This is a genomic window from Pengzhenrongella frigida (assembly GCF_004168625.1).
Classification (GTDB): Bacteria; Actinomycetota; Actinomycetes; order Actinomycetales; family Cellulomonadaceae; genus Pengzhenrongella; species Pengzhenrongella frigida.
The window spans coordinates 1-115343 of sequence record NZ_SDWW01000007.1; the positions used below are offsets into that span (position 1 = coordinate 1).

The 115343-nt window shown below is 72.5% G+C and carries 101 protein-coding genes and 2 riboswitches (1 of these 103 running past the window's edge); of the genes, 59 read left to right on the forward strand and 42 right to left on the reverse strand.

The features are described from left to right. Together EUA98_RS04125 and EUA98_RS04130 are read right to left on the reverse strand one after the other, a co-directional pair. On the reverse strand, window positions 1-302 hold a 302-nt coding region (locus EUA98_RS04125; protein WP_207218966.1), incomplete at its 3' end, for a hypothetical protein. 301 nt (window positions 303-603) lie between these two features. Beyond that, on the reverse strand, window positions 604-1593 hold the full coding sequence (locus EUA98_RS04130) for an LLM class F420-dependent oxidoreductase (protein WP_130101407.1): 990 nt from the start codon (window positions 1591-1593) through the stop codon (window positions 604-606). A 77-nt stretch (window positions 1594-1670) separates the two neighbouring features. Here EUA98_RS04130 and EUA98_RS04135 point away from each other — a divergent pair, with 77 nt between their 5' ends. Genes EUA98_RS04135 through EUA98_RS04160 form a run of 6 tightly spaced genes read left to right on the forward strand, consistent with a single transcriptional unit; the run spans window position 1671 to window position 7290 of the window. Then, window positions 1671-3377: an NAD(P)H-hydrate dehydratase gene (locus EUA98_RS04135; RefSeq protein WP_434063474.1), complete on the forward strand. Its 1707-nt coding sequence runs from the start codon at window positions 1671-1673 to the stop codon at window positions 3375-3377. A 5-nt stretch (window positions 3378-3382) separates the two neighbouring features. Further along, the gene (gene alr, locus EUA98_RS04140; RefSeq protein ID WP_434063475.1) at window positions 3383-4561 is read left to right on the forward strand and encodes an alanine racemase; all 1179 of its coding nucleotides are present in this window, start codon (window positions 3383-3385) and stop codon (window positions 4559-4561) included. Further along, a complete protein-coding gene (gene tsaE, locus EUA98_RS04145) occupies window positions 4558-5100 on the forward strand; it encodes a tRNA (adenosine(37)-N6)-threonylcarbamoyltransferase complex ATPase subunit type 1 TsaE (protein WP_130101410.1) in 543 nt (180 codons plus the stop codon). The genes alr and tsaE overlap by 4 nt, the downstream gene beginning before the upstream one ends. A gap of 5 nt (window positions 5101-5105) precedes the next feature. Continuing rightward, entirely contained in the window at window positions 5106-5831 is a 726-nt protein-coding gene (gene tsaB / locus EUA98_RS04150) for a tRNA (adenosine(37)-N6)-threonylcarbamoyltransferase complex dimerization subunit type 1 TsaB (RefSeq protein WP_130101411.1), read from the forward strand. Next, entirely contained in the window at window positions 5828-6442 is a 615-nt protein-coding gene (rimI, locus tag EUA98_RS04155) for a ribosomal protein S18-alanine N-acetyltransferase (protein WP_130101412.1), read from the forward strand. Before tsaB ends, rimI begins: the two co-directional genes overlap by 4 nt. Further along, window positions 6439-7290 (forward strand): sulfurtransferase, encoded by an 852-nt coding sequence (locus EUA98_RS04160; RefSeq protein WP_130101413.1) that lies wholly within the window; start codon window positions 6439-6441, stop codon window positions 7288-7290. The genes rimI and EUA98_RS04160 overlap by 4 nt, the downstream gene beginning before the upstream one ends. Window positions 7291-7317: 27 nt before the next feature. On the opposite strand, the gene EUA98_RS04165 is transcribed toward EUA98_RS04160, so the two are convergent. Beyond that, window positions 7318-7956, reverse strand: a complete 639-nt coding sequence (locus tag EUA98_RS04165) for a malonic semialdehyde reductase (protein WP_130101414.1) — start codon at window positions 7954-7956, stop codon at window positions 7318-7320. Window positions 7957-8055: 99 nt separating this feature from the next. Between EUA98_RS04165 and tsaD the strand changes: the two genes are divergently transcribed. Further along, window positions 8056-9099 carry a tRNA (adenosine(37)-N6)-threonylcarbamoyltransferase complex transferase subunit TsaD gene (tsaD, locus tag EUA98_RS04170; RefSeq protein ID WP_130101415.1) on the forward strand — a complete coding sequence of 348 codons (1044 nt, stop codon included), beginning with the start codon at window positions 8056-8058 and terminating at the stop codon, window positions 9097-9099. A 13-nt stretch (window positions 9100-9112) separates the two neighbouring features. Here the strand turns inward: tsaD and EUA98_RS04175 are convergent, their stop codons facing one another. Further along, the gene (locus EUA98_RS04175; protein WP_130101416.1) at window positions 9113-10249 is read right to left on the reverse strand and encodes a glutamate--cysteine ligase; all 1137 of its coding nucleotides are present in this window, start codon (window positions 10247-10249) and stop codon (window positions 9113-9115) included. Next, complete coding sequence (locus EUA98_RS04180) at window positions 10246-11433, reverse strand: THUMP-like domain-containing protein (protein WP_130101417.1); 1188 nt, start codon at window positions 11431-11433, stop codon at window positions 10246-10248. The genes EUA98_RS04175 and EUA98_RS04180 overlap by 4 nt, the downstream gene beginning before the upstream one ends. Before the next feature lie 211 nt (window positions 11434-11644). Here EUA98_RS04180 and groES point away from each other — a divergent pair, with 211 nt between their 5' ends. Next, the gene (gene groES / locus EUA98_RS04185) at window positions 11645-11941 is read left to right on the forward strand and encodes a co-chaperone GroES (protein WP_130101418.1); all 297 of its coding nucleotides are present in this window, start codon (window positions 11645-11647) and stop codon (window positions 11939-11941) included. A 77-nt stretch (window positions 11942-12018) separates the two neighbouring features. Here groES and EUA98_RS04190 read toward each other — a convergent pair whose 3' ends face one another. Further along, window positions 12019-12309 (reverse strand): WhiB family transcriptional regulator, encoded by a 291-nt coding sequence (locus tag EUA98_RS04190; RefSeq protein ID WP_130101419.1) that lies wholly within the window; start codon window positions 12307-12309, stop codon window positions 12019-12021. A 251-nt stretch (window positions 12310-12560) separates the two neighbouring features. On the opposite strand from EUA98_RS04190, the gene EUA98_RS04195 reads away from it, so the two are divergent. From EUA98_RS04195 to guaB, 3 genes are all read left to right on the forward strand, one after another. Then, on the forward strand, window positions 12561-13511 hold the full coding sequence (locus tag EUA98_RS04195) for a MerR family transcriptional regulator (RefSeq protein ID WP_130101420.1): 951 nt from the start codon (window positions 12561-12563) through the stop codon (window positions 13509-13511). A 195-nt stretch (window positions 13512-13706) separates the two neighbouring features. Next, window positions 13707-14360 (forward strand): LuxR C-terminal-related transcriptional regulator, encoded by a 654-nt coding sequence (locus tag EUA98_RS04200; protein WP_130101421.1) that lies wholly within the window; start codon window positions 13707-13709, stop codon window positions 14358-14360. Between the two features lie 39 nt (window positions 14361-14399). After that, window positions 14400-15929, forward strand: a complete 1530-nt coding sequence (guaB, locus tag EUA98_RS04205; RefSeq protein ID WP_130101422.1) for an IMP dehydrogenase — start codon at window positions 14400-14402, stop codon at window positions 15927-15929. Window positions 15930-15953: 24 nt separating this feature from the next. Here the strand turns inward: guaB and EUA98_RS04210 are convergent, their stop codons facing one another. Further along, on the reverse strand, window positions 15954-16694 hold the full coding sequence (locus EUA98_RS04210) for an exonuclease domain-containing protein (RefSeq protein ID WP_130101423.1): 741 nt from the start codon (window positions 16692-16694) through the stop codon (window positions 15954-15956). 164 nt (window positions 16695-16858) lie between these two features. On the opposite strand from EUA98_RS04210, the gene EUA98_RS04215 reads away from it, so the two are divergent. After that, window positions 16859-17983, forward strand: a complete 1125-nt coding sequence (locus EUA98_RS04215) for a GuaB3 family IMP dehydrogenase-related protein (protein ID WP_130101424.1) — start codon at window positions 16859-16861, stop codon at window positions 17981-17983. Window positions 17984-18038: 55 nt separating this feature from the next. Continuing rightward, window positions 18039-19718, forward strand: a complete 1680-nt coding sequence (locus EUA98_RS04220) for a succinic semialdehyde dehydrogenase (protein ID WP_130101425.1) — start codon at window positions 18039-18041, stop codon at window positions 19716-19718. Window positions 19719-19905: 187 nt separating this feature from the next. Here EUA98_RS04220 and EUA98_RS04225 read toward each other — a convergent pair whose 3' ends face one another. Genes EUA98_RS04225 through EUA98_RS04235 form a run of 3 tightly spaced genes read right to left on the reverse strand, consistent with a single transcriptional unit; the run spans window position 19906 to window position 25750 of the window. Beyond that, on the reverse strand, window positions 19906-21099 hold the full coding sequence (locus tag EUA98_RS04225; protein ID WP_130101426.1) for an acetate/propionate family kinase: 1194 nt from the start codon (window positions 21097-21099) through the stop codon (window positions 19906-19908). Continuing rightward, the gene (gene pta / locus EUA98_RS04230; protein ID WP_130101427.1) at window positions 21096-23249 is read right to left on the reverse strand and encodes a phosphate acetyltransferase; all 2154 of its coding nucleotides are present in this window, start codon (window positions 23247-23249) and stop codon (window positions 21096-21098) included. Before pta ends, EUA98_RS04225 begins: the two co-directional genes overlap by 4 nt. After that, window positions 23246-25750, reverse strand: a complete 2505-nt coding sequence (locus EUA98_RS04235; protein ID WP_130101428.1) for a phosphoketolase family protein — start codon at window positions 25748-25750, stop codon at window positions 23246-23248. Before EUA98_RS04235 ends, pta begins: the two co-directional genes overlap by 4 nt. 228 nt (window positions 25751-25978) lie before the next feature. Between EUA98_RS04235 and EUA98_RS04240 the strand changes: the two genes are divergently transcribed. Further along, the gene (locus EUA98_RS04240) at window positions 25979-26848 is read left to right on the forward strand and encodes an SURF1 family protein (protein WP_242511266.1); all 870 of its coding nucleotides are present in this window, start codon (window positions 25979-25981) and stop codon (window positions 26846-26848) included. 27 nt (window positions 26849-26875) lie between these two features. Here the strand turns inward: EUA98_RS04240 and arfB are convergent, their stop codons facing one another. Then, complete coding sequence (gene arfB, locus EUA98_RS04245; protein ID WP_130101429.1) at window positions 26876-27304, reverse strand: alternative ribosome rescue aminoacyl-tRNA hydrolase ArfB; 429 nt, start codon at window positions 27302-27304, stop codon at window positions 26876-26878. 123 nt (window positions 27305-27427) lie between these two features. Between arfB and EUA98_RS04250 the strand changes: the two genes are divergently transcribed. Then, window positions 27428-28483 (forward strand): NAD-dependent epimerase/dehydratase family protein, encoded by a 1056-nt coding sequence (locus EUA98_RS04250; RefSeq protein WP_130101430.1) that lies wholly within the window; start codon window positions 27428-27430, stop codon window positions 28481-28483. Between the two features lie 27 nt (window positions 28484-28510). Here the strand turns inward: EUA98_RS04250 and EUA98_RS04255 are convergent, their stop codons facing one another. Both EUA98_RS04255 and EUA98_RS04260 read right to left on the reverse strand, forming a co-directional pair. Further along, entirely contained in the window at window positions 28511-30244 is a 1734-nt protein-coding gene (locus EUA98_RS04255) for an ABC transporter ATP-binding protein (protein WP_130101431.1), read from the reverse strand. After that, complete coding sequence (locus EUA98_RS04260; protein WP_130101432.1) at window positions 30225-32039, reverse strand: ABC transporter transmembrane domain-containing protein; 1815 nt, start codon at window positions 32037-32039, stop codon at window positions 30225-30227. Before EUA98_RS04260 ends, EUA98_RS04255 begins: the two co-directional genes overlap by 20 nt. 74 nt (window positions 32040-32113) lie before the next feature. Here EUA98_RS04260 and EUA98_RS04265 point away from each other — a divergent pair, with 74 nt between their 5' ends. The 5 genes from EUA98_RS04265 (at window position 32114) to EUA98_RS04285 (ending at window position 36925) form a co-directional block, all read left to right on the forward strand. After that, a complete protein-coding gene (locus EUA98_RS04265; RefSeq protein WP_130101433.1) occupies window positions 32114-32503 on the forward strand; it encodes a DUF3817 domain-containing protein in 390 nt (129 codons plus the stop codon). After that, window positions 32500-34083 (forward strand): glutamine-hydrolyzing GMP synthase, encoded by a 1584-nt coding sequence (gene guaA, locus EUA98_RS04270; RefSeq protein ID WP_130101434.1) that lies wholly within the window; start codon window positions 32500-32502, stop codon window positions 34081-34083. The genes EUA98_RS04265 and guaA overlap by 4 nt, the downstream gene beginning before the upstream one ends. Window positions 34084-34088: 5 nt before the next feature. Further along, on the forward strand, window positions 34089-35015 hold the full coding sequence (locus tag EUA98_RS04275; RefSeq protein WP_130101510.1) for a Ppx/GppA family phosphatase: 927 nt from the start codon (window positions 34089-34091) through the stop codon (window positions 35013-35015). A gap of 43 nt (window positions 35016-35058) precedes the next feature. Next, window positions 35059-36189, forward strand: a complete 1131-nt coding sequence (locus EUA98_RS04280) for a glycosyltransferase family 4 protein (RefSeq protein WP_130101435.1) — start codon at window positions 35059-35061, stop codon at window positions 36187-36189. Between the two features lie 178 nt (window positions 36190-36367). Continuing rightward, a complete protein-coding gene (locus EUA98_RS04285; RefSeq protein WP_130101436.1) occupies window positions 36368-36925 on the forward strand; it encodes an aromatic ring-opening dioxygenase LigA in 558 nt (185 codons plus the stop codon). A 202-nt stretch (window positions 36926-37127) separates the two neighbouring features. On the opposite strand, the gene EUA98_RS19675 is transcribed toward EUA98_RS04285, so the two are convergent. Continuing rightward, entirely contained in the window at window positions 37128-37628 is a 501-nt protein-coding gene (locus tag EUA98_RS19675) for a hypothetical protein (RefSeq protein WP_165372714.1), read from the reverse strand. Beyond that, window positions 37625-39214 (reverse strand): PspC domain-containing protein, encoded by a 1590-nt coding sequence (locus EUA98_RS04295; protein WP_130101437.1) that lies wholly within the window; start codon window positions 39212-39214, stop codon window positions 37625-37627. Before EUA98_RS04295 ends, EUA98_RS19675 begins: the two co-directional genes overlap by 4 nt. Window positions 39215-39348: 134 nt before the next feature. Between EUA98_RS04295 and EUA98_RS04300 the strand changes: the two genes are divergently transcribed. Genes EUA98_RS04300 through EUA98_RS04310 form a run of 3 tightly spaced genes read left to right on the forward strand, consistent with a single transcriptional unit; the run spans window position 39349 to window position 42844 of the window. Next, window positions 39349-40692: an ATP-binding protein gene (locus EUA98_RS04300; protein WP_130101438.1), complete on the forward strand. Its 1344-nt coding sequence runs from the start codon at window positions 39349-39351 to the stop codon at window positions 40690-40692. Continuing rightward, on the forward strand, window positions 40689-41366 hold the full coding sequence (locus EUA98_RS04305; RefSeq protein ID WP_130101439.1) for a LuxR C-terminal-related transcriptional regulator: 678 nt from the start codon (window positions 40689-40691) through the stop codon (window positions 41364-41366). The genes EUA98_RS04300 and EUA98_RS04305 overlap by 4 nt, the downstream gene beginning before the upstream one ends. Further along, window positions 41363-42844: an outer membrane protein assembly factor BamB family protein gene (locus tag EUA98_RS04310; RefSeq protein WP_130101440.1), complete on the forward strand. Its 1482-nt coding sequence runs from the start codon at window positions 41363-41365 to the stop codon at window positions 42842-42844. Before EUA98_RS04305 ends, EUA98_RS04310 begins: the two co-directional genes overlap by 4 nt. A 16-nt stretch (window positions 42845-42860) precedes the next feature. Here EUA98_RS04310 and EUA98_RS04315 read toward each other — a convergent pair whose 3' ends face one another. The 10 genes from EUA98_RS04315 to EUA98_RS04360 all read right to left on the reverse strand — a co-directional run bounded on the left by EUA98_RS04315 (window position 42861) and on the right by EUA98_RS04360 (window position 52425). Further along, window positions 42861-43247: a hypothetical protein gene (locus EUA98_RS04315; protein ID WP_130101441.1), complete on the reverse strand. Its 387-nt coding sequence runs from the start codon at window positions 43245-43247 to the stop codon at window positions 42861-42863. Between the two features lie 74 nt (window positions 43248-43321). Further along, window positions 43322-43657, reverse strand: coding sequence for a ferredoxin (fdxA, locus tag EUA98_RS04320; protein ID WP_130101442.1), 336 nt, complete (start codon window positions 43655-43657; stop codon window positions 43322-43324). Between the two features lie 32 nt (window positions 43658-43689). After that, the gene (gene cobA, locus EUA98_RS04325) at window positions 43690-45024 is read right to left on the reverse strand and encodes a uroporphyrinogen-III C-methyltransferase (protein ID WP_242511267.1); all 1335 of its coding nucleotides are present in this window, start codon (window positions 45022-45024) and stop codon (window positions 43690-43692) included. Continuing rightward, entirely contained in the window at window positions 45021-45932 is a 912-nt protein-coding gene (locus EUA98_RS04330) for an ABC transporter permease (RefSeq protein ID WP_130101443.1), read from the reverse strand. The genes cobA and EUA98_RS04330 overlap by 4 nt, the downstream gene beginning before the upstream one ends. Beyond that, window positions 45922-46710: an ABC transporter ATP-binding protein gene (locus EUA98_RS04335; RefSeq protein WP_130101444.1), complete on the reverse strand. Its 789-nt coding sequence runs from the start codon at window positions 46708-46710 to the stop codon at window positions 45922-45924. Before EUA98_RS04335 ends, EUA98_RS04330 begins: the two co-directional genes overlap by 11 nt. Before the next feature lie 2 nt (window positions 46711-46712). Continuing rightward, the gene (locus EUA98_RS04340; protein ID WP_130101445.1) at window positions 46713-47774 is read right to left on the reverse strand and encodes an ABC transporter substrate-binding protein; all 1062 of its coding nucleotides are present in this window, start codon (window positions 47772-47774) and stop codon (window positions 46713-46715) included. Window positions 47775-47808: 34 nt separating this feature from the next. After that, on the reverse strand, window positions 47809-49116 hold the full coding sequence (locus tag EUA98_RS04345; protein ID WP_130101446.1) for a sulfate adenylyltransferase subunit 1: 1308 nt from the start codon (window positions 49114-49116) through the stop codon (window positions 47809-47811). Then, complete coding sequence (gene cysD, locus EUA98_RS04350) at window positions 49116-50036, reverse strand: sulfate adenylyltransferase subunit CysD (RefSeq protein ID WP_242511268.1); 921 nt, start codon at window positions 50034-50036, stop codon at window positions 49116-49118. The genes EUA98_RS04345 and cysD overlap by 1 nt, the downstream gene beginning before the upstream one ends. Further along, on the reverse strand, window positions 50033-50734 hold the full coding sequence (locus tag EUA98_RS04355) for a phosphoadenylyl-sulfate reductase (protein WP_207218967.1): 702 nt from the start codon (window positions 50732-50734) through the stop codon (window positions 50033-50035). The genes cysD and EUA98_RS04355 overlap by 4 nt, the downstream gene beginning before the upstream one ends. Continuing rightward, complete coding sequence (locus EUA98_RS04360) at window positions 50731-52425, reverse strand: nitrite/sulfite reductase (protein WP_130101448.1); 1695 nt, start codon at window positions 52423-52425, stop codon at window positions 50731-50733. The genes EUA98_RS04355 and EUA98_RS04360 overlap by 4 nt, the downstream gene beginning before the upstream one ends. 350 nt (window positions 52426-52775) lie before the next feature. On the opposite strand from EUA98_RS04360, the gene EUA98_RS04365 reads away from it, so the two are divergent. From EUA98_RS04365 to EUA98_RS04380, 4 genes are all read left to right on the forward strand, one after another. After that, the gene (locus tag EUA98_RS04365) at window positions 52776-53123 is read left to right on the forward strand and encodes a hypothetical protein (RefSeq protein WP_130101449.1); all 348 of its coding nucleotides are present in this window, start codon (window positions 52776-52778) and stop codon (window positions 53121-53123) included. A 94-nt stretch (window positions 53124-53217) separates the two neighbouring features. Then, on the forward strand, window positions 53218-53700 hold the full coding sequence (locus tag EUA98_RS04370; RefSeq protein WP_130101450.1) for a DUF456 domain-containing protein: 483 nt from the start codon (window positions 53218-53220) through the stop codon (window positions 53698-53700). Between the two features lie 80 nt (window positions 53701-53780). After that, window positions 53781-54395 (forward strand): hypothetical protein, encoded by a 615-nt coding sequence (locus EUA98_RS04375; protein ID WP_130101451.1) that lies wholly within the window; start codon window positions 53781-53783, stop codon window positions 54393-54395. Next, window positions 54392-54976 (forward strand): OmpA family protein, encoded by a 585-nt coding sequence (locus EUA98_RS04380; protein WP_130101452.1) that lies wholly within the window; start codon window positions 54392-54394, stop codon window positions 54974-54976. The genes EUA98_RS04375 and EUA98_RS04380 overlap by 4 nt, the downstream gene beginning before the upstream one ends. A gap of 188 nt (window positions 54977-55164) precedes the next feature. On the opposite strand, the gene EUA98_RS20185 is transcribed toward EUA98_RS04380, so the two are convergent. Beyond that, a complete protein-coding gene (locus EUA98_RS20185) occupies window positions 55165-56664 on the reverse strand; it encodes an HNH endonuclease signature motif containing protein (protein ID WP_165372715.1) in 1500 nt (499 codons plus the stop codon). Between the two features lie 429 nt (window positions 56665-57093). Between EUA98_RS20185 and EUA98_RS04390 the strand changes: the two genes are divergently transcribed. After that, entirely contained in the window at window positions 57094-57654 is a 561-nt protein-coding gene (locus EUA98_RS04390; RefSeq protein WP_130101454.1) for a hypothetical protein, read from the forward strand. 74 nt (window positions 57655-57728) lie between these two features. Here EUA98_RS04390 and EUA98_RS04395 read toward each other — a convergent pair whose 3' ends face one another. Then, the gene (locus tag EUA98_RS04395) at window positions 57729-58298 is read right to left on the reverse strand and encodes a hypothetical protein (RefSeq protein WP_130101455.1); all 570 of its coding nucleotides are present in this window, start codon (window positions 58296-58298) and stop codon (window positions 57729-57731) included. A 263-nt stretch (window positions 58299-58561) separates the two neighbouring features. Here EUA98_RS04395 and pcrA point away from each other — a divergent pair, with 263 nt between their 5' ends. Further along, window positions 58562-61144 (forward strand): DNA helicase PcrA, encoded by a 2583-nt coding sequence (pcrA, locus tag EUA98_RS04400; protein ID WP_207218968.1) that lies wholly within the window; start codon window positions 58562-58564, stop codon window positions 61142-61144. Here pcrA and EUA98_RS04405 read toward each other — a convergent pair. Continuing rightward, a complete protein-coding gene (locus EUA98_RS04405; protein WP_130101456.1) occupies window positions 61120-61518 on the reverse strand; it encodes a DUF192 domain-containing protein in 399 nt (132 codons plus the stop codon). The two genes, pcrA and EUA98_RS04405, sit on opposite strands and share 25 nt — an antisense overlap. 189 nt (window positions 61519-61707) lie before the next feature. Between EUA98_RS04405 and EUA98_RS04410 the strand changes: the two genes are divergently transcribed. The 18 genes from EUA98_RS04410 (at window position 61708) to EUA98_RS04495 (ending at window position 79327) form a co-directional block, all read left to right on the forward strand. Beyond that, entirely contained in the window at window positions 61708-62517 is an 810-nt protein-coding gene (locus tag EUA98_RS04410; protein ID WP_130101457.1) for a hypothetical protein, read from the forward strand. Window positions 62518-62537: 20 nt separating this feature from the next. Continuing rightward, window positions 62538-63224: a Flp pilus assembly protein CpaB gene (gene cpaB, locus EUA98_RS04415; protein ID WP_207218969.1), complete on the forward strand. Its 687-nt coding sequence runs from the start codon at window positions 62538-62540 to the stop codon at window positions 63222-63224. Beyond that, window positions 63221-64771 carry a response regulator gene (locus EUA98_RS04420; RefSeq protein WP_130101459.1) on the forward strand — a complete coding sequence of 517 codons (1551 nt, stop codon included), beginning with the start codon at window positions 63221-63223 and terminating at the stop codon, window positions 64769-64771. The genes cpaB and EUA98_RS04420 overlap by 4 nt, the downstream gene beginning before the upstream one ends. Next, the gene (locus EUA98_RS04425) at window positions 64768-65124 is read left to right on the forward strand and encodes a TadE/TadG family type IV pilus assembly protein (RefSeq protein ID WP_130101460.1); all 357 of its coding nucleotides are present in this window, start codon (window positions 64768-64770) and stop codon (window positions 65122-65124) included. The genes EUA98_RS04420 and EUA98_RS04425 overlap by 4 nt, the downstream gene beginning before the upstream one ends. 7 nt (window positions 65125-65131) lie before the next feature. Further along, window positions 65132-66433: a TadA family conjugal transfer-associated ATPase gene (locus EUA98_RS04430; RefSeq protein ID WP_130101461.1), complete on the forward strand. Its 1302-nt coding sequence runs from the start codon at window positions 65132-65134 to the stop codon at window positions 66431-66433. Continuing rightward, window positions 66430-67353, forward strand: a complete 924-nt coding sequence (locus EUA98_RS04435) for a type II secretion system F family protein (protein WP_130101462.1) — start codon at window positions 66430-66432, stop codon at window positions 67351-67353. The genes EUA98_RS04430 and EUA98_RS04435 overlap by 4 nt, the downstream gene beginning before the upstream one ends. Then, window positions 67350-68240 (forward strand): type II secretion system F family protein, encoded by an 891-nt coding sequence (locus EUA98_RS04440; protein WP_130101463.1) that lies wholly within the window; start codon window positions 67350-67352, stop codon window positions 68238-68240. The genes EUA98_RS04435 and EUA98_RS04440 overlap by 4 nt, the downstream gene beginning before the upstream one ends. Next, on the forward strand, window positions 68237-69514 hold the full coding sequence (locus EUA98_RS04445; protein ID WP_130101464.1) for a sensor histidine kinase: 1278 nt from the start codon (window positions 68237-68239) through the stop codon (window positions 69512-69514). Before EUA98_RS04440 ends, EUA98_RS04445 begins: the two co-directional genes overlap by 4 nt. Continuing rightward, complete coding sequence (locus EUA98_RS04450; RefSeq protein ID WP_130101465.1) at window positions 69511-70221, forward strand: response regulator transcription factor; 711 nt, start codon at window positions 69511-69513, stop codon at window positions 70219-70221. The genes EUA98_RS04445 and EUA98_RS04450 overlap by 4 nt, the downstream gene beginning before the upstream one ends. A gap of 45 nt (window positions 70222-70266) precedes the next feature. Further along, complete coding sequence (locus tag EUA98_RS04455; RefSeq protein ID WP_130101466.1) at window positions 70267-70494, forward strand: hypothetical protein; 228 nt, start codon at window positions 70267-70269, stop codon at window positions 70492-70494. Between the two features lie 65 nt (window positions 70495-70559). Continuing rightward, window positions 70560-72134 (forward strand): OmpA family protein, encoded by a 1575-nt coding sequence (locus EUA98_RS04460; RefSeq protein WP_165372716.1) that lies wholly within the window; start codon window positions 70560-70562, stop codon window positions 72132-72134. Next, on the forward strand, window positions 72131-72829 hold the full coding sequence (locus tag EUA98_RS04465) for a pilus assembly protein TadG-related protein (RefSeq protein WP_130101468.1): 699 nt from the start codon (window positions 72131-72133) through the stop codon (window positions 72827-72829). Before EUA98_RS04460 ends, EUA98_RS04465 begins: the two co-directional genes overlap by 4 nt. Before the next feature lie 44 nt (window positions 72830-72873). Next, a complete protein-coding gene (locus EUA98_RS04470) occupies window positions 72874-74655 on the forward strand; it encodes a hypothetical protein (RefSeq protein ID WP_130101469.1) in 1782 nt (593 codons plus the stop codon). Window positions 74656-74681: 26 nt separating this feature from the next. Next, on the forward strand, window positions 74682-75266 hold the full coding sequence (locus EUA98_RS04475) for a hypothetical protein (RefSeq protein ID WP_130101470.1): 585 nt from the start codon (window positions 74682-74684) through the stop codon (window positions 75264-75266). 8 nt (window positions 75267-75274) lie between these two features. Continuing rightward, entirely contained in the window at window positions 75275-75676 is a 402-nt protein-coding gene (locus EUA98_RS04480; RefSeq protein ID WP_130101471.1) for a hypothetical protein, read from the forward strand. A gap of 158 nt (window positions 75677-75834) precedes the next feature. Beyond that, complete coding sequence (sucC, locus tag EUA98_RS04485; protein WP_130101472.1) at window positions 75835-77001, forward strand: ADP-forming succinate--CoA ligase subunit beta; 1167 nt, start codon at window positions 75835-75837, stop codon at window positions 76999-77001. Window positions 77002-77036: 35 nt separating this feature from the next. Beyond that, window positions 77037-77933, forward strand: a complete 897-nt coding sequence (gene sucD / locus EUA98_RS04490; protein WP_130101473.1) for a succinate--CoA ligase subunit alpha — start codon at window positions 77037-77039, stop codon at window positions 77931-77933. A gap of 95 nt (window positions 77934-78028) precedes the next feature. Then, window positions 78029-79327 carry a cell division protein PerM gene (locus EUA98_RS04495; RefSeq protein ID WP_242511269.1) on the forward strand — a complete coding sequence of 433 codons (1299 nt, stop codon included), beginning with the start codon at window positions 78029-78031 and terminating at the stop codon, window positions 79325-79327. Between the two features lie 52 nt (window positions 79328-79379). On the opposite strand, the gene EUA98_RS04500 is transcribed toward EUA98_RS04495, so the two are convergent. Further along, on the reverse strand, window positions 79380-79931 hold the full coding sequence (locus tag EUA98_RS04500) for a hypothetical protein (protein WP_130101474.1): 552 nt from the start codon (window positions 79929-79931) through the stop codon (window positions 79380-79382). A 106-nt stretch (window positions 79932-80037) separates the two neighbouring features. Between EUA98_RS04500 and purN the strand changes: the two genes are divergently transcribed. Together purN and purH are read left to right on the forward strand one after the other, a co-directional pair. After that, entirely contained in the window at window positions 80038-80688 is a 651-nt protein-coding gene (gene purN / locus EUA98_RS04505) for a phosphoribosylglycinamide formyltransferase (protein ID WP_130101475.1), read from the forward strand. 11 nt (window positions 80689-80699) lie between these two features. After that, a riboswitch (ZMP/ZTP riboswitch) is annotated at window positions 80700-80795 on the forward strand. Window positions 80796-80843: 48 nt separating this feature from the next. Further along, window positions 80844-82451 (forward strand): bifunctional phosphoribosylaminoimidazolecarboxamide formyltransferase/IMP cyclohydrolase, encoded by a 1608-nt coding sequence (gene purH, locus EUA98_RS04510; RefSeq protein ID WP_130101476.1) that lies wholly within the window; start codon window positions 80844-80846, stop codon window positions 82449-82451. 103 nt (window positions 82452-82554) lie between these two features. Here the strand turns inward: purH and EUA98_RS04515 are convergent, their stop codons facing one another. Beyond that, the gene (locus EUA98_RS04515) at window positions 82555-83934 is read right to left on the reverse strand and encodes an FAD-dependent oxidoreductase (protein ID WP_130101477.1); all 1380 of its coding nucleotides are present in this window, start codon (window positions 83932-83934) and stop codon (window positions 82555-82557) included. Window positions 83935-83968: 34 nt separating this feature from the next. On the opposite strand from EUA98_RS04515, the gene EUA98_RS04520 reads away from it, so the two are divergent. After that, window positions 83969-84310, forward strand: coding sequence for a DUF3017 domain-containing protein (locus EUA98_RS04520; protein ID WP_130101478.1), 342 nt, complete (start codon window positions 83969-83971; stop codon window positions 84308-84310). Window positions 84311-84371: 61 nt separating this feature from the next. Here the strand turns inward: EUA98_RS04520 and EUA98_RS04525 are convergent, their stop codons facing one another. Beyond that, window positions 84372-85316 (reverse strand): aquaporin, encoded by a 945-nt coding sequence (locus tag EUA98_RS04525; protein WP_242511270.1) that lies wholly within the window; start codon window positions 85314-85316, stop codon window positions 84372-84374. Window positions 85317-85526: 210 nt separating this feature from the next. Between EUA98_RS04525 and EUA98_RS04530 the strand changes: the two genes are divergently transcribed. From EUA98_RS04530 to pulA, 4 genes are all read left to right on the forward strand, one after another. Beyond that, a complete protein-coding gene (locus EUA98_RS04530; protein ID WP_130101480.1) occupies window positions 85527-86744 on the forward strand; it encodes an NADP-dependent isocitrate dehydrogenase in 1218 nt (405 codons plus the stop codon). A gap of 49 nt (window positions 86745-86793) precedes the next feature. After that, window positions 86794-87786, forward strand: a complete 993-nt coding sequence (locus EUA98_RS04535) for a malate dehydrogenase (RefSeq protein ID WP_130101481.1) — start codon at window positions 86794-86796, stop codon at window positions 87784-87786. A 181-nt stretch (window positions 87787-87967) separates the two neighbouring features. Beyond that, a complete protein-coding gene (locus EUA98_RS04540; RefSeq protein ID WP_130101482.1) occupies window positions 87968-88234 on the forward strand; it encodes a DUF167 domain-containing protein in 267 nt (88 codons plus the stop codon). A 137-nt stretch (window positions 88235-88371) separates the two neighbouring features. Beyond that, window positions 88372-94161: a pullulanase-type alpha-1,6-glucosidase gene (gene pulA, locus EUA98_RS04545; protein ID WP_130101483.1), complete on the forward strand. Its 5790-nt coding sequence runs from the start codon at window positions 88372-88374 to the stop codon at window positions 94159-94161. 53 nt (window positions 94162-94214) lie between these two features. Here pulA and EUA98_RS04550 read toward each other — a convergent pair whose 3' ends face one another. The 5 genes from EUA98_RS04550 to purU form a co-directional block, all read right to left on the reverse strand. Beyond that, window positions 94215-95102: a carbohydrate ABC transporter permease gene (locus EUA98_RS04550; protein WP_434063478.1), complete on the reverse strand. Its 888-nt coding sequence runs from the start codon at window positions 95100-95102 to the stop codon at window positions 94215-94217. Between the two features lie 5 nt (window positions 95103-95107). Further along, complete coding sequence (locus tag EUA98_RS04555; protein WP_130101485.1) at window positions 95108-96010, reverse strand: carbohydrate ABC transporter permease; 903 nt, start codon at window positions 96008-96010, stop codon at window positions 95108-95110. A gap of 107 nt (window positions 96011-96117) precedes the next feature. Then, complete coding sequence (locus EUA98_RS04560; RefSeq protein WP_130101486.1) at window positions 96118-97404, reverse strand: ABC transporter substrate-binding protein; 1287 nt, start codon at window positions 97402-97404, stop codon at window positions 96118-96120. 173 nt (window positions 97405-97577) lie between these two features. After that, on the reverse strand, window positions 97578-98744 hold the full coding sequence (locus EUA98_RS04565; RefSeq protein ID WP_130101487.1) for an ROK family transcriptional regulator: 1167 nt from the start codon (window positions 98742-98744) through the stop codon (window positions 97578-97580). Window positions 98745-98819: 75 nt separating this feature from the next. Further along, entirely contained in the window at window positions 98820-99662 is an 843-nt protein-coding gene (gene purU, locus EUA98_RS04570) for a formyltetrahydrofolate deformylase (protein ID WP_130101488.1), read from the reverse strand. A 101-nt stretch (window positions 99663-99763) separates the two neighbouring features. On the opposite strand from purU, the gene EUA98_RS04575 reads away from it, so the two are divergent. From EUA98_RS04575 to EUA98_RS04595, 5 genes are all read left to right on the forward strand, one after another. Continuing rightward, a complete protein-coding gene (locus tag EUA98_RS04575) occupies window positions 99764-100342 on the forward strand; it encodes a GNAT family N-acetyltransferase (protein WP_130101489.1) in 579 nt (192 codons plus the stop codon). 92 nt (window positions 100343-100434) lie between these two features. Then, window positions 100435-100522: riboswitch (ZMP/ZTP riboswitch) on the forward strand. Window positions 100523-100572: 50 nt separating this feature from the next. Further along, the gene (gene glyA, locus EUA98_RS04580; protein ID WP_130101490.1) at window positions 100573-101859 is read left to right on the forward strand and encodes a serine hydroxymethyltransferase; all 1287 of its coding nucleotides are present in this window, start codon (window positions 100573-100575) and stop codon (window positions 101857-101859) included. Beyond that, the gene (locus EUA98_RS04585) at window positions 101856-102779 is read left to right on the forward strand and encodes a bifunctional methylenetetrahydrofolate dehydrogenase/methenyltetrahydrofolate cyclohydrolase (RefSeq protein ID WP_130101491.1); all 924 of its coding nucleotides are present in this window, start codon (window positions 101856-101858) and stop codon (window positions 102777-102779) included. Before glyA ends, EUA98_RS04585 begins: the two co-directional genes overlap by 4 nt. Before the next feature lie 335 nt (window positions 102780-103114). Next, window positions 103115-108136 carry an ExeM/NucH family extracellular endonuclease gene (locus EUA98_RS04590; protein ID WP_130101492.1) on the forward strand — a complete coding sequence of 1674 codons (5022 nt, stop codon included), beginning with the start codon at window positions 103115-103117 and terminating at the stop codon, window positions 108134-108136. A gap of 112 nt (window positions 108137-108248) precedes the next feature. After that, window positions 108249-109046, forward strand: coding sequence for an exodeoxyribonuclease III (locus EUA98_RS04595; RefSeq protein ID WP_130101493.1), 798 nt, complete (start codon window positions 108249-108251; stop codon window positions 109044-109046). Window positions 109047-109060: 14 nt separating this feature from the next. On the opposite strand, the gene EUA98_RS04600 is transcribed toward EUA98_RS04595, so the two are convergent. The 6 genes from EUA98_RS04600 to EUA98_RS04625 all read right to left on the reverse strand — a co-directional run. Beyond that, window positions 109061-110260, reverse strand: coding sequence for an ABC transporter permease (locus EUA98_RS04600; RefSeq protein WP_130101494.1), 1200 nt, complete (start codon window positions 110258-110260; stop codon window positions 109061-109063). Continuing rightward, window positions 110257-111039, reverse strand: a complete 783-nt coding sequence (locus EUA98_RS04605; RefSeq protein ID WP_130101495.1) for an ABC transporter ATP-binding protein — start codon at window positions 111037-111039, stop codon at window positions 110257-110259. The genes EUA98_RS04600 and EUA98_RS04605 overlap by 4 nt, the downstream gene beginning before the upstream one ends. After that, window positions 111039-112076: a permuted SH3 domain-containing protein gene (locus EUA98_RS20025; RefSeq protein WP_207218970.1), complete on the reverse strand. Its 1038-nt coding sequence runs from the start codon at window positions 112074-112076 to the stop codon at window positions 111039-111041. The genes EUA98_RS04605 and EUA98_RS20025 overlap by 1 nt, the downstream gene beginning before the upstream one ends. Before the next feature lie 129 nt (window positions 112077-112205). Continuing rightward, on the reverse strand, window positions 112206-113441 hold the full coding sequence (galK, locus tag EUA98_RS04615) for a galactokinase (RefSeq protein ID WP_130101496.1): 1236 nt from the start codon (window positions 113439-113441) through the stop codon (window positions 112206-112208). Further along, on the reverse strand, window positions 113438-114625 hold the full coding sequence (galT, locus tag EUA98_RS04620) for a galactose-1-phosphate uridylyltransferase (protein ID WP_242511272.1): 1188 nt from the start codon (window positions 114623-114625) through the stop codon (window positions 113438-113440). Before galT ends, galK begins: the two co-directional genes overlap by 4 nt. Next, a protein-coding gene (locus EUA98_RS04625) for a DeoR/GlpR family DNA-binding transcription regulator (RefSeq protein ID WP_130101497.1) crosses the window boundary here: on the reverse strand, window positions 114622-115343 show its 3' portion. The gene runs 94 nt beyond the window's last position; 722 of the gene's 816 nt are visible here — the last part of the coding sequence; its start codon lies beyond the right edge, outside the window; the stop codon is at window positions 114622-114624. Before EUA98_RS04625 ends, galT begins: the two co-directional genes overlap by 4 nt.

Below are 115343 nucleotides of genomic sequence, written 5' to 3' on the forward strand. Positions count from 1 at the left end.
TCGGTGTCGATGGTGGGCAGCATCTGCACGGCCAGGGCGGTGAGGCGGTCGCCGAGGTCGAACAGGTCGTCGAACAGGGCCAGGGCCTGGTCGCCGTCCAGGTCGCGGGGGGCCACCCGGGTCAGGGCGTCGACCTGCGCGCGCAGCACCGCGACCCGCTCGGCCAGCGAGGGCACCCCGGCCACGTCGCCGCGCACGCGGCTACCCGCGCCATCGGCTGTCCCGCCCGCGACCGCGGGGGCGGTGTCGGCCGCGGCGTCGGCTGCGCGGTCGGCGCCGGGCGCGTTCTCGTCGTCGGTCAATGCCCTCACCCCGCCCCTGCGCTCGTCGGTCCGCGAATTGCGATACGACAAACCCTAACCGGGGCCACTGACATTCCCCGCGCCCGCTCAGAGTTATCCACAATCCGCAGATGAATGCGTCGCGCTGCCTGTGGAAAGCGCTTCAAGAATGCTGCCTGGGGTCGGGCGCTCGGTGCGCAACGAACCGGGAGCACCGGTCGCCGCATTGTTGCTGCGGCGGCCCGGTGCTCCCGGTTTCGGTGGTTCGGCGCTCTATGGCCCGGCGCCCGGGGAGGGTGCAGCGGCGCCGATCGTGCGGGTGTCAGCCCTTGAGCGCCGGGACGACCTCGCGTTCAAACAGCTCGATGCCGGAGCGGTCGTAGGCGGCGTCCGCGAAGTAGGTCACGGCGTAGGTCATCCCGAGCGCCTCCAGCTCCCGGAGGCGCTCGACGATCTGCTCCGGGGTGCCCACGAGCGGGCCGGTGCGGAAGTCCTCGACGACGCGGTCCGCCCGCTCCGGCACGACGGCGCGGTAGTGCGCGTCGATCCAGGCCAGCTTGTCGTCGACGTCGGCCTGGGTGGCGCCGATCACGACGTTGTAGTTCGCGGACCGGGTGATCGCCCCGAAGTCGCGCCCCAGGTCGCGGCAGTGCCCCTTGAGCACCTCGGACTTGTGCGCGAAACCCTCGAGGGAGCCATCGAAGTTCGTGTACGACGCGTGCTCGGCGGCGATGCGCAGGGTCTTCTTCTCCCCGCCGCCGGCGATCCACAGCGGGATGCCGCCGTCCTGCAGGGGCTGCGGGTAGCACCGGGCGCCGTCGACCTGGAAGTGCTCTCCCAGGAGCGTCGCGGTCCCCTTCTCCCACATCTGGCGCATGATCTGCACGCCCTCCGAGAGCGCGGCGAGCCTCTGCCCGGCGCCCGGGAAGCCGTAGCCGAACGCGCGCCACTCGTGCTCGTACCAGCCGGCGCCGATGCCCATCTCGACCCGACCGCCGGAGATGACGTCGACCGTGGCGGCCACCTTGGCGAGGTACGCCGGGTTGCGGTAGGCCATGCACGTGCACATCTGTCCGAGGCGCACCCGGTTGGTGGTCGCGGCGATCGCCGCCATCAGGGACCACGCCTCGTGCGTGGCCTCCTGCGTCGGTTCGGGGACGGTGTGGAAGTGGTCGTAGACCCAGACCGATTCCCACGCGTCGTTGGCGTCCGCGTGAGCGGCGACGGATTGCATCGCACCCCACTGGTCGCGAGGGTCGATGCCGGTGAGGTCGAGTCGCCAGCCTTGCGGGATGAAGAGTCCGAAGCGCATGGTGCGCAACTTACCCGCGCGGCCCGACCGCGAAGAACGCCGATGGGGTCATCGGCCGGCGCGGCATGATGAGCAGCGTGATCCTCGGATACCTCGCAGACCAGGTCCGTGCCGCGGAGCTGCCGCTGCTCGACGCCGAGCCGGACGATGCGCTCATGCAGCGCGCGGCTTTCGGGCTCGCCGTGCACGTGTCCCGCGCACTGCGCTCCCGGCGCGGCCGGGTGGGGGGCTCCGTGGTCGTCGCGTTGATCGGGCCCGGGAACAACGGCGGCGACGCGCTGTACGCCGGGGCGGAGCTCGCTCGCCGGGGTGTTGCGGTCCTCGCCGTCGCGTTCGCTCCGCGGGTGCATGCGCGCGGTCGAGCGGCGCTGCTCGCCGCGGGCGGGCGGGTCGTGACCGTGGCCGACGGCGACCTGGACGCCATCGGCCTGGACGCCATCAGCCCTGCGACCACCGGCCCCAAGACCACCGATGCCGGAACCGTCGCTGCGGTCCGGGGCTCGCGGATAGGGGTGGCCGAGGCCGTCGCGGCCGCCGGCGCCGCTGATGTCGTGCTCGACGGGTTGCTCGGCATCGGGGCGCGCGGCCCGCTGCGCGGCACAGCGGCCGAGGCCGTCCAGCTGCTCGGCGCGCTGGTCGCCGATGCCGATGCCGACGCCGACGGCAATGCCGACCCGCACCCGTCCGGACGCGGCCGGCGGCGACCGTTCGTCGTCGCGGTCGACACCCCGAGCGGGATCGGGGTGGACGACGGCGTGATCCCGGGTCCCGTGCTGCCGGCGGACCTCACGGTGACCTTCGGGGCCGCGAAGGCCGGGTTGCTGCTGCCACCGGTGAGCGGCGTCGTCGGGCGCCTCGAGATCGTCGACCTCGGCCTGGCGCTCCCGTCCGAGGAGCCGGCCTGTGCACGACTGGCGGTGGCCGACGTGGCGGCGCTCTGGCCCGTCCCGCAGCGCAACGCGCACAAGTACTCGCGCGGCGTCCTCGGTGTGGTCGCGGGGACACCCGCCTACCCGGGTGCGGCCGTGCTGACCGTGAGCGCAGCGGTGCGCGCCGGGGTCGGGATGGTGCGGTTCGCCGGGTCTCCCGGGGTGACCGCCGTCGTGCTCGCGGCCCGGCCGGAGGTGGTCGCGGGCCAGGGGCGGGTGCAGGCCTGGGTGCTGGGCCCCGGGCTCGACCCCGATGACCACGCCCAGGCGGCTCGGGCGCGAGACGCGCTGGCCCGGGCTCTGGCGACCGCCGTGCCCGCGGTGGTCGACGCCGGCGCGCTCACGGTGCTTCCGGACCTGCTCGCACCGTGGGTGGTCCTGACCCCGCACGCCGGCGAGCTCGCGCAACTGTTGGCCGAGCGGGGCGAGGCGGTCGAGCGGACCGCGATCGAGGCCGCGCCGCTGCACTGGGCCCGGCGGGCACATGAGCTGACCGGGGCGACGGTGCTGCTCAAGGGGGCCACGACCGTCGTCGTCGGGGTGGGGGGCGCCGTGTACGCGCAGGATTACGCCCCCGCCTGGCTCGCGACGGCGGGTGCGGGGGACGTGCTCGCAGGCCTGCTCGGGGCGATGCTCGCGGGCCGGGGCCAGGACGTCGTCGAGGAGCCGTCGCTCGCGGCCGCCCTCGCCGCGGCCGCCGCGCTCGTGCACGGGCTCGCGGCGCACCGCGCGCAACCGGGCGGACCCGTCAGCGCCCTCGCCGTCGCCGACGCCCTGCCCGCCACGATCGCCGCGATCCTGGCGCGCTCTGATCCGGCGCGCTCTGCGGCGCCCCGTGCCCGGGTGGTTGACTGACCGTCGTGAGCTCCTACCCCGCCCGTGCCGTCGTCGACCTCGGCGCGATCCGCGCCAACGTGCGCGCCCTCGCGGACCATGCGCCGACCGCCCAGGTGATGGCCGTCGTGAAGGCCGACGGCTACGGGCACGGCCTGGTCCCGGTCGCGCTGGCCGCCCTCGACGGGGGCGCCACCTGGCTCGGGGTCGCGCAGACCTCGGAGGCGCTCGCGCTGCGGGCCGCCGGGATCCGGACCCGGATCCTCACCTGGCTGTACTCGCCGTCCGCCCCGCTGCGCGAGCTGATCGAGGCCGACGTCGATCTCTCGGTGGCAGCCCCGTGGGCGCTCGCCGCGGTCGTCTCCGCCGCACGCGAGTGCGGGCGCACCGCGCGCATCCACCTCAAGGTCGACACCGGCCTGGGGCGCAACGGGATGCTCCCGCCGGTGTTCGCCGAGGTCCTCGACGACGCGCTCAAGGCCCAGGCCGAGGGTGCGGTCGCCGTCGTCGGGGTGTGGTCGCACTTCGCGTTCGCCGACGAGCCGGCGCATCCCACCGTCCTCGCTCAGGCGGTCGTCTTCGCCGAGGCCGTCGCTCTGGCGGAGGCACGGGGTGCCGACCTGGAGGTGCGCCACCTCGCGAACTCCGCCGCCACGCTCACCAACCCGGCGGTGCACTACGACCTCGTGCGACCGGGGATCGCGGTGTACGGACTGTCCCCGGTGCCGCAGGTGGGTGGACCGCAGGCGTACGGCCTGGTCCCGGCCATGACGCTCGAGGCAGAGCTCATCAGCGTCAAGGACGTCCCGGCCGGGCAGGGTGTCTCCTACGCGCACGCCTACACGACCTCGCACGCGACGACGCTCGGCGTCGTCCCGCTCGGGTACGCCGACGGGATCCCGCGGCACGCGTCCGGGTCGCTGCCGAACCGGCCCGGTGCACCTGTCCGCGTGGGCGGGCGCACGCTCGCGATCGCCGGGCGGGTCTGCATGGACCAGTTCGTCGTCGACCTCGGGCCCGGGGCGGTCGAGGTCGCGGGGGACCGGGTCGAGCTGTTCGGCACCGGCGCCGACGGCGGGCCGACCGCGCAGGACTGGGCGCAGGCCGCCGACACGATCAACTACGAGATCGTCACCCGGCTCGGCGCGCGCGTCCCCCGCGTGTACGTGGGGGAGCCGGCGACCACGCGCGGGGGCACGCGGTGAGCGACCTCGAGGTGCACGTCGAGCTCGCCGACGCCGACGCGACCCGGGACTACGGCCGAGCCCTGGCCGGACTGCTGCGCGCGGGTGACCTCGTGCTGCTGAGCGGTGCGCTCGGGGCGGGCAAGACCACGCTCACCCAGGGGATCGGCGCCGGCCTGGACGTGCGCGGACAGGTCGCGTCGCCCACGTTCATCATCGCGCGCGTGCACCCGTCGCTCGGGGCCGGCCCCGCGCTCGTGCATGTCGACGCGTACCGGCTCGGTTCGCTCGACGAGGTCGAGGCGCTCGACCTCGACACCAGCCTCGACGAGTCGGTGACCGTGGTCGAGTGGGGCGAGGGGCTGCTCGAGGGCCTCGCACCGGACCGGCTCGAGATCGACATCCAACGGCCGCACGGCGGGCTGGACCTCGGCGTGGATGATCTCGACCCCGCTGACCTCGACCCCGCTGACCTCGACCCCGCCGGTGGCGTGCGCACCGTCCGCGTCCGGGCACGGGGCCCGCGGTGGTCCGGGGTCCGGCTTCCGGTCGTAGGCTGACCGTCGTGCCTGTTCTCGCGCTCGACACGTCCGCCGCGGTCTCCGTCGCACTGATCGATGCGGAGGGTCGAACGCTGGCCACCCGCGTGGTCCACGAGGAGCGGCGGCACGCCGAGCAGCTCGCGCCGATGATCGCCGATGTCCTCGCCGCGACCGGGACCGATCGCACGGCGCTCACGGGGATCGTCGTCGGCACGGGGCCGGCCCCGTTCACGGGCCTGCGCGTCGGCCTCGTCTCCGCCCGCGCGCTCGGCCTCGCGCTCGACATCCCCGTGCACGGGGTCTGCGGGCTCGACGCCATCGCCGCCCAGGCCGCGATCGATCTTTCGCTCGCGGCCGGGACCGAGGTGCTCGTCGTCACCGATGCCCGACGACGCGAGGTCTACTGGGCGCGGTACCGCGTCGCGGGCGCAGCCCCCCAGAGCCTCCGCGTGGAGCTGGTCGCCGGACCCGGGGTGGCCAGCGCCGCCCAGGTCGCGGCCGACGGGCACGCCGACGGTGCGATCGTCGTCGGGCCGGGCGCCAGCCTGTACCCCGAGCAGCTGCCACCGGTCGACGGGGCCCCGACCGACCCCGACCCGGTCGTGCTCGCCCGGCTGGCGCTGGCCCGGGTCGCGCTCGGTGAGGACCTGCCCACCGAACCGCTCTACCTGCGTCGACCGGACGTCGTGGCGCCAGCGCCGCGCAAGCACGTCGTGACGCCCGCCGCGCGCAAGCGGGCCCTCGCATGAGGGGCCAGTCGCACGTCTCGGTCCTGCTCCGCCCGCTCATGGCAGCCGATCTGGTCACAGTCACCGCGCTCGAGGGCGACCTGTTCGGGCCGAGCGCGTGGTCTTCCGCGATGCTCGCCGAGGAGCTCGAGGGCCCGGGCCGCTGGTACCTCGCGGCGGACCTGCCGGCCGAGCCCTCCTCCCTCGCGGAGCGCCTGGTCGGGTACGCCGGGCTGTGGTTCGACGGCGACGACGCGCAGGTCATGACGATCGCCGTCTCGCAGGCGCACCAGAGCCGGGGGATCGGCGGCGCGCTCCTCGGGGCGCTGATCCGGCGGGCCAAGGACCTCGGTGCGCGCTCGATGCTGCTCGAGGTGCGCGTGGACAACGCGCCCGCGCTCGCGCTCTACGAGCGGTTCGGCTTCCAGCGGCTCGGCCTGCGGCGCGGGTACTACCAGCCGGAGAACATCGACGCCTGGACCATGCGGTTCGCCCTGCCCGGGCGCGAGCAGGCGCAGCCCGCCGTCGGCGCGTCGTTGCGCCAGGGCCGCAGCCTCACCGAGACCAGCCTCACCGAGACCAGCCTCACCGAGACCAGCGGTGCAGGCACGGACAGCGCCGGACGGTCGTGACGCGCAGTCCCCGCGACGACGTCCTGGTCGCGGCACCGGAGCTCGCCCGGCTGATCGCCGCCGGTGACCCGGTCGTGCTGCTCGACGTCCGGTGGGCCCTGGGCCGCACCGACGGCCGTGCCGAGCACGCCGCGGGGCACCTGCCGGGCGCCGTGTACGTCGACCTGGAGACCGAGCTCGCCGGTCCTCCGAGCCCGGCTGCGGGTCGCCATCCGCTCCCGTCGCTCGCGGTGCTGCAGGCGGCCGCCCGGCGGTGGGGCGTGCGGCGCGACACCGTCGTCGTGGCGTACGACGCGATCGGTGGCCTGTCCGCCGCGCGCGCCTGGTGGCTGCTGCGCTGGGGGGGCCTTCAGGACGTCCGGCTGCTCGACGGCGGGCTGGCCGCGTGGGTCCGGTCGGGCGGACCGGTGGTCACGGGCGACGTCGTGCCGGCGGCCGGCGACGTGACCCTCGTGGGTGGAGCGCTCGCGACCCTCAGCACGGCCCAAGCCGCGGCGCTCGCCGCCGACACCGGCGGGGTGCTGCTCGACGCGCGCGCCGCCGAGCGCTATCGCGGCGAGGTCGAGCCGATCGACCCGCGCGCGGGCCACATCCCCGGCGCGCTCAGCGCGCCCACGGGCGGCAACCTCGAGGGCACCGGCCGCTTCCTGCCCGACGCCGACCTCCGCGCCCGGTTCGCCGGCCTCGACGGGCTCCCGGTCGGCGTCTACTGCGGCTCCGGCGTCACCGCCGCGCACGAGGTGGCCGCGCTCGCGGCGATCGGCGTCACCGCCGCGCTGTTCCCGGGCTCGTGGTCGCAGTGGTCCGCGGACCCGGCCCGCGACGTCGCCGTCGGGCCGGATCCGTAACCGGACTCGGTGCTGCTGCCTGCAGCGTCAGAGCGTGCGGGCGACCTGCGAGAACTCCAGGCGCGGTGCGCGCGGGCGGACGGACTCGGGGCCCGCGGGCAGCCCGACGTTGATCACCAGCAGCGACTTCCAACCGCTGTCGGCGAGGAGGTCGGCGTCGATCCCGGCGGCGTCCATCCCGCCCATCGGGCCGGCGTGCAGGCCCGTGGCGCGCAGGGCGACGATGAGGTAGCCGACCTGGATGAGGGCCGAGCTGCGCGCCATGGCCTCGCGGCCCGCGGCGTCGCCGGCGAACATGTCACGCGCGTTCGGCAGGTGCGGCACGAGCACGCCGAGGTGCTCGTGGAAGTTCGTGTCGGCGGCCGCGACGATCGTGAGCGGCGCCGCGAGGACCCGCGCGCGGTTCCCCTCGGACATGTGCTCAGCCAGGCTCGCGCGCGCCTCGGGGGTGCGGACGAGCAGCAGGCGCAGCGGGAGGGTGTTCATCGCCGTCGGGCCCCAGCGCAACAGGTCGTAGGCCGCCTGGATCTGCTCGTCGGACACCGCGTCGTCCGTGAAGGTGCTCACGGTGTGCGCTTCGCGGAACAGCAGGTCGGCGACGTCGGGCCCCACGGCCAGCTCGCCGGGGTTGAAGTCGAGGTCGCTCAGAGCGGTGTCGGTGGTCATGCCTCGTTGAACCTTCACGCACCGGGTGCCGATACCCCGGGCGGCTGTGACCTCGCTCACCTGCCGGGACCCGCGCGCGGCCCGACTAACCTGGAGGGCATGTCCGCCCCCCTCGTCCTTGGCATCGAGACGTCCTGCGACGAGACCGGCGTCGCGCTGGTCCGGGGGAAGGACCTGCTGTTCGACGCCGTCGCGAGCTCGATGGACGAGCACGCCCGGTTCGGCGGGATCATCCCGGAGATCGCCTCGCGCGCACACCTCGAGGCGATGGTGCCCACGATCCGGCGCGCGCTCGAGGGCGCCGACGTCGACCTCGGTCAGGTCGACGCGATCGCCGTCACCGCGGGGCCGGGGCTGGTCGGGCCGCTCACGATCGGTGCGGCCGCCGCGAAGGCGCTCTCGATCGGCCTCGGGGTCCCGCTGTACGGCGTGAACCACGTGATCGGCCATGCCGCCGTCGACGAGCTGGTGCACGGGTCGTTCCCCGACCAGGTGATGGCGCTCGTGGTCTCGGGCGGGCACTCGTCGCTGCTGCTGGTCGACGACATCGTCACGGGCGTGACCGAGCTCGGCTCGACGCTCGACGACGCGGCGGGGGAGGCCTTCGACAAGGTCGGTCGCCTGCTCGGGCTGCCCTATCCCGGTGGTCCGCACATCGATCGGCTGGCTCGCGAGGGCGACCCGACCGCGATCCGGTTCCCGCGCGGTCTGACCGCCGCCAAGGACCAGGCCGAGCACGCCTACGACTTCTCGTTCTCGGGCCTCAAGACGGCCGTCGCGCGCTGGGTCGAGACCCGGACGGACGCCGGCCAAGAGATCCCGGTGGCCGACGTCGCCGCGTCGTTCGCGGCCGCTGTGGCCGACGTGCTCACGGCCAAGACCATCGCCGCGTGCCGGCGCCATGGGGTCAGCACGCTCGTGATCGGCGGTGGGTTCTCCGCCAACTCCCAGCTGCGCGACCTGGCCGCGGTGCGCTGCGCGGAGGCGGGCATCGAGCTGCGGATCCCGCCGATCCGGTTCTGCACCGACAACGGCGCCATGATCGCGGCTCTCGGGTCTGCGGCGCTCAGCCGCGGGGTCGCCCCGTCGCGGCTCGACCTGCCGGTCGACTCGTCCATGCCGTTGATCCGGGTGACGGTCTAGCCGGTCGGCACGCTCACAACGGCCGGCCGGCCCGCATCTCGGCCACCAGCGAGGCGACGACGGCGTCCAGCTCGCCCGCGTGGTGCCGCGCGACGGCCCGCTGACGTTGGTACGACGCGCCGCGCCGCAGGATGACCCGCACGGCGTCGAGCTCCGCGCTGCAACCCAGCCGCTCCGCGACCGGCTGCAGCTCGACGAGCAGCCGCGCGACCGCGTCCGTCACGAGCTCCTCGTTGCCGGCGGCGTCGAGGATGATGATGGCGTCCATCCCGTACCGCGCCGAGCGCCACTTGTTCTCCTGCACGAACCACGGCGGCATCGTGGGCAGCTCGCGGCCCTGGTCGAGCATCGTCGAGAAGTGCTCGACCAGGCAGTGCGTGACCGCAGCCAGGGCCGTGACCTCGGCGAGGTTCGAAGCGCCGTCGCAGATGCGCATCTCGAGCGTGCCGAACCGGGGCGCGGGACGCACGTCCCAGCGGACCTCGTCGAACCGGTCGATCACGCCGGTGTGCACCATGTCGGCGACGTAGCCCTCGAGCTGCTCCCAGCGCTCGAACTGGAACGGCAGACCCGCCGTCGGCAGCTGCTGGAACATCAGGGCGCGGTTCGACGCATAGCCGGTGTCCTTGCCGCCCCAGAACGGGCTCGACGCCGACAGCGACTGCAGGTGGGCGAAGTAGGTGAGCATCGCGCGCTGGATCGGCAGGACCTTGTCCCGGTCCTCGATGCCGACGTGGACGTGCACCCCGTAGATGAGCATCTGCCGGCCCCACCACTGGGTCCGGTCGATCAGGGTGGCGTAGCGCTGCTTGTCGGTGACCTTCTGCTGCGCCCACCGCGCGAACGGGTGCGTCCCGGCGCTCATCAGCTCGACGCGGAGCGGGTCGGTGATCGTGCGCACCTCGTCGATGGCGCGCTGGAGGTCGCGGCCGGCCTCGCCGACGGTCTCGCACACGCCCGAGACGACCTCGATCGTGTTGAGCAGGAGCTCCTGACGGATGTTCGGGTGCTCCCCGCCGTGCGCGGGCCGGGTGGCGTCGAGGATCGTCTGGGCGACCTGGCGCAGGTCACCCGAGTCCTTGTCCACGAGGGCGAGCTCCCACTCGAGGCCCACGCTCGACCGGCCCGAGTGCGCGAACGGGATCTTCATGCGAGTCGCTCCACGACGATGATGTGCTGGGCGCCGGCGATGCGCGTGAGCACGATGGTCGCCTCCTGGCTGCCGCGCAGGTCGAGCTGCTTGCGCAGCTGCTCGGGCAGCACGGCCGTCCCGCGCTTCTTGATCGTCAGCCGGCCCACGTCGCGCTCGCGCAGGTACGCGCGCAGGCGCTTGAGGCCGAACGGCAGGGTGTCGAGCACGCGGTAGCCCGTGGCCGCGTCGCTGGCGTGCAGGGTGTCAGACGTGACATACGCGATCGTGCTGTCCACGAGCCGGCCGGACACCTCGAGCGCGATCTGGGCGACCAGCCCGGCCCGGATGACGGCGCCGTCCGGCTCGTACAGGTAGGCGCCCACCGGGCCGACGTCGGGCGCCTCGCCCCCGAACTCGTCGCGCACGACCCGGGCGGACTGACCGCGCAGCACCAGGGCGGTCCGCCCCGGGCCGTCCGGGGCGAGCGGCCCGAACCACAGGCCGGCCTCGACGACGTCGCCGTCGACCGACACCCACTGGGTCTCCGCCTCGGGCGGCAGAGCGGTGTGCGGGACGCCCGGGCCGATCTTGACCCCGAGCGCGGGCACCCGCGCACGCAGCGCGAGCACGGCGTCGAGCGGCGGGGAGTACGCCCCCGGGTCGAACAGCCGCTTGCCCGACGACGCCCGGCGGGCGGGGTCGGCGTACAGCCCGTCGACGCCCTCCGCCTCGAAGTCGAGCGCGAGCCCGTCGGTGTGCCGGATGTCGGCCTCCGGGAAGTGGCGCAGGTTCACGGTCGCCAGCGCGGCGGTGAGCTCGTCGGTGTCGGCAGCGAGCACCGACAGCCCCACGCCGGCGAACGCCATCGAGTCGGCGCCGATGCCGCAGGTGAGGTCCGCCACCTTCGTGACGCCGGCCGCGACGTACCGGCGCGCGTGGTGCGCGGCCACGGTCAGCCGGGTCGCCTGCTCGAGGCCGGCCGGGGTGAACAGCATCCCGTCGGCGAACTGGTCGAACTTGGCGTGCGCCTTCGCGCGCAGGCGCGACTGGGTGAGGGCCGCGGCGGTGAGCTCAGGGTCGATCCCCTCCCGACGCAGACGGTCGGAGAGGGCCATCGCGTGGGTCTCGTCATACGGCGGCAGGGCATTGAGCAGGGCCCAACCGTCCTGGCTGAGCAGCTTGGCAAGACCCGCGGCATCCATGGCGCGATCCTGCCACGGGCAGCCCGACGCCGGGGGAAGGCTGGCACTCACCTTGACCGAGTGCTAATGGGTTCCTAGAGTGAGTGGTGGCACTCTCGATCTGAGGTTGCCATCGCACCGCCTACGTTCGGCCGGCTCCCGCGATGACGGGCGAACCTCTGACGGTGCGTCAACAGACATTCACATCTCACAAGCGAAGGGGAGGTCCGCAGTGTCGGTCTCCATCAAGCCGCTCGAGGACCGGATTGTCGTCAAGACGCTCGAGGCAGAGCAGACGACGGCCTCCGGCCTGGTCATCCCGGACAGCGCCAAGGAGAAGCCCCAGGAGGGCGAGGTCTTGGCAGTCGGTCCCGGCCGTGTCGACGACAACGGCAACCGCGTCCCCCTGGACGTAGCCGTCGGCGACAAGGTCATCTACAGCAAGTACGGCGGCACCGAGGTCAAGTACGACGGCGAGGAGTACCTCATCCTCTCCGCTCGCGACATCCTCGCGATCGTCGTCAAGTAGCACCTCTTCACGCGTTCGCCCCCGCCCCCGGTGAGAACCGGGGGCGGGGGCGTTCGTCGTTCGGGTCGTGCGCGGTCTCAGATCGCGCGTTTCACCGGATGGGCGAGGATCGCCGCGCGCTCGTCCTCCGAGAGTCCACCCCAGACGCCGTACGGCTCGCGGACCTTGAGGGACTGCTCGCGGCACTCCTTGATCACGGGGCAGGTCGCGCAGACCGCCTTGGCCGCCTCGGCCCGCCTTCGCCGTGCGGACCCGCGCTCACCCTCCGGGTGGAAGAACAACGTCTCCTCGACGTCGCGGCAGGCCCCTTCGAACTGCCATTCCCACAGGTCCAGCACCGGCCCCGGCAAACGGGAGATCTCAGTCACGGGGTCCTCCTCGACTCGGGTGCCGGCCGGCGTACGACGACTCCTGGCCGAGCACTCCTGCGTGCGTGGTGGTGAAGCAACGGGCGGTTACTGGTGCATCAAGACGCTACAACCGCTCCAAAAGTTGTTCAAGACCCTGATCGCCTTGGACATTTCATGACAAACGTACGCCGTGGTGCAACCAGCCCGCAGGCGCTTTCGATGCCATCCGCCCAGTGGCAGGCCCCTGCCCAGGTCAGGACAATCAAGAGATGAGCGCTGCTCAGTCCCGTCCGCAGGATCGAGGTGAAGCGCCAGCCCTCGCCGTGGCGGTGGTCGCGCGTCGGCTCGGCGTCGCCCCTGCCACCCTGCGGACCTGGGACCGGCGGTACGGGCTGGGTCCGACCGTGCACGTGGCGGGCTCCCACCGCCGCTACACCGCGGACGACGTCGCCCGCCTGGTGGTGATGCGCCGCCTCACCCTCGGGGGAGTCGCGCCCGCCGACGCGGCCCGGTCGGCCCTGGCGGGGGAGTCCGTGCCCGCAGCGGTCCCCGCAGCAGTCCCCGCAACGGCCGCGGTGCTGGCAGGACCCGTGATCACCTCGCCCACGATGCTCGTCCCCACGATGCTCATCGACGCAGCGCTGCACCAGGACGGACCGGCGTGCCGTCGGCTGCTCGCCGCGATGCTCGCCGACGTCGTCCCCTGGTGGACGGACCTGGTCGAGCCGGCTCGGGCCAGCCTGGCCGAGCGGACCGTCCTGGCCCGGGCCGGTGAGTATCCCGAGTGGGTGCTCGACTCCGCGGCGCTCGCGGTGCTCCGGGATCGGACCGCACCGGCCCGCGACCTGCTCGCCATCGGGCAGCGCCTCGTGCTGCTGCTCGGTGCGCCGCACGAACGCCGCCCGATCGTGCTGCACGCGCTCGCCTGCGCCCTCACCGATCGCGGCGTCGATGCCCGGGTGGTCACCGGACCGATGGAACCCCGCCGCGTGCTCGAGCTCGTCACGATGGCTCACCCGCGGGTCGTCGCCCTGCTCAGCGAGCTGCCCGCCCCGGATCTCTCCGTGGTGGCCGACCTCCACGCGGCCGACCCGGAGCTGCCGCTCGTCGTCGGCCTGACCGAGTGGCTGCCCGCACCCGCGCTCCCGGAGGGCCGCTCGGTGCACCGCGTCCACACTCTCCCCGGGGTGCTGAACGAGGTCCTCGCGGCCACCGGGTGACGGCCGCTCGCGGCCATCGGGTGACGGCGTGGTGGACTAGAGCAGGTTTGCCCTGATTCCTGCGCGAGCTGTACCGGTTCGCCGACGGTCGGACCTCAAGTTCGCGACGGGCGGGCCGATAGAGGTCTTCGACAGCATTGCCGCCGCCTGCGATCGCGCGCGGTGTCAGCGGTATGCGAGGGAAGGTGGGTTGTAGTGACGGGCATAGTTGTGTGCCACGGCTCACCGGTCGTGCGCGAGCGTCTGGTCTCGGCTGCACAGGGGATCACCGCGCTCGCACCGGCGCGCTTCGCTGCCTCGGGCGAGGAGCTCCTCGTCCTCGCGCGCCGCCAGCCGCCCACGATCGTGCTGCTCGACGCGCACCTGCCGGGCACCGGGCCGGTCGAGGCCATCCGTCGTCTGCGCCTGATGAACGTCGGTGCGGTCATCGTGATGCTCGCCCAGCCGGGGGACGAGATCGCGCTCGATCGTGCGATCACCCTCGGTGCCCGCGGGTTCCTCGCGCCCGACGTCGGCCGGGCCGAGCTCGCCGCCGTCGCCGCCCACGTGCTCTCGACCCCCCTGTCTCCGCAGGCGCTGGCGCGCACGGTCCGCGCGGACGTCCCCGGACCGAACGATCCCCTCCGTCGGGTCCTCACCGACGGCGTCGCGGTGCCCGAGCTCACCAAGCGGGAGCTCGAGGTCCTCTCGGGGATGAGCCACGGCCGGTCCAACGCGCAGATCGGTGCCGACCTGTACCTCTCCGAGGACACGGTGAAGACCCATGCGCGTCGGCTGTTCCGCAAGCTGAGTGCGTCCGACCGTGCCCAGGCCGTGGCGATCGGCCTGCGTCGGGGCCTGATTCTCTGACCCGGATCGCTCGTCATCGCATCGACGTAGAATCAGCCGATGACCGAGCTCGGCACTCCTGGATCCGCTGTTCCCCGCGACCCGTTCGGCCTCATCGGCCTGACCTATGACGACGTGCTGCTCCTGCCCGGGGAGAGCGACGTCGTCCCGTCCGAGGTGGACACCACCTCGCGGCTCACCCGCAAGATCTCGGTGGCCGTCCCGCTCTCCTCCGCGGCGATGGACACCGTCACCGAGGCGCGCATGGCGATCGCGATGGCCCGCCAGGGCGGTATCGGCGTGCTGCACCGCAACCTGTCGATCGAGGACCAGGCGCACCAGGTGGACCTGGTCAAGCGCTCCGAGTCCGGCATGATCACCGATCCGGTCACTGTGGGGCCGGATGCCTCGCTCGCCGAGCTTGACGCGCTGTGCAGCAAGTACCGCGTCTCCGGCCTGCCCGTGATCGACGAGAACCGCGTCCTGCTCGGCATCATCACGAACCGCGACCTGCGCTTCGTCCCGCAGTCGGACTTCGCCCACCGCCGCGTGCGCGAGGCCATGACCCCCATGCCGCTCATCACGGCACCGGTCGGCTGCTCGCGGGACGAGGCCGCCGCGCTGCTCGCCAAGCACAAGATCGAGAAGCTCCCGCTGGTCGACCCGGCCGGTCGGCTCTCGGGTCTGATCACGGTGAAGGACTTTGTCAAGACCGAGCAGTACCCCGACGCGACCAAGGACGACGAGGGTCGTTTGCGGGTGGCGGCCGGGGTCGGCTTCTTCGGCGACGCCTGGGAGCGCGCGATCGCGCTGGTCGACTCCGGGGTCGACATCATCGTGGTCGACACCGCGCACGGGCACGCCCAGGCGATGCTCGAGATGATCCACCGGCTCAAGACCGATCCCGCGGCGCGCGGCGTCGAGGTGATCGGCGGGAACGTCGCCACCCGGGCGGGCGCCCAGGCGCTCGTCGACGCGGGCGTCGACGGCGTCAAGGTGGGCGTGGGGCCCGGCTCGATCTGCACCACGCGCGTGGTCGCCGGCGTCGGCGTGCCGCAGATCACCGCGATCTACGAAGCGTCCAAGGCGACCAAACCGGCGGGCGTGCCGCTGATCGGCGACGGCGGGCTGCAGTACTCCGGCGACATCGCCAAGGCGCTCGTCGCCGGCGCCGACACCGTGATGCTCGGCTCGCTGCTCGCGGGTTGCGAGGAGAGCCCGGGCGACCTGGTGTTCGTGAACGGCAAGCAGTACAAGCACTACCGCGGCATGGGCTCGCTCGGAGCGATGGCGTCCCGGGGCCGGGTGTCGTACTCGAAGGACCGGTACTTCCAGGCCGACGTGGTCAGCGACGAGAAGATCGTGCCCGAGGGCATCGAGGGCCAGGTGCCCTTCCGGGGGCCGCTGCGCTTCGTGGCCCACCAGCTGGTCGGCGGCCTGCACCAGTCGATGTTCTACGTCGGCGCGCGGACCATCGCGGAGCTGCAGGAGCGCGGGCAGTTCATCCGCATCACGCCGGCCGGGCTCAAGGAGTCGCACCCGCACGACATCCAGATGACGATCGAGGCGCCGAACTACGCGAGCCGCTGAGGCCCGGTTCCCGCTGGCGCCCGGTCAGACCGGTTGGGCGACCGGCGGGGCGACCGGCGGTGCGGGGACGCGGACGGGCCACGTGAGCTCGGCTCCCGGACCGGTCAGCCCCTTGCGCGTGCGCCAGGCGTTGAACCCTTCCGCCCAGGCGCGGTGGGCGGTCACCTGGTAGGCGTGCAGCCGGGGCAGCTCGAGGGCGCCGAGGTGCGGGTAGCGGTCGACGATGGCGGCCAGCACGTCGAGCGTCGCGATGACGTCGACCTCGGCGGTGTGCAGCCGCCCGCCGTCGGCGATCTGGTACAGGCCGCACAGGTCGACGAGCTTGCGCTTGCCGGACCGGTACTGGTCTTCGGCGCGGTCCAGCACGAGCGGGTCGATCACGGGGACGACGTCGCCGCCGAGGCGCTCGGCCAGGGTCGCCAGCCCGTGGCGGCGCAGGTCGGCCGCGAGGATGCACAGGTCGAACGAGGCGTTGAAGGCCACCACCGGGATCCCGGCGGCGATCGACTCCGCGAGCACGACGGCGATCTCCTCGAGCGCGAGGGCGGCCGGTTCGCCGTGGGCGCGGGCCTGCTCGGTCGTGATGCCGTGGATGGCCGTGGCGCCCGCGGGGATGTCCACACCCGGGTCGATGAGCCAGGTCCGCACGTGCGTGCCGAACGCGTCCCGCCGGACGAGGGCGGCGGTGACGATCCGGTCGGAATCGACGTCGATCCCGGTCGTCTCGGTGTCGAAGCCGAGCAGCGGCCCGTCGATCCAGTTCATCGTGTTCTCCCTGCGGTTGGCTCGCAGCCTGCCACCGACCACCCACACGAGCCGCGACCGACGCGCACCGTTGCGCCCCGCGACCCACGCGCACCGTCGCGCTGGAGCGACCGCCTCGCGGCACCGGCGCCGAGCCCTCGTCGAACCCCCGGTAACCTGGGGGCGTGAGCAACGAGATCGAGATCGGTCGTGGCAAGCGCGGACGGCGCGCCTACTCCTTCGACGACGTCGCCGTGGTGCCCTCGCGGCGCACGCGCGATCCGGAGGACGTCTCGGTCGGGTGGCAGATCGACGCGTACCACTTCGACCTGCCGGTGATGGCCGCGCCCATGGACTCCGTGATGAGCCCGGCGACCGCGGTCGCCCTGGGTCACCTCGGTGGCCTCGGCGTGCTCGACCTCGAGGGCCTGTGGACGCGGTACGACGACCCCGAGCCGCTGCTCGCCGAGATCGCGCAGCTCGACGCCCAGCGCTCGATCGCCCGCATGCAGGAGCTGTACGCGGCGCCGATCCGGGCCGAGCTGATCACCCAGCGCCTCAAGGAGATCCGCGCCGCGGGCGTCACGGTCGCCGGCGCCCTGTCGCCGCAGCGCACCCAGGAGTTCTCCCAGACGGTGGTCGACGCCGGCGTCGACCTGTTCGTCATCCGTGGCACCACCGTCTCGGCCGAGCACGTCTCGAGCCGCGCCGAGCCGCTCAACCTCAAGCGCTTCATCTACCAGCTCGACGTGCCGGTCATCGTCGGCGGGGCCTCGACCTACACCGCCGCGCTGCACCTGATGCGCACCGGTGCGGCCGGGGTGCTCGTGGGCTTCGGCGGCGGCGCCGCGCACACGACCCGGGTCTCGCTCGGCATCCACGCGCCGATGGCGACCGCGGTGGCCGACGTCGCCGCCGCGCGCCGCGACTACCTCGACGAGTCCGGCGGCCGGTACGTGCACGTGATCGCCGACGGCGGCGTCGGGCGCTCCGGCGACCTGGTCAAGGCCGTCGCGTGCGGCGCCGACGCCGTGATGCTGGGGGCCGCCCTGGCGCGCGCCACCGAGGCACCGGGCCGCGGCTGGCACTGGGGCTCCGAGGCGCACCACCCCGAGCTCCCGCGCGGCGAGCGGGTCGAGGTCGGCTCTGCCGGCTCGCTCGAGGAGATCCTCTTCGGCCCGGGCCGCCAGGCCGACGGGACCCTCAACCTCATGGGCGCCCTCAAGCGGGCGCTCGCCACGACCGGCTACTCCGACGTCAAGGAGTTCCAGCGCGTCGAGGTCGTCGTCTCGCCCTACCAGCCGCACTGATCCGACCAGCCGCGCCAGCCCCACCGGGCGCACCCGCCGCACTAGCCTGGCGGGCATGGCATCCGACCCGCACGCGCACCAGCTGATCGATCCGGAGACCGACCCGCGGGCGACCTACATGCTCGAGCCCGACGACGTCCGCGGGCTCCTGGCCCGGATCGCGGTCTCGCCCGGGACCGGGACCGTGACGACGTTCGCGCCGTTCACGGGCGGACCGCTCGCCGCGGTGCCGCTCTCGACGCCCGACGACGTCGCGCGTGCGGCCGGCCTGGCCCGCGCGGCCCAGCGCCCGTGGGCCCTCACCCCGGTCGCCGAGCGTGCGGCGGTGCTGCTGCGCCTGCACGACCTCGTCCTGGCGAACCAGTCGGACGTGCTCGACCTGATCCAGCTCGAGTCCGGCAAGTCGCGGGCGGGGGCCTTCGAGGAGGTCGCCGACGTCGCGCTGATCGCGCGCCACTTCGGTCGGCGCGCCGTGGCCTACCTGGCTCCGCGCCGGGTCCCCGGTCTCGTGCCGTTGCTCACGGGGGTCACCGTGCTGCGGCACCCGGTCGGCGTCGTCGGCGTCATCTCGCCGTGGAACTACCCGCTCGCCCTGTCGCTCGGCGACGTGCTGCCGGCGCTGGTCGCGGGCAACGCCGTCCTGCTCAAGCCCGACACGCAGACGGCCCTGACGGCCCTGTGGGGCGTCGAGCAGCTCGAGGCCGCCGGGCTGCCGGCCGGCCTGCTCCAGGTCGTCGTCGGGAACGGGGCCGAGGTCGGGGCCGCGGTGGTGGACGCCGTCGACCACGTCTGCTTCACCGGGTCCACCGCGGTCGGGCGCGTCGTCGCGGCGCGTGCCGGCGGGCGCCTGATCGGCGCGAGCCTCGAGCTCGGCGGCAAGAACCCGATGTACGTGACCGAGGACGTGGACATCGACGTCGCGGCGGAGGGCGCGGCCCGGTCGTGCTTCGCCGGTGCGGGCCAGCTGTGCGTCTCGGTCGAGCGGCTGTACGTGCACGAGGACGTCGCCGACGAGTTCCTCGCGGCGTTCCTGCACCGCGTCCGCGCCCTGGCGCTGGGCGGCGACCTGGCCTACACCGCCGATGTCGGCTCGCTCACGACGATCGCGCAGCTGGCCAAGGTCACCGCGCACGTCGACGACGCGGTCGCGCGCGGCGCCCGGGTGCTCGCCGGCGGGGTGCGTCGTGCCGACCTGGGACCGCTGTTCTACGCGCCGACGGTGCTCGACGGGGTCCCCGCCGACGCCCTGGCGTACCGCGAGGAGACCTTCGGCCCGGTCGTGTCGGTCTACCGCGTGGCGTCCGACGACGAGGCGGTCGCCGCTATGAACGACACCGAGTACGGCCTGAACGCGAGCGTGTGGACACGGTCCGCGGCGCGCGGGCGGGCGATCGCCGCCCGCATCGAGTCGGGCACCGTGAACGTGAACGACGGCTACGCCGCGGCCTGGGGATCGATCGCCGCACCCCAAGGTGGCCGGAAGAGCTCGGGTCTGGGCGCCCGGCACGGCGCGGAGGGGATCGCGCAGGTCACCGACGCCCAGACGATCGCCGTGCAGCGCGGTGCGCACGGGCTGCGGGTCGGCCTGCCGGGGTGGCTCCCCGGCGGACCCTCAGGCGCCCGACGCAGTGTCGGCGCGATCGGCCTGGGGCGCCTCTACGAGCTCCCCGCCGCTCGGTGGACCGCGCTGTTCACCCGCGCCCTCCGCCTCCTGAAGTCCACAGGCCGGCCGTAGCCCCCACCCGCCCTCCCCACCCGCCCGCCCGGCAGAGTCCGCCGAGTGCGGTCGATCTGTCGCTCGGGAGGCCTCCGCAACACCCGAATGCCCGCACTCGGCGACTGGGCCACCGGGCCCGGACATGACCCAGCCCCGCGAGCTCTGGCGAGCTCGCGGGGCTGGGTGGTGGAGCTGGTGGTGAGGGTCAGGCCCGGACCACGTTCACCGACTCTCGGGCGATCTCGAGCTCTTCGTTGGTCGGGACCACGAAGACCGTGACCTCGGACGCATCCGTCGAGATGATCCTGGCGTCGTCGGAGCGGACCGCGTTGCGGACCGGGTCGATCTCGATGCCGAGACGCTCGAGGCCGGCCAGGGAGTTGAGCCGGACGATGTCGTCCTTCTCGCCGATCCCGGCCGTGAACACGATCGCGTCGACGTGCCCGAGCTGGGCGTAGTAGTTGCCGACGTAGCCCTTGATCCGGTGGTAGTAGACCGCGAGCGCCGTGACGGCGTCCTCGTTGCCCGCCTCGACCGCGCTGTGCACGTCGCGCATGTCCGAGAAGCCGGACAGCCCGAGCATCCCGGACGTGCGGTTGAGCATCGCGTCGAGCTCGTCGAGGCTCATGCCCGCGACGCGGCCCAGGTGGAGGATCAGCGCCGGGTCGAGGTCGCCCGAGCGGGTGCCCATCACGAGGCCCTCGAGCGGCGTGAGCCCCATCGAGGTCTCGACGGAGATCCCGCCGCGCACGGCCGTGGCCGACGCCCCGTTGCCGAGGTGCAGCACGATGACGTTGACCTCGCTCGGGTCCTTGCCGAGCAGCTCGGCCGTGGTCCGCGAGACGTACTGGTGCGACGTGCCGTGGTAGCCGTACCGGCGGATCGAGTGCGCCTTGGCGACCTCGCGGTCGATCGCGTACGTGTACGCGGCGGCCGGGAGGGTCGTGTGGAACGACGTGTCGAACACCGCGACGTGGGGCACCCCGGGGAAGGCGGCCCGGGCGGCCCGGATCCCGTCCAGGTTCGGCGGGTTGTGCAGCGGTGCGAGCGCGGACCACTCGTCGATGGCCTTCTCCACGTCGTCGTCGATCAGGGTGGGGCCCGTGAACTGGGTTCCACCCTGCACGACGCGGTGCCCGACGGCGGTCAGCTTCGAGGCGTCGAGCTGCGGGCCGTGGCTCGCGAACAGCTCGAGGATCGTCGCGAGGCCGGCCTCGTGGTTGGCGACCGGCTGCTCGAGCTTGGTGCGTCCGTCGAGGCCGTCGTGCTTGATCGAGCCCATCGGCTGACCGATGCGCTCGATGATGCCGCCGGCGAGCGCGTCGCCGGAGTCGGCGTCGACCAGCTGGTACTTGATCGACGAGGACCCCGAGTTGATGACGAGGACTAGCGAGCTCACGAGGTCTGCTCCAAGGTGTGCTGGGACTGCGCGCGGAGCGCCTGGGCCTGGATCGCCGTGAAGGCGACCGTGTTGACGATGTCCTGCACGTTCGCGCCTCGGGAGAGGTCGTTGACCGGCTTGCGCAGGCCCTGCAGGATCGGTCCGATCGCGATGGCGCCCGACGAGCGCTGCACGGCCTTGTAGGTGTTGTTCCCCGTGTTGAGGTCCGGGAAGATGAACACGGTGGCGCGGCCGGCGACCAGCGAGTCCGGCATCTTGGTCGCCGCCACGGAGGCGTCGACCGCGGCGTCGTACTGGATCGGACCCTCGATGATGAGGTCCGGGCGGCGCGAGCGGACGAGCTCGGTCGCGGTGCGGACCTTGTCGACGTCGGCCCCGCCGGCGGACTCGCCGGTCGAGTACGACAGCATCGCGATGCGCGGCTCGATGCCGAACTGCGCGGCGGTCTCGGCCGAGGAGATGGCGATGTCCGCCAGCTGCTCCGCGGTCGGGTCCGGGTTCACGGCGCAGTCGCCGTAGACCAGCACGCGGTCCGTCATGCACATGAGGAACACGCTCGACACGACCGAGACGCCCGGGATCGTCTTGATGATCTCGAACGACGGCTTGATGGTGTGCGCGGTGGTGTGCATCGCGCCCGACACCATGCCGTCGGCCAGCCCGAGGCCGACCATCATCGTGCCGAAGTACGACACCGACGCCACGATCTCGCGGGCCCGCTCGAGCGTCATGCCCTTGTGGGCGCGCAGCGCGGTGTACGCCTTGGCGAACTGCTCGTGCAGGGCGCCCGAGCGCGGGTCGATGATCTTCGCCTCGTCGATGTTGAGGCCGAGCTCGGTGGCGCGGGTACGGATCGCCACCTCGTCGCCGAGCAGGGTGAGGTCGGCGACCTGGCGCTGCAGCAGGCTGCTGGCGGCGCGCAGGATGCGGTCGTCCGCGCCCTCGGGCATCACGATGTGCCGACGGTCCGCACGCGCGCGGTCGAGCAGGTTGTACTCGAACATCAAGGGGGTGACGACCTCGGTGCGCGGGACGTCGAGCGCGTTGAGGAGGGCCGCGCCGTCGACGTGGTTCTCGAACAGCGCGAGGGCGGTGTCGATCTTGCGCTGGGAGTCGGCCGACAGCCGGCCACGCGTGAGCGCCGCGGCGCTCGCGGTCCGGAACGTGCCGAGGTCCGTGCGGATGATCGGCAGCCGCTGGCCGAGGCTCTCGACCAGGCGGGCCACCGACGCCGGCGGGTAGTAGCCGCCGTTGAGGATGATGCCCGCAAGGGACGGGAAGCCGTTCGCGGCGTGCGCCGTGAGCAGCCCGAGCAGGATGTCGTAGCGGTCGCCGGGGGTGATGACGACGGCGCCGTCGGACAGCCGGTCGAGCAGGTGCTCGAACGACATGGCCCCGACCTGGACGTCGAGGGTCTCGCGACTGAGCAGCTCCTCGTCGCCGATCACGAGGCGGCCTTCGACGGCGGTCATGAGGGCGCCGACGGTGGGCGCGAACAGGAACGGCTCCTCCGGGATCGTCCAGACCGGGGCCGGGCCGGACAGGGCCGCACGCACCCGGGCGAGGTCGGCGGTCGCGCAGCGGTTCGCGACGATCCCGATCACCTGGGCGTGGTGGGTCCGCATCTCACCGATCGCGACGCCGACCACCTGGCGGACCTCGTCGGGGCTGCGGCCGTCGCCGCTGACCACGAGCAGCACCGGGGCGCCGAGGTTGGCCGCGATCCGGGCGTTGTAGTACAGCTCGGTCGGACCGGCCACGTCGGTGTAGTCCGTGCCGACGACGACGACGACGTCGCAGTGCCGCGCGACCTCGTGGTACTTGGCCACGATGTCGGCGAGCGCCTGCTCGGGGTCTTCGTGGACCTGCTCGTAGGTGACGCCGACGCACAGCTCATAGGCCAGATCGACACCGTCGTGGGCGAGGAGGAGCTCCAGGACGTAGTCGCGAGCGTCGCCCGACCGGGCGACCGGACGGAACACCCCCACTCGCTGTGCCTTGCGTGTCAGGTGGTCGAGCACCCCGAGAGCCACCGTGGACTTGCCGGTGTCGCCCTCGGGGGACGTGATGTAGATGCTGCGGGCTGCGGCTGTGGCAGCGGGCGGGGCCGCAGCCTCGGGTTCCGCGAGATGTACTGATTCGGTCATTCGTTGTCTCCTCCTGTAGCAACCACCGAGGATCCGCGCGGGGGAGCGCCGATCCCGGTGGCCAAGTTCCCGGCGTCGGGCCATGCCCAATTGGCGATCGAGGGCATGTCCTCACCGTGTTCCCGGGTGTATTGGCGCGCTTCGAGGCGCGCATCCGCCATCCGCTGGCGCAGGCGCGCCGCACGGGAGCCAAGGTTCGGCACGCGGTCGATGACATCCATGACGAGGTGGAAGCGGTCCAGGTCGTTGAGCATGACCATGTCGAACGGCGTCGTCGTCGTCCCTTCCTCCTTGTACCCCCGCACGTGGATGTTGGCGTGGCCGTGCCGACGGTAGGTCAGGCGGTGGATGAGCCACGGGTAGCCGTGGTAGGCGAAGACGACCGGCTTGTCCCGAGTGAACAGGGCGTCGAAGTCGCGGTCGGACAGGCCGTGCGGGTGCTCGGCCTCGTCCTGCAGACGCATCAGGTCGAGCACGTTCACGACGCGCACCGTGAGGTCGGGCAGGTGCTGGCGCAGCAGGTCGGCGGCGGCGAGCGTCTCGAGCGTCGGGACGTCACCCGCGCAGCCGAGGACGACGTCGGGCTCCTCGCGGTACTTCTCGGTGCCGGCCCACTCCCAGATGCCCAGGCCGCGCGCGCAGTGCGCGACCGCCTGGTCCATGGTGAGGAAGTTCGGCGCCGGCTGCTTGCCGGCCACGACGACGTTGACGTAGTCCTTGCTGCGCAGGCAGTGGTCGTACGTCGCGAGGAGCGTGTTGGCGTCCGGCGGCAGGTAGACCCGGACGATCTCGGCCTTCTTGTTGATCACGTGGTCGATGAAGCCGGGGTCCTGGTGGCTGAAGCCGTTGTGGTCCTGGCGCCACACGTGGCTGGACAGCAGGTAGTTGAGCGACGCGATCGGGCGGCGCCACGGGATCTCGTGCGAGACCTTCAGCCACTTGGCGTGCTGGTTGAACATCGAGTCGACGATGTGGATGAACGCCTCGTAGCAGCTGAACATGCCGTGGCGCCCGGTGAGCAGGTAGCCCTCGAGCCACCCCTGGCACTGGTGCTCGGACAGCATCTCCATCACCCGGCCGGCGCGGGCGAGGTGCTCTCCCTCGTCGGTGGTGAGGTACTCGGCGTTCCACTGCTTGTCCGTGACCTCGTAGACGGACTGGAGCCGGTTGGACGCGGTCTCGTCGGGGCCGAAGATGCGGAAGTTCGTCGGGTTCAGCCGGATGACCTCGGTGAGCCACTGGCCGAGGACCTTGGTGGCCTCGGAGATCGACCCGCCCGGGACCGGGACCTCGACGGCGAAGTCGCGGAAGTCGGGCAGGCGCAGGTCGTGCAGCAGGAGCCCGCCGTTCGCGTGCGGGTTGTCGCTCATGCGCAGGTGGCCCACCGGGGCGGTGGCCTGCAGCTCGGCCACGAGGTGACCGGTCGCGTCGAAGAGCTCGTCGGCGCGGTAGGACTTGAGCCAGCCCTCCAGCACCTTGAGGTGCGCCTCGGTGTCGCGGGCGCTGGACAGCGGGACCTGGTGCGAGCGCCAGGAGTTCTCGACCTGCTTGCCGTCGATCACGGGCGGGCAGGTCCAGCCCTTGGGGGTCCGCATGATGATCATCGGCCACTTCGGCCGGGTCAGGTCGCCCGCGGCGGCCTTCGCCTTGATCTCGGCGATCTCGTCGAGCACGACGTCGAGCAGCTCGGCGAAGCGGCGGTGCACGGCCGCGTGGTCCTCGCCGTCGAACCCGCCGGTGAAGGCGTGCGGCTTGTGCCCGTAGCCGCGCATCAGGTCGAGCAGCTCGTCCTCGGGGATCCGGGCGAGCACGGTCGGGTTGGCGATCTTGTACCCGTTGAGGTGCAGGATCGGCAGCACGACGCCGTCCTGGGCCGGGTTGACGAACTTGTTCGAGTGCCAGCTGGTCGCCAGCGGCCCGGTCTCGGCCTCGCCGTCGCCGACGACGCACGCGACCAGCAGGTCGGGGTTGTCGAACGCCGCGCCGTAGGCGTGCGAGAGCGCGTATCCGAGCTCGCCACCCTCGTGGATCGAGCCGGGTGTCTCGGGGGCGACGTGGCTGGGGATCCCGCCGGGGAACGAGAACTGCTGGAACAGACGGTGCAGGCCCTCGTCGTCCTGGGTGATGTCCGTGTAGATCTCGGAGTACGTGCCGTCGAGGTACGCGTTGGCCACGAGGCCGGGTCCGCCGTGGCCGGGGCCGGTGATGTAGATCATGGGCTGCGAGCGCTCGACGATCGCGCGGTTGAGGTGCGCGTAGAGGAAGTTGAGGCCCGGGGTGGTGCCCCAGTGGCCCACCAGGCGCGGCTTGACGTCCTCGCGGCTCAGCGGGCGGCGCAGGAGCGGGTTGTCGAGGAGGTAGATCTGCCCGATCGACAGGTAGTTCGCCGCGCGCCACCAACCATCGACGAGCTCGAGGGTGGCATCACTGAGGGGTTCGGTGGGACGGGCTGACCACGGGGTGGCCGAACCGGGCGTCGCTGCGATCGTCTGCGTGTGCATGTAACCGTCTCCCGTGCTGACGTGCCCACCCGTGACGCGGGCGCGTCACCGGTCCGTCGGGCTCCAAGACAGCCTCAGCGCGAGCCCGGGTGCAGCCACAGGACTTTGGTCCTGCCATTGCCTGAGGCCGCCTATTCTCAGGCGTGCCCGTGGTGCAACCATATCGGTGGTGCGAGCCTGCGCCGTTCGGGGCGGTGCCGGATCGGCTGCGCCGGGTACCGTGCGGGGGTGTCCCCGCGCCAGTCCACGACCCTCGTGCGCGCTGCCCTGCGTCCCCGCATGCTCGTGGCGCTGGTGCTGCTGCTCGGCGCGGCGGCGGTGTGCGTGCGGCTGGGGGCCTGGCAGCTCGATCGAGCGGCGGTCCGGGGCGACGCCAACGACGCGGTCACCTCGCAGGAGGCGGCCGCGCCGGCCCCGATCGGCGACGTGCTGGCACCCCAGCAGTCGTTCCGCGGCGCGCTGGTCGGCCGCCGCGTCGAGGTCACCGGGACCTATGAGCCAGCTGGCCAGCTCCTCGTCGTCGACCGCGTGCACGACGGGCGCCTGGGCTACCTCGTCCTGACGCCGCTGCGCGTGGACGGGGCCGACGGCGGCGCCGGGTGGGCCGGTGCGGACCCGGTGCTCCCGGTCGTGCGGGGCTGGGTGGCGGATCCCGCCGCCGCGGGCGACCTGCTCGACGTCCCCGGCGGTGTGGTGCAGCTCACGGGATACCTGCAGGCGTCCGAGGCGCCGGGCAGCGGCGGATCGCTCGCTGGGCAGATCGACGCGATCAGCTCGGCCGAGCTCGTGAACTCCTGGGGCGGCCCGATCTACGCCGGCTACCTCGTGCTCGCCGATGCGCGACCGGCCCAGCCGAGCGGGCTCGCCACGCTCGACCCGCCGACGCTGGCCGGGACGGAAGGAGGGCGCTGGAACCTCCAGAACCTCTCCTACGCCCTCCAGTGGTGGATCTTCGGCGGGTTCGCGCTGTTCCTGTGGCTGCGGCTGGTCAAGGACGAGGCGCTGGGTGAGCCTGCTCACGAGCCGGACGACGAGCCCGATGCCGAGCCCGACGGCGACGTCACGCACCAGCACCGCGACGACTCGGCAGCCCGGTAGCTCGACCCGCCTCCGGCCGCGGGCACCTCAATCGGAGGGTGGCCGTCGGCGCTGGGCCTTGATCTCCCGGTGCCGCCGTTCGGACGCCGTCCGCCGGGTGCGTGAGCCCCGGCTCGGGCGGGTGGCGCGGCGCACCGGACCCGGCGGGGCGAGCGCGCCGTCGAGCAGGGCGACGAACCGGACCAGGGCCGCTTCGCGGTTGCGCAGCTGGGAGCGGTACTCCGATGCCGCGATCGTGAGCACGCCGCCCACGAGGCGCCCGGCGAGCCGGTCTAGGACACGGCCGCGCAGCTCGGGCGGCAGCACCCCCGTGCGGCTGACGTCCCAGCTCAGCTCGACCCGCGAGTCGGCGGTGTTCACGGACTGGCCGCCGGGGCCGCTCGAGCGCGAGAACCGCCACGAGAGCTCGTCCTCGGGCACCACGACGTCGCCGCGCAGCGTGACCGGTCCGAACATGTGTCCAGGATCTCGCGTCCCGGTGCGAACCGCGAACCATTTCCGCTCCGCCACCTGCTCCCGGCGTCCACGCTGTGCGCGAACCGGGTGGACCTCAGGTGCTCGACCGGGCAGGGTCGCGGCATGCGGCTGCTCGTGATCGGTGGGACGGGATGGCTCGGCGGCACGGTCGTTCGGGCGGCGCTCGCGCGCGGGGACGAGGTCACGACCCTGACGCGGGGGCGCACCGCGCCGGCCGGGTCGCCGCGGGACGGTGCCCTCCGGGGGGTCCGCGCGCTCGTCGCGGACCGGGCCGACCCGGCCGACGTCGACCGCGCGCTCACGGGTCGGACGTTCGACGCCGTGGTCGACACCGCGGGGTACTCCGTCGCCGGGGTGCGCACGACCGCCGCAGCCCTGGCCGACGTCGGGCACTACGCCTATGTCAGCAGCATCAGCGCCTACCGGGACTGGCCGCCCGGACCGATCCAGGGGACCGGCGACCCGACCTTCGCCGCCGCGCCCGGGGCCGACCCCGAGGCCGAGCCAGCCGGGTACGGCCCGATGAAGGCGGCGAGCGAGCGTGCGCTCGCGGAGGTGTTCGGCGACCGGCTCCTCCTCGCGCGGTCCGGGTTGATCGTCGGTCCCGGCGACCCCACCGGTCGGCTCGGCTGGTGGCTGCGCCGGATCGCGCGCGGCGGCGACGTCGTCGTCCCGGCGTCGAACCTCGAGGCGCCGGTGGCGTTCGTCGACGTGCGCGACCTCGCGGACTGGCTCGTCGACGGCGCGCACCGGCAGGTCACCGGGGCCGTCAACGCGTCCGGGGATGCGGGGATGACCACCTACGGCGGGCTGCTCGAGGCCTGCCGGACGGTGGTCGGAGCCGACGCCGACAGGGCCGCCACGTGGGTGCCGCTCGACGACGCCATGCTCCTGGCCGCGGGGGTCGAGGAGTGGACCCACCTGCCGTTCTGGAGCGCAGGGGACGCGGCCCGCACCCTCTGGCAGGTCGACACGACGAGCGCCCGGGCGGCCGGGCTCGCCAGCCGCCCGATCGTGGACACGCTCCGGGACACCTGGTCGTGGCTCCGCGACCAGCCGCCCGCCGCCGCGACCCCGGTGAGCGGCCGTCCTCCCTTCGGCCTGCCGGCAGCGATCGAGCACACCCTGCTCGACGCCCGCCGTCGGCGCCCGGTCTGACCCGACCCCGCGTGGGGGCGGGGCCGGCTAGTCCTGCTGCCAGGAGCGCCACAGGGCGGCGTAGTCGCCGTCGGCGGCCACGAGGTCGTCGTGGGAGCCGATCTCGCTGATCCGGCCGTTCTCGACGACGGCGACCCGGTCGGCGTCGTGCGCGGTGTGCAGCCGGTGGGCGATGGCGACCACCGTGCGCCCCGCGAGCACCGCCGACAGCGAGCGTTCGAGGTTGCGCGCCGCGCGCGGGTCGAGCAGGCTCGTCGCCTCGTCGAGCACGAGCGTGTGCGGGTCGAGCAGCACGAGCCGGGCGAGCGCGAGCTGCTGGGCCTGCGCCGGGCTGAGGACCGCGCCGCCCGAGCCGACCGCCGTCGTCAGTCCGTCCGGCAGGGCGCTGACCCAGCCCCAGGCATCGACGGCGTCGAGGGCGCGGACCAGGTCGGCGTCGTCGGCCGCCGCACGGGCGAGCCGCAGGTTTTCGGCGATGGTGCCCACGAACACGTGGTGCTCCTGGGTCACGAGCGCGACGTGCCCGCGCAGGTCGGCGAGCGGCAGGTCGACGAGCGGCACGCCGCCGACGGTCACCGTGCCACCGGTGGGCGGATGGATGCCGGCGAGCATGCGACCGAGCGTCGACTTTCCCGCCCCGGACGGGCCGACGACGGCGAGCCGCTCGCCCACCCGCAGGTCGAGGTCGATCCCGTGCAGGACGTCGTGACCCTCCCGGTAGGCGTACCGGATCCCGCGCCCGACGACGTTCTCGTCGACCGGCTCGGCGGCGCTCGCGGTGCGGTCGGGGAGGACCGCCGCGATGCCGATGATGCGCGCGAGCGAGGTCGCACCGACCTGGATCTCGTCGAGCCAGAAGATCAGCTCACCCGTGGGCCGGGTCACCTGGACCGCGTAGAGCGTGATCGTCGTGATCGCGCCGACCGTCGCGTGGCCCGTCGAGATCAGGTACGCGCCCCACACGAGGACCGCCAGCACCGGGAGCAGGAACGCCGTGTCGACGCCCGGGAACAGCACGGTCCGCAGCCGCAGCGTGGCCGACTCCGCCGCGAACGCCTCGCCCAGGTCGCTGTCGACGCGGGCGCGGCGGTGCGCGCCCAGCCCGAGGGCATCGACGGTGCGCGCGCCCTCGACGGACTCGGTGATCGTGCCGTTGAGGGTCGCGTAGGCGGCCGACTCGCGCAGGTAGGCGGGGGCGGCCCGGTGCAGGTACCAGCGGGTGACCCCCACGAGCAGCGGGAGCCCGGTCACCAGCGCGAGGGCCGCGACCGCGTCGGTGGCGACGGCCGCCACGGCGGTGAGCGCGATGGTGGTCGTGGTGACCAGGATCCGGGGCACCCCGAACCGGACCGTGTACTGCACGCGGTCGATGTCGTTGGTGGTGCGCCCGAGCAGGTCGCCGGTGCCGGCCCGCTCCACGGTCGACAGCGGCAGCCGCGTCACCGTGGTCATGAACTCCTCGCGCAGCCGGGCGAACACGGTCTCGCCGAGCACCATGGCCCCGCGCTGCGCGTAGCGGATCAGGACGGTCTGCACGAGCACGGCGACGAGCAGCAGGATCACGGCCCGGTCGATCGCCCCGGCCGTGGTGCCGCCCGCGACGTCGTCGACCAGGCGGCCGAGGAGCCACGGGCCCGCCAGCCCGGCGGTCGCCGCGAGCGCGTGCAGCCCGACGACGGCGGCCAGCGTGCCCCGATGGCTGCGCACCAGGACCGCGGTGTGGCGGCGGACGGCGGCAACGTCAGCGATGGGCAGCAGCACGGGGCACCTCCGGGGAGTCGGTGGAGTCGATGGAGTCGGTGGTGGTGTCGGTGGCGTCGGCGCGGGAGACGACCGCGCGGTAGGCCCGCCCGGCCGCCGAGTCGGCGTCGATCAACGTCCGATGCCGGCCGACGGCACGCACGCGGCCGTCCTCGACGAACGCGACCTCGTCGACGGCGTCGAGCACGAGCGGGCTCGCGGTGACCACCACGGTGGTCCGTCCCCGGCGGGCGCCGGCCAGCCGCCCGGCGATGCGGGCCTCGGTGTGCGCGTCGACGGCGCTGGTCGGCTCCACCAGCACGAGCACCTCCGCCTCCGTGAGCAGCGCCCGGGCCAGCGCGACCCGCTGGCGCTGCCCGCCGGACAGCGAGCGGCCCTGCTCCGCGATCGCGCCGGCGAGACCGCCGGGCACGGAGTCGAGCACGTCGGCGGCGTCGGCCACGGCGAGCGCCCCGAGCAGGTCGCCCTCGTCGGCGCGTCCGCGCACGTCGAGCTCGGTCGCGAGCACCCCGGTGAACAGGTGCGGGGTGGACTCCGCGACCACGATGCGCGCGCGGACCTCGGCCAGCGCCAGCTCGGACAGCCGGGCTGCGCCCCACCGCACCCGGTCGGCGTCGTCGTCGGGCATCGAGTCGGGCCCGACGTCGAACCGGCCGAGCCGCGTGGCGATGCGGGCGGTGGCGTCCGGGTCGGCGCCGACCAGGGCGACGAACGTGCCCGCGCGCACGACCAGGCCGCTCGCGGGATCGACGAGCTCGGCCCGCGGGTCCGGGGCTGCGGCGACCGGGTGCTCACCGGCGGCGGCCTCGGGCACGGCGAGCACCTTGATGATCTTGCCGGCGCCGATGTAGGCCCGCGACGCCACGCGCATCGCCTCGGTCGCGGTCCACAGCGGGTGGGTGAGGAAGGCCGCGAACCCGTACAGCGCGACGAGCTCGCCGGGCGTGATCTCGCCCGCGAGCGCGAGGTGCGCCCCGACCCAGACGACCGACACGAGGAACGCCCCGGGGAGCAGGGTCTGCAACGCGTCGAGCAGCGACTGGGTCTGGGCGACGCGGACCCCCGCGCCCCGCACCACCTGGGACTGCGCCCGGTACCGCTCGGTGAAGACCTCCTCGCCGCCGATGCCGCGCAGGATGCGCAGCCCGGAGACGGTGTCGGCACCGAGCGTGGTCAGGCGTCCGCTGGCCTCGCGCTGGGCGGCCTGCCGAGCCTGCAGCGGCTTGACCAGCAGGGCGAGCACGCCGACCACCACGGGCAGGCCGACGAGGGCGAGCGCACCCAGCGTCGCCGAGGTGCGGGCCAGCACGACGGCGATCGCGGCGTAGGCCGCCAGCCCGCCGACGAACCGCGCGGTGATCGCGTAGACCTCCCCGAGCCGGAGCGCGTCGGACGCGACGGTGGCGATCACCTCGCCGGTGGGCAGCTCGGCGGTGACGGCATCACCGGTGCGGGTCACGTGGTGCCCGATGAGCTGGGAGGACGCGAACGCGGCGCGCAGCCAGTTCTGGATGTCGAGCCGATGGCCGACGACGTTGCACACGACCTGGACGGCGCCGACGGCGGCCAGCACGAGGCAGCCGGTCAGCAGGGCGGGGGACACCCCGTCGGTCAGCCCGTCGTCGACGATCCGCCCGATGACGTACGGCAGGAACGCGCCGGCCACGTTGCCGACCACTCCGACGACGATCGCGCCCAGCAGGATGCCCCACTGGGCCCGCGCCTGCCACCAGAGGTAGGCGAGCGGCGAGGTCAGCGGGGGCGAGCCAGGGTCGACGAGCGGGAGGGAGCGCACGAGGCCTAACGGTAGGTCGCACCTGTGACAGTTGACGATCCATTTACCCAGGTGGATGGGGGATGATCGGGGGCATGCCCAGTCAGAGCGTCCCGGCCCCCCGCAAGACCAGCGTGCGCGAGCCGGACAAGGCCCGGGCCGCCGTCGGCCGTTATCGCGTGCTGGCCTACGTCACCGGTGTGATGCTGCTGATCCTGTGCGCGGAGATGCTGCTCAAGTACGTCGTGCAGGTGGGACCCGACGTCCTGGCCTGGATCGGGTGGATCCCGCAGCTCCACGGGTTCGTCTACATCGTGTACCTGGTCACCGTGCTCGACCTGTGGTCGAAGATGCGCTGGGGCTTCGGCCGCCTGACCGTGATGGTGCTCGGCGGGGTCGTGCCGGTGATGTCGTTCGTCGTCGAACGCCGGGTCCACGCCGACGCCGAACTCCTCCTCGGTCCGGCGACTACCCTGGAGCAGTGAACCCCACCCCCACGCAGCCGCCGCAGCGGCCCGTCCTCGTTGTCGACTTCGGGGCGCAGTACGCGCAGCTGATCGCGCGCCGCGTGCGCGAGGCGAACGTCTACTCCGAGGTCGTGCCCCACACCGCCACCGTCGAGCAGCTGCTGGCGAAGAAACCGGCGGCCATCATCCTGTCCGGCGGGCCGTCGAGCGTGTACGCCGACGGCGCCCCGTCGGTCGACCCGGCGCTGTTCGACGCCGGCGTGCCCGTCCTGGGCATCTGCTACGGGTTCCAGGCGATGGCCCAGGCGCTCGGTGGCACGGTCGCGCAGACCGGCCGCAGCGAGTACGGCGGCACGTCGGTCGCGATCGCCGAGTCGGGCGACCTGCTCGCCGGCTCGCCCGCGCAGCAGACGGTCTGGATGAGCCACGGGGACGCGGTGCACACGGCGCCAGAGGGGTTCACGGTGCTCGCCATGTCGCCCGGCTCGCCGGTCGCGGCCTTCGAGGACGCCGAGCGGCACCTGTACGGCATGCAGTGGCACCCCGAGGTGAAGCACTCCCCGCTCGGCCAGCGCGCCCTGGAGAACTTCCTGTACGACGGCGCCGGGCTCGCCCCCGACTGGAACCCCGGCAGCGTGATCGCCGACCAGGTCGCCGCGATCCGCGCCCAGGTCGGTGAGGCGCGCGTGATCTGCGGGCTCTCCGGCGGGGTCGACTCCTCGGTCGCCGCGGCGCTCGTGCAGAAGGCGATCGGCTCCCAGCTCACCTGCGTGTTCGTCGACCACGGCCTGCTGCGGTCCGGCGAGGCCGAGCAGGTCGAGACCGACTTCGTGGCCGCGACCGGCGTCCGCCTCAAGGTGGTCGACGCGCGTGAGCGGTTCCTCGACGCCCTCGCCGGCGTGAGCGACCCCGAGACGAAGCGCAAGATCATCGGCCGGGAGTTCATCCGGGTGTTCGAGCAGGCCGCGCGCGAGGTCGTCAGCGACGCCGGGTCGGCCGGCGAGGACGTGAAGTTCCTCGTCCAGGGCACCCTGTACCCCGACGTCGTCGAGTCCGGCGGCGGCGAGGGCGCGGCGAACATCAAGAGCCACCACAACGTCGGCGGCCTGCCCGACGACCTGCAGTTCTCGCTGGTCGAACCGCTGCGGGCACTGTTCAAGGACGAGGTCCGCGCCGTCGGCCTCGAGCTCGGCGTGCCCGAGGCGATCGTCTGGCGCCAGCCGTTCCCCGGCCCCGGCCTCGGGATCCGGATCGTCGGCGAGGTCACCGCCGAGCGCCTGGAGATCCTGCGGGCCGCGGATGCGATCGCCCGCGAGGAGCTGACCAAGGCCGGCCTGGACCGGGAGATCTGGCAGTGCCCGGTCGTGCTGCTCGGTGACGTGCGCTCGGTCGGTGTCCAGGGCGACGGTCGCACCTACGGCCACCCGATCGTGCTGCGGCCGGTCAGCTCCGAGGACGCGATGACCGCCGACTGGACCCGCGTGCCGTACGACGTGCTCGCGGTGATCTCGACCCGGATCACGAACGAGGTGCCCGAGGTGAACCGCGTGGTGCTCGACATCACGAGCAAGCCGCCGGGCACCATCGAGTGGGAGTGACGCCGGTGCGCCTCGGGGTGCTCGACGTCGGTTCCAACACCGTCCACCTGCTCGTGGTCGACGCGCACCCGGGTGCGCGCCCGGTCCCGAGCTCGACGCACAAGACCGTGGTCCGGATGATGCGCTTCCTCACCCCGGACGGCGCGATCAGCGACGACGGCGTCGAGCGTCTCACCACGGCCATCGCGTCCGCCGTGGCCGCCGCGACCGCCGAGAAGGTCGACGAGCTGCTGCCGTTCGCCACCTCGGCGCTGCGGGACGCGACCAACGGGGCGGCCGTGTTCGCCCACATCGAGCGGGAGACCGGCGTCGCGCTGCGTGTGCTGACCGGGATCGACGAGTCGCGGCTGACGTTCCTCGCGGTGCGGCGCTGGTACGGCTGGTCCGCGGGCCGGATCCTCGGTCTGGACATCGGCGGCGGATCGCTGGAGATCGCGTCGGGGATCGACGAGTACCCGGATCTGGCGGTGTCCGTGCCGCTCGGAGCCGGGCGGATGACCGTCGGCTTCCTGGTCGACGATCCGCCGACGGACCCGCAGGTGGCGGCCCTGCGCGAGCACGCGCGCGAGGTGCTCGCCGACGTCGCGCGCCGGTTCGCCAAGCTCGACAAGCCCGATCACGTCGTCGGGACGAGCAAGACCTTCCGCTCGCTCGCGCGCCTCGCGGGTTCCTCGCACGACGGCGTCGGTCCGGACGACCGGGTGCGGCTGCGACGGTCGAAGCTGGCGGACTGGGTCCCGCGGCTCGCGGCGATCGGCGCGCAGGGACGCACCTCGCTGCCCGGGATCACGCCCGAGCGGACCGCGCAGATCGTCGCCGGCGCCATCGTGGCCGAGGAGGCGATGCGCGTGTTCGGCGTCCGCGAGCTCGAGACCTGCCCGTGGGCGCTGCGCGAGGGCCTCATCCTGCGGCGCCTGGACGAGCTCGCCTGACGCGCCGGACGAGGCTGCCGGACGGCGGCGTTAGCCTGACCACGTGCTGATCGCCCACGTCTCCGACACGTACCCGCCCCGCACCGGGGGCATCGAGTCCCAGGTCAGCGATCTGGCGACGCGGCAGGCCGCGGCCGGTCACGAGGTGCACGTGCTCACCGCAACCCTGGGCGAGGGGGGCGAGCGCGGCGGCGTGGTCGACGTCGAGCGCGGGGTGGCCGTGCACCGGCTCGGGACGCGCCTGCCGTTCGACCTCCCGGTCAACCCGGCCGAGTACCGACTGATCACCACGACCCTGCGCGCGCTGCGACCCGACGTCGTGCATGTGCACGCCGGGGTGCTCTCGCCGTTCGCGTTCGACGGCGCCCGGGCGGCCCTCGCCCAGCACCTTCCCGTGGCGATCACCTGGCACTGCATGCTCGACGGCGTCGTCGGGGGTCTGCGGCTCGGGGCGCGGCTCACCCGATGGGACCGCCGGCCGATCGCGCTCAGCGCGGTCAGCGACGTGGCGGCGGCCCGGGTGGCCGCCGTCTTCGGCGGACCGGTCGCGGTCGTGCCGAACGGGCTCGACGTCCAGGAGTGGGCGCCGGATCCGGCCCGCGAGGTGGTCGACGCCGACGGTCCGCTGCGGCTCGTGGCGACCATGCGGCTCGCCCCGCGCAAACGCGCGGTGCCGCTCATCGAGGTCGTCGCCGCGGCGGCCGGTCGGCTCGAGCCCGGGGCGCTCCGCCTCGACCTGATCGGCTCGGGCCCGGCGCTCGCGCAGGTCACCGATCGGATCGAGCGGTGGGGGCTCAGCGACACGGTGCGGCTGCGCGGCCGGTTGACCCGGGACGAGGTCCGCGCCGTGTACCGGGAGACCGAGGTCTTCCTCGCCCCCGCCGAGCTCGAGTCGTTCGGGATCGCCGCGCTCGAGGCGCGCGTCTCGGGGCTCGCGGTGGTGGCCCGCCTGGGGACGGGGATCACGAGCTTCATCGGTGACGGGACCAACGGCCTGCTCGTGGCCGACGACGCCGGGATGGCCGACGGCGTGGTCCGGCTCGCCCGAGACCGGGCACTGCTCGCGGAGATCCGGCTCCGGAACCGGCAGGAGTGCCCGGAGCTCGGCTGGGCCCGGGTCCTGGCGGCGGCGGAGGCCGAGTATTCTCGGGCCGGGACTTTGGTCCTGAATTAACGATTGCGGCCACAAAGTGGCCAGAAGACTGACGGAATTCGCATCAGAACTGTGACTTTCGTCCTACCCAAGTACTTGCAAGGTCAAGGACCATTACTCAGGTGAGCCTTCGCTCACTCACTGGCTCTGGTGCTTGCCGGGCCTCGAGACACTTCGTTCCTCGAAGGGAACACCGAACATGTCCACGACCACGACCAACTCCACCAACCCCACGGTCAAGCTGATCGGGCTCCTCACGATCATCGCCGGCGCCATCATGATCATCGCCGGTGGCGTCACCTGGGGTGCCGTGACCTCGCAGCTGAAGGCGGAGGAGATCGTCGTCTCTGCCGTGACCGAGGACGAGCCCGGCTCGCTCGCCGGCAAGCCCGTCGCCGGCCCGTTCACCGCCTTCGCCCAGGCGAACGCGATCAACCACCACGCGCTTGCCGCCAGCGAGGGTCGCACCTACGCCCAGATCGGCGACGACGCCAAGGCCCTCAAGGCCGAGCTCGCCGCCGACGGTGCCAGCGAGTCCGAGATCGCCGAGGACGAGGGCGTCGTCGCGCTCGCCTCTGCCCGCACCACGGTGATGAACGGTTCGTTCCTGCGCACGGCGCTGTTCTCCTCGGTCATCGCGTACGGCGTCGCCGCCCTGGTCATCGGCCTCGGTGTCCTGTTCGCGATCCTCGGCTTCGCGCTGCGCTCCACCTCGACCACCACGGTCGTCTCCACCCCGGTCGTCCCGCAGGCCTGAGTCTCACGCGACCGACCACCCGGCCTCGGCCGGGGCGCACGACCAAGCACCGCATCCCCCAGTCCTCAGCTGGGTGGTGCGGTGCTTCGTCGTATCAGCGGCTCTGCTGCCCGGCCGCTGGTCAGCGGCTGTGCTGCCGGGCCGCTGGTCAGCGGCTGTGCTGCCGGGCCGCTGGTCAGCGGCTCTGCTGCCGGGCCGCTTGCTAGCGGCTGTGCCGCCGGGCGCTGGTCGCGATCGAACCGACCACGAGACCGATGCCGGCCAGGGCGAGCAGGGCGATGGACGCCAGCTCGACGTCGAACTCGTACCCGGCGGCCGCCGCGAGCACGCCCGCTCCGATCACGGCGATCACCAGGCCCCACACGACGGTGGCGACCCGGGGGGCGGGCCGTCGGGGGGCCGTGGACCCCGCCGGCGCCGCGGGCTCGGCTGCGGTGGTGGGTTCGGGCCCCGCAGCGGCGGGGGTGGCCGGTGGCGCCGTCGGCGGCGGGACGAACTCCGTCGTCGGGTGCTGCTCCGTAGTCGGGTACTGCTCCGTCGTCGGGAACTGCTTCGTCTCGGACGCGGCCGTGGTCAGCTCGATCGTCGGCTGCGTGTCGGCCGGCGGTCCGATGACGTTCCGAGCGTCCAACGGGACCGTGTCCTGCACGTCGTCTCGCACCGGTTCGGATTGCTGCCCGGGGCGGGGCTGGTCGGTGCTCATGAGTTCTCCTCCACGACGCGGACCTGGCCCGCGCCCATCTCGATCGTGAGCGCAAGCTCGGGGTTCGCGCCCTTGGTGACCTCGGCGCTCTGGAAGTCGTAGCTCTGGGAGCCGGTGATGCCGGAGATCTGCCGCGACCGGTCGACCTCCCAGCTGATGTCGCCGGCGGCGATGCTGATGTTCGCGGTGATCGCCGTGTCCGGCGGCACCGTGATGGTCATGTCGCCGGCCCCGAGGCTGAGCGGGACCTCGATGGTGGTGTCCCCGGTCGGGAGTTCGGTGAGGTCGACGTTGAGGTCGCCGACCGCGGCGGCCATCCCGTCCGTGGCGTCGGCGGACGTCGTCGGGGTCCAGGCGCCGTCGGCCACGATCACCCGGAGGTCGCTGGTCGGCCCGTTCCACGTGATCGGGGTCAGCAGCGCGGCGGGCACGGCCAGCACGATGCCGACGATCCCCAGGAATCCGAGCGTGCCGCTCGAACGGCCGCGCAGGCCCGAGACGATGATCCCGACACCCACCAGGACGAGGGCGATCCCTGCCGCGGTGAGCCCGATGGACCACTCAAGGGTTCCCTCTCGCTGGGCCACGAGCAGGATCGCCAGGGAGACCAGGGACAGGCCCACGACGGTGCCGACCGCAGCCGCGCCCGGTCCGTAGGTGCGGGGCTTGACCGGCCGCGGCGGTGCCGGCGGCGGGGCATACCCGGTCGGCGGACCGGCGTACCCCGTCGGCGGACCGGAGTACCGGCCCGGCCCGGCGTACCCGGAGGGGGCAGCGGCACTCGGTGTGTAGGCGCTCGCCGGTGCGTGACCACCCGCGGGATAGCCGCCCGCAGGGTGCCCAGCCGAGGCGTACCCACCCGCTGCGTACCCGCTCGCTGCGTACCCGCTCGCTGCGGGCGGCGCCGTCGGCGTCGGACCCGCCGTGGGGTACTCGTAAATGCTCGGTGCGCCCGCACCGGGTGCGCCGGGGACGGCGGCTACGGGAGCCCGTCGGTCGCCACGCTGGTTCGCTGCGGCGACGACGATCGCGATCACCGCGATCGTGGCCGCGAACCACAGGAGCCCGTTCAGCCAGCCGAAGCCGTTGCCGTTCCCCCAGCCGAACCATCCGCTGCCTTGGCTGAGGCCGATGACGAAGAGCGCGATCGCCCCGAGCAGGCCGACGTCGAACTTCCCTCGGAGCGTCTCCTGCAGGTGGATCCGGCCGTCGATCTCCTCGGGCAGCAGCGCCCAGGCCAGGCCGTAGATGATCAGGCCGGCACCACCGAAGAGCACGCTGATGCCGAAGATCGCGCGAACGAGCAGCGGATCGATGCCGAGCCGCTGGGCGATGCCGCCCGCGACCCCGCCGATCCAGCGGTTCGGCGTGCGGACGATGCCGAGACGACGCATCGCGTCGAACATGCCGTCCAGCTTGCCCTGCTGGGCTGTCCCGGCCGGCGGTGCGTAGCCGGCCGGCGGTGCGTAGCCGGGCGGCGGCGAGTAGCCGGGCGGCGGCGATGCCGGCGGCGTCGACCCGGCGGGTGAGGCCGGAGGTGGGGGTGAGGCCGGTTGCGGTGTGGGGTCGGGCGTGGTCGAGTCCATGGCTCAATCGTGACGCGACGCCCCACCGCTCACCATCGGGCATCACCCTGACTGCACCCTGATATTCACCTCTCAGACCCCTGGTTGTGACCCGGATCGACACTGACCCACCCCAGACGTGTGACGATCGGGGCATGACCTGGACCAATGAGGCCGCGCAGGGCCTGCGTGCGGCGCCCCCCGTGCGGCTGCCGCTGCGCCGCCCGACGAACGGTCGGTGGGTCGCCGGCGTCTGCGCCGGGCTCGCTGCCCACCTGGGCCTGCCGGTGCGGCTGGTGCGGCTGCTCGTCGTCGCGGGTTCCTTCGCGTACGGAGCCGGCCTTGTCCTCTACGTCTTCCTGTGGGTCACGGTGCCGACCGGCGACCCGGTCGCCGCGGCCGAGGCGGAGCGGCCCGCGGCCCTGACCCGGCTCGCACCGCGGCTGCGCGCCGAGGGGCGGCCGGTGCCGGTCACGGACATCGGGATCGGGTTGATCCTCCTGGTGGGCGCGGGCCTGCTGATCGCGATCCGGCGCGGGGTCGACGTCCAGCTCTCCTGGGTCGTGCCCACGCTGATCCTGCTCGCGGGCACGGCGCTCGGCTGGAGCCAGCTCGACCGGGTGCAGCGCGAGCGGTGGCTCTCGCGGGCCGGCGGGCGCACCCCGGTGAGCGTCCTGCGGCTGGTGGGCGGGATCGCGCTCGTCGGGATCGGGGTGCTGCTCCTCGTCGGGCAGGCCGCGCCGGTCGAAGACCTCCTGAGGTCGGCGGTCGCGGCGCTCGCGGTGCTGGCCGGTGCGGTGATCGTGCTCGCGCCGTGGTGGCTCCGGCTGGTCCGCGAGCTCGGTGACGAGCGCGCCGCCCGCGCCCGGGAGGCGGAGCGCGCCGACATCGCCGCGCACCTGCACGACTCCGTCCTGCAGACCCTCGCCCTCATCCGGGCCCGGGCCGACCAGCCGGACGAGGTGTCACGGATGGCCCGCGCCCAGGAGCGTGAGCTGCGCGAGTGGTTGTACGACGACCGCTCCGAGCCGGGGACCTCCCTCGCGGCCGAGCTGCGCGGCGTCGTCGGCGAGGTCGAGGACGGCCGCGCGGTCGCGATCGAGGCGGTCGTCGTCGGCGACCGGGTCCCGGACGCGGATACCGAGGCCTTGCTCCAGGCGACCCGCGAGGCGCTGGTGAACGCCGTCCAGCACGGTCGACCGCCGGTGTCGCTGTACCTCGAGGTGGCCGACGACGCGGTCGAGGTCTTCGTGCGGGACCGCGGCGACGGTTTCGACCTCGAGGCCGTCCCGCTCGACCGGTTCGGCGTCCGGGAGTCCATCATGGGGCGCGTGCGCCGTCGCGGCGGAACCGCGACGGTCACCTCCCGCCCCGAGCGCGGGACCGAGGTCCACCTGCGCATCCCGGTGCGCACCCCCGGCGAGCAGGGCAGACCCAGCAGCAACGGAAGCAGCAACGGCATGAGCAGCAGCAACGTGAACGGGAGCCAGAACGCATGAGCGAGGAGCCGCTGGTCAGGACCGGCCCGGTGGACGTGGTGCTGGTCGACGACCACCTGATGTTCCGCACCGGGGTGAAGGCCTCGCTCGACGCCCGGGTCCGGGTCGTCGGGGAGGCGGACGACGTCGACTCGGCGATCGCCCGGGTCCGCGCGCTCACCCCGCCGGTCGTGCTGCTCGACGTGCACCTGCCCGGCGGCAACGGTGGGGGCGGCGCCGAGGTGATCACGGCGTGCGCCGACCTGCTCGGCTCGACCCGGTTCCTCGCGCTGTCGGTGTCCGACGCCGCCGAGGACGTCGTCGCGGTGATCCGCGCGGGCGCTCGCGGCTACGTCACCAAGGCGATCTCGGGGCCTGACCTGTCCGACGCCGTTCTGCGCGTGGCCGGTGGCGACGCCGTCTTCTCGCCGCGGCTCGCGGGCTTCGTGCTCGACTCGTTCGGGACCGTCGCCGGTGACGTCGCGATCGCCGACGACGAGCTCGACCGGCTCTCGGCGCGTGAGCGCGAGGTCATGCGCCTGATCGCCCGCGGCTACAGCTACCGCGAGGTCGCCTCGGAGCTGTTCATCTCGATCAAGACCGTCGAGACCCACGTCTCGGCGGTGCTCCGCAAGCTGCAGCTCTCCTCGCGTTACGAGCTGACCCGCTGGGCGGCCGCGCGTCGCCTGCTGTGAGGCCGCGCCCCGGCTTGCAGGACGTCGTGCTGGTCGACGACGGCGACGGTGACGACCAGGGTGGTGACTCGCCCGTTGCGGAGTCCGACGGTGCCGATGCGGGGCGGGCCCGGCGGTTCGTTCGGCGGTGGCGGTGGCCCGTGGCCGGCGTCGTCGTCCTGGCGCTGGTGTCCGCGGGCGTCGTCGCCTCGCGTCGTGACGCCGCGCGCCTGGCCGACCTCGCCGGGGTCCCCGGAATCCTGGCGCCGCTGGACGGTCGAGTGCGCGAGCTCTGGACGACCGCGGACTTCCCGTTCCCGACGATCTCCGACCTGGGGGGCGTCCTGGTCGGGGCGACGTACGACATGGTCGCGTTCGCGGACCCGCAGGTGCGCGGAGTCGAGGCGCGGACCGGCGAGGAGCTCTGGTCGATGCCGCTCGGCGGACAGCCGGGTGGCTCCCGGTGCGTGCCCGCGGCGGGCCCGGTCGCGGGGCCTCGCCAGGCCGTGCTGGTCTGCGTCGTCGTAGACGCTGTCGAGGATGCGGTCGAGGAGGGTGCCGCCGGTTCCTCTCCCGGGGAAACCACCTGGCGCCGCCCGACGCGGGTGCACCTCGCGGTGCTCGACCCGCGAACCGGACGCGTGCTCCGGGAGCAGCCCGCAGCCCCCGACGACTGGCTCGTCGCGTTCGGCACCGACGTGGTCCGGACCTCCGCCGGGGAGGGCGGGACCGACGTCACCCGCCTCGATCCCCGCACGGGCGAGGCGGTGTGGACGTCCCATCACCCGGCGGACTCAGGCGAACTCGTGCAGTCGGGCTACGCCGTGACCGACGGTGACGGCCTGCTCGTGTCGGCGGGCTCGCGGGCGTGGCTGCTCTCCTCGACGGGGGAGCTCGTGGACGAGTGGGAGGTCGCGACCGACGATGGATGGTCGTTGTTCCAGGCGGGTGGGCACGTGCTCCGCGCGGAGTATGCGTCGAACGCGTCGGGGCTCGTCCTCACCGACCTCGTCACCGGCGTACGGATCACACCACCGGAAGGGTCCTCGCCGTGGCCAGGCGTCGACGACGGCTCGATGCCGGGAGTGCTGTTCACCTCCGGGTTGGGCCTGGCCGCGTGGGACCTGGGCACAGGGGAGCGTCGCTGGCAGCGCGAAGGCGCGGCCACAGGTGCCGTCGACGGTGCCTTCGTGCTGGACGGCGCGGTCTACACGGTCGGCGACGGCGTCGTCAGCGCACTGGACGGGGCGAGCGGCAAGGAGCTGTGGACGGTCCGGACCGGCCTGTCCGGACCGTACGACCTCGCCACCGACGGCCGCAGCCTTCTGGTCCTGGGCAGTGCCAGCGGCAGTGCGACGTCGACCGTGCGCGCGTTGGACCTCACCGACGGCCGCCTGCAGTGGGACGCTCCGCTCACGCACCCGATGCAGTCGCTGGAGGTCAGCGCCGGTCACCTGTTCGCGCAGACCGACGAGGGTGTGTTCGTCGCCCTCGGCTGACCGCGCGGGCCGGGGCTCAGTGGGTGGGCGGGGCCAGCAACGTCGTCAGTGCGGTCGGGTCCGCAAGGCTCAGCCGCAGCGTGCGCAGGCGGACCCCGAACCCCATGATCGTCGCTCGGGACTCGGGGGCGAGCTCGAGGCGCACTAGTCCGTCGGCCGAGCCGTTCACGATCCGGTTCCCGCCCCAGCCGTGGGAGCCCCGGCCGTCCCACCAGGAGATCGTGCCCGGTCCGATCGAGCGCACCGACCGGCGGGGGAACTCGGCCTGGAATCCCCAGCCCATCGCCACCCGCACCGACTCGGCGTCCACCCACACGCCGGACCGCGCCGGCCCCATCCCCACCAGCTTCAGGACGATCTCGGAGACAGGGGAGTAGCTGATCGCGAACCGGGTAGCGGGCATGCGCTCACCGTAGAACCGCCGACCCCGACAAACCCGGGACCTGCCCGGCGCCCTCTTCGCTCCCGTTCGGCGGGTCAGGGGGCTTCTGGGGCGCGGACCTGCAGCGGGAGGGTGGCGATGATCGGGTGGTCCTTCGGGATCGGACCCGTGGCGGCCGCGCCGCCGGGGGAGCCGAGGTCGTCGAAGAACTCGACGTTCGCCGTGTAGTACTCGCTCCACTGCTCGGGGACGTCGTCCTCGTAGTAGATGGCCTCGACCGGGCAGACCGGCTCGCACGCGCCACAGTCCACGCACTCGTCGGGGTGGATGTAGAGCGACCGTTTGCCCTCGTAGATGCAGTCGACGGGGCACTCCTCGATGCACCCCTTGTCCTTCACATCGACGCAGGGCTGGGCGATCACGTAGGTCATGCGGGGCCTTTCGTTGAGGGGGAGGGGAGGGCTCAGCGCGCCGTGGTCAGGGCGGGGAGCGGCGCCGGGGCGCCGCCCTGCTGCGCCCAGGCCGGCGCCAACCGCACCACGCCGCCGATCACGGTGACGGCCGGCGACTGGACGCCGACCTGCGCCGCCCGCTGCGCGATCGTGGCCAGGGTGCCGGTCGTCACGCGCTGCCCCGGTCCGTAGCCGTCCTCGACGATCCCCACCGGGGTGTGCCCCGGTCGGCCCGCGGCCATCAGGGCGCGGCAGGTGCGGGCGAGCGTGCTCACCCCCATCAGCAGCACCACGGTGTGGTCCTCGGCCGCCGGGATGGCCCCGACGTCGTCGTGCCCGGTGATGACCGTGAACCCGCGCGAGATCCCGCGGTGGGTCACCGGGATCCCCGCAGCGGCGGGCACGGAGACCGCGCTCGTCACCCCGGGCACGATCTCGACGGCCACCCCGGCCTCCCGGCACACCGCGGCCTCCTCGGACCCGCGGCCGAACACGTACGGGTCGCCGCCCTTGAGCCGCACCACGCGGCGACCGGCGAGCGCGTGCTCGACCAGCAGCGCGTTGATCCGGTGCTGGGGCACGGCGTGGTGCCCGGGGGACTTGCCCACGTCCACGACGACGACATCGGCCGACAGCTCGGTCAGCACCGCGCGCGGCGCGAGGCGATCGACCACCACGACGTCGGCCTCGGCCAGGAGCTGCCGCCCTCGCACGGTCAGCAGGTCCGGATCGCCCGGCCCGCCGCCCACCAGCGCCACGGAGCCGATCGCGCCGGTCACGGCGCCCGGAGCACCGGCCGCGCTCCGGTCCGCGCTCCCGATGGTGGTACCGACGGCAGCTCCGGCGGCAGTCCGCTGCCGTCGCAACGGCAGCCGGCCGCCGCGCAGCAGTTCTGCGACGGCGTCGCGCAGGGTCACCGCGCGCCGCGGATCGCCCCCCGCGTTGACGGCCACCACGACGTCGTCGACGCGCGCCACCGCGGGCACCCAGGCGCTGGCCGCGCGGGCGTCGGCGGCCCGGACGCACCAGATCCGGTCGGCGTCCGCGTCGGCCTGCACCGCGGCGTCGACCTCGGACCGGCCGGTGGCGGTGTGCACGAGCCAGGCGCCGTCGAGGTCACCGGTGCGGTACTCGCGCCGCTCCCACCTCACCGCGCCGGTCGCGTCGAGCAGCGTGATCTCACCGACGGCGTCGGGTGCGACGACGCGGACGTCGGCCCCGGCCTCGACCAGGCCGCGGGTGCGCCGCGCCGCGACCGGCCCGCCACCGACGACGACGACCCGCCGTCCGGCGACCCGCAGCGCGAGCGGGTACATGAGGTCGGCCCCGGGGGCGTCGTCGGTCATCGGGACGTCTCCGCGGCGAGCCCGCGCCGCCGCAGCAGCCGGCGCTCGAGCGGCGCGAACACGAGGAGCTCGACGCCGATCCCCACCGCGAGGATCAGCAGGATCGCCACGAGCACGACGGACATGTCCTGGATCTCCCGGCCCTGCTGGAGCATCGAGCCGAGCCCGAACCCGATCTTGCCGCCGACGGCGATGATCTCCGCCGCCATCAGCGATCGCCACGAGAACGCCCAGCCCTGCTTGAGCCCGGCGAGGTACCCGGGCAGCGCCGCGGGCAGGATGATGTGCCGCACCGCCTCCCACGGGTTCGCGCCGAGCACCTGTCCGACCCGCCGGAACAGCGGCGGTACCTGGTCCACCCCCGCGACCAGCCCGTTGATGATCGACGGGATGGCCCCCATGAGGATGACGAAGTAGGCGGTCGTGTCCGTCAGCCCGAACCACAGGATCGCCGCCGGCACCCAGGCGACCGAGGGCAGCACCTGCAGGCCCGTGATGATGGGCCCGAACGACAGCCGCACCCACCGGACCCGGGCGACCAGGATGCCGATCGGCGTCGCCACCAGGACCGCGACCGCGAACCCCACGATCCCGCGCTCGAGCGAGGTGACCAGCGCCTGCTGGATGTCGCCGCGCCCCCACGCCTCGACGGCCTGGTGCAGCACGTCCAGCGGGCTCGGGACGATGTAGGTCGGCTTGATCCCCGCGAGCACGAACAGCTGCCACGCCCCGATCAGGAGCGCGGTCGCGAGCAGCGGGGCGAGCACCGGCCACACGCTGCGCCGGCGGGTCGTCGTGCCCGGGGCGGTCTGCAGCGCGTCGAGCCCGGCCTCGAGCGAGCGGACGTCGTTCATGGTGAGGGCGGGTGCAGTGGTCGTCTCGGAAGGCTGCGTCGTCTCAGAGGGCATGGCGGCGGATCTCCTGACGGAGGTGGTCGGTGATCTCCATGGCGAGCGCGGCGACCTCGGGCGCCTCGATGCGTCGCTGGCCGTGCACCTCGACCGTCCACTCGCGCACGATCCGGCCCGGTCGGCTCGACATCAGCAGAACCCGCTGCCCGAGCCGGACGGCCTCGCGGACGTTGTGCGTGATGAACACGACGGTGCGCCCGGTCGCGAGCCAGATCCGCTCGAGCTCGTCGTGCAGCAGGTCGCGCGTGATCGCGTCGAGCGCCGCGAACGGCTCGTCCATGAGCAGCACGTCCCGCTCCTGGGCGAGGGACCGCGCAAGCGCCACCCGCTGCCGCATCCCGCCGGACAGCTCGTGCACGGCCTTGTCGCCCGCCCCGCCCAGGTGCACGAGCTCGAGCAGCTCGTCCGCCCGGTCGCGGCGTTCGGACCGGGGCACACCACGCAGGCGCAGCGCCAGCTCGACGTTGCGCCGCGCCGTGAGCCAAGGCAGCAGCGCGGGCTCCTGGAACATCAGGGCCGCATTCCCGCCGAGCTGCAGGCTGCCGGCGACCTGCACCGTGCCCGACGACGCCGGCTCCAGCCCCGCGACGATGTTCAGCAGGGTCGACTTGCCGCACCCCGACGCCCCGAGCAGGCACACGAACTCGCCCGGCGCGATCGTCAGGTCGATCCGGTCGAGCACGGCCGGCCCGCCGGGAGCGAACCGCTTGGTGACCTGGTCCAGGCGCACGGCGGCCGGGATCTCCGTGGTCGCGCGCGATGCGGCGGTCGACATCTCTACTCCTCGCCCAGCCCGGCGGCGGAGACCGTCGGCACGCCGTCGGCGGTCAGCACCTTGTTGAGCAGGCGGAGGTCGTAGATCCCGTCCAGGGAGGCCTGCTCGGTCGTGCCTGCGGTGACCCCGGCGGCCAGGAGCGTGTCGAGGGTCGTCGCGAGCGGGTCGACCGAGAACGTGATGTTCGTGAAGGCCCGCGCGATCACGTCGTCGGACAGCGGCTTGCCGGCGGCCTTCGCGATCTCGGCGTTGACCACCGCCGGGGCCTCACCGGGGTTGGCGTTCAACCAGTCGACCGAGGCCACCGTGCCGCGCAGCAGGGCCTCGACGGTCTCGGGGTGCTCATCGAGGAAGGCCGTGGCCACGATCAGGTGCGTGGTGAGGAACTTGCCGTCGGGCCACAGGTCCTTCTCGTCGACCAGGACGTGCGCGCCGGCGTCGAGCACGAGGCGCGAGGCCCACGGTTCGGGCAGCCACGCGCCGTCGAGGTTGCCGCCGGAGAACAGCTGCAGGGTCGAGGCGTTCTCGGTCGGGGTGATGGTCACGTCCCCGCCGCCGGTGATCGAGTTCTCCAGCCCCTGCTCGGTCAGCCAGGCACGCAACGCGACGTCCTGCGTGCCGCCGAGCTGCGGGGTCGCCAGCTCGGCGCCCTCGAGGTCGGCGGCGCTGGTGATCCCGTCGCGCACCACGAGCTGAGCGCCGCCGGAGGTCGAGCCCGCGATGATCCGCAGCGACTCGCCCGAGCTCTTGATGAAGCCGTTGATGGCGGGGTTCGGCCCGATGAACGTGGCGTCGATGGCCCCGGCGTTGAGCGCCTCGATCGCGGCCGGGCCGGCGTTGAACACCTGCGTGCTGAGCGTGGTGTCGCCGAGCTCGGCGGCGAACAGGCCCTGCGCGACGCCGACCAGCGCGGGGGCGTGGGTGACGTTGCCGAAGTAGCCGAGCCGCAGCTCGGTGGCCGGCCCCGGGGCGGCTGCCTCGGCGTCGGCATCGGTGCTGCAGGCGGTCAGGGCGAGCAGGGGGAGAGCGGTCAGGACGGCGAGGATCTTGGCGGAGATGCGCATGAGGGGCCTTTCACGGCGGTTCGTACCACGTCGGTCAGATGGCGTACTGGGCGGGACGGCGCTGCGGACAGCGCGCCTCCGCCAGCGGTTCGCCGACCATCCCGGCGGCGAGCGTCCCGCCGTCGTGCGCGTCGATGAGCAGGAAGGCGCCGGTCCGGCGCGAGATCACGTACTCCTCGGCGGCGACCGGCGACGCGAGCCGCAGCCGCACCTGCCCGATGTCGTTCAGGCCCAGCTGGTCGGCCGGGGTGATCTCGGCCGTGTCCAGGTCCAGGCGCCCGACGATGTCGCGCACGACGGCCTGGACGGTGCGGGTCGTGTGCTTGACGAGCACGCGCGTGCCGGGCAGCAGCACCCGGTCGGACAGCCACGCGATCGTGGCCTCGAGGTCCCGGGTGGGGACCGGTGCGTCCACGACCGCGGCGAGCAGGTCGCCGCGGGCGATGTCGAGATCGTCGGCGAGGCGGAGCGCCACCGACTGCGGCGCGAACGCCTCGGCGAGCTCGCCGTCGGCCGTGTCGATGCCCACCACGGTGCTGGTGCGCCCCGAGGGGAGTGCGACGACGGCATCGCCGACGCGGACGACACCGGACGCGATCTGCCCGGCGTAGCCGCGGTAGTCCCGGTGGCGGACGTCGCGTGCCGCGCCCTGCGGGCGGAGCACGAGCTGGACGGGAAGCCGGAACGCCTCGTCCGCGACATCGAGGGCCGCGGGGATCTCCTCGAGCAGCTCGAGCAGGCTCGGGCCGTCGTACCAGGGCGTGCGGGTCGAGCGGTCCACGACGTTGTCGCCGTCGAGCGCCGACACCGGGATGGTCCTGACGTCGGCCAGGCCGAGATCGGTGGCGGCCGCGGTCACAGCCGCAGCGTGCGCGGCGTAGACGTCGCCGTCGAAGCCGACCAGGTCGATCTTGTTCACCGCCACGATCACGTGCGGCACCCGCAGCAGCGAGGCCACCGCGAGGTGCCGGCGGGTCTGCTCGAGCAGGCCCTTGCGGGCGTCGATGAGCAGCACGACGACGTCGGCCGTGCTCGCGCCGGTGACCGTGTTGCGCGTGTACTGCACGTGCCCGGGGCAGTCGGCGAGGATGAACGAGCGGTTCGCCGTGGCGAAGTAGCGGTAGGCGACGTCGATCGTGATGCCCTGCTCGCGTTCGGCCCGCAGCCCGTCGGTGAGCAGTGCGAGGTCGGTCGCGACCAGCCCGCGGTCGCGGCTGACCCGCTCGACGGCGTCCAGCTGGTCGGCGAGCACGGACTTGGAGTCGTACAGGAGCCGCCCGACGAGCGTGGACTTGCCGTCGTCGACGGAGCCGGCGGTGGCCAACCTCAACAAGGTGCTCATCAGAAGTACCCCTCCTTCTTGCGGTCTTCCATGGCGGCCTCGCTCATGCGGTCGTCGGCCCGGGTCGCGCCGCGCTCGGTGATGCGGCTCGCGGCGACCTCGACGACGACGTCGTCCACCCCGGCTGCGTCGCTCTCGACGGCACCGGTGCACGACATGTCGCCGACCGTGCGATAGCGCACCCGACGGGTGACGACCGGTTCGCCCTTGCGGGGCAGCGAGTGCGGTCCGACCCCGAGCCACATGCCGTCGCGCTGGAAGACCTCGCGGTCGTGCGCGTAGTACAGCCCGGGCAGGGCGATCTGCTCGGCGGCGATGTACCGCCAGATGTCGAGCTCGGTCCAGTTGCTCAGCGGGAACACCCGCACGTGCTCGCCGACGTCGTGCCGGCCGTTGTAGAGGTTCCACAGCTCGGGCCGCTGGTTGCGCGGGTCCCACTGGCCGAACTCGTCGCGCAGGGAGTAGATGCGCTCCTTGGCGCGCGCCTTCTCCTCGTCGCGCCGCCCGCCGCCGAACACGGCGTCGAAGCTGTGCTCCGCGATCGCGTCGAGCAGCGGGAGGGTCTGCAACGGGTTGCGGGTGCCGTCGGCGCGCGCCCGAAGCCGGCCGTCGTCCAGGTAGTCCTGCACGCGGGCGACCTCGAGCCGTAGCCCGAGCCGGGCGACCTCGGCGTCGCGGTAGGCGAGCACCTCGGGGAAGTTGTGCCCGGTGTCGACGTGCAGCACCGGGAACGGCACCGGCCCCGGCCAGAACGCCTTGACCGCGAGGTGCAGCATCACGACGGAGTCCTTGCCGCCGCTGAACAGCAGCACGGGTCGCTCGAACTCGGCGCCCACCTCCCGGAAGATGTGGATCGCCTCGCTCTCCAGGGCTTGAAGCTGGGTCAGGCGGCGTACGGGTACGGGTACGGCCAGGCTCATGGGTGGATCCCGCATTCGGTCTTGGCCAGTCCGGCCCAACGGCCGGATCGGGGATCGTCACCGGGGGCGACCCGGTTGGTGCACGGCTGGCAGCCGATCGAGGGGTACCCGTCGGTGAGCAGCGGGTTGAGGGTCACGTTGTGCTCCGTCGCGTACGCGAGCAGGTCGTCGAAGGTCCACGCGGCCAGCGGGTTGATCTTGACCAGCCCGTGCGCGTCGTCCCAGGTCACGATCGGGGTGCCGGCGCGGCTGGGGGCCTCGTCGCGGCGCACGCCCGTGACCCAGGCCTCGTACCCGGCCAGCTGGGCCGTGAGGGGCTCCATCTTGCGCATCCGGCAGCAGGCCGCTGGGTCGCGGGCGAACAGCTCGGCGCCGTACCGCTCGTCCTGCTCGGCGACGGTCAAGGCCGGCAGCACGTCCACGACGTGGATCGGCAGCAGCTTCTCCACGCGGTGCCGCGTGGCCACGGTCTCGGGAAAGTGGTACCCGGTCTCGAGGAACAGCACGTCCACCCCGGGCGCCGCGAGCGAGACGAGGTGCGGCAGGACGGCGTCGGCCATCGAGCACGCAACGGCCAGCGAGCCGCCGAACTCGGCCGCCGCCCACTGCGCGACCTCGGTCGCGCTCGCCTCGGCGAGCCGTGGTGCGGCCTCGTCGACGACGGCGCGCAGCTCCTGCACGCTCCGGCGGGCGCTCACTGCAGGGCCTCCTCGTCGGCGCGGTGCGCCCAGACGGCGAACGTCTCGGGTCCGGCCGGCGTCTCGACCCGGTCGGCGACGTAGCGGCGCACGACCCGCTCGACGTACTCGGGGACGCCGTCGGCGGTGACCTTGAGGCCGCGGACCGTGCGGCCGAGCCCGGCCTCCTCGCGGTCGGCGGAGGCCAGGCCGCCGCCGAGGTGCACCTGGTAGCCGGGCACCTGGGCGCCGTCGTCGTCCATCACGAGCTGGCCCTTGAGGCCGATGTCCGCGGTCTGGATCCGGGCGCAGGAGTTGGGGCAGCCGTTGATGTTCAGGCTGATCGGCGTCAGCGCGCCGAGGTCGCCGAGGCGCTCCTCGAGCGAGCCGATGGTCCGGGTCGCGGTCGCCTTGGTCTCGACGATCGCGAGCTTGCAGAACTCGATGCCGGTGCACGCGATGGTGGACCGGCGGAAGATGCTCGGCTCGGCCTCGAGGTTGTTCGCGCGCAGGCCGGTGACGACCGCGTCGACCTGCTCGGCCGGCACGTCGAGCACGAGCAGCTTCTGGTGCGGGGTGAGCCGGATGCGGTGCGACCCGGCTCCCTCGGCGAGGTCGGCGACCGCGGTGAGGATCGTGCCGGAGACCCGGCCGACGTACGGCGCGGCGCCGATGTAGAACCGGCCGTCCTTCTGCTCGTGCACGCCGACCTGGTCGCCGGACCGCGTCGGCTGCGGCGCGGGCGGCCCGTCGGGCAACGCGTAGCCGAGGTACTCGTCCTGCAGCACCTGGCGCAGCTTGGCCGCACCCCACTCGGCGAGCAGGAACTTCATCCGGGCCTTCGTGCGCAGCCGGCGGAAGCCGTAGTCGCGGAACAGCGAGGTGACCGCGAGCCACACGTCCGGCACGCGCTCCTCGGAGACGAACGCACCCAGGCGTTCGCCGAGGCGTGGGCTCACGCTGAGGCCGCCGCCGACCCACAGGTCGAAACCGACCCCGAGCTCGGGGTGCACCAGTCCGACGAAGCCGACGTCATTGATCTCGTGCACGACGTCCTGGCTCGGGTGGCCGGTGATGGCGGTCTTGAACTTGCGCGGCAGGTTCGCGAGCTCCGGGTCGCCGATGTACCGCTTGACGATCTCCCCGATCGCCCACGACGGGTCGATGATCTCGTCGGCGGCGATCCCGGCGACCGGGCTGCCCAGGATCACGCGCGGCACGTCGCCGCAGGCCTCGGTGGTGCTCAGGCCGACGGCCTCGAGCCGGCGCCAGATCTCCGGCACGTCCTCGACCCCGATCCAGTGCAGCTGGATGTTGTGCCGGTCGGTGATGTCGGCGGTGTCGCGGGCGAACTCGGTCGAGATCGCGCCGATGGTGCGCAGCTGCTCGGTGGTGAGCGCGCCGCCGTCGACCCGCACCCGGAGCATGAAGTAGCGGTCCTCGAGCTCGTGCGGCTCGAGGGTGGCGGTCCGGCCGCCGTCGATCCCGGGCTTGCGCTGCGTGTACAGGCCCCACCAGCGGAACCGGCCGTGCAGGTCGTCGTCGGCGATCGAGTCGAAGCCCTGCGCGGCGTAGACGTTCTCGATGCGCTCGCGGACGTTGAGCCCGTTGTCGGCGGCCTTCATCGCCTCGTTGCCGTTGAGCGGGGTCTTGCCGTCGACCGCCCATTGGCCGTTGGGCCGGGCGGTGGTGGTCGTGCGGGGGGCAGTCATCGGGGCCTCGGCTCGTGGGAGGGTGCGCGCGAAAGCCCGGGACACGAAAGGGTGTGCGGGGCAGGTTGGTCCGTGGCGCAGCCGCTGGGGGCCGGCCGGACCCGCGTCAGGCGGGAGTCAGGCGGGGGTGGATCGAGGGGTCAGCGACAACAACACGCACGGTGCCCGTGGGCACTCGTGGTGGGGGCGCTCGGGGCGCTCAGTCGGCTTCGCACGTGATCAGGTTAGGTGCCAATCTCATCTACCGGCCACAAGTGACCGCCCCTTGGGACGTTAGGCCTGTGACGTCGAGGTTCGCGCGTGATTGGGGGGTTCCGCGCGAGCTGACCAACTGGCCTAGATTGTGCAGCGTGAAACTCGTCTTCGAACTCCTCGTCGTCCTGCACCTGCTCGGCTGGGCCATCGTCCTCGGTGGCACGCTGACCAACCTGCGGACCCCGCGCATCGCTCCCGGGGTCTTGCACGGGGTCCTGACCGCGCTGGTCACCGGGATCGCCATGGTCGGGCTGGCCTCGTCCGGCGTCGTGGACGAGAGCTTCGACAACGCCAAGATCGCGGTCAAGCTGTTCGTCGCGTTCGTCGCGACCGGGCTCGTGCTGTTCGGCGTCAACCGGCCGGAGCGGGTGACCCGGGGCCTGGTCGGGGCCATCGCCGGGCTCGTGGTGATCAACGTGTCGGTCGCCGTTCTCTGGTCATGAGGGCGCTGGGTCTGACGGTCCTGGGCTCGACGGTCCTGGGCTCGACGGTCCTGAGCCGTAGGCGCGTTCCGGCGCACGGCCCGACGGCGCTCTCGTGAGCGCGGGCGGCGAACTGGTCGTCGGGCTCGTCCTGCTCGTCGGTCTGTTCGGCGTCGTCGTCCAGGTGCTCCCCGGCGGGCTGCTCATTCTCGGCGCGATCGCGGTCTGGGCGGTGGTGACCGGGACCGGCTGGGGCTGGGCCGTGCTGGCCGTCGCCGTCGTCGCGACCGCCGTGGCCGGCGTGGCCAAGTACGTCATCGCCAGCCATCACCTGCGCGGGGCCGGGGTGCCGAGCTCCACGCTGGTGTGGGGCGGGCTGGCCGGCGTCGTGGGCTTCTTCGTGATCCCCGTCGTCGGGCTGCCGGTCGGTTTCATCCTGGCCGTCTACCTCGCCGAGCTCGCCCGCCTGCGCAGCCAGTCCGCGGCCTGGACCTCCACGGTCGCCGCGCTGCGCGCCACCGGCATCACGATCCTGGTCGAGCTCGCCGGTGCCCTGATCGCCGTGGGTGCCTGGCTGCTGGTGGTGCTGCTCACCTGACCCAGGCTCACACGCGCGGGAGTCCAGCACGACCGGCCGCACGATCGCGGCCTCGCACGCACGCAGGGGAAGGCACCACCATGCAGCTGAACGACCTGACCAAGAGAGCCCTCGTCGGAGTCACCGGAGTCGTGGCCGTCGCCGCCCTGCTGACCGGCTGCGGGGCATCGGACAGGCCCGACCCGGCCGCCGCGAGCCAGACCGCCGCGAGCGACGGGGAAGCGACTGGAGACGGTGCGGGCTCTGCCGAGAAGGCCGACTCGGACGCCTATGTCGACGACTACGACCCCGAGAAGGTGCTGATCGAGCACGACTACCCGCTGGTCAAGAACCCCGAGGACATCACGACGGTCGGCGTGGAGTCGCTCGTGGTCGAGGGCAAGACGATGACGCTGCGGCTCGTGGTCAGCCCGACCTTCGACTCGCAGCCCACCTCCGAGACGGTGACCTTCCTCGAGGCGTTCAACGACACCTTCCGGCCCGTCCTGCTGGATCGCACGAACCTCAAGCAGTACTCGATCGTCGGCGATCAGACCGGCGTCGGGCTCAAGACGGACATGCATGCCGAGGTGATGAACGGCGGGTCGGCGCTCGCCTGGTTCGTGTTCGCGGCGCCGGAGGACGACATCGAGACGATCGATCTGCAGCTCGACTCCTCGTGGCCCGAGATCCGCGACGTCCCGATCACCCGATGAGCGGCCGACGGCGAATCGGCGCTGCCACCGCGGGCGCTGCCCTCGCCTGCACGATGGCGCTCGTCGCGAGCCCGGCGTGGGCCTCGGGTGGCGGAGAGCCCGAGGACGTCCCGGTGCCCACGACGAGCGAGCTCGCCGCATCGGTCCGCGTGCTCTCCCTGGAACCGGCGCGGGTCTTCTCGCTCGACGGGCTGGTCTCGACCATCGATGACACCCGGACCGACGGTGCCGAGACCGTGATCACGCTCGCCTCGGACATCCTGTTCGACACGAGCGCGTTCGAGCTGCCGCCGGGGGCGGGGGACACGCTCGGGGCGATCGTCGCGACGGTGCCCCAGGGGGCCGCGGTGTCCGTGGTCGGTCACACCGACTCCGTCTCGGACGACGCCAGCAACCAGGTCCTGTCGGAGCAGCGCGCGAACGCGGTCGCCCAGGCCATGGCGGTGGCCCGGCCCGACCTGTCCCTCACCGTGAGCGGCCGGGGTGAGAGCGACCTGATCGCGAGCGAGTCGGCCGGTGGCGAGGTCGACCCGGCGGGTCGCGCCAAGAACCGTCGGGTGGAGATCCGGTTCGCGAGCTGAGCCGCGTCGTACCGACGTTCCCGCGGGAACGTCCGGGAATGTCGGTACGAGGTCAGCGCGCGGGGTTCGGTGGGCCGACGAGGTCAGTCGGACGAAGGCGGGAGGCGGGAGGTAGGAGTGATCCTGACGCTGACGCTGACGCTGGGGCATCGGGCCCGACGTTCCCGCGGGAACGTCAGATCTCGCGGTCAGCTCGCCGCGGCCTCGCCCCACAGGAACGGGGGACGCCGGAGCTGTCGGCCGCCCGAGGGCGTCGCCCATGCGCCCAGGGTGGTCTCGACCGCGAGCGACAGGTCGAGCCGGTCGCCGAACCATTCGGGGGTGGCGGTCCACGGGTCGATGTCGGCGCCGTGGGCCGTGCGGGCGCCGTCGACCGTGCCGACCATGGGCGGTGCCGGGCTGATGGTCGCGCCGTGGGGGGACGTGAAGCGGATCTCGCCGTCGGCTGTGCGCTCGACCCCGTACCTGCCTTCGTGGACGGCCCGGTGGTGGGTGCCGCAGAGGAGGACGAGGTTCTCCGCACTGGTCGGACCGCCGTCGGCCCAGTGCCGCAGGTGATGCGCATGCAGGTTGCGGCGGCGGGCGCACCCGGGGTACTGGCAGCAGCCGTCACGTTGCCACAGGGCCCGGGTCAGGGCCGCGGAGGGGAAACGCTGGGCGCGCCCGACGTCGAGCGTGGCGCCGGTGGGGCCGTCGGCGCTGATCACGATCCGTGCGTCGCACGCGAGCCGGCGCGCGGTCTCCCTCAGCAGCCCCGGGCCGCCCTCGATCCGGGGGCCCGGCGCCTGGCGGCTCCGCGGGGCGGTTGACGGCAGGCCCGGCTGCGTGGTGGACATGATCGGTGCTGGTGCTGGTGCTGGTGCTGGTGCTGGTGCTGGTGCTGGTGCTGGTGCCGAGGCCGGAGCGGCCGGAGCGGCCGCAGGGTCCGTCAGATCGGCCAGGGTGACGTGAACGACGAGCTCGGGGCGCCGGGTCGGGTTGGGGACCTGACCGGGGACGCGGCCGGGGACGTGGCCAGGGGTGTCCGACGACGGCTCGCTCGCTTCGGCGCAGATCGTGACCAGGGCGTCGGCGAGGGACCGCTGGGCGAGCGTTCCCGCGGGAACGTCCTGAGGGTCCTGGAAGGGGCCGAGCTCGGGATCGGGTAGCTCCTCGAGCGGGCGTGCATCGGACGCCTCGGCGATGAGCCGGTCGCGGGTGGACTCGAGAGCCTCGACGACGATGGCGCCGTCGTCGGGCGACAGTCGCGCGGTCAGGACGAGGGAGCCGTCGTCGTCCCAGCGCCAGGTGACCTTGCGGCTCGCGTGGCGACGGGACTCGTCCTCGGCGTCCAGCGCGCCGCCCAGGCCGCGGAGGTAGCGCTCCAACGGGCCGGCGGGGGTGACGAGCGCGAGCTCGACGAGCTCGCGCTCGCGCTCCGGGGTGGCGAGTCGGGTGAGGGCACGCACCTTGGAGAAGCTCAGCCGCCCTGCCGTGAAGGCCGCCCGGGTCTGGGGCAGGTCGCGCAGCGCGCGGGCGACGCGCACGTGTTCACGGGCGGTGCCGGTACCCAACGAGCACCGCCAGGTGAGCCAGTGTGCGCACGACAGGACACCGTCGACGGCCCATCCCTCGCGGGCGTCGAACTCCCCGAGCAGAACGAGGAACCGGCAGGTCGCTGCGTTGATGTGGCCGGCGAGGGTCGTCAACGCGGCTTCGAGCTCAGGAGTGCTGAGTCGGTCCGGAGGTACGGGGGCCAGTGGGGGTACGGAGGCGGGCGGGGGTTCGGAGGTCGGTGGGGGTGCGGAGGTAGACGGGGGTTCGGAGGTTGACGGAGGTACGGGGGCCAGCGGGGGTACGGAGGCGAGAGGGGATCGTGCGAGCGGGTCGGGTGCGGCAGGTGGGGACCCGAGGATCAGATGGGGGTCGCGCGCCTCGCCCCCCGTGGCGGTGGTCGAGGTCTCGGCTGCCTGGAATGCGGTGATTGTCCCCATCGATCCACGCTAGAACTCGCCACCCACACGCCCGGCGCGCTGCCGGGGGCGCGGCCCGATGAGCCACACTGCACCCGACGGCACCCCACACCCGACGGCACCCCACACCTCACCGAGCTCGGAGCACACCGGATCATGCGCAGGATGCAGGCTCGAGCTCGCAGGACCGTTGTCGCTCTCGCCGTCGGCCTCACCGCAGCGCTCGCGACCGGTGGGTGCACGGCAGCCGAGGCGCCGATCCCGGACGGCTCTGCGCGCCAGGAGATCGGCGCGTTGTCGGTCGCCGTGCCGGCCGAGTGGCAGTCCGTCGAGGGCACGACGGCGAAATGGCCGGCCGGCTGGGCGGATGCCGAGCTGGCTGCCGCGCAGTACGTGCTGATCGTGAGCCCCGAGTTCGGGACCGCCGGCGCGGAGCTGGGCGTCTCGACGTTCATGGCGGGCGCGCAGATCGGCGGCGTCGACGGCTACGCCTCACAGAAGTCGACCGATCCGGAACCGACCGACACCGTGGGGATCGCCCGCAACAACTACACCTACACCGGCACCGATGGCGCCGAGTACGAAGGCATCTTCTGGGCCGCAGCCGACCCGGACACCGGCATCACCGTCGCCCTGCAGCTCACCGGGAAGACCCTCCCGGCGGAGCTGGTGGATGGCATCGAGGCGAGCATCCGCGTGGTCGACGCCGCCGCGGTCACCCCGTAACTGCTGCTCCGTGACGGCTACCTCGTGACTGGCCCGGTGACGGCTGTCCCGTGACCGCTGCCGGCCTGCTGACCTCAGGCGGCCACGCGGTCGGGCGATCCGCCTACGGCACGTGGGCGGGTGATCCGGAGGGTGACGAACCCCCACAGCGCCGCCACCCCCGCGGCCACGAGGAAGCCGATCGCCGCACCGCGCTCCAGCGGCGTCTGCAGGTCCTGGGAGAGCCGGACCGTCTCGAGCCCCGGCCCCTCGCACGTCACCAGGTCGTTGCGAAAGCGCGGCTCGGCGCTCGACGCCAGGTAGACCAGCTCGCCGAGCTCGGGGTCGGTGATCGCCGCCAGGCTCTCGCTGCCCTGCGGCGTCCCCGCCGGCAGCACCGCCGGGTAGTTGCCGTCGAGGTTGCGCGACGTGCACACCACGGTGCTCACGTCGAGGCTCGTGCCCTGGCCCCAGAAGATGTTGGCCTTCGACGTCGAGACCCGGATCGGGGCCCCTGCCTGGTACGACGTCGAGTCGACCTTCACCGGCCCCGCGGCCGAGACGAGGTGGGTGACCCCGATCCCGGCGAAGAGCACGACCCCCGCAATGGCCAGGTAGCCCGACGTGCGCACCGCGGTGCGGAGGTTCCGGGCGGGCGACCTCACGTGCGGCCGATCAGCGTCAGGGTCGAGGCGCGTCGGGGTCGTGCAGGGGCGGGGGAGCCGGGACGGTCCGTCATGGTGTCCTTCCGGGGCAGCCGCCCGATCGTTGCGTGCAGTGCGTTCGCGCTTTAGGTAATACCTTCGCGTCCACCGGGTCGTCCGCGGTCGGTCGACCGTGCACGACCGCCCGGGCCCAGCATCGAGTCGCGCCGACGACGGCGTCGTCGTCCTCGGGTGTCGGCGGTCGAGCCTAGGCTGGCAGGGCCATGGACTCACTCTTCGCGAACCTCCCCCTGCCCGGGCTCAGCCGCAGCGAGCTCAGCGCCTCGGCGGCCGCCCGGTCCTCGCGGGCCGCTGCGACCGCGGTCGTCCCCGATGACGCTCTCCCGGTCGACGGCGGCGGTGAGGCGCCCGCTCGCGGACGCCGGGCGCCGTCGGGCATGCCGGGCGGGTCCGACGGCGAGCTGCCGAGCGGGTCCGAGGCTCCGATGCCGTCGGTACGCGATCCCGAGAGCCTGCTGGTCGGGCTGAACCCGCAGCAGCGCGAGGCCGTGCTGCACGCCGGTGGGCCGCTGCTGATCGTGGCCGGTGCCGGGTCGGGCAAGACGCGCGTGCTGACCCACCGGATCGCCTACCTGCTCGCGACGCGACGCGCGCGGGCGGGGGAGATCCTCGCGATCACGTTCACCAACAAGGCCGCCGCAGAGATGCGCGAGCGGGTCGAGGTGCTGGTCGGGCCGCCCGCGCGGTCGATGTGGGTCTCGACGTTCCACTCCGCCTGCGTGCGCATCCTGCGCAAGGAGCACAAGACGCTCGGGCTGCGATCGAGCTTTTCCATCTACGACTCCGCGGACTCGCTCAAGCTGATGACCATGGTCGCGCGCGAGCTCGACCTGGACCCGAAGAAGTACCCGCCGAAGGTGCTGATCTCGAAGATCTCGGCGCTCAAGGACGAGCTGGTCGACCCGGAGACGTTCGCGCGCGGAGCGGGGACCGAGGCGGAGGGGGCCGGCGAGTTCGACTCGGTGCTCGCGCAGGCCTACGCCCGCTACCAGGCGCGGCTGCAGCAGGCGCACGCGCTCGACTTCGACGACCTCATCATGACGACCGTCCACCTGCTGCAGGCGTTCCCGGCCGTGGCGGAGCACTACCGCCGGCGGTTCCGGCACGTGCTCGTCGACGAGTACCAGGACACGAACCACGCGCAGTACATGCTGGTCCGCGAGCTCGCGGGCATCGCGGCGCGGCCCGGCGGGGTGCCCGACGGCGGGGGAGCCGACTCCGCGGCCCAGTTCCCGCCCGGGGAGCTGACCGTCGTGGGTGACGCCGACCAGTCCATCTATGCGTTCCGGGGCGCGACGATCCGCAACATCGTTGAGTTCGAGGCCGACTACCCGAACGCGCGCACGATCCTGCTCGAGCAGAACTACCGGTCCACCCAGAACATCCTCTCGGCCGCCAACGCGGTCATCTCGCGCAACACCGGCCGCAAGCGCAAGCGGCTGTGGACCGACTCGGGCGCGGGTCCGGCGATCGTCGGCTACGTCGCGGACAACGAGCACGAGGAGGCGCGGTTCGTCGCGGAGGAGATCGACCGCCTGGGCGACTCCGACGGCGTACGGCCCGGCGACGTGGCCGTGTTCTACCGCGCCAACGCGCAGTCGCGCGCGCTCGAGGAGGTGCTGATCCGGGTCGGGCTGCCGTACAAGGTGGTCGGCGGGACGCGGTTCTACGAGCGGCGCGAGGTGAAGGACGCCGTCGCGTACCTGCGGGCGATCGCCAACCCCGACGACGACGTCAACCTGCGCCGCATCCTCAACGTGCCCAAGCGCGGGCTGGGTGACCGCTCCGAGGCGATGGTGCAGGCGTTCGCCGAGCGCGAGCGGATGTCGTTCGGGGCCGCGCTGGAACGCGTCGAGGAAGTTCCGGGACTGGCCACGCGCGCGATCACCGGCCTCCGGGCGTTCGCCACGATGATGAGCGACCTGCGCGACCTCGCCGCCACGGGCGCCGGCCCGGCCGAGGTGCTCGGCTCCGTGCTCGACCGCACCGGCTACCTCGCCGAGCTGCGTGCGAGCGACGACCCGCAGGACGCCGCGCGCGTGGAGAACCTCTCCGAGCTGCACGCCGTGGCGACCGAGTTCGAGGCGAGCGAACCCGAGGGTGACCTCGCGGACTTCCTCGAGCGGGTGTCCCTGGTGGCCGACTCCGACCAGATCCCGAGCGCGGACGACGGCGACGGCACCCCGAAGGTGGACCAGGGTGTGGTCACCCTCATGACCCTGCACACCGCCAAGGGCCTCGAGTTCCCGGTGGTGTTCCTCACCGGGCTCGAGGACGGCACCTTCCCGCACATCCGTTCCCTGGCCGACGACGCCCAGCTCGCGGAGGAGCGCCGGCTCGCCTACGTGGGGCTCACCCGCGCCCGGGAGCGGTTGTACGTCTCGCGCGCCGCGGTCCGCACATCCTGGGGGATGCCGAACGAGTTCCCCGCGAGCCGGTTCCTCGACGACCTGCCCGAGGAGCTGGTCGACTGGCGCCGGCGCGAGTCGAGCATGGCGGTGCTGCGCGCGGGCGCCGGGTACGGCTCGGGCTACGGCGGGTCCGCGCCCAAGAAGCGTCCCGTGCCGCCGTCGCCCGACGGCCCGAAGTTCGGTTCCGCGACGCCCCGCCCGGCCGGAGACGTGCCCAGCCTGGCGATCGGTGACAAGGTCACGCACGACTCCTACGGCCTCGGGACCGTCGTCGCGGTCGAAGGCGCCGGACCGAACTGCGTCGCGAAGATCGACTTCGGCAGCGACGGGACCAAGCGGTTGCTGCTGCGCTACTCGCCGGTCACCAAGCTCTGATCCGGGCGGGCGACGAGCGAGAGCCGCGCGCCCGGCACGATCCGCCACTGGCTCAGCAGGCCGGCCGGCACCTCGAGCACGGACCGGGCCCGCAGCCGGGGGAGCCCGAGGCGGGACGTCGCCATCGTGGTCACGGCGAGCACCCGACCGGCGCGATCCAGGAACGCCAGGTCGAGCGCGTACCGCATCCCGAAGGTGTGCACGCTCGAGCAGCGCTCGATCCACAGGGCGCCCGGGAGCGGATCGGTCCCGAGCAGCCCGGTGCGCCGTTCGGCAGCGGCGGTCGCACGCCACGCGGACGCCGTCCGGTCGCCGTCGACCAGCAGCCAGAAGGGCGCCGACGGCGTGGACCACGTGGGGGACAGGGAAGACATCGATCTCCTCGCCGAGCGTCAACGGATCGCGATGATCTGCAGGCCAGCGTAGATGCCGCTGACCTCGTCATTCACCCGTCCGCGGGTGGCGAGCGGTCCTCCGCGGCGACCCATGTAAGGTCTGCCGTACTCGCCTCACCGTCGGCAATCGCCCGCGTGCTGAAGCTTGAGGCTCAGGGGGAGACTCACATGACGGTTCTCGGGCTCGATGCGTGGCGCGCAGGGGTCGGTGACACTCGCCACACCCCTTCTCTCACGGTGGACGACGTCGTCGACGCGCTGGCAAGCGTCCCGTCCGGGGACGTCCTCCTCATCGCCGGTGGTGCTCAGACCGCCCATGCGGCGCGGATCGCCCTGAGCACGCTGCGCCGAAGCGATGTCGCGCTCGTCGAGGTCAGTGGATCCCCCACCCGCCGCCACGCGGTGCGGCTCGGGCTCGACCTGCTGTGGCCCGATGCGTACGGCTGCGCCGACGTCGTGCTGGCGGCCGTCGACGCCGAGTGCAGCACCCAGGCGCTCGTCTCCTCGGTCACCCGCCTGAGCGACCCGAACCCCCGCCTGACCGACCACGTGGCGAGCTGGTTCCCCGGCCAGTTCTTCGCGGTGGACGTCGACGCCGGCGAGATCGTGCGCACCCGGATCCCGGAGCTTCTCCTGCCCACGGGCGAGTTCGCGGTGCTGGCGTCGCAGTGGTCCCGCCCCGAAGGGCCGGAGATCGCCCCCCTCCCCAACGCCCGGGTCGAGCTGGCGGGACCGCCGCGCTCGGCACCGTGGCAGGCGAAGCAGTGGGTCGAGGTGACCGTCATGCGGTCGCCGATCGTGGACACCGTCCAACGTGCCCTTGCGGCGTCGCAACCCCGCGGCTGCCCGTCGTGCGCCCGTGCCGTCACCGGCGCCCAGTGCCGGTTCTGCGGCATCGTCGTGGCGGCATCGACCCGAGGTACCCCCATCCCGACCGTGGTGTTCGAGCCGTCCCACTCTGAGGAGACCTACGCGTGAACCCCCGTCAACGTCGCGGTGTGCTGTTGATCATTGCCACCGCGATCGGGGCGCTCGTCGTCTTCGTCGCGGTCCTGTCTGTGGTCAGCGACGTGCGTTCGCAGGTCGGCCCGACCGCGATGGTCCTCCAGCTGACGACCGACGTCCAAGAGCTCCAGGCGATCACCCCCGACATGATCGAGGAGGTCTCCGTGCCGGAGCGATGGATCTCCGAGACCGCGATCCTGTCCGCCGACGAGGTGGTCGGCAAGGTGTCTGCCTCCGTCTTCGCGCCGGGAACCACCCTCCAGCAGGGCATGCTCATCGACCCGCCGGGGCTCCAGGCGGGCTACCGCGAGGTCGCGATCCTGGTGAACGCCGAGACCGGCGTCGCCGGCAAGGTCCGGTCCGGGGACCGGGTCGACATCCTCGCCACGACGGCGGGCACGGAGACCTCGGCCGACCGGGCCGAGGTGTGGGTCGCCAACGCGCTCGTGCTCGAGGTTGGGATCCCGCGCTCGAGCGAGGACACCGACTCGTCCGGCAACTTCTCGCAGCAGCAGGGCGTCCCGGTGACCTTCGCCCTGCCGGTCGAGGACGCGCTGCGCCTCGCCTACGCCGAGACCTTCTCCGAGAAGCTCCGGCTCGCACTGCGTGGTCGCGGTGACGAGGGCGCTCTCACCGACTCCGATTCCTTGTTCCAACCGGTCGCCGGGAGCAGCTCATGAGTACTCGCGTCCTTGTCGTCACCTCGCGGCCGACCATCCGTGAGCAGGTCCGTGCCGTGCTCGCCGAGGCCGAGGGCATCGAGCTGGTCGAGATCGTCGAGGACGGCGCCGAGATCGTCTCGGCGCTCGACCGGGTCGGCTCCGTCGATGTCGTCCTCGTCGACGAGATGCTCGGCGACCGCAACGGGCTCGACGTGGCCCGCGAGGTCGGCCTGGCGCGTCCCCTCAGCGCCATCGTCCTGATGGCCTCGCACCCGACGTCCGAGATGCTCTCCGCAGCCATGGACGCGGGCGCTCGGTCGATCGTGGCTGCGCCGCCGTCGCTCGAAGAGGTCGGGTCCCGGATCGAGAGCGCGGCCGCGTGGTCGCGCTCCGCTCGTCGGCACGTCGCCTCGGACGTGATTCCCGCCGGCGAGGCCGGCCAGGTGATCGCCGTCGCCGGAGCGAAGGGGGGCGTCGGCACGACCCTGATCGCTCTCCTGCTGGCGCGCAGCCGGGCCGCGGACCGTTCCGTCTGCCTGGTCGACCTCGATCTGCAGACCGGTGACCTGGCTGCGTACTCCGGCATCCAGGTCCGCCGCAACATCGTCGACCTCGTGGAGGTCGCGGACGAGCTCAGCGGCCGCGCGATCGGTGAGACCACCTACGACATCGGCCACGGCCTGCGGCTGCTGCCCGCGCCCTCCGATGGTGAGCTCGGCGAGGACGTGACCGCCCGCGCGGCTCGGCTGATCATCGCGGCCCTGCGCTACCAGTACGACCTCGTCGTGGTGGACTGCGGCAGCCGGCTCGACGACGCCACCTCGATCGCCCTCGAGCTCGCCGACCGGGCGGTGCTCGTGGCGACGCCGGACGTCCCCGCGCTGCGCGCGGCCCGCCGGATGATCGGCCTGTGGCAGCGCCTCGAGGTCCGGGACCCGGCCGCGGTCGATCTCGTCATCAACCGCGCCACGCGGTCCTCCGAGGTCCAGCCGGCGCTGGCGCCCAAGCTCACCGGGGTGCCGGTGACCGCGGTCCTCCCGGAGGTCGGGTCCGCGCTCGAAGACGTGATGAACACCGCGACCGTGCTCGAGGCGCGCATCAGCGTGCTCGACCGCGCGGTCGAGGGGCTCGCGCTCGCGGTGCTCCCTCCGGTCGCCGCGCCGGTCATCCGGATCGCGCCGCAGGAGCTCGACCCGAAGCAGCGCCGGGGCCGACGGCGGCTCGCCGACCGGGAAGCCGGCCAGATCGTCGTCGAGACGCCCATCATCATCGGCATCGTGCTGGTCCTGACGCTGTTGGCGATCCAGCTCCTGCTGTTCGGCGTCTCGCACATCGTGGCGTCGAACGCTGCCGACGAGGCCGCTCGCGGGTACGCGATCGGGCTGGACGACAACGGCGTCCGCGACGCGGTGCAGGACGCCATCCCGACCGGGTGGGATTCGGGATGGGCGCTCGACCGCAACGGTCCGGACACCGTCCGGGTCACGATCCGGACCCCCTCGATCGTCCCCAGCATGATCCCGGAGGCCGGTTCGACCGCGCCGATCCTGTGGGAACCCCGATGAGGCTCCGGTTCGCCCGCCGGTCCGACCGCGGCTCGATGGCGGTCGAGCTCATCGGGTTCGTCCCGGTGCTCACCCTGGTCACGCTCCTGCTGGTGCAGGGGTTCCTCGCGGCCGCGGCCGTCACCTCGGCGCAGCAGGCGGCCCGTGACGGTGCGCGTGCGGCCAGTCTCGGTCGAGACGTGAGCGTGGCGGTCGACGACCAGATCCCGTCCTGGGTGACGCTCGAGAACCTCGACCGCTACGCGTGCTCGGGTGAGTGCGTCGCCGTCGAGGTCCGGATCCCGATCGGCATCCCCGGCATCACCGTGCGGGACGTGACCGTCACCCGCACCGCAGAGTTCCCGAGAGGGTGAGCGACTGATGGCCCTGCGCGACCGCGTCAACCGTGCCGACCGGACCCCCTCGGAGCCTGACGACCTGATCACCCGGTACCGGGACCGCCTGCTCGAGGAGATCGACCTCGACGAGCTCGCGCGGCTTGCTCCGGCGCAGCGCCGAGCACGCCTCGAGCGCATCCTCGGCAGCCTGCTGTCGATCGAGGGTCCCGTCATGTCCAGCCGGGAGCGCTCTCAGCTCATCCAGCGGATCGTCGACGACTCCCTCGGGCTCGGGGTGCTCGAACCCCTGCTGGCGGACGAGACCGTCACCGAGATCATGGTCAACGGCCCGAACGACGTCTTCGTCGAGCGCGGCGGCCGCCTCGAGCGCGTCCCCACCACGTTCTCCTCGATGGAGCACCTGTACCAGACCATCGACCGCATCGTCTCGACGGTCAACCGTCGCGTCGACGAGTCGAGCCCGATGGTCGACGCCCGGCTGCCGACGGGCGAGCGCGTCAACGTCATCATCCCGCCGCTCGCCCTCGACGGGCCGACCCTGACCATCCGGCGCTTCCCGACGCCGTTCCGGTTGGCGGACCTCATCGGGAAGGGAACCCTCGACGACCACCTCGCGCTGCTCCTCGGGGCCTGCGTCCGGGCGAAGCTGAACATCCTCGTCACCGGCGGTACCGGTTCGGGAAAGACGACCTTCCTCAACGCGCTGTCCGGGCTCATCCCGGACGACGAGCGCATCGTCACCATCGAGGACGCGGCCGAGCTCTCGCTGCAGCAGGAGCACGTCGTCCGGCTCGAGTCGCGGCCGGCGAACGTCGAGGGGGTCGGTCTGGTCGCCATCCGCGACCTCGTCCGCAACAGCCTGCGGATGCGTCCCGACCGGATCATCGTCGGGGAGGTCCGCGGCGGGGAGACCCTCGACATGCTCCAGGCCATGAACACCGGCCACGAGGGGTCGCTCACCACGGTCCACGCCAACAGTGCGACGGACGCGCTCGGCCGGTTGGAGACGCTCGCCTCGATGAGCGAGCTCGAGCTGCCGATCGACACCATCCGCGACCAGATCAACAGCGCCCTCGACCTCGTCATCCACCTCGACCGCGGGGCCGACGGCGTCCGTCGCGTCGCGGAGGTGCAGGCGCTGGTCTCGCACCGGCGCGAGGACTACCGCGTGGAACAGGTGTCGCGGTTCGTCCAGGACGACCTCGTCCTGGAACGGACGGTCACCGGTCGGTTCGTGCACCAGCCGCTGCCGGACGACCTCCGCGCGCGGCTGCTCCGGGCGGGCGAGGCGGTTCCGGCCGCGTTCGGGGCCGTGACGCGGTGAGCCTCGGGCTGATCACCGCCGTTCTCCTGGTGACCCTCGTGCTCGCCGTGGTGGCGGTCGCCACCCTCGCGGGGAACATGAGTCGTGAGCGCGAGCTCGCGTTCGCCGGGGGCTCGAACACCGAACGCCGCGGCGTCGTGGTGCGCGGGTGGCTCGACGGGTGGGTACGGCGGACGACGTGGGGTCGTCGCCTCGGTGCGCTCCTCGCGGGTGCCGGACTGAGCTGGGGGCCGCTCGGCTTCCTGGTGCGGGCCGGGGCGCTCGGCGCCGGTTCCGTCGCGCTGGTCTACGGCTTCGTCGGCAAGATCGGCTCCGCCGTGGTGCTGGTGCTGGTCGTGGTCGGGCTCAAGAAATGGCTCGAGTACCGGCGCACGAAGCGGATCGAGCACTTCATCGGCCAGCTTCCCGAGCTCGCCCGCATCCTCGCGAACTCCGCGGCGGCGGGCCTGGCGGTTCGCCGAGGTCTTGAGCTGGCGGCGCGGGAGATGGAGGAACCGGCCAGCGGTGAGATCGAGCAGGTCGTGGGCCAGCTCGCCGTCGGGCAGACGCTCGAGAAGGCGATGCGTGAGATGCAGGAGCGGCTGCCGTCCCGGGAGCTGCTCGTGCTCGTGCAGACGCTCGTCATCCAGAGTCGTGCGGGTGGTGCGCTCGGCAGCGCGCTGAGCGGGATCGCTGCGACTCTCGACGAGCGCCGCGAGCTGCGCCGCGAGGTCCGCACGGCCGTCATGGGGGTCGTCTTCGGCGGATACACGGTCATCGGGATCGCACTGTCCTCCGTGCTGCTCCTCAACCTCATCTCGCCCGGTGCCCTGGACGAGATGGTCACCAACCCGATCGGGCAGGTCGCGCTCGCGGCGGCAGGGATCTTCTTCACCGCGGGCTTCTGGCTCATGGGCAAGTTCACGAAGGTGGACGTGTGATCACCCTCCTCATCTCCCTGTCGGCGGCGCTTCTCGTCGTGCTCGGCGCCGTGGGTCTGCGCCTGCTGCGGACGACAGGGCTCGAGCTGCTCCCCGAGGTCGGTGCCGACTCGGGCGACGGCACCAAGCGCGCCGGCGTGTCCGGTGCGTTCATCGACGGCGTCGGTTCGCGGTTCCAGCGGTTGTTCCTGACGCTGTACGGGACGGGCCGGCTCGGCAACCTCGATGTCCGCCTGCGCCGCGCCGGACGTCCGGAGGGCCTCACGGTCAACAGCTACGTACAACGCCAGGCCGGCTTCGTCGTGATCGGCGTGGTCGCTGCTGCGCTCTTCGCGATCGTCCGCCAGCCGTTGCTCGGCATCCTGCTCCTGGTGGCGTTCGTGGTGTGGATGGACCTGTGGCTCCACCTCGTCGGGAAGTCGCGCATCGCGCAGATCGACCGGGAGCTGCCCGACTTCCTGGACGTGCTCGGAGTGACCGTCACCGCCGGCCTGTCGTTCCGGCAGTCGGTGGAGCGCGTCTGCGAGTTCCACGACGGTCCGTTGGCCCAGGAGATGCAGACCGCGCTGCGGGAGATGTCGATCGGCGTGACTCGCCGGGAGGCCTTCATCGGCGTCCGGGATCGAACCCGTTCGGAGTCGGTGGGGACGTTCGTCACCGCGCTCCTGCAGGCCGAGGAGCTGGGTGTCCCGCTCGCGCAGGCGCTGCGGGACATCGCGGCAGAGGTGCGCCGCGAACGCGCCCAGGAGGTCCGCCGGCAGGCGGCCAAGGCTGCGCCGAAGGTCGCGCTCGTCGTGACGACCACCATGCTGCCCGGGGCGATCATCCTCATGATCGCCGGCCTCATCCTGGCCAACCGCGAGGTGTTCCAGAACGTGTTCGGATGAGTGCCGAGGGCGAGGACGCGGAGACCGGAGCGGTCGCGGGAGTCGTTCGGCTGCTGTGCGACGCGCGGCTCGCCACCCTCTGCGTCGCCGCCCTCACGGCCGCGATGGACGACGCCGGCGGCGCGGTCCTGTTCATCGTGCTGGCACTGCCCTTCAGCTTCGTCCCGCTGCGCTCGTGGGACCGCAGAGGAGCCATGTTCGCCCGGAGCCGGATCCTGCTCTGGTGCGACGTCCTGATGACCCTGGTCGTCATGGGCTTCCTGGTCGTCACCTTCGGGATCCCCGAGATCGGCGCGATCTACGCGTGCGCCACCGCGGCCCTGTTCGGGGTGGTGCGGGGTCGGCGCTGGGCTGCGCCGGTCAGCGCGGCGCTCGCCACCTGGCAGGTCCTGCTCCTGGTGCTCGGGGGTGAACCGATCGCGTGGCAGAGCGCCACCGCGACCTTCACCGGCGCCGCGGCGATCCTCGGCCTCGGCTGGGGTGGCGAGCGGCTGGGCGAGATCCTGCGGCACCAGGTGGCGATCTCGCGCGAGCTCACGCGGACGAGGTCCTTCGAGGCCGCGACGCAGGAACGTGCTCATCTCGCGCGCGAGATGCACGACTCGCTGGCCAAGACCGTGCACGGCATCGGCCTGCTGACGACGGCGCTGGCGGAGCAGCTGCGGCAGGACGGCTCGCCGCGCGAGCCCACCGCCCGGTTCATCGAGGTCGCCTGCCGCGAGGCCAACCGCGACACGCGCTCTCTCCTCAAGGGGCTGCGCGTCCTGACCCACGGGTCGCTCACGGACGCGGTCCGTGCGTCGATCCAGCGCTGGTCCGACGCGACCGGGATCGGCGCCTCGCTCGAGGTGGTCGACGGCGCGGTGGGGTCGGACGGCGCGGTGGTGCCCGACGGCGTGGTGGGGTCGGACGGCGCGGTGGGGTCGGACGGCGTGGTGACCCCCGGCGGAGCGGTCGACGCGGAGGTCTCTTGGGCGGTCGTCCGACTCCTCGACGAGGCGCTCGACAACGTCCAGCAGCACGCGAAGGCGACAACCGTGCGGGTCGAGCTCCACCTGGGGGACGACGTGCAGCTGAGCGTCGTGGACGACGGACGCGGGATGGAGCTCGCCGCCGACGGCGGGATCGACGTGGACGCGCTCCACACGGGCGGGCACTTCGGGCTCGTGGGGATGACGGAGCGGGTCGGCGACCTCGGCGGCCGGGTCCGGTTCGCGAGCGGTCCGGGTGCCGGCACGAGCGTGCTCGTCGAGCTGCCGAGGCTCGCACGATGAAGATCCTGGTGGCAGACGACAACGCGGTGGTACGGCTCGGGCTGCAGGCCGTGCTCGATCAGGTGCCGGACGTGTCGGTCACGCTGCTGGCGGCCGACGGCGTCCAGGCGCTCGAGGTCGCCCGTGCCGAGCGCCCGGACGTGGTCCTACTCGACGTCCGCATGCCCCGCCGCAGCGGCCTGGACGTCCTGGCCGAGCTGACCGAGATCGCGCCGGTGCTGATGATGACGCACTCGGACGAGCCCGAGACGATCCGGGCGGCCCTGGCGGGCGGGGCGAGGGGCTACCTCGTGCACGGCACGCTGACGATCGCGGAGATCGCCGCCGCGATCCGGACCTGCGTGGCCGGTGGCATGGTGCTCGGACCCCAGGCCGCGAGTGCGATGTTCGCCCAGGGGCCCGTCGTCGCGCACGTCGATGTCCAGGTGCGTGCGCGACTGAGCACGCGGGAGCAGCAGATCATGGACGCCGTCGCGACCGGGATCTCCAACGGCGAGATCGCCGTGCAGGAGTTCCTCTCACCCAAGACGGTCAAGAACCACGTGAACAACATCTACGCCAAGCTCGGGGTCTCCTCGCGCGCCCAGGCCATGGCGCTCTGGGTCGGGAGCGCCCCGTCGTCGGCCGATCCGCTGGGCCCGGGCCCACGGAACTTGGGCCCCCCGGCGGGCTCCCGGGCCCTGGGGCGGGTGCCCGGACCTTCGTAGGTTGGGTGTCGTTCAGGGAAAGCCTGTCTCAAACCGGAGGTCATCATGAGTTCGATCCAGCGCGTTGCCGTCAGCACCCAGGTCGCTGTCGTGGGGTTCGTCGCCGGTGTGTTCAACCGCCTCGGTGACCGCGAGAAGGGGCAGTCCTCGGCCGAGTACGCGGGCATCATCATCGTCGCGGTTACCCTCGTCGGGCTGCTGATCGCGGCCGCGACCACGTGGGGCGGCTCGATCACCACCCTCATCTCGAACAAGATCGCGGAGCTCGGCTGATCCAGCTCTGCCCGCAGTCCCGCACGTCCCGCACGTCCCGCACCATGACCGACCGGAGCCGTTCGATGTCTGCTCGTCGCACGACGTACCTCGCCGGGGTCTGCGCCCTCCTTGTCGGTCTGACGGCCTGCACCGGGGAAGCCGAGCCGGGCCGGGCAGGCACCGAGCCGACCCCCGCCGGGTCGTCGTCACCGAGTGAGCCCGCAGTCTCCGAGACGGTCGCACGTACCGTCGTCCTGGGTGACCAGGAGGTCTCGTTCGAGGTCGGTCCGGTGCGGGTCCAGGACGGCGTGGGGCTGCTGTCGGTGCAAGCCACCGAGGTCGACCCGGGCGACGGCAAGAACGGCGCCAATGTCGATCTGGCGCTGTCCGACCCGTACAGCGACAACCGCATCGGCCCGAGCGGGGCGCGTCTCGTGGACACCGCCGCGGGCACGGTCTCGACGGTCGCGATCGACGGGGCGGACCACGCGGTCATGACCACGGGCAGCAGCCAGCTGTCGGACGAACCGGTCACGATGGTCGCGGGTTTTGCCGCGCCGACCGGAGAGACCGTCGACGTGCTCCTGCCGTACGTCGGCTACTTCGTCGGGGTCCCGGTCCTGACCGAGGCGGACGACGGCGCGGCTGCGGTTGCGCTCGCGGATCTGACGGACTCCGCGACGGCGGACCTGACCCTCCCGGTCGCGACGCTCGACCGGTACACCGAGGACCAGGCCGGCGCTGTGCGTACCCGCACGGAGGCGGAGGAGGTCACGGTGGCGATCGCCGCGGACGTGCTCTTCGCCGCGGACTCGTCGGACCTGGGCCCCCAGGCCGACGCCGCCCTGGCCTCGGCGGGGGCGCAGATCGCCGCGTACAGCGCGGGCGCCCTGACCGTGGTCGGCCACACCGACGACGTGGCCTCCGACGAGTACAACCAGGACCTGTCCGTCCGCCGGGCGCAGTCGGTCGCGGACCGGCTGGCCACCCTCGTCGACCTCGCGCCCTACCCCCCTGCGGTCGAGGGGCGCGGTGAGAGCGAGCCCGCCGCTGCCGGCTCGAGCCCCGAGGCTCGCGCCTCGAACCGACGCGTCGAGCTCCTGTTCACCCCGAGCGCCGATGCGACGCACGCCGGTGAGGAACCCGCTCCCGTCGGGGAGCTCCCCGCAGCCGAGGGGCCCGTCGGCACCGGGGCTGCCGGGGTCGAGGTCGCCTTCCTGAAGGACGCCAAGTTCGCCGTCAGCCTCGACGAGGTCCAACGGGTCGGCGACACGCTGGTCGGTCAGGTCCGGGTCGAGCGGCTCGCCGGTGGACGCGCAAACCTGGCCCACTTCTTCTCCGCCGGTGCCTGGGGAAGTCGGGGGAAGCTCGACATCCAGGTGCAGTGGGCGGCCACGAAGCTCACGCTGCTCCAGGGCGGCACCCGTTACTTCCCGTTGGACTACGCGCGCGACGACCTGGGTCAGCGTGACCCGCTCGCGGACCGGTACCTGAGCACGCCGTTCGGCGACGGGGAGGTCCAGACCGTCACAGTGGTGTGGCCGTCCGTGCCGGGTGACACCGTGGCCCTCGACGCACCCGTGTTCCGGTCGGCGACCGACGCGGAGTCGGGCGGGCCCGCCTTCCGCCTGACCGACATCCCCGTCGTCGAGCCATGAGCCAGTCCCGACGGCCGGGCCGGGCCGGTCGGGAGCGCGGTCAGTCCAGCGTGCTGCTCATCGGCTCCGTGATGGTCGTCGTCGTGATCGCGATCGCGTTCCTGGTGCCGTTCGGGTCGTACTTCGTGGACAAGCGGGAGTCCTCCACCGCCGCCGACGCCGCGGCGCTCGCCGCGGTCGGTGCCTGGCGGGACGACCTGCGCGCGGCCTACGACGGGTTGGACTCGGCTCCGAGCGATGCTGCCTTCTACGGGCACGTCGGCGATGGCCTCGGCACGTACCTGTCCTACCTCCCGGCGCGGCAGGTCGCCGCCGACTTCGCGGCGCGCAACGACGCGGAGCTGGTCGACTTCTCGGTGGACGGTGCGCGCGGTGCGGTGTCGGTCCGGGTCCGTTCGGTGGACCTCGTGCCCGGGACCTCCGAGCGGGCCGAGTCCACCGCGACGGCGCGGCTGCGGTTCGCCGGGGGCTTGTGCGTCAACCACGGTGTGCTCGGAGTCGTGCTGGCGGGCTCGTGCAAGACCTCCGCCCCTCCCGCCCCGCCCGCTCCGGCCCCGACGCCGACCCCGACCCCGACCGCCCCGGACCCCGCGGCGCCGACCCCGACGCCGACGCCGACCCCCGAACCGCCGCCGTACGAGATCCCTGGTGGAGTCGAGGGCTTCGCCGTGACAGCGGTACTGACCAGCTCCTGATCTTCTTCTGACCCGAATCTGACCATCCCCGACCTGGAGCGACCATGCCCACGATCTACTGGCGCCCGACCGCCCTCGGCGTGCTCTTCGGGGTGATGAGCTACTTCATCTTCACCGTGGGGATCCTGGTCCCGCTCACCGACGTGCTGCTGGTGGCGGACCCCGGCGTCGTCACGGTCGTGATCGTCGCGGGCATGATCGCCCTGCAGGTGATGACCGGCGCCCTGGTGACCTCGCTCGTCCGGCGGCGGGTCGGCATGGAGCAGCGCCGCGAGGCGATCGCGACGGTGTTCGGCGCCGGCCTGATCGGCTGGTTGCTGGTCAGCACCCTGACGGCGGCGGCCGCGCTGGCGACAGGTGAGGCGGTCAACTACGCGAACGTCGCGCTCACGTTCCCCCTCTGGGTCGGCGTCCCGCTCGTGGGCCTGGCGCTGGTCGCTCCGGGGGCTCGAACGGCCGGGGCGAACCGGTACGTGGACCGACTCGACCGCGAGCGCGGCGCGGTGTCCGCGGAGTACTCCGGCCTCATCGTCATCGCGGTCATGCTGGTCGGCACCCTGCTCCTGACCTTCGGCTCGGGCGGAGCGGTCTCCGAGCGGATCAAGTACGTGATCTGTGAGGCCCTCACCTTCGGCCAGGGCGGGTGCACCGCGCCGGGGTCGGCGGCGTCGGAGGTCGACCCGCACATGCCCACGGAGCCGTGCGTCCAGTCCAACATCGCCGACAACCGGGAGCTGTCCGGAAGCGTCATGTTCGTCGCGGCCAAGGGCGGCGGCATGATCCGGATCGAGAAGCTGTCGGACGGCACGTACCGCGTGTCCACCGAGGCCACTGCCGGAGCAGGTGTCACCGACGGGGTCGGGGCGGGCGCCACCATGACCGTCGACGGTGTCGTGGTCGGCATGGACGGGCAGGCCTCGGCCACCGCCCTCGCCTCGGGCACCGTGGGCAAGACCTGGGTCGTGGACGGGGTCGACGACCAGGAGGCCCTGGTGTCGTACCTCAAGGAGCAGCGTGACTTCGCCAGCATGGGTCCGGTGGGCTCGGTGGTGGAAGGCTCCCAGCAGCTGTGGAACTGGATCACGGGTGGCGAGACCTACGAGCCGCCGGCGCCGTCCGAGTACTACGGCGAGGCCGGGATCTCGGCGAACGTCGGCGCGAACGCGACGTCCCTGACGACCTCGGGCTCGGCCTCGCTGGATGCGGCGGTCGCGATCGGAGGCAGGGTCAACGTGGAGACGGGTGCGGTCACGACGTACTACACGTACACCCTCGAGGGCGGTGCCGGCGCCGCGGTAGCCAGTCCCGGCACGACCGTGGAGGCGAGCGCCTCGGGCCGAATCGAGATGCTCGTCGCCGTCACCGTCGACCCCGAGGGGAACCCGCTCGAGATCGAGGTCCAGGGTCAGGCGGTCGGCGAGGCGAAGGCTCAGGCGGAGAGCATGTTCGGTGGCACGGAAGGGCCCGCCGGGAGCGGGGGGCGTCTCTACACGGCGTCGGTCGAGCTCACCGGCGCCGAGACGACCGCCATCGCGACCGACCTGATGCAGGCGGTCGGGATCCCGACCGGAGGCCGGGCCCCGGTCAACCAGGGGCTGGCCGCGTACGATGCGGTCGACACGTTCTTGGGGGCAACCCGTGAGCGCGGCGTGGTGACCTGGCAGGACCTGACGACCGAGTCCGAGACGCCGTTCGCGATCTCCGCCGGCGGCAAGGTCGGCCCGGTCGGGCTCGGTGTGTCCTTTGAGAACAGCACCGTGACCACGAACTCGACGAACGCTCACTATCTGTCCAACGGAGTCTGGAAGGTCTGGAACGAATGCTGAGAAAGTCGACTGTGCAAGGCGTCGTCATGGCGGTCGCCTCGATCGCGCTCGCCGCGGGGTGCTCCGGAACCGGCAACGCCACCGACGACGCGACCAAGGACCCGTTCGCGCCGACCGGTGCCCCGAGCGAGTTCGAGCAGATCGCCGGCGCCGAGGGTGAGGACGTCCCCCTGGGGTCGGGCCTGTCCGTCGTCGTGCCGGCGGGATCGACCGCCGAGCCGGTGGTCTCCAAGGTCGCCGGCTCCGAGTTCGTGATGTACCGGATGCCCGACGCCGATGCCGAGGGCTTCCCGGTCCTTCAGCTCAGCTGGGGGAAGTCGGACGTGGGGGCGATCGAGGGCTCGTGGACCCATGAGACCACCATGACGGCGAGCAAGGTCGTCTCGGACTACGAGCGCTCCAGCGTGACCTGGCCCGGTGCCGATGTCGCCGTGACCGCCACGTGGACCGAGGAGATCGCCCGGGACTCCGGGACGATCGTCGCGGACGCCGCCGCGCTGTGGTTCGACGCCCCGGACGGGACCAAGGGCGTGGTGATGGTGTTCGTCCAGGAGGGCACGCTCGAGGGCTCGACTGCCCTGGACGCCCTGCAGACCCTGACGATCGGCTGAACGGCGCCGTGCCTGTCGTCCTCACCTTCGTCGCCCTGTTCACCCTGATCCCCGCGGTCGTGATGGTCGCGGCGGGCCTGCGGCTGAGGCGGCGACCCGCGGAGGTCGCGCGGGTCCCGGTGACGGCCGTGGTGGTCCACGTCACCGCCGACCGGGCCTCACGCGTCACGTTCGACTATCCGGCGCCCGACGGGAGCAGGTTGCGCGCGACCCGGCTCTGTGGCCTGGCGACCATCCGCGACAACGGCCTCACGGTCTACGTCGACCCCACCAACCCCACCGATGTGAGTCTCGGCGGGATCGCCAGTGCGAGCGGCTTCGGGGGCGTGGCCCTCATCGGGGGCGGGCTCCTGTTCGGACTCTTCGGACTGACGCAGCTGGTCAGCATCGCGGTCGGCGCCGTGCGCTGAGGGACGAGGTTCCCCGGGCCGCGAGCCCGGTCGGGCGACTGTGGCGTGCCCAACATCTCTCGATGTGAAGATATCTGCCAGAACCCGACTACGATTCCCTTCGGCGACGTGGCCATTCCCGGCTCACGCCCCGCGGTCGACGGAAGGACGCAAGCCAGGTGGACCTGTTCGAGTACCAGGCACGTGACATCTTCGAGAAGCACGGCGTCCCCGTGCTCGGCGGCATCGTCGCCAGCACGCCTGAGGAGGCCCGCGCCGGCGCGCAGGCCCTCGGTGGCGGAACCGTCGTCGTCAAGGCGCAGGTCAAGGTCGGCGGTCGCGGCAAGGCCGGCGGCGTCAAGCTCGCGCACACGCCCGACGAGGCGGCCGAGAAGGCCTCCGAGATCCTGGGCATGGACATCAAGGGCCACACGGTCCACCAGGTCATGATCGCCGCCGGCGCCAAGATCGCGCAGGAGTACTACTTCTCCGTGGTGCTGGACCGCTCCGAGCGTCGGTACCTCGCGATGGCCTCCGTCGAGGGCGGGATGGAGATCGAGCAGCTCGCCGTCGAACGCCCGGACGCCCTCGCCCGCGTCGCCGTCGACCCGCTGGTCGGCATCGATGCGGCCAAGGCCGCCGAGATCGCCGCCGCGGCCGGGTTCGCGCCCGACGTCGCCGGCCCGATCGCCCAGGTCTTCGTCAAGCTCTGGGACGTCTACAAGGGTGAGGACGCCACGCTCGTCGAGGTGAACCCGCTGGTGCGGACCGAGGACGGCTCGATCGTCGCGCTCGACGGCAAGATCACGCTCGACGGCAACGCGGACTTCCGCCACCGCGACCACGCCGACCTCGAGGACGCCGCCTCGGCCGACCCGCTCGAGGCGCGGGCGAAGGCGAAGGGCCTCAACTACGTCAAGCTCGACGGCACCGTCGGGGTCATCGGCAACGGCGCGGGCCTCGTGATGAGCACGCTCGACGTCGTCGCGCTCGCCGGCCAGCTGCACGGCGGCGTCAAGCCGGCGAACTTCCTCGACATCGGGGGCGGCGCGTCTGCGGAGGTCATGGCCAACGGGCTCGACATCATCCTGTCCGACCCGCAGGTCAAGTCCGTCTTCGTCAACGTGTTCGGCGGGATCACCGCCTGCGACGAGGTCGCGAACGGCATCGTCGCCGCGCTGGAGATCCTCGGCGACCACGCGACCAAACCGCTGGTCGTCCGGCTGGACGGCAACAACGTCGTCGAGGGCCGTGCGATCCTCGCCGCTGCCGCGCACCCGCTGGTCACCCTGGCCGACACGATGGACGGCGGCGCGGCGAAAGCCGCCCAGCTGGCCAACGCCTGACGCCCCGCCGACGCTAGAGAAGAGACGACGCAACCATGGCAATCTTCCTGACCGCGGCCTCCAGGGTCATCGTCCAGGGCATGACCGGCACCGAGGGGATGAAGCACACGACCCGCATGCTCGCGGGCGGCACCACGGTGGTCGGCGGCGTGAACCCGCGCAAGGCGGGCACCACTGTCGAGTTCCCCGTCGGTGACGGCACCGGCGACACCATCGCCATCCCGGTCTACGGGTCCGTGGCCGACGCCGTCGCGACGTCCGGTGCGAACGTGTCCGTCGTCTTCGTGCCGCCGGCCTTCACCAAGGCCGCGGTCATCGAGGCCGTCGACGCCGGCGTCCCGCTCGTGGTGATCATCACCGAGGGGGTCCCGGTCAAGGACACCGCGGAGTTCTTCACCTACGCGCAGGCCCGCGGCGTGCGCCTCATCGGCCCGAACTGCCCCGGCCTGATCAGCCCCGGAAAGTCGAATGTCGGCATCATCCCGGCGGACATCGCGGGCGCCGGCAAGATCGGTCTCGTCTCGAAGTCGGGCACGCTGACGTACCAGATGATGTACGAGCTGCGGGACCTCGGGTTCTCCACCGCGATCGGCATCGGCGGCGACCCCATCATCGGCACGACCCACATCGACGCGCTCGAGGCGTTCGAGGCCGACCCGGACACCGAGGTGATCGTGCTGATCGGCGAGATCGGCGGCGACGCCGAGGAACGCGCCGCGGCGTACATCGCCGAGCACGTGACCAAGCCGGTCGTCGGCTATGTCGCCGGCTTCACCGCGCCCGAGGGCAAGACCATGGGGCACGCCGGTGCGATCGTCTCCGGCTCGTCGGGCACGGCGCAGGCCAAGAAGGAGGCCCTCGAGGCCGCCGGGGTCAAGGTCGGCAACACGCCGAGCGAGACCGCCGACCTGATCCGCGCGATCCTGACCTGATCGACGAGCCGACCTGACCCGACCGACCTGACCGACCTGGCCCGACCCGGCGCGCCGGGACCCGCCGGCGCGCGATGTGCGGCGACCATGGGGGAGTGAGCGGCTCGGCGGGACACACCACAAGCACCTCCGGCGGCCGGATGGCCCAGGCCGGTCGCCGGGTGCTGACGATCGGCGATCGCACGCCCAAGGACGGCGGCAGCGGCATCGACGGTGCCCCGCGGTGGGCGGCCGGCCTGGCCGCCGGGGTGCAGGCCGCGATCCTGTCGCTCGCCGTGGTCGTCGCGCCGACCCTCGCCGCCTATGTCGCGACCTCCGCCGACCCGACCAACGACGACGTCGGCTGGCTGCGGTCGGTCGCGGTCGGTGCCGGGATCTGGTTGCTCGGGCACGGCGTGCCGGTCGCGGCGGGTGCAGTCACCGTGACGCTCGTCCCGCTCGGGATCACCCTGCTCGCGCTGTTCGCGTGCTTCGCCTCGGCCCGGCGGTCCGGCCGGGCCGCCTGGTCGGGCTACGCGGCGTCGGTCGGCGGGTACGTCGCCGTCGTGACGGTGGTGGCGATCGCCGTGTCGGCCGGCGCGCTGGGCGTCGGCCGGGCCGTCGTCGGCGCAGCGGCCATCGGCGCGGTCGGGCTCGGGGCGGGGCTGCTGTCCCAGCCGGGCGCGCCGCCGCTGCGGACGGTGAGCCGGCCGGTGTGGATCCGGGTACCGGGCTTCGTGCGGGCCGGGGCGGCGGCGGGCGCGGTCGCGATCGCGCTCCTCGTCGGGGTGGCCGTCACGCTCACCGTCGTGTGGATCGTGGCCGGGCGCGAGACGATCACGAGCGTCGGGCAGAGCCTCGCGCTGGACGCGATCGGCGGGACGGTGCTGGCCGTGGCCCAGCTCGCCCTCGTGCCGAACCTGGTCGTGTGGGCGCTCGCCTACGTCGCCGGACCGGGCTTCGTCGTCGGCGCCGGATCGCACTTCGCTGCCGGTGAGGTGGTCGCCGGCCCGCTGCCTGCGCTCCCGCTGCTCGGCGCGCTCCCCGCACCCGGGGGGTCGACCGACCTGACCACCTGGTGGCCGCTCGCGCTCGTCGGGGTCGGCGCGCTGGCCGGCTGGTACCTGCACTCGCGGCTGGCGCGCGGAACGTGGTGGCACCCGGTGCTCGCGTCCGCCGTGGTCGCCGGGGTGGCGGGAATGGGGACCGGCGTCCTGGTGTCGCTCGCGAGCGGCTCGGCCGGACCGGCCCGGATGACTGAGGTCGGAGCGTCCGGGCTGCTCGTCGGGCTCGCCGTCGCGGCCGGGGTCGCCCTCGGCAGCGTGCTGGTGGCGCTGCCGGCGAGCATCGAGGTGCGTGCCGCGGTCGCTCGGGCGTGGGGTCGGTTCCGGCACCACGGCGTCGCTGCCGACTGACGTCCGCAGGTCGGTCCGAGCAGGCCGGTCCGCGCAGGCCCGTCCCAGCAGGTCAGCTCGAGCTGGTCCGGCCGAGCTCGCGCAGCCGGTCCTCGAGCGTGGTCTCGTACTCGATCTGGCAGGTCTCGGTCGCCGCGATGGTGAGCGCACCGTTCAGGCACTGCTGGCGCTCGAGCTGGACCGGCCACAGTGCGAGCAGGCTCGCCAGGGCGATCGACATCAGGGCGGTGAACGCGAGCCCGATCGCGAGCATCGGCACGAGCAGGCCCCGCAGGCCCGCGCGCCAGACGGCGCTGAGCGCGCGGATGCCGACGACGAGCGCCGCCACGACGAACCCGAGCGACGCCGCCTGCCAGGGCAGCGGGAGCGCGCTGGTCACGACGCCCGCGAGGAGCAGCAGCGAGAAGTGCTGCACCCGCCGGCTCGCCGCGCGGGTGGCCTCGGGGTCGGGGCGCGGTGCGGTCCGACCCACCTGGTCGGGGTCACCCGGCCGGGGCGGTCCGGGCGGACCGGGCACGGGGTGCGGCGGCTGGCCCGGCGGGTGAGGATCGGGCGTCGGCGGGCGCGGGGCATTGCCCGACGGCGGTGCGTACGGATTGCCCACGTGCCCTCCAGGCGCTGCGCGCGACCGACCTGGCCGCACACGTCATTGTTCCCCACAACCTCGCCCCCCACGCCCGGGGTCGTCCCCACGACGTAGGGTCGTCGCCGTGACCGCAGCCCACGGACCGCTCGATCCTCGCCCCGCCACGATCAGCGCGCGTCGCGTCGTGGTGCTCGTCTCGGGCGCGGGCAGCAACCTCGCCGCCCTCCTCGCCGCGCACGACGACGCGGCCTACGGAGCGCGCGTCGTCGGCGTCGTGAGCGATCGGGCGGCCGCCGGGGGGCTGGACATCGCACGCGCAGCGGGCATCCCGACCGCCGTCGTCGCCCCGCGGGACTTCGAGGACCGCACGGGCTGGGACCGGGGGCTGGCGGACACCGTGGCGATCTTCCGCCCCGACCTCGTGGTGAGCGCCGGGTTCATGCGGATCCTCGGGGCGGGGTTCCTCGCCCGGTTCCCGGCGCGCGTGCTCAACACGCATCCGGCGCTGCTGCCCGCGTTCCCGGGCGCGCACGGCGTGCGGGACGCGCTCGCGCACGGCGTCAAGGTCACCGGCTGCACGCTGCACGTGGTCGACGCCGGCGTCGACACCGGGCCCATCGTCGCCCAGGTCGCGGTCGCCGTCGGAGAAGACGACGACGAGCCGGCGCTGCACGAGCGGATCAAGGTCGCCGAGCGGGAGCTGCTCGTCGAATGGGTCGGGCGGATCGCCCGCGGCGGGCTCACGGTCGAGGGGCGCCGCGTCGTCGTCGGCTGATCCGTTATCCTTGTCCCGGCCGTGACTGGCGTACCTGAGGTGGGTTCAACCATCGGGGAGCGGCCGAGGTAGTCGAAGCCGGTGCGCCGTTCGCCTGGGCGCCTGGGTCCATCACTGTGCAGCTCGCACAGGCCGTGCCGACCCGGGAGAGCCACATGTCCGCCGCCCTAGACCCCACCGCCCTTGACCCCGCCGCACCCGAGACCCGCCGCCCCCTGCACCGCGCGCTCGTGAGCGTGTACGACAAGTCCGGCCTCGTCGAGCTGGCCACCGCGCTGCACGCCGCCGGCGTCGAGATCGTCTCCACCGGGTCCACTGCGGCCACGATTGCCGCCGCCGGGGTGCCCGTCACCCCGGTCGAGGAGCTGACCGGGTTCCCGGAGTGCCTCGACGGTCGGGTCAAGACCCTGCACCCGCGCGTGCACGCCGGCATCCTCGCCGACACCCGCCGCCCCGAGCACCTCGCCCAGCTCGTCGAGCTCGGGATCGCCGCGTTCGACCTGGTGGTCGTCAACCTCTACCCGTTCGCGGCCACCGTCGCCTCGGGCGCGTCGGCCGACGAGTGCGTCGAGCAGATCGACATCGGCGGGCCGTCGATGGTGCGGGCCGCGGCGAAGAACCACCCGAGCGTCGCCGTCGTCGTCGACCCCGCGCGGTATGGCGAGATCGACGCCGCCGGCTTCACCCTGTTCGAGCGACGCGCCCTCGCGGCGGCGGCGTTCGTGCACACCGCGACCTACGACGTCGCCGTGGCGAGCTGGTTCGGCAGCGTGCTCGCGCCGACCGCGCTCGAAGGCTCGCCGTTCCCCGCCTGGGCCGGCGCGACCTGGGACCGCAGCACCGTCCTGCGCTACGGCGAGAACCCGCACCAGGCCGCGGCCCTGTACACCCAGGGTGATGGCACCCGCGGGCTGGCGCAGGCGACCCAGCTGCACGGCAAGGAGATGAGCTACAACAACTATGTCGACGCCGACGCCGCCTGGCGCGCCGCGCACGACCACACCGGACCGGCCGTCGCGATCATCAAGCACGCCAACCCGTGCGGCATCGCGGTCGGGTCGGACATCGCGCAGGCGCACGCGAAGGCGCACGCGTGCGACCCGCTGTCCGCGTTCGGCGGGGTGATCGCCGCGAACCAGGTCGTCACCGCCGCGATGGCCGCGCAGGTCGCGCCCGTGTTCACCGAGGTCGTCATCGCCCCCGGGTTCGAGCCGGCCGCGCTGGAGATCCTCACCGCGAAGAAGAACATCCGCCTGCTGCAGGTGGACGGCGGTGCGCCGCGGGCCGCCGTCGAGCTCCGGCCGATCAGCGGGGGCCTGCTGCTGCAGCAGGCCGACCGGATCGACGCGGCGGGCGACGACCCGGCGCAGTGGCAGCTCGCGGCCGGCGCGGCGGCCGACGCGGCCACGCTCGCCGACCTCGCGTTCGCCTGGCGCGCGGTGCGTGCGGTGAAGTCGAACGCGATCCTGCTGGCGTCCGACGGCGCCTCGGTCGGCGTCGGGATGGGGCAGGTCAACCGGGTCGACTCGTGCAGGCTCGCCGTCGAGCGGGCCGGCACCGGAGCCGACGGACGCGCCCGCGGGTCGGTCGCGGCGTCGGACGCGTTCTTCCCGTTCGCGGACGGGCTGCAGGTGCTGCTCGACGCCGGGGTGCGCGCCGTCGTGCAGCCCGGCGGTTCGGTACGCGACGCCGAGGTCATCGCCGCCGCCGAAGCCGCCGGCGCAACCCTCTACCTCACCGGAACCCGCCACTTCGCCCACTAAGAGTTGCGCGCCGAGCGAGCGCGAGTCGAGATAGTCCTTCGGTGCCGAGATCGTCAGTTTCGATGGACGGTCTCGGCCCAGATGGACTACCTCGGCATTCGTCCTAGCCGACGGCGTCCCGGAGGGGGCGGGTCGGGTCGGCGGCGGTCGGCGGGTCGAGGCGGGAGAGGGTGCGGCCGGTGAACAGGCGGCGCGCGGCGGCGGTGTCGCGGGGGCGGTCCACGGTGAGCACGCCGGTCAGCTCCCGCCGCCCCGGGATCGGGCTTCCGGGGCGGGTGGGGGCGAACCACAGGGCGGTCCACCCCGAGGTGCCGGTCGTTCCCGGGGTTCCCGGGGCGCCGGTCGTTCCTGGGTCGCCCGGGGCGCCGGTCGTTCCCGGGATGCCCGTGGTTCGCGAAGTACCCGTCGGATCGCCGCGCAAGACCAGGTCGTCGACGGTCAGGTTCGGCTGGCCGAACAGGGCCAGGTCGTGGCCCAGCTGGGTCGAGAAGACGTACGGCGCGGGGTCCTCGTCGGTTGCGGCGTCCGGCCCGCCGAGCAGTGCGCGCACGGCGATCGCCGGGCCGCGCAGCGCGCCGTCCCAGTGCCCGCCCGGAACCCAGCCGTGCCGGGCCGACCGACGCCGGGCCACATCCCCGACCGCGAACACGCGGCCGGGTGCCCCGAGCACGGCGAACCGTTCGTCGACCCGGAGCGCGCCGTCCGGGTCCCGCGGCAGCGCGGAGCCGAGCCAGGCCGTGGCGGGACGCGAGCCGACGGCGACGAGCACGACGTCGGCGGGGAGCTCGCGGCCGTCCTCGAGCCGCACGCCGTCGGCGCGCACGGCCTCGGCCGGGACGCCGGTGAGCAGCCGCACCCCGGCCGCGCGGTACCACGCAGCGGTGAGCCCACCCACGGCGGCGCCCAGCGCGACGGCGAGCGGCGCTCCGGTCGCCTCCACCACGGTGACCTCGACGCCCGCGGCGGCCGTGACCCCGGCCACCTCAGCCCCGATCCACCCCGCGCCCACGATCACGAGGCGCGCGCCGGGCGTCAGCGCCACGCGCAGGCGGGCGGCGTCGTCGGCCGTCTGCAGGGTCCGGGCACCGGCCCACCCGACCGGACGCAGCGCGCGCGAGCCGGACGCGATCACGACGGCGTCGGCCGACAGGTCGCCGGTCGCGGTCGCGACCGTCACGCCGTCCGGTCCCACCGCGAGGCCGGTCGCCGGGTGCGCGAGCCGGACGTCGTCCGCGAGCGCCGCCACGTCGACGCCGAGCTCGCCCGTGAGCCAGGCCGGCTCGACCCGGTCGAACAGGTGCTTCGACAGTGGCGGGCGGTCGTACGGGGCCACGCCCTCCGCGCCGAGCAACGTCACCCGGCCCTCGAAACCCTGCGCCCGCAGCGCCGCGACGCTCTGGGCACCGGCGAGACCGGCGCCGACGACGACCACCGAACGAACACCGTGCGCCGACGGGCGGTCGGACCTCTGCGGAGCGGGCACGCGGCAACGGTAGTCTCCCGGCCGGGAGGCTCAGATGCCGCACGGGAACGAAACGCAAGGCGAGCGCGACGGCGCCGCGGGGCCCCTCGACGCGCGTGCCGCCGCCCGGGCCTCGTTGGCCGCCGGCCGCAGCCCGACCCTGTGGTGGATCACCGCGGGCCTCGCCGTGTCGGTCGTCCTGGTCGTCGTCCGGGGGGTGCCCGTCGGGGCGCTCGCGCTGGCGGTGATGCTCGCGATCGCGGGGGCAGTCCGGGCGCTGCTGCCCGCACCGCGCGCCGCGGCGCTCACCGTGCGTTCGCGCACCCTGGACGTCGCGATCCTGTTCTCGCTCGCGATCGGGATCGGCGTCCTCTCCCAGATCATCCCGACCCGCTGAGAGCCAGCCCCGGGTTCGGGCGGGCTGGCTCTCGCGCGGGCGGGCTCTCAGCGGGCTGAGGTCAGCCGCGCTCGTCCGTGACGATGATCTCGTCCTCCTCGAGCAGGTCGTCGTCGAACTCGTCGTCCTCGACCACGGTGGTGCCGAACTCCGTGGTGCCGAGCCCGCTGGTCGCGAACGCGCGGTAGGCGAGCCCGGCGAGGGCTGCCCCGACGAGCGGTGCCACCCAGAACAACCACAGCTGGCCGAGGGCGGAGCTCTCGGAGAACAGGGCCGCGGCGGTCGAGCGCGCGGGGTTGAGCCCGCCGTTGGTGATCGGCGAGGCGATCAGGACGAGGGCGGCGTAGGTGAGGCCGATCGCGAACGGGGCGAGCCGCTTCGCGACCCGGTTCGTCGCGCCGAGCACCACGCCCACGAGCAGGGCGGTGCCGAGGATCTCGATGAGCAGCGCCGGCAGCAGCTCGAACGAGGCCTCGCCCGTGGTCAGCGTCGCTAGCGGCGAGTGGGCGCCGAACCCGTTCGCCGTCGCGCCGAAGAAGGCCCGGGTGGTGGTCTCCGCGCCCTGGCTCACCAGGGTCGGGAGCGCCGACGGGATGGTCAGGAACAGTGCCGCCGCGGCGAGCGCGCCGCCGACGACCTGGGCGAGCCAGTAGGGGAGCACCTCGCGCCAGGGGGACCGGCCGGCGATGGCCGCACCGAAGGTGATCGCGGGGTTGAAGTGGCCGCCCGAGACGTGCCCGAACGCGATCGTGCCGCCGACCACCGCGAGCCCGAGGCCGAGCGCCGTGCCCAGCGCGCTGGCGCCGGTGAGGGGGGTGTACAGCAGGATCCCGATGGCCGCGAGGACCAGGAGGAACGACCCGAGCGCCTCGGTGCCGAGCCGCACGAGCAGGCTCGGTCGCACCGGCACCACGACAAGGTCGAGAGCCACCTCGTCGGGGACCGGTGCAGCGGTGGCGGGGATCGCGTTCGTGGTCGGGGTGAGGTCGGGAGTGTCCTGCGACATGGAAGTCCTTCTTCGGTTGCATTCGAGACGTGGGGGTTCTTTCGACCCCGGCGGAGCATGGCAAACACACCTGGGTGTCTGCTGTGCGCCCCCCAGCATGGCACTCGACGGCTCAGACCCGAGGGGGTCCGGGCAGTCAGGACGAACCGAGATCTCTCGATGTCGAGTAATCTTGCCGGACGCAGGAATCGAGCACAGGAGAGCCCCCGCATGGCCAAGATCAAGGTAGTCGGACCCGTCGTCAACCTCGACGGCGACGAGATGACGCGGATCATCTGGCACTTCATCACCGATCGCCTCATCCATCCCTACCTCGACATCGACCTGCGGTACTTCGACCTGTCGATCGAGAACCGCGATGCGACCGACGACCAGGTCACGATCGACGCGGCCCACGCGATCAAGGAGCACGGCGTCGGCGTCAAGTGCGCCACCATCACGCCGGACGAGGCGCGGGTCGAGGAGTTCGGCCTGAAGAAGATGTGGGTCTCGCCGAACGGCACGATCCGCAACATCCTCGGGGGCGTCGTCTTCCGCGAGCCGATCATCATCTCGAACATCCCGCGCCTGGTCCCCGGCTGGAACAAGCCGATCATCATCGGTCGGCACGCGTTCGGCGACCAGTACAAGGCCACCAACTTCAAGGTGCCCGGTGCCGGGACGCTGACCCTCACGTTCACGCCCGCGGACGGCTCGGAGCCGATCCAGCAGCAGGTCGTCACGTACCCCGAGGGCGGCGGCGTCGCGATGGGCATGTACAACTTCAACGACTCGATCCGCGACTTCGCGCACGCCTCGCTCGCCTACGGGCTGCAGCGTGGCTACCCGGTCTACCTGTCGACCAAGAACACGATCCTCAAGGCCTACGACGGCGCGTTCAAGGACATCTTCCAGGAGGTGTTCGACGCCGAGTACAAGGAGCGCTTCGACGCCGCCGGCCTCACCTACGAGCACCGCCTGATCGACGACATGGTCGCCGCCGCGATGAAGTGGGAGGGCGGCTACGTCTGGGCCTGCAAGAACTACGACGGCGACGTCCAGTCCGACACGGTCGCGCAGGGCTTCGGCTCGCTCGGCCTGATGACGTCGGTGCTGCTGACCCCGGACGGCAAGTGCGTCGAGGCCGAGGCCGCGCACGGCACCGTCACGCGGCACTACCGCCAGCACCAGGCGGGCAAGCCGACGTCGACCAACCCGATCGCGTCGATCTTCGCCTGGACCGGCGGCCTCAAGCACCGCGGCCTGCTCGACGGCACCCCCGAGGTCACGGCCTTCGCCGAGACGCTCGAGGACGTCATCATCAAGACGGTGGAGTCCGGGAAGATGACGAAGGACCTCGCCCTCCTGGTCGGTCCCGACCAGCCCTGGCAGACCACCGAGGAGTTCCTCGCCTCCCTCGACGAGAACCTCGCCGCCCGGCTCTCCTGACCCGCTCGAACCACGTCGACACATTCGTCCAGATCAAAGGAGTTCTGCGATGGCCAGCATCACCCCGGTCAACGTCACCGTCACCGGTGCCGCCGGCCAGATCGGCTACGCCCTGCTGTTCCGGATCGCGTCGGGTCAGCTGCTCGGCCCGAACACCCCGGTGCGGCTCCGGCTGCTCGAGATCCCGCAGGGGGTGCGCGCGGCCGAGGGCACCGCGATGGAGCTCGACGACTGCGCGTTCCCGCTGCTCGCGGGCATCGACATCTTCGACGACCCGACGGCCGGCTTCGCGGGTGCCAACGTCGCGCTGCTGGTCGGCGCCCGGCCGCGTTCGGCCGGCATGGAGCGAGGCGATCTGCTGCAGGCCAACGGCGGGATCTTCGGCCCGCAGGGTGCGGCGATCAACGCCGGCGCGGCCGACGACATCCGCGTGCTCGTGGTCGGCAACCCGGCCAACACGAATGCGCTGATCGCGGCCTCGCACGCCCCCGACGTCCCGGCCGAGCGGTTCACCGCCATGACGCGGCTGGACCACAACCGCGCGCTCAGCCAGCTCGCCACCAAGGCCGGTGTCCCGGTGACCGCGATCGAGAAGCTGACGATCTGGGGCAACCACTCCGCCACGCAGTACCCGGACATCTTCCACGCGGAGATCTCGGGTCGGCCGGCGACCGAGGTCGTGGCCGACCAGGCCTGGCTCGAGAACGACTTCATCCCGACCGTCGCCAAACGTGGCGCGGCGATCATCGAGGCGCGGGGCGCGTCGTCGGCGGCCTCGGCGGCCAATGCGGCGATCAGCCACGTGTTCGACTGGGTCAACGGGACCCCCGCGGCGGGCTGGACGTCGGCCGCGGTCGTGTCGGACGGCTCGTACGGCGTCCCGGCCGGGCTGATCTCCTCGTTCCCGGTGACCTCGACGGGCGGGGCCTGGCAGATCGTCCCGGGCCTGGAGATCGATTCCTTCTCGCGTGGTCGGATCGACGCGTCGGTCGCCGAGCTCATCGAGGAGCGCGACGCGGTCACGGCCCTCGGCCTGATCTGACCGCACGACCGACAGCACGGACAGCACCACCAGCAGCGTCCGGGCGCCGGCGTTCTCTCGAGGACGCCCGTGCTCGGGCGCTGCTGCTGTGTCCGGGGGCGGAGGATGGGAGCCGCAAGGCCACGGTCGTCACAGGCCACGGGCGTCACAGGCCAGGGTCGTCAAGGGTGGGAGTCGTGCGGTGCGGATCGCGATCAGGGTGAAGCCGGGGTCCTCACGGGCCCGGGTGGGTGGCACGTACGGCGACCGCCTCGTGGTCGCCGTCAACGCGCGCGCCGTCGACGGCGGGGCGACCGAGGAGGCGCTGGCGGCGCTCGCGGACGCCCTCGGTGCCCGACGACGCCACGTGTGGCTGGTCTCCGGCGCCACGAGCCGCGACAAGCTGGTCGAGGTCGACCTCGACGCGAGCGAGATCGAGCAGCGCCTCGCGGAGCTGCGCCTCGGGTAGCGGATCGCGCGGGCCGATCGTTCGGGCCGATCGCAACGGAGGGTGAGAAACGCTTGCTGCAAGTTGCAGAACAGCGTTACGCTCCGTGGCAAGCCCATAGCCCGCACACAGGTGTGCCGGCGACCAAGGAGTCAACGATGACCACCGTCACCGCTCGCCTGCGTCCCCTCGTTGCGCTCGCCGCAGCCACGGCCGTCGCCCTCACGGGCGCCACGTTCGCACCGCCCGGCATCACCGCCGGCGCGGCCGCCGCAGATCGCACGTTCGCCCTGGTCGGCTCGCTGCAGAGCGAGATCGGCTGCACCGCCGACTGGCAGCCCGAGTGCGCCGCGAGCGAGCTGGTCGCCACCGGTGTCGCCGGGGTCTACGCCGCGCAGTTCTCGGTCCCGGCCGGGACCTACGAGTACAAGGTCGCCGTCAACGACACGTGGGACGAGGCGTACGGCGTCGACGGCGGCGGCGACAACGCCCCGATCGTGCTCGCGGGCACCACCACGCTGCGGTTCGCGTTCGACGACACCACCCACCGCATCACCCTCACCCCGGTCGACCTGCCGGCGGGCTACACCGCGGCCGACGACGCCCTGGTGGCCCCGCCCGTGCGCCAGCCCGGCTCCGACGAGCAGTTCTACTTCGTCATGACCGACCGGTTCGCCAACGGCGACCCGACCAACGACACCGGCGGGCTCACCGGTGACGCGCTCAGCACCGGCTTCGACCCGGCGAACAAGGGCTTCTACAACGGTGGCGACCTCGCCGGCCTGACGGACAACCTCGACTACATCGAGGGCCTCGGCACGACGGCGATCTGGCTCACGCCGTCGTTCAAGAACCGCGCGGTCCAGGGCACGGGCGCGAACGCGTCCGCCGGATACCACGGGTACTGGATCACCGACTTCACGCAGATCGACCCGCACCTCGGCACCAACGCCGAGCTGGAGGCCCTGATCGCGGATGCGCACGCCCGTGGCATCAAGGTCTACTTCGACATCATCACGAACCACACCGCCGACGTCATCGACTACACCCAGGGCCAGTACGGCTACGTCGACCAGGCGACCACGCCCTACCAGGATGCCGCGGGCACGGCGTTCGACCCGGCCACCTACGCGGGCACCGACACCTTCCCGGCCCTGGACGCGGCGACGTCGTTCCCGTACACCCCGACCATCGCTGCCGCCGACGCGGACCTCAAGGTGCCGGCCTGGCTCAACGACCCGACGCTCTACCACAACCGTGGCAACTCGACGTGGGCGGGCGAGTCGGTCACCTACGGCGACTTCGACGGCCTGGACGACCTGATGACCGAGCACCCCACGGTGGTCAACGGCTTCGTGGACGTCTACGACCAGTGGATCGACCTCGGCATCGACGGCTTCCGGATCGACACCGTCAAGCACGTCAACCTCGAGTTCTGGCAGAAGTGGACCACGCAGGTCCTCGACTACGCGCACAACACCGCGGGCAAGCCGGACTTCTTCATGTTCGGTGAGGTCTACGACGCCGACGCGGCAAAGCTCAGCCCGTACGTGCGCAAGACCGACATGAGCTCGGTCCTCGACTTCGCGTTCCAGGCCGGTGCGACCGGGTTCGCGCAGGGCTTCTCGGGTGCGGGCCTGTCCACGCTCTTCGCGAGCGACGACATGTACACGACCCCCGACTCCAGCGCGACCGCGTTGCCGACCTTCCTCGGCAACCACGACATGGGTCGCATCGGCTTCATGGTCAAGGGCGCGAGCGACCCGCTCGCCCGGTCCGAGCTCGCCCACTCGCTGATGTACCTGACCCGCGGCCAGCCGGTCGTCTACTACGGCGACGAGCAGGGCTTCGTCGGCAACGGCGACCTCGGCGGCAAGGACAAGGACGCCCGGCAGTCGCTGTTCGCGAGCCAGGTCCCCGAGTACTCCCAGCAGACGCTGCTGACCGGTGAGGTGGCCGGCGCCGTCGACCGGTTCGACCCGACCGCACCGCTCTACGCGCACATCGCCGAGCTCGCCGCGCTCCGGGAGACCACCCCGGCACTGTCCCAGGGCGCGCAGATCGAGCGCTTCTCGGACGAGTCGGTCTACGCGTTCTCCCGGGTGGATGCCACCGAGAAGGTCGAGCACCTCGTCGCGCTGAACAACTCGGCCGCCGCTCGCACGGTCACCCTGACGACCCTCACCCCGGGCGCCACGTTCAGCGTGCTCTACGGCGACACCACCGCGACCACGGCCGACGCCGCCGGTCAGGTCACCGTGTCCGTCCCGGCGCTCGGGGCGGTCGTGCTCGTCGCAGGCTCCACCGTCGCCGCTCCGGCCACGACCACGCCCCTCACGCTCGCTTCCCCGAGCGCGGGCGCCGCCATCGGCGGTCTCGCGCCCGTCACGGCCGACGTCGACGACGACGTCTGGCAGCAGACGAGCTTCTCCTACCGCGTCGCCGGTGAGACCGGCTGGACCGCGCTCGGCACCGCCGAGACCACCGACCCGCGGGTCTTCCACGACGTCAGCGACCTCGCCAAGGGCACCCTGGTCGAGTACCGGGCCGTCTCTGTCGATGCCGCCGGGGCCAGGACCGCCGCGTCCACGTTCGCGAGCGTCGGGGTCGCCATCGACGGCGCCGTCCCGCCGCCGCCGCCCGTCGACGAGGGCCCGAAGACGGTCACCGTCGCGGGCGACCACAACTCCGAGATGGGGTGCGCGAGCGACTGGATGCCGCTGTGCACCCAGGCCCAGCTCACCAAGCGCGCCGACGGCATGTTCGGCGGCACGTTCACGCTGCCGGCCGGGACCTACCAGTACAAGATCGCGATCAACGGCAGCTGGGACGTGAACTACGGGACCGGCGGCGTCGCCGGCGGGGACAACGCCACCTATACCCACGCGGGCGGCGAGATCACCTTCCTCTACGACCCGATCACGCACTACTTCACCTCCAGCGCCCAGGGCCCGATCCTCACCCTGCCGGGCTCGCACCAGAGCGAGGTCGGCTGCGCCGCCGACTGGCAGATCGACTGCCTCGCGGCCTGGCTGCAGGACCTCGACGGTGACGGCACGTTCACGTACACGACCGACACGATCCCCACGGGCACGTACGAGACGAAGGTCGCGCACAACCTCAGCTGGGCCGAGAACTACGGCGCCGACGGCGTGCTGGGCGGCGGGAACATCGCCTTCAGCGCCTCGACCGGCAAGCCCACCACGTTCAGCTACGTCCTGGCCACGCACCGCCTGACGATCGAGGCCACGGATCCGCCGCTGCCCGGGATCGGCCAGGCGCAGGCGCACTGGATCGACTCCGACACCGTGGCCTGGCCGGCGCAGTGGGTCCCCGCGGCCCTCGATCCGACCACGCTGACCTGGACGCTGCACTCGACCCCGGACGCCTCGCTCGCGGTGGCCGACGGCGTCGTCGTCGGCGGCTCGGCGACAGAGCTCACCTTCGACCCGGCCGGCCTCACCGCCGACCAGCTCGACCGGTTCCCGGCGCTCGCGGGCTACGTCGCGCTGACGCTTCCGGCGGGCACCGATCGCGCGGCGGTCAAGGCCCTGCTCACCGGCGAGCTCCTCGTCGGGCAGTACGGCGCCGACGGCGCCGCGCAGGCCATCACCGGCGTCCAGATCCCGGGGGTGCTCGACGACCTGTTCGCCGCGGACGCCGCCGATCGCACGCTCGGTGCGACCTGGCGGTCGGGGGTCCCGTCGCTCGCCCTGTGGGCGCCGACCGCCCAGAAGGTCGACCTGCTGCTGTGGACGGGTGACGTGGCGGCCGAGCCGCAGCGGGTCCCGATGACCGCCGCGGCCGACGGCTCGTGGACGGTCAAGGGCGCGCGGTCCTGGGCCCGTGCCTCCTACCGCTACGAGGTGACGGTGTACGCGCCCACCACCGACACGGTCGAGGTCAACCAGGTCACCGACCCGTACTCCGTGGCGTTGACGACCAACTCCATGCACTCGATGCTCGTGGACCTCGCCGACCGGGCCTACCGGCCCAGGACCTGGGAGCGGACCGAGCAGCCGGTCGTCACCCCGGTCGACCAGACCATCTACGAGCTGCACGTGCGTGACTTCTCGATCAACGACGCCACCGTCCCGGCCGCCCTGCGCGGCACCTACGGCGCGTTCGCGACCAACGGGTCCGGCCGGCTGCACCTGCGCGAGCTCGAGCGGGCGGGCCTGACGACCGTCCACCTGCTCCCGACGTTCGACATCGCGACGATCGAGGAGGATCGCGCCCTCCAGGCCGTGCCCGACGGCGACCTGGCGTCCTTCGCGGCAGACTCACCCGCCCAGCAGGCGGCGGTCGGCGCGGTCGCTGGCACCGACGGCTTCAACTGGGGATACGACCCGCTGCACTTCTCCGCCCCGGAGGGCTCGTACGCCGTGAACCCCGCCGGCGGTGCCCGCGTCGCGGAGTTCCGCACGATGGTCGGCGCGCTGCACTCCGACGGTCTGCAGGTCGTGCTCGACCAGGTGTTCAACCACACCGCGGCGAGCGGCCAGGACCCGAAGTCGATCCTCGACCGGGTGGTGCCGGGCTACTACCAGCGCCTGAACGCCGCCGGGGCGGTCGAGACCTCGACCTGCTGCCAGAACGTGGCGACCGAGCACCAGATGGCCGAGAAGCTCATGGTCGACTCCGTGGTGCTGTGGGCCCGCGACTACAAGGTCGACGGCTTCCGGTTCGACCTGATGGGTCACCACTCGACCGACACCATGCTCGCGGTCCGGGCTGCGCTCGACGAGCTCACCCCTCGCCATGACGGCGTGAACGGCAAGGCCGTCTACCTGTACGGCGAGGGCTGGAACTTCGGTGAGGTCGCCGACAACCGCCTGTTCACGCAGGCCACGCAGGGTCAGCTCGGGGGCACCGGGATCGGCACCTTCAGCGACCGGTTGCGCGACGGCGTCCGCGGTGGCGGGCCGTTCGACGAGGACCCGCGCATCCAGGGCTTCGGCAGCGGCGGCTTCACCGACGCGAACGGGGTGGCCGCGAACGGAACTCCGGACGAGCAGCTGGCACGGGTCCAGCACGACGGCGACCTCGTGCGCCTCGGGCTGGCCGGCAACCTGCGCGACTTCGAGCTCCTGGCCAGCGACGGCACGGTCCGCACGGGCGAGGAGATCGACTACAACGGGCAGCCGGCGGGCTACGCCGACTCACCCGAGGAGGTCATCTCCTACGTCGACGCCCACGACAACGAGACGCTCTTCGACTCGCTGATGTACAAGCTGCCGGTGGGCACGTCGATGGCCGACCGGGTCCGGATGAACACGGTGTCGCTCGCGACCACCGCGCTGTCCCAGACGCCGTCGTTCTGGCACGCGGGGAGCGACCTGCTGCGCAGCAAGTCGCTCGACCGCAACAGCTACGACTCCGGTGACTGGTTCAACTCGCTGGACTTCACCGGGCAGGACAACGGCTTCGGTCGCGGCCTGCCGCCGAGTGCGGACAACAGCGCCAAGTGGCCGATCCAGGCTCCGTTGCTGGCGAACCCGGCGCTCAAGCCGGCCCCGACCGACATCCGGACGGCCGCCACCGCGGCCGAGGAGCTGCTCACGCTGCGGTTCTCCACGCCGTTGTTCCGGCTCGGCAGCGCCGCACTGATCGAGCAGAAGGTCTCGTTCCCGGGCAGCGGCCCCGACGCGGCTCCCGGCGTGATCGTCATGCGCGTCGACGACTCGCAGGGCAAGGACGTGGACCGCGAGCTGGCCGGGATGCTGGTCGTCTTCAACGCCAGCGACGAGCCGGTCACCCAGCGGATCGGAGCCCTGGCGGGTCACAGCCTCACGCTGTCGCCCGTGCAGGCGCGCGGGGCGGACGCCGTCGTGCAGGCCACCCGCTGGACGAGGGCGACGGGTGAGGTGACGGTCCCGGCCCGGACGGTCGCCGTCCTGCAGGAGGCCCAGCCGAAGAAGCACCACCACTGGTGGGACTGGCGCTAGCCGGCACGCGACGAGGGGCGGACCTCCGGGAGGAGGCCCGCCCCTCGTCGCTGTCAGCCTTTGACCGAGCCGCTCATCAGGCCGCCGATGAAGTAGCGGCCCAGCAGGATGTAGACCAGCAGGGTCGGCAGGGACGCGAGCAGGGCGCCGGCCATCGAGACGCCGTAGTTCTGCAGCAGCGCACCGTTGGCCAGGTTGTTCAGCGCGAGCGTGACCGGGCCGTTCTGGCTCGAGGAGAAGAACACCGCGAACAGGAAGTCGTTCCAGGCCGAGGTGAACTGCCAGATCAGCACGACGACGAAGCTCGGCACCGAGATCGGCAGGACGACCGAGAAGTAGGTGCGGATCATGCCCGCGCCGTCGACCCGGGCGGCCTCGATAAGCTCGTTCGGGACCGACATGTAGTAGTTGCGGAAGATCAGCGTCGTGATCGGGATCCCGTAGATCACGTGCAGCACGATCAGCGACGGGATCCCGCTCGGCAACCCCGAGCCGAGCACGAGCTGCAGGAGCGGGATCATCACGGCCTGGTACGGGATGAACATCCCGAACAGGATGAGTGTGAACACGAGGTCGGCTCCCGGGAACCGCCAGCGGGCGAGCACGAACCCGTTCATCGACCCGAGGAACGACGAGATGAGCGCGGCGGGGATCACCATCTGCAGCGTGCGGAAGATCGCCGGGGACAGCGCGGTCCACGCGGCCTGCCAGTTCTCGGTGGTCCACAGCTGGGGCAGCGACCACGCGCGGGCCGGCGAGGCGTCCCCGACCCCCTTGAAGCTCGTCACGATCAGCACGTACACCGGGATGAGCACGACGAGCAGGAAGAAGAGCATCGCGAGGAACTTCAGCGTGCGCGCCAGGCTGAAGCGTTTGCGGGCGCGCGGGCGGTGGTCCTGGCCGGCGTGACCGAGCGGGGCGGCGAGGCCGTCGGTCGTCAGGGCGGTCATGACTTCTCCGCCCGGGCCGTGTGCACGAGGTACGGCACGATGAGGATCGCGACGATCACGAGCAGGATCACGCCGACGGCGGCCGCGTCCGCGTAGTTGAACGCCGACTTGAACACGTACATGTCGACCGCCGGCACCTTGGTCTGGTAGTTCGCCGGCTTCGAGATCGACATGATCAGGTCGAACGCCTTGAGCGACATGTGGCCGATGATCACCACGGCCGAGAGCGCGACCGGCGACAGCTGCGGGAACAGCACGTACCGGTAGAGCTTCCACTCGCTCGCCCCGTCGATCCGGCCCGCCTCGCGCAGCTCCTCCGGGATGCCGCGGAAGCCGGCCAGGAACAGGGCCATGACGTAGCCGGACAGCTGCCAGATCGCCGGGATCGCGATCGCGGCGATCCCGTAGTTGACGTTGTTCCACCAGTTGTTCTGCAGGAACGGCACGCCGAGGATCTGGAACAGCCGGTTCAGGCCGCTGGCGTTCTCGCCCTGGTTGGAGTTGAGCAGCCAGCGCCACACCACGCCGGAGGCGATGAACGACACGGCCATCGGGAACAGGTAGACCGATCGGAAGATCCCCTCACCCCGGGCGGGCCGGTCGAGCAGCCAGGCCCACACGAAGCCCATCACCATCGTCCCGACGAGGAACACCACGGTGTACAGCACGAGGTTCCGCAGCGAGTGCTGGAAGGCCGGCGAGGCGAGCAGATCGGTGTAGTTCACCAGGCCGACGAACTCGCTGGGCTTGCGACCGGTCGCCTGGGCCGCGGTGTGGATGTCGGTCATCGACGTGTTGATGTTGATCGCGATCAACCCGTAGACGAACACGCCGATGATGATCAACGACGGCGAGATGAGGAGCAGCGGCGGCCCCCATCGACGGATCTGACGTGGCACGGGCGGGCCTTTCGGTCAGTGCGAGACTCGTGGCGCTGGGCGGACCGGGTCGTCCCGGTCCGCCCAGCGATCACCTGCTTTCTGCGCGGGTCAGGCTCCTGCGCGGGTCAGGAACCGGCCGCCGCGGCGAGCTCGGACTGGTACGTCGCGAGATCCGACGCGCCCGTCGTGAACTTGCTCGTCGCGTCCGAGATCGCGGTCAGCACCGTGATCGAGGCTGCGGCACCGTGGGCGAGCGAGGGCACGATCGTGTCCTGCGCGTAGGCCTTGATCGCCGACTGCTGGTACTCGCTGAAGTCGGCCGGGTCCGCGTCGGTGCGGGCGGGGATGGAGCCCTTCGCCTGGTTGAACGCGGTCTGACCTTCGAGCGAGCCGACCGTGTCGAGCCAGGCCTTGGCGCCGTCCGGGTTCGGGGCGCCCACCGGGAGGGTGAACGAGTCCGCGAGGAAGCCGAACAGGTCGGCCGATCCGGGCACGGGGAAGTAGATGTAGTCCGTGCCGGCGACCTTGTCCTGCTCTTCGAACGCGGCCACGGCCCAGTCGCCCATCACGTTGAAGGCGGCCCCGCCGTCGATCACGAGCTGGGTGGCCTCGGGCCAGTCCAGCCCGTCACGGTCGGTGTTCGTGTAGCTCATGAGCTTCTCGAAGTCCGTGAGCGCCGCGGTCACCTCGGTGCTGGACCAGTCCGTGGTGCCGTCCCACAGGCCGTTGTAGCTCTCCGGCCCCAGGTCGGACATGAGGATGGTCTCGAGCAGGTTGACCTGGGTCCAGGTCGTCGCGACCGAGAGCGCCGTCTTCCCGGTGGCCTGGACCGCGTCGAGGGCCGGGAACCAGGCCTCGATGCTGTCGTAGGTCGCGGCCGGGTCGAGGCCCGCCTCCGTCAGCACGGCCGGGTTCGCCCAGACCATGTTGGAACGGTGGATGTTGGACGGGATCGAGTAGATCATCCCGTCGACCGTGAGCAGGTCGAGCAGGGTCGGCGGGAAGACGTCGGTGAGGTCGTAGTCGTCGTACAGGGCGCTCACGTCCTCGAGCTGACCGGCATCGATGTAGTCGGTCAGCTCCTTGCCCGCGTGGGCCTGGAACGTGTCCGGCGGGTCGTTCGCCTGGAGCCGGGACTGCAGCAGGTCCTTCGCCGCGGACCCGGCGCCGCCGGCGACTGCGCCGTTGACGAACGTGTACTCGGGGTGCTGCGTCTCGAACACGCCCACGAGGGCGTCGAGGCCGAGCTTCTCGGAGCCGGCCGCCCACCAGGTGAAGACCTCGACGTCGCCGCCGCTGCCCGCCTCGGTGCCGGTGCTTGTGCTGGTGGCCTCGTCATCGCCGCCGCTGCTGCACGCGGCCAGGCCTAGGGTGACCGCGGCAACCGCGGCAACTGCTGCCATGCGTCGCATCGATACTCCTCAAGACGTCGCTGTCTGACGATGCCGACGGCGCCGGCACCCGTCGGTGCCGGAACCTCCACGCACCGCAGGCACGCGAGGGCTCCGCTGCTCCATCTTCAGCACAGATCGCCCAGGGGGGCCAACCGCAGAACGCCTCCGTGTCCGAAATGTGACTTTTGAGTTCAGGTCTCGAACGCCGAGATGCCGGTGAGCGCGAGCGACAGTGCCCCCAGGACCTGGCCCCGAGCGCCGAGCGTGGAGGCCACGATCGTCATCGACTCCGCCGCGCTGCGGATCGCCCGGCGGCGGACGGCGTCGCGCAGGGGATCGAGCAGCACCTCCCCGGCCTCGACCAGGCGTCCGCCCAGCACCACCAGCGGTGGGTTGAGGATGTTGCACAGGTTCGCCACGGCCGTGCCCAGGTGCCGACCCACGTCCTCGATCACCCGCCGGCACCCGATGTCGCCGTCGGCGGCCATCCGCAGCACGTCGTCGATCGTGAGGTCGGGGCCGTACGCCGCCGAGAGCAGGCGCAGCACGACCGGGGTCGACGCGACGGTCTCGAGGCAGCCGCGGTTGCCGCACCGGCACACGGCGCCGTCCTCGTCGATCGTGCAGTGCCCGATCTCACCGGCGGTGCCCGCGGCGCCGCGGTACACCCGGCCGCCCATCACCAGCCCGCAGCCGATCCCGGTCGAGATCTTCAGGTACGCCAGGTCGCGCGCGCCGATCGCGGGGCCCCAGGTGATCTCGGCGAGCGCTCCCAGGTTCGCGTCGTTGTCAACGAGCACCGGCACCCCGAGCCGGGCCGCGACGAGGGCGCCCGCGTCGACCCCGACCCACTCGGGCAGGATCGTCCCCGGGCCGACCGAGCGGGTGCCGGCCGCGATCGGCCCCGGCAGCCCCATCCCGACCGCGCGCACCTCGCCGGCCGCGATCCCGGCGTCGTCGAACAGGCCCGGGAGCAGGTCGAGGGCGAGCGCGAGGCTGTCGGCGGGCCGGTGCCCGAGCGTGAGCGGCACCGCGCGTTCGGCGCGGACCCGGCGTCCGCGGTCCCCGACCGCGAGCCGCAGGTGCTCGCGCCCGAAGTCGATCCCGACCACCGGCGACCCGCCGCCGTCGGCCGTCAGGAGCCGGGCCCGGCGACCGCCGCTGACGCCGTCGGTGACGGTGAGCTCACGGCCGCGGACGAGCTCGCGGACGATGTTCGAGACGGTGGCGGGGGACAGGCGGGTGACGCGCGCGACCTCCGCCTGGCTCAGGGGCCCGCGCGCGGCGACGGCGTCCAGGACCCGGCGCGCGTTCAGCTCGCGCAGGCCGCGCTGTGATCCGGGTGGCGAGATCGTCACAACATGGAATCGTGGAGGAGGGCCCGCGTGTCGTCAAGAGGTGAACGCAACGGGCCAAGCGGGGGAGCGCAGCGCCTAACGGAAGACGATCGTCCGGTGCCCGTCGACGAGCACCCGGTGCTCGGCGTGCCAGCGCACGGCACGGGCCAGCGCGCGTCGCTCGACGTCCTGGCCGAGCCGCATGAGGTCCTCGACGTGCCGGGTGTGGTCGACCCGCTCGACGTCCTGCTCGATGATCGGACCCTCGTCGAGCTCCGCGGTGACGTAGTGCGCGGTCGCGCCGATGAGCTTGACCCCGCGCGCGTGCGCCTGGGCGTACGGCCGGGCGCCCTTGAAGCTCGGCAGGAACGAGTGGTGGATGTTGATCGCCCGACCGGCGAGCTCGCGGCACAGGTTGTCGGACAGGATCTGCATGTACCGGCCGAGCACCACGAGCTCGACGTCGAGCTCCTGGACGAGCTCGAGCAGCCGAGCCTCCGCCTGGGCCCGGGTCGCGGCGGTCACCGGCACGTGGTGGAACGCGATCCCGTAGAACTCGGCCAGCTCCGCGAGCACGGTGTGGTTGGACACGACCGCGACGATCTCGATCGGCAGGCCCTCCGAGCGCTGGCGGAACGCCAGGTCGTTCAGGCAGTGCGCGGCGGTCGACCCCATCACCAGGGTGCGGACGGGGCGGCCGACGACGTCGAGGTTCCAGACCATCTCGAAACGCGCCGCGAGCGCCGTGAGCGCGTCGGCGAGCTCGGCGCGGGTGGCGACGGCCTCGACCTGGACCCGCATGAAGAACTGACCGGACAGCGGATCGCCGAACTGCTGGGACTCGGTGATGTTCCCGCCGTGCTCCGCGAGCAGCCCGGCGACGGCGTGCACGATTCCCGGTCGGTCGGGGCACGACAGGATCAGGACCCAGTGGGTCATACCGGACGTTGCGGTGCGCTCTGCGTGGACAGCAGGTTCCGAGGCGTGGGACACAAGGATCCAGGGTAGTCGGGCTTCCCCACGCCTGAGACGATGTGCACATGACCGCACCCGACGTCACCATCCAGGTCGTCACCCAGGACGAGGCCGGTGAGCTGCTGACCCTGCGTCGCGCCGCCTTCGTCAGTGAGGCGCAGATCTACGGCGACCCCAACATCCCGCCGCTGACGCAGACCCTGCCCGAGCTGCGCGAGGACCTCGCGGCCGACGGCGTGATCACGCTCGGCGCGCGCGCCGGGCACCGTCTGGTCGGGTCGATCCGGGTGGTGATCGAGGAGAAGAAGGCCACCCTCGGCCGGCTCGCCGTCGCCCCCGACCTCCAGGGGAAGGGGATCGGCACCCAGCTGCTGCTGGCGATCCTGCCGCACCTGCCGGAGGACACCGAGGAGGTCTGGGTCTTCACCGGGCAGGACTCGGTGCAGAACCTGGCCATGTACGCGAAGCAGGGCTACGAGCACCAGTACGACCGGACCGCGGGTGACCTCACCTACGCCTACCTGCGCCGCATCCTCGGCGACGGTGACGGCGCAGACGACGCCGACGACGCCGATGACGCGGACGAGGACGACGACGCGCCGTCGGGCACCGATGCCGTGACGAGCGGCGAGGGCCGGGCCTGACCCCCGCTCGGCCTGACCCCCGCCCGGCCTGACCCTGCGCGGAGCGGTCGACCCGCGGACGGCGGACCGGGTGCGGGCTGCGATTGCTAGTCTGTCCTCGTCGTGACTGGCGAGGGTGGGTTACCACCGGGGAGCGACGCAGCAGCAGCAGACTTCGGGTCGTACGCCTGGGCCCGGCGGTCACCACTCCCACGCGGGTGTTCCGACCTGCCCCAGGCGCAAGGATGACGATGAGCTCCGATACCGAGAACGTGATGAACCAGTCGCTGGCCGATCTCGACCCCGAGATCGCCGCGGTGCTCGAGAACGAGCTGGGCCGCCAGCGCGACACGCTGGAGATGATCGCGAGCGAGAACTTCGTGCCGCGAGCTGTCCTGCAGGCGCAGGGGTCGGTCCTCACGAACAAGTACGCCGAGGGCTACCCGGGCAAGCGCTACTACGGCGGCTGCGAGTACGTCGACGTCGCGGAGACCCTCGCGATCAACCGCGCGAAGGACCTGTTCGGTGCCGAGCACGCCAACGTCCAGCCGCACTCGGGCGCGACCGCGAACGCCGCCGTGCTGCACGCCCTGATCAACGCGGGCGACAAGATCCTCGGCCTCGAGCTGGCGCACGGCGGGCACCTCACGCACGGCATGCGGATCAACTTCTCCGGCAAGCTGTACGAGGTCGCGGCCTACGGCGTCGACCCCGACACGTTCCTGGTCGACATGGACGTGGTCCGGGCCAAGGCGCTCGAGGCCCGCCCCGACGTGATCATCGCCGGCTGGTCGGCCTACCCGCGACACCTCGACTTCGCGGCCTTCCGGTCCATCGCCGACGAGGTCGGTGCGAAGCTCTGGGTCGACATGGCGCACTTCGCCGGGCTGGTCGCGGCCGGTCTGCACCCGAGCCCCGTCCCGTACGCCGACGTCGTCTCCTCGACCGTGCACAAGACCATCGGCGGCCCGCGCTCCGGCTTCATCCTGTCGAAGGCGGAGTACGCCAAGAAGATCGACTCCGCGGTGTTCCCGGGCCAGCAGGGCGGCCCGCTGATGCACGTGATCGCGGCCAAGGCCGTGGCGTTCAAGATCGCGGCGACCCAGGAGTTCGCCGAGCGCCAGCAGCGCACGCTCGACGGCGCGCGGATCATCGCCGACCGGCTCTCCGCGCCCGACGTCGCCGCGGCGGGCGTCTCGGTGCTCACGGGCGGCACCGACGTGCACCTGGTGCTCGTCGACCTGCGGCACTCCGACCTCGACGGCCAGCAGGCCGAGGACCTCCTGCACACGGCCGGCATCACCGTGAACCGCAACGCGGTGCCGTTCGACCCGCGCCCCCCGCGGGTCACCTCCGGCCTGCGCATCGGCACGCCCGCGCTGGCCACCCGCGGGTTCGCGGACGCCGAGTTCGCCGAGGTCGGCGAGATCATCGCGTCGGCGCTCATCGCGGGCCACGGTGCGGACCTGGCGGCCCTGCAGGCGCGGGTCGCGAAGCTCACCGGCGACTTCCCGCTCTACCCCGGCCTGCAGCAGTGAGCGGTGCGGGTTCGAACGGTTCGGGCTCGCACCGGGCTCAGGTTCTCGACGGCACCGCGACCGCGAAGGCGATCAAGGGTGAGCTCGCCGAGCGGGTCGCCGCCCTCGCCGCGCGCGGCGTCGTGCCGGGTCTCGGGACCGCGCTCGTCGGCGACGACCCGGGCAGCCAGGCCTACGTGCGGGGCAAGCACCGCGACTGCGCCGAGGTGGGCATCGCCTCGATCCGGGTGGACCTGCCCGCCACCGCGAGCCAGGCCGACATCGAGGCCGCGGTCGCGCAGCTGAACGCCGACCCCGCGTGCACCGGGTTCATCGTGCAGCTGCCGCTGCCGAAGGGCGTGGACACGAACCGGGTGCTCGAGCTCCTCGACCCGGCCAAGGACGCCGACGGACTGCACCCGACCAACCTCGGGCGCCTGGTCCTGCGCGTCAACGGCCCGATCGACTCGCCGCTGCCGTGCACGCCGCGCGGGATCCTCGAGCTGCTCGTCCGGCACGGCATCGAGCTGGCCGGCAAGGACGTCGTCGTCGTCGGACGCGGCACGACCGTGGGGCGCACGATCGGGCTGCTGCTCACGCGGCGGGAGTTCAACGCGACGGTGACCCTGACCCACACCGGCACCGAGGACCTCGCCGAGCACACCCGGCACGCCGATGTGATCGTCGCGGCGGCCGGGGTGGCCGGGATCATCACCGCGGACCTCGTCAAGCCGGGCGCGATCGTGCTCGACGTCGGCGTCACCCGCGTCGTGGACGCCGATACCGGCAAGGTGCGTCTCGCCGGCGACGTCGACAGCGGGGTCGCCGAGGTGGCGGGCTGGCTCTCGCCCAACCCCGGCGGCGTCGGACCGATGACCCGGGCCATGCTGCTCGCGAACGTCGTCGAGGCGGCAGAACGGGCACTTCCTGCCCTCACCTGACGACCGCGCCTGACCCCGCCTCTCGCGATCTCGCGCCTGCGATTCCTTCGGATCGTGGCCGTGCCTTTCGGGAGGCGGGGTCTTTTCGTCGCTGCGGGGGCTGACCCGAAAAATGACAGATTCATGACAGTTTTCGGTGCCGTTGGTGACGATTTGGCCACATTTCATCTGTAGGTTCCCTGATGGCAACCGGGAGGACTCTTCGTCCGGTTAGTTTCTGACCGAACCAACCGGGTTGACCAACAGGTGAGATCAGGGCCACGTTGTCCCTGGGGAGCCTCCCTGCCAGAACAACTCGCGACGACGCGAAGTCGTTGCGAATGGAGGATCGACAAATGCATGCAGTGACGAGTCGTCTGGCGCGAAGGTCAGGTGCCGTCACGGCAGCTGCCCTCACCGCCGTCGCGGTGAGCTTTGCTGGTGTAGGTCCGGCCTGGGGTGCGGTTTCCCCCACGAGCCAGGTGATCATCAATGAGGTCTACGGAGCCGGCGGAAATGCCGGCGCGGTCCTGACCAACGACTACATCGAGCTCTACAACACGGGCACGACGGCCGTGGACGTGTCGGGCTGGTCGGTCCAGTACGCCTCGGCCGCCGGCACGAACTGGAGCGGGCTGATCCCCTTGACCGGGTCGATCGCCGCCCAGAGCTACTACCTCGTGCAGGGCTCCTCCGGTGGCACCGCGGGTACGGCGCTGCCCACCGCGCAGGCGACCGGGGCCGTGAACCTCAGCGGGACGACGGGCAACGTCGCCCTCGCCTCGAGCGCGACCAAGCTGGCCTGCCTGACCACGGCATGTGCCGCCGATCCGGTCGTCGTCGACCTCGTCGGCTTCGGGGCGGGTCAGGCCTTCGCCGGAACCGCGCCGGCGCCCGCTCCGAGCGCCACCACCTCGATCTTCCGCACCGCCTTCGCCAACACGGCGAACAACGTGGCCGACTTCGTCGCCGGGACGCCCACCCCGCAGGCCGGGTCGAGCACCCCGCCGGTCGACCCGCCCGTCGACCCGCCGGCCGCCACCCCGGCCACGATCCCCGCGATCCAGGGCACCGGCGCCGCGAGCACGCTCCTCGGCCAGTCCGTCGTCACCGACGGTGTCGTGACCGCGGTCTACCCGACCGGCGGCCTGTTCGGGTTCGCCATCCAGACCCCCGGGAGCGGCGGTGACACCGACGTCACGGGCCGCACCGCCTCGGACGGGCTCTTCGTCTACCAGGTCTCCGGCGGCGCGCCCACCGTCACGGTCGGCCAGCACGTCCAGGTGACCGGCACCGTCGCGGAGTTCAACGGGCTGACCCAGATCACCGTCCCGAACGCGACCGGCTACACGGTGCTCGCCGACACGGTCGCCCCGGTGGCACCCGTCGCGGCCGCCTGGCCGACCACCGACGCCGCGCGCGAGACGCTCGAGTCGATGCTCTTCGCCCCGACCGGTGACTACACGGTCACGAACACCTACTCGACGGGCCAGTACGGCGAGGTCGGGCTCGCGTTCGGCACCACGCCGCTGCTGCAGTCCACCGAGGTCGGTGCGCCCGGCTCGGCCGAGGCGATCGCGACCACCGCGAGCAACGCGGCGCGCGGCGTCGTGCTCGACGACGGTGCGTCGACCAACTTCCTCAACTCGGCCAACACGAGCCAGACCCCGCCGTACGTCTCCTTGACGGACCCGGTCCGGGTCGGCGCGCTCGCCGAGTTCAACAAGCCGGTGATCGTCGACTACCGCAACAACACGTGGAAGCTCAACCCGACCACGCAGGTCACCTCGACCACGCTCGGCGCGGACCGCACGACGTTCAAGAACACCCGCACCGCAGCACCTGACGTCGCGGCGCTCGCGACGGCCGACCTCACGGTCGCCTCGTTCAACGTGCTGAACTACTTCACGACCCTCGGGTCCACGTTCGGCGGCTGCACGGCCTACAACGACCGGGCCGGCGTCGGCATCACCACCAACACCTGCAACGCCGCCAACGGTCCGCGGGGCGCCTGGGACGCGGCCAGCCTGCAGCGTCAGCAGGACAAGATCGTCGCGGCGATCAACGCCACGGACGCCGACGTCACCGGTCTGATGGAGATCGAGAACTCGGCCACGGTCGACGGCGCAGCCGCCACCGACGAGGCGCTCGCGACCCTGGTCGACGCGCTGAACGCCGGCGCCGGCTCCACCAGGTGGGCCTTCGTCCCGTCGTCCACCGACCTGCCCGACCCGGCCGGCCTGGACGTCATCACCAACGCGATCATCTACCAGCCGGCCTCGGTCGTGCGGGTCGGCGACTCGCGCGCGCTGGGCGACCAGAGCGACACCGGTGAGGCCTTCGTGAACGCGCGTGAGCCCATCGGGCAGGCGTTCGCACCGGCGGCCGGCGGCGAGCCGTTCTTCGTCGCGGTCAACCACCTCAAGTCCAAGGGCTCGGCCGGTCCGCTCCCGGGCGACGCCGACGCCGGCGACGGCCAGGGTGCCTCGAACGCTTCGCGGGTCGCCCAGACGACCGCGATCGCGGCCTGGGTGCCGACGGTGCTCGCGTCCTACGCGGACCCGATCACGGACGTCGCCCTGCTGGGTGACTTCAACGCGTACACCCAGGAGGACCCGCTGCAGGTCCTGTACGCCGCCGGGTACACCGACGCCGCGAGCGCGCTCGCGCCGGGGGAGTACTCCTACAGCTTCTCGGGGCTGGCCGGCTCGCTCGACCACGTGCTGCTCAATGACGGCTTCCTCGCCCGGGCCACGGGTGCGGACATCTGGAACATCAACTCCGGCGAGGCCCTCGCTCTCGAGTACAGCCGCTACAACAGCCACGGCTCGCTGTTCTACGACACGACGCCCTACCGCTCGTCCGACCACGACCCCGTCGTCGTGGGCCTGGCGGCCAACGCGACCGTGCCGCTGAACCTGCTCAACATCAACGACTTCCACGGCCGGATCGACGCCAACACGGTGAAGTTCGCCGGGACCGTCGAGCAGCTGCGAGACGCCGGCGGTGCGGACAACACGCTCTTCCTGTCCGCCGGCGACAACATCGGCGCGACGCTGTACGCGTCGGCGTCCGCGAAGGACCAGCCGACGATCGACGTGCTCAACGCGCTCGAGCTGAAGAGCTCGGCCGTGGGCAACCACGAGTTCGACCAGGGCTTCGCGGACCTCACCGACCGGGTGATCAACAACGCGGCGCCGAACGCGAAGTGGAACTACCTCGGCGCCAACGTGTATCTCAAGGGCACCACCACCCCGGCGCTCGACGAGTACGCGCTGCACACGGTCAACGGCGTACGCGTCGGTGTCATCGGCGTGATCACGCAGGAGACCCCCGCGCTCGTGTCGCCGGGAGGCATCACGACGCTGGACTTCGGTGACCCGGTCGACGCGGTCAACCGCGTGGCCGCCCAGCTCAGCGACGGTGACGCCGCCAACGGCGAGGCCGACGTGCTGATCGCCGAGTACCACGAGGGCGCCGGCGCCGGCACTGCGGAGAACGCCACGCTCGAGCAGGAGATCGCCGCGGGCGGCGCGTTCGCCAAGATCGTCACCCAGACGGACGCCACGGTGGACGCCATCTTCACCGGGCACACGCACAAGCAGTACGCGTGGTCCGCACCGGTCCCGGGGACCACGACCGGTGCCACCCGGCCGGTGCTCCAGACCGGCAGCTACGGCGAGTTCATCGGCCAGGTCGTCCTCACGGTCGACCAGGGGACCGGTGCCGTCCTCGCGCACACCGAGGCCAACGTCAAGCGCACGACCGTCGCGGACGCCACGCTCGTCGCGGCGTACCCGAACGTCGCCGCGGTGAAGGTCATCACGGACGCGGCGATCGCCGCCGCGGCCGTCACCGGCAACGTCGAGGTCGGCAAGGTGCTCGCGGACATCACGACCGCGTACACGCCGAACCTCGACCCCACGAAGCCGCCGGTCCGGGACGACCGTGCGTCGGAGTCGACGCTCGGGAACCTCGTCGCGAACGCCCTGCGGGACTCGCTGGCGGACCCGGTCCGCGGCGGTGCCGAGATCGGCGTAGTCAACCCCGGTGGCCTGCGGGCCGACCTGCTCTACAGCCCCGACGGTGTGGTCACGGTCGCCGAGGCCAACGCGGTCCTGCCGTTCCTCAACAACCTCAACACCACGAGCCTGACGGGCGCGCAGTTCAAGGTGCTGCTCGAGCAGCAGTGGCAGCGGGACGCGCTCGGCAACGTGCCGTCGCGGCCGTACCTGCAGCTGGGGTTGAGCGACAACGTGTCGTACACGTACGACGCCGCGTTGCCCGAGGGCAGCCGGATCACGAGCATCAGCGTGAACGGCGCACCGATCGACGCGGCTGCGAGCTACCGCATCGGGACGTTCAGCTTCCTGGTCACGGGTGGGGACAACTTCCGGGTCTTCACGCAGGGCACGGACACGCGGGACTCGGGTCTCGTCGACCGGGACGCGTGGATCTCCTACCTCACCACCAACTCGCCGGTCAGCCCGGACTTCGCCCGCCACGCCGTGGCGGTCACCGGGATCCCGGCCTCGGTCGGCACGGGTGAGCAGGTGACCCTCGGGGTGTCCAAGCTCGACCTGACCTCGCTCGGCAGCCCGGCGAACTCGGCGCTCACCGCCACCTGGGAGGGCAGCGCCGCGGCGCCGACCAACGTCGCCGTCGCGGCCGGGGCGGCGACCGTCGTCGCCGTCGTGCCCGACGACGTCGTCGGCAACGCGACGCTCGTGCTGGTCGCCTCGCCGTCGGGCACGACGGTGCGGGTGCCGATCACGGTGACCAAGACGCTCACGGCCACCCAGACGACGCTCTCGCTGTCGAAGACCTCGGTCACCTACGGCTCCGACGTCACGGCGAAGGTGACCGTGACCGGGGCCACGACCGGCCAGGTCACGGTCAGCTGGGGCAGCGGGAGCAAGACGGTCGCGCTGGTCAAGGGCGCGGCGACGACCAAGCTGCCGACCGATCTGGTCGCGGGGACGTACACGGTCACCGCCACGTTCGGTGGTACCGCGGACGCCGCCCCGAGCACGTCGGCAGGCGTCACGCTGACGGTCACGGGCCGCGCGTCGGAGGTGCGGGCCTCGCTCGTGCCCTCCACGGTCTTCCAGGGTCTGCCCGCGGTGGTGCTCGCCTCGGTCCGGACCGGCGGCAGGGTCGCCACGGGGCAGGTCACGGTGACCGTCGACGGGGTGCTCGTCGCCACGAAGGCCCTCGTGCTCGGCAGCGCCGTCGTGGTGCTGCCGTCGAACCTCGCGGTCGGCAAGCACGAGGTCGCGGTGAGCTACCTCGGGAACCCGACGACGGCACCGTCGGTGGACACCGAGACGCTCACGGTCAAGAAGTGGAGCCACTGGGGTCTGTGGGGTAACCGCTAACCGCACTCGCTGACCGTTCGCCAGGCCTGACACCCGGTTGATACCCCGGTGTCAGGCCTGGCGCGTTGTGGGGGAGGCGTGCTGTGGGGGAGGCGTGGGGCAGGATGGGCGCGTGCTGACCATCGCTACCGCCAACGTCAACGGGATCCGGGCCGCCTTCAAGCGGGGGATGGGCGGGTGGATCGACACGCGCAAGCCCGACGTCCTGCTGCTGCAGGAGGTCCGCGCGCCCGACGAGATCCTGCGGGACTTCTTCCCCAGCGGCTGGGACCTCGCGATCGAGCCGTCGGAGTTCAAGGGACGGGCGGGGGTCGGGATCGCGTCGCGGCTGCCGATGAGCGCGGTCCGGGTCGGGCTCGGCCGGGGCGTGCCCACGAACACCGGGCGCTGGGTCGAGGCCGACCTCGAGCTGCCCGACGGCGGCGGCACCCTCACCGTGGTCTCGGCCTACCTGCACTCGGGCACGGCCGGGACACCGTCGATGGACGACAAGTACGCGTTCCTTGACCTGGCCACCGCGCGGCTGGCCGAGCTGGCCCAGCGGGGCGGGTACGCCGTCGTCGGCGGGGACCTGAACATCGCACACCGCAACGTCGACATCAAGAACTGGAAGGGCAACCTCAAGGCGGCGGGCTTCCTGCCCGAGGAGCGCGCCTACCTCGACCGCTGGTTCGACGAGCTCGGCTGGCGTGACCTCGGGCGCGAGCACGGCGGTGAGGGGCCGGGGCCGTACACGTGGTGGTCGTGGCGCGGCCAGGCGTTCGACAACGACGCCGGCTGGCGCATCGACTACCAGCTCGCCACACCCGCGCTCGCCGCGGTCACGGCCACGGTGGAGGTCGAGCGTGCGGACGCCTACGACCAGCGGTGGAGCGACCATGCCCCGGTGATCGCCACGTTCGAGCTGTAGCCGTTCGCGGTCGCTCAGTACCGGATCGCGTCGATCACCTTGACGCGGACGGCCACGATCGCGGGGATCAGTCCGGCGAGCGCCCCGACCGCCGTCGCGCAGGCCATCCCGACCAGCGCGGCGGACAGCGGGAACGGCGGGACGTCCTGCAGCCCGGCGCCGAAGATCCGCTCGACCGGGATGTTCTTGATGATCACGATCGCCGCCATCACCCCGAGGAGCCCGGCGAGCACGGTCGCGACGACCGACTCCATCAGCACCCCGAAGAACACCCGCCCGGACGTCGCCCCGAAGCTGCGCCGGATGCCGATCTCCCGGATCCGGTACCGGACCGTCACCAGCGCGATGTTGACCAGCCCGAGCCCGCCGAGCAGGAGCGCGACCCCACCGATGCCGGTGATGACCCACCGGGCCCCGCCTTCGAGCACGTCGAACCCGCCGCCCTGCTGGTAGACGTCGGTCTGGGTGCCGGGCAGGCCCGCAGACATGTCTCGGCGCACGAGCTCGGTGAGCTCGTCGGCCATCTCGGGCGGGACCCACAGGCTGAGGTTCGGGACCACCGGCCCGTACTGCACGTCCGGGCTCGCCCAGCGGGTGAAGTGGTCGTACAGCAGGAACGCCGTGGGTCCCTCGCCCTCCCACTGGGTGGCCACGACCCCGAGGATCGTCGTCCGGACCGGGGTCTTGCCCCCGAGCATCACGGTCGGGTGACCGCTCAGGTCGCTCACGCCGAGCAGCTCGAGGAAGTCCTCGTTGACCACTACGGCCGGCGCGAACCGGTCGGCGTCGGCCTCCGCGAACCAGGTCCCCTGCACCGGTTGGACCCGCCGCATGACCCCGTAGTCGACGTCGACCGCCTGGACCTGCACGGGCTGGGCGCCGTTCGGGAAGCGGAACGTGAGCTGCGAGTAGAGCTCGCGCGAGGCGTACTCGACCCCGTACCGCTCGACGATCTGGGTGAACTCGGCGTCGTACTGCTCGCCGGTGGGCGCCACCGATCCGGTGGGGTAGGCCGAGACCATCAAGGTCGTCGCCCGCCCGCCGCTGCGCTCGGTCTGCTCCTTGACGGCCTGGTTCATCATCTGCGCCGCGGCCGTGATGCCGGTGATCGCGCAGACCGCGACGGCGACGCCGATCAGCGCGAGCAGCACCCGCAGCTTGTGGATCCGCAGCTCGTCCCAGGCCTCGACGATCGCGCCGACGATGCCGGTCATGCCCGGTCCTCCTCGAGGGTGATGGGGACGGCGGTGGCCAGCGGCGCCGAGACCGGCAGGTCGCCGATCCACTCGGTCACCTGGCCCGGGGCGTTCAGCACGATCGGCAGCAGCACCCCGCCCGCCAGCCGGTAGTGCCGCTGCGCGCGGGCGGCGACCGCCAGGTCGTGCGTGATGGCGATCAGCGCGGCGCCGGACTCCGAGGCGATCTCGTCGAGCAGCGACATGACCTCGCCGCCCGTCTCGACGTCGAGCGCGCCCGTCGGCTCGTCCGCGAGGATGACCCGCGGGCGGCGCACCAGGGCCCGGGCGATGGCGACCCGCTGCTGCTCGCCGCCGGAGAGCTTGTCGGGCATCGTGTCCAGGCGGTCGCCCAGCCCGACCCGGTCGAGCATCTGCGCGGCGAGCGTGAACCGCCGCCAGAAGGTCTTGCCCCGCGCGTACATCAGCGGGGCGGCGACGTTCTCGAGCGCGGTGCGACCGGGCAGCAGGTTGAACTGCTGGAACACGAAGCCGAAGTCGTCGCCGCGACGGCGGGCCCGCGCCCGGCCGGACAGCCGCCCGATCGGCGTGCCGTCGAGCACGTACTCGCCCGAGGTCGGGGCGTCGAGCAGGCCGAGGATGTTCAGGAGCGTCGACTTGCCCGTCCCCGAGCGGCCGACGACGGCGACGTGCTCGCCCGCGTCCACCGACAGGGTCACGCCCTGCAGGATCGCAAGGATGCGGTCGTCGGGCAGCCGGACCGAGCGCGTGACGTCGGTCAGCTCGAGGAGCGCCATCAGCCGCCGATCCCCACGGACATGCCGTCCTGGCCCATCGCGGCGGGGTTGACCACGTCGCCGATCGGCACGAACTCGAGCACCTGGTCGCCCTCGGCGAGCCCGGTGGTGATCTGCACGATCTCGCCGTCGGTCAGGCCCAGGCCGACCGCGCGCTTCTCCTGGGTGCCGTCCGGCAGGACGACCCACACGTTCCCGGTCTGGACCGCGCCCTGCACCGCGGTGACCGGGACGACCATCGCGCCGTCGGCCACGCCGTTGGTGATCGCGATGTCGGCACCCAGCCCGGCGAACGCGGTGATCCCGGCGGGGACGGCGCACGTGACCTGGCCGGAGACGCTCGCGGCGGGGGCGCCGGTGGCCGGGTCGATCGTCCCGGTCGTCCCGGACTCGCCGGCGGGTGCGGCGCCGACGCGCAGCCCGGTGCAGGTGAACGGCGCCGGACCGCCCTTGAGAGTGACCTCCGCCTCGGTCGGTGCGGCGAGCAGCCGGTACTGCTGGTCCGGGGTCAGGGTGCCGGTGACCGACAGGGTGCCCGGGGCGACCGACCCGATCGCGTCGCCCACCGAGACGACCTGGTCCTTGAGCGCGGTGAGCGTGAGGGTCCCGGCCGCCGTGGCGGTGACCGTCTCCTTCTTGACCTTGGGCTTGTTCTCGCGGGAGGTCTGCTCGCCGGTCTCCGGGTTGGTCGTCACGGTCGGGGCGACCGGCGTCTCGAGCGAGACCACGAGGATCGGGGTACCGACGTCGACGTGCTGCCCGGACGCGGCCAGCAGGGTGGTCACGGTCCCGGCCATGGTGGCCTTGACCAGGACGGCGGCGTCGGCGACCACCGCGCCCTGCACCGTGACGGTGTTGGTGATCGAGCCGGTGGTGACCGCGACGGCGGGCTCGACGATCTCGGCGGACGGTTGCGCGGCGCCGTCGTCGCCCGTGAGGGCCGAGCCCGCGAACGCGATCTTCACCAGCGCCACGGCGATGACCGCCCACAGCAGGATTCTCAGCGCGGGGAAGATGATCCTGCGGGTAACGCCCACGGTGCGACTCCTTCGCCGGCTGGCGCGGAGTCACATCGGACCGGCGCTCCGCTGCCGTGGTTGGCAGGCTACTCCGGAATGCGTACTACAGGGGGGAACTTGCGCAGCCGGGTTTCACCGACCCAGGTCTCACCGTGTCCGGGCGGCGGCCCCCGCGGCCTGCGCGACGAGGAACGCGGGTGCGGTCAGGCCGCGGTCCGCGAACGCCTGCGCCACGGCCGACGCCACCGTGTCCACGCGTCCGGCGTCGACCAGCGCGATGGCCGATCCGCCGAACCCGCCGCCGGTCATCCGGGCGCCCAGCGCCCCGGCGGACCGGGCCACCTCGACGACCAGGTCCAGCTCGTCGCAGCTGACCTCGTAGTCGTCCCGCAGCGAGGCGTGCGAGGCGTCGAGCACGGGCCCGATGTCGCGGGCGCGCCCGGCGTCCAGGAGCGCGACGAGCTCGGTCACCCGCGCGATCTCGGTCACCACGTGGCGCACGCGGCGGCGGGCGACCTCGGCCGGCACCCCGGCGTCGACCAGGCGGGCCAGGATCACCTCGAGCGAGGCGCCGTCGAGCTCACGCAGGGTGGCGACGCCGAGCTGGGTCGCGGCGTCCTCGCAGGCGGTGCGCCGGGCCGCGTACTGCCCGTCGGCCAGCTGGTGCTCGGCCCGGGTGTCGACCACGAGGAGGGCGAGGCCTTCGCTCCCGAGGTCGAACGGCACGTGCCGCACGGAGCCGTCGAGGCAGTCGAGCAGGAGGGCGTGCCCGGCCTGCGCGCGCAGCGACGAGGACTGGTCCATGCCGCCGGTCGGGGCGCCGGCGACCTCGTTCTCGGCCCGGATGCAGGCCGCGGCCAGCTCGATGCGGCCGGCGTCGTCGGCCCCGAGCCCGAGCTCGAAGGCCTCATCGAGCGCGACGGCGAACGCGCACTCGAGCGCGGCCGACGACGACAGCCCGGCCCCGTACGGCACGCACGAGTCGACGACGGCGTCGAACCCGCCGACCGCGTGCCCGTCCCGCGCCAGGGCCCAGGCCACCCCGGCGGCGTAGGCCGGCCAGCCGGTCACGTGACCCGGCGTGACGTCGTCGAGCGCGGCGGTCCACAGCCCGGTCGCGGCCTCCTGCGCGGAGGCCAGGTTGACCACCGCGGGGCTCTGCGTCGAGGTGCGGCGCAGTGCGACGTAGGTGCGGTGCGGCAGGTTGATCGGCAGGCACAGGCCGCCGTTGTAGTCGGTGTGCTCCCCGATGAGGTTGACGCGCCCGGGCGCCGACCAGACGCCGTCGGGCTCCGCGCCGAACCGCGCGCGGAACGCCGCGGCGGCACGGTCGGCGCCCTCGGCGGGCTCCCAGGCGGTCAGCCACTGCGGTGCGGCGGTCATCGCGCGACCTCCTGCAGCCGCGCCGCGATCCGCTCGGGCGTGGTGTCGCTGATCCACGCGGCCATCCCGGACTCGACCCCGGCGAGGTACTTGAGCTTGTTGGGGGCGCGCAGCACCGAGAACACCTCGAGGTGCAGGCGGGACAGCTCGCGTCCCTCGCGGACGGGGGCCTGGTGCCAGCCGGCGATGTACGGCAGCGGGATCGCCTCGCCGTCGGGCCCGACGAAGAACCGGTCGAGCAGGCGCAGCAGCTCGAGGTACGCGGTGGCCAGGTCGGCGCGCTCGGCGTCGGTCAGGGCCGGCAGGTCGGGCACGTCGCGCCGCGGGGCGAGGTGCACCTCGACGGGCCAGCGGGCGGCGAACGGCACGTAGGCGACCCAGTGCTCGGTCTCCAGCACGATCCGCTTGTCCGAGCGCAGCTCGGCGTCGAGGACGTCGCGCCCGAGCAGGCGACCGGTGCGCGCGTGGTGGTCGCGGGCCTGGGCCAGCATCGCCAGGGTGCGCGGGGTGAGGTAGGGGAACGCGTAGATCTGGCCGTGCGGGTGGTGCAGCGTGACGCCGATCTCCTTGCCGCGGTTCTCGAAGCAGAAGACCTGCTCGATGCCGGGGCGGGCGCCGAGCTCGGCGGTCCGGTCGGCCCAGGCCTCGATGATCGTGCGCATCCGCTGCGGGCTGACCGAGGCGAGCGAGGCGGTCGAGTCGGCGCTGAAGCAGATGACCTCGCAGCGACCGTTCGCGGGACGCACCGGGAACAGGGCCTCGCCGTCGGTCAGGGCGACCTCGTCGACCGTGCCGGGCACGGTGAGCAGCGACGGGAAGCGGTTCTCGAACACGACGACGTCGTAGTCCTCGGCCGGGATCTCCCCGTCCGAGTACGCGGCACCCGGCTTGGCCGGGGCGAGCGGGTTGGAGTCCGCCGGGGGCAGGAACGTGCGGTTCATCCGGCTCGCGGCCATCGGGATCCAGTCGCCGGTGAGCGCGTCGCGGCGCAGCTCGGGGCTCTCGATCGGCAGCGCGACGCCGTCGTCGCCGACGATCGGCGTGAACCGGTCCGGCAGCGGGCGCGGGTCGTCCAGGCGGCGGGTCGCGGCACCCGAGACGAAGGGCTCGGAGTCGTCGAAGTAGATCAGCTCGCGGCCGTCGGCCAGGGTGGTCGACGTGCGGCGCACGGCAGCGGTGCTCACGGTTCTCCTCGTTCGGGGGTGGCGGTGGTGGCGGCGAGCAGCAGGTGGCCGACGGCCGCCTGCGCGATCCGGCGGGCGGCGTCGGGCAGGCCGCTGTCGGTGATCAGGACGTCCACGGACTCGAGCGAGACGATCCGCGCGAGGCCGACGACGCCCCATTTGCTGTGGTCCGCGAGCACGACGACGTCGTGCGCGCTGGCGATCAGAGCGCGGTCGGTCTGCGCCTCGAGCAGGTTGGGGGTGGTCAGTCCGTCCGGGCCCAGGCCGTGCACGCCGAGGAAGGCTCGGTCGACGCGAAGCTGACCGAGCGCCGCGTCGGCGACCGGGCCCACCAGGGCGTCGGACGGCGTGCGCACCCCGCCGGTGAGGACCACGTCCAGGCCGCGGTCGCCGTCGCGGCGCGAGGCGGCGTGCAGCGTGTCGGCCACCGGGAGGGAGTTCGTGACGACGGTCAGCGGGCGCAGCGTGGGATCGGCGGCGATGAGCTCCGCGAGCAGGTGGGCGGTGCTGCCGGCCGACAGGGCGATCGAGGACCCGGGCGTGATCCACGCCAGCGCCGCCCTGGCGATCGCGGACTTCTCGCCCGCGGCGAGCATGCGTTTGACCGCGAAGTCGGGCTCGTGCGCGGTGTGGTGCGCGTCCACCGCGCCGCCGTGCACGCGGTGCACCAGCCCCTGTCGTTCGAGCTCGGCGATGTCGCGGCGGATCGTCATGTCGG

Coding starts and splice junctions, on each gene's coding strand:
- EUA98_RS04405 (WP_130101456.1), bottom strand. CDS start 61,518: ATGTCTTCCCTGTCCCCCACGTGGTCCACGCCGTCGGCGCCCTTCTGG.
- EUA98_RS04130 (WP_130101407.1), bottom strand. CDS start 1,593: ATGCGCTTCGGACTCTTCATCCCGCAAGGCTGGCGACTCGACCTCACC.
- EUA98_RS04265 (WP_130101433.1), top strand. CDS start 32,114: ATGCCCAGTCAGAGCGTCCCGGCCCCCCGCAAGACCAGCGTGCGCGAG.
- EUA98_RS04330 (WP_130101443.1), bottom strand. CDS start 45,932: ATGCCCTCTGAGACGACGCAGCCTTCCGAGACGACCACTGCACCCGCC.
- EUA98_RS04605 (WP_130101495.1), bottom strand. CDS start 111,039: ATGGCGCTCCTCGAGCTGACCGACGTCACGCGCTCGGTCCGGCTGCCC.
- rimI (WP_130101412.1), top strand. CDS start 5,828: ATGAGGGGCCAGTCGCACGTCTCGGTCCTGCTCCGCCCGCTCATGGCA.
- EUA98_RS04180 (WP_130101417.1), bottom strand. CDS start 11,433: ATGGATGCCGCGGGTCTTGCCAAGCTGCTCAGCCAGGACGGTTGGGCC.
- EUA98_RS04460 (WP_165372716.1), top strand. CDS start 70,560: ATGTCTGCTCGTCGCACGACGTACCTCGCCGGGGTCTGCGCCCTCCTT.
- tsaD (WP_130101415.1), top strand. CDS start 8,056: ATGTCCGCCCCCCTCGTCCTTGGCATCGAGACGTCCTGCGACGAGACC.
- EUA98_RS04455 (WP_130101466.1), top strand. CDS start 70,267: ATGAGTTCGATCCAGCGCGTTGCCGTCAGCACCCAGGTCGCTGTCGTG.
- fdxA (WP_130101442.1), bottom strand. CDS start 43,657: ATGACCTACGTGATCGCCCAGCCCTGCGTCGATGTGAAGGACAAGGGG.
- pulA (WP_130101483.1), top strand. CDS start 88,372: ATGACCACCGTCACCGCTCGCCTGCGTCCCCTCGTTGCGCTCGCCGCA.
- EUA98_RS04195 (WP_130101420.1), top strand. CDS start 12,561: ATGAGCGCTGCTCAGTCCCGTCCGCAGGATCGAGGTGAAGCGCCAGCC.
- EUA98_RS04525 (WP_242511270.1), bottom strand. CDS start 85,316: ATGTCGCAGGACACTCCCGACCTCACCCCGACCACGAACGCGATCCCC.
- glyA (WP_130101490.1), top strand. CDS start 100,573: ATGAGCTCCGATACCGAGAACGTGATGAACCAGTCGCTGGCCGATCTC.
- EUA98_RS04300 (WP_130101438.1), top strand. CDS start 39,349: ATGACCTGGACCAATGAGGCCGCGCAGGGCCTGCGTGCGGCGCCCCCC.
- EUA98_RS04600 (WP_130101494.1), bottom strand. CDS start 110,260: ATGACCGGCATCGTCGGCGCGATCGTCGAGGCCTGGGACGAGCTGCGG.
- EUA98_RS19675 (WP_165372714.1), bottom strand. CDS start 37,628: ATGAGCACCGACCAGCCCCGCCCCGGGCAGCAATCCGAACCGGTGCGA.
- EUA98_RS04165 (WP_130101414.1), bottom strand. CDS start 7,956: ATGACCACCGACACCGCTCTGAGCGACCTCGACTTCAACCCCGGCGAG.
- EUA98_RS04295 (WP_130101437.1), bottom strand. CDS start 39,214: ATGGACTCGACCACGCCCGACCCCACACCGCAACCGGCCTCACCCCCA.
- EUA98_RS04470 (WP_130101469.1), top strand. CDS start 72,874: ATGCCCACGATCTACTGGCGCCCGACCGCCCTCGGCGTGCTCTTCGGG.
- EUA98_RS04590 (WP_130101492.1), top strand. CDS start 103,115: ATGCATGCAGTGACGAGTCGTCTGGCGCGAAGGTCAGGTGCCGTCACG.
- galK (WP_130101496.1), bottom strand. CDS start 113,441: ATGACCGCCGCACCGCAGTGGCTGACCGCCTGGGAGCCCGCCGAGGGC.
- EUA98_RS04175 (WP_130101416.1), bottom strand. CDS start 10,249: ATGAAGATCCCGTTCGCGCACTCGGGCCGGTCGAGCGTGGGCCTCGAG.
- EUA98_RS04285 (WP_130101436.1), top strand. CDS start 36,368: ATGTCCACGACCACGACCAACTCCACCAACCCCACGGTCAAGCTGATC.
- arfB (WP_130101429.1), bottom strand. CDS start 27,304: ATGTTCGGACCGGTCACGCTGCGCGGCGACGTCGTGGTGCCCGAGGAC.
- EUA98_RS04305 (WP_130101439.1), top strand. CDS start 40,689: ATGAGCGAGGAGCCGCTGGTCAGGACCGGCCCGGTGGACGTGGTGCTG.
- EUA98_RS04345 (WP_130101446.1), bottom strand. CDS start 49,116: ATGAGCACCTTGTTGAGGTTGGCCACCGCCGGCTCCGTCGACGACGGC.
- EUA98_RS04340 (WP_130101445.1), bottom strand. CDS start 47,774: ATGCGCATCTCCGCCAAGATCCTCGCCGTCCTGACCGCTCTCCCCCTG.
- EUA98_RS04535 (WP_130101481.1), top strand. CDS start 86,794: ATGGCCAGCATCACCCCGGTCAACGTCACCGTCACCGGTGCCGCCGGC.
- EUA98_RS04450 (WP_130101465.1), top strand. CDS start 69,511: ATGAAGATCCTGGTGGCAGACGACAACGCGGTGGTACGGCTCGGGCTG.
- EUA98_RS04250 (WP_130101430.1), top strand. CDS start 27,428: ATGCGGCTGCTCGTGATCGGTGGGACGGGATGGCTCGGCGGCACGGTC.
- EUA98_RS04420 (WP_130101459.1), top strand. CDS start 63,221: ATGAGTACTCGCGTCCTTGTCGTCACCTCGCGGCCGACCATCCGTGAG.
- EUA98_RS04465 (WP_130101468.1), top strand. CDS start 72,131: ATGAGCCAGTCCCGACGGCCGGGCCGGGCCGGTCGGGAGCGCGGTCAG.
- EUA98_RS04425 (WP_130101460.1), top strand. CDS start 64,768: ATGAGGCTCCGGTTCGCCCGCCGGTCCGACCGCGGCTCGATGGCGGTC.
- purU (WP_130101488.1), bottom strand. CDS start 99,662: ATGACCCACTGGGTCCTGATCCTGTCGTGCCCCGACCGACCGGGAATC.
- EUA98_RS04410 (WP_130101457.1), top strand. CDS start 61,708: ATGACGGTTCTCGGGCTCGATGCGTGGCGCGCAGGGGTCGGTGACACT.
- EUA98_RS04220 (WP_130101425.1), top strand. CDS start 18,039: ATGGCATCCGACCCGCACGCGCACCAGCTGATCGATCCGGAGACCGAC.
- EUA98_RS04335 (WP_130101444.1), bottom strand. CDS start 46,710: ATGTCGACCGCCGCATCGCGCGCGACCACGGAGATCCCGGCCGCCGTG.
- EUA98_RS04235 (WP_130101428.1), bottom strand. CDS start 25,750: ATGCACACGCAGACGATCGCAGCGACGCCCGGTTCGGCCACCCCGTGG.
- EUA98_RS04360 (WP_130101448.1), bottom strand. CDS start 52,425: ATGACTGCCCCCCGCACGACCACCACCGCCCGGCCCAACGGCCAATGG.
- EUA98_RS04520 (WP_130101478.1), top strand. CDS start 83,969: ATGCCGCACGGGAACGAAACGCAAGGCGAGCGCGACGGCGCCGCGGGG.
- EUA98_RS04475 (WP_130101470.1), top strand. CDS start 74,682: ATGGCGGTCGCCTCGATCGCGCTCGCCGCGGGGTGCTCCGGAACCGGC.
- sucD (WP_130101473.1), top strand. CDS start 77,037: ATGGCAATCTTCCTGACCGCGGCCTCCAGGGTCATCGTCCAGGGCATG.
- pta (WP_130101427.1), bottom strand. CDS start 23,249: ATGACCGAATCAGTACATCTCGCGGAACCCGAGGCTGCGGCCCCGCCC.
- EUA98_RS04390 (WP_130101454.1), top strand. CDS start 57,094: ATGCAGGCTCGAGCTCGCAGGACCGTTGTCGCTCTCGCCGTCGGCCTC.
- EUA98_RS04445 (WP_130101464.1), top strand. CDS start 68,237: ATGAGTGCCGAGGGCGAGGACGCGGAGACCGGAGCGGTCGCGGGAGTC.
- EUA98_RS04575 (WP_130101489.1), top strand. CDS start 99,764: ATGACCGCACCCGACGTCACCATCCAGGTCGTCACCCAGGACGAGGCC.
- EUA98_RS04210 (WP_130101423.1), bottom strand. CDS start 16,694: ATGAACTGGATCGACGGGCCGCTGCTCGGCTTCGACACCGAGACGACC.
- EUA98_RS04430 (WP_130101461.1), top strand. CDS start 65,132: ATGGCCCTGCGCGACCGCGTCAACCGTGCCGACCGGACCCCCTCGGAG.
- cysD (WP_242511268.1), bottom strand. CDS start 50,036: ATGAGCCTGGCCGTACCCGTACCCGTACGCCGCCTGACCCAGCTTCAA.
- EUA98_RS04380 (WP_130101452.1), top strand. CDS start 54,392: ATGAGCGGCCGACGGCGAATCGGCGCTGCCACCGCGGGCGCTGCCCTC.
- EUA98_RS04375 (WP_130101451.1), top strand. CDS start 53,781: ATGCAGCTGAACGACCTGACCAAGAGAGCCCTCGTCGGAGTCACCGGA.
- EUA98_RS04315 (WP_130101441.1), bottom strand. CDS start 43,247: ATGCCCGCTACCCGGTTCGCGATCAGCTACTCCCCTGTCTCCGAGATC.
- pcrA (WP_207218968.1), top strand. CDS start 58,562: ATGGACTCACTCTTCGCGAACCTCCCCCTGCCCGGGCTCAGCCGCAGC.
- guaB (WP_130101422.1), top strand. CDS start 14,400: ATGACCGAGCTCGGCACTCCTGGATCCGCTGTTCCCCGCGACCCGTTC.
- EUA98_RS04530 (WP_130101480.1), top strand. CDS start 85,527: ATGGCCAAGATCAAGGTAGTCGGACCCGTCGTCAACCTCGACGGCGAC.
- EUA98_RS04560 (WP_130101486.1), bottom strand. CDS start 97,404: ATGCGACGCATGGCAGCAGTTGCCGCGGTTGCCGCGGTCACCCTAGGC.
- cobA (WP_242511267.1), bottom strand. CDS start 45,024: ATGACCGACGACGCCCCCGGGGCCGACCTCATGTACCCGCTCGCGCTG.
- purH (WP_130101476.1), top strand. CDS start 80,844: ATGTCCGCCGCCCTAGACCCCACCGCCCTTGACCCCGCCGCACCCGAG.